Source organism: Microbacterium sp. NPDC076895, assembly GCF_040687115.1.
Lineage (GTDB): Bacteria > Actinomycetota > Actinomycetes > Actinomycetales > Microbacteriaceae > Microbacterium.
Genome location: NZ_JBFBMQ010000003.1, coordinates 1 through 115,343 on the forward strand (window position 1 = coordinate 1; position 115,343 = coordinate 115,343).

General features: G+C 67.8%; 99 protein-coding genes, 1 tRNA gene and 3 pseudogenes (1 of these 103 running past the window's edge). 61 read left to right on the forward strand and 42 right to left on the reverse strand.

What is annotated here, in order from left to right:
- The first annotated feature begins 104 nt into the window (after positions 1–104).
- The 4 genes from AB0O89_RS03295 (at position 105) to AB0O89_RS03310 (ending at position 3,466) form a co-directional block, all read left to right on the forward strand.
- Positions 105–314, forward strand: coding sequence for a hypothetical protein (locus AB0O89_RS03295; protein WP_363494151.1), 210 nt, complete (start codon positions 105–107; stop codon positions 312–314).
- A 71-nt stretch (positions 315–385) separates the two neighbouring features.
- On the forward strand, positions 386–1,264 hold the full coding sequence (locus AB0O89_RS03300; RefSeq protein ID WP_363494153.1) for a glycosyltransferase: 879 nt from the start codon (positions 386–388) through the stop codon (positions 1,262–1,264).
- A 204-nt stretch (positions 1,265–1,468) separates the two neighbouring features.
- A complete protein-coding gene (locus tag AB0O89_RS03305) occupies positions 1,469–2,398 on the forward strand; it encodes a WecB/TagA/CpsF family glycosyltransferase (protein ID WP_363494155.1) in 930 nt (309 codons plus the stop codon).
- 258 nt (positions 2,399–2,656) lie between these two features.
- On the forward strand, positions 2,657–3,466 hold the full coding sequence (locus AB0O89_RS03310) for a WecB/TagA/CpsF family glycosyltransferase (RefSeq protein WP_363494157.1): 810 nt from the start codon (positions 2,657–2,659) through the stop codon (positions 3,464–3,466).
- Positions 3,467–3,616: 150 nt separating this feature from the next.
- On the opposite strand, the gene AB0O89_RS03315 is transcribed toward AB0O89_RS03310, so the two are convergent.
- The 4 genes and pseudogenes from AB0O89_RS03315 to AB0O89_RS03330 form a co-directional block, all read right to left on the reverse strand.
- Entirely contained in the window at positions 3,617–5,041 is a 1,425-nt protein-coding gene (locus AB0O89_RS03315) for a DUF222 domain-containing protein (protein ID WP_363494160.1), read from the reverse strand.
- A 186-nt stretch (positions 5,042–5,227) separates the two neighbouring features.
- Entirely contained in the window at positions 5,228–6,289 is a 1,062-nt protein-coding gene (locus AB0O89_RS03320) for a hypothetical protein (protein ID WP_363494162.1), read from the reverse strand.
- Between the two features lie 130 nt (positions 6,290–6,419).
- Positions 6,420–7,730, reverse strand: coding sequence for a UDP-glucose/GDP-mannose dehydrogenase family protein (locus tag AB0O89_RS03325; protein ID WP_363494164.1), 1,311 nt, complete (start codon positions 7,728–7,730; stop codon positions 6,420–6,422).
- Between the two features lie 99 nt (positions 7,731–7,829).
- A pseudogene (locus tag AB0O89_RS03330) lies at positions 7,830–8,015 on the reverse strand (sugar transferase); the annotation flags it as partial.
- A gap of 36 nt (positions 8,016–8,051) precedes the next feature.
- On the opposite strand from AB0O89_RS03330, the gene AB0O89_RS03335 reads away from it, so the two are divergent.
- The 5 genes from AB0O89_RS03335 to AB0O89_RS03355 are packed head-to-tail and all read left to right on the forward strand — an operon-like array spanning position 8,052 to position 11,531.
- Complete coding sequence (locus AB0O89_RS03335) at positions 8,052–8,327, forward strand: amidohydrolase family protein (RefSeq protein ID WP_363494166.1); 276 nt, start codon at positions 8,052–8,054, stop codon at positions 8,325–8,327.
- Positions 8,324–8,686, forward strand: a complete 363-nt coding sequence (locus AB0O89_RS03340; RefSeq protein WP_363494168.1) for a TIGR04076 family protein — start codon at positions 8,324–8,326, stop codon at positions 8,684–8,686. Before AB0O89_RS03335 ends, AB0O89_RS03340 begins: the two co-directional genes overlap by 4 nt.
- The gene (locus AB0O89_RS03345) at positions 8,683–9,693 is read left to right on the forward strand and encodes an LLM class flavin-dependent oxidoreductase (RefSeq protein ID WP_363494170.1); all 1,011 of its coding nucleotides are present in this window, start codon (positions 8,683–8,685) and stop codon (positions 9,691–9,693) included. Before AB0O89_RS03340 ends, AB0O89_RS03345 begins: the two co-directional genes overlap by 4 nt.
- A gap of 29 nt (positions 9,694–9,722) precedes the next feature.
- Complete coding sequence (locus AB0O89_RS03350; RefSeq protein ID WP_363494172.1) at positions 9,723–10,886, forward strand: M24 family metallopeptidase; 1,164 nt, start codon at positions 9,723–9,725, stop codon at positions 10,884–10,886.
- 45 nt (positions 10,887–10,931) lie between these two features.
- Positions 10,932–11,531, forward strand: coding sequence for an Lrp/AsnC family transcriptional regulator (locus tag AB0O89_RS03355; protein WP_363494174.1), 600 nt, complete (start codon positions 10,932–10,934; stop codon positions 11,529–11,531).
- 18 nt (positions 11,532–11,549) lie between these two features.
- Here AB0O89_RS03355 and AB0O89_RS03360 read toward each other — a convergent pair whose 3' ends face one another.
- Complete coding sequence (locus AB0O89_RS03360; protein WP_363494176.1) at positions 11,550–12,284, reverse strand: aldolase/citrate lyase family protein; 735 nt, start codon at positions 12,282–12,284, stop codon at positions 11,550–11,552.
- Between the two features lie 152 nt (positions 12,285–12,436).
- Between AB0O89_RS03360 and AB0O89_RS03365 the strand changes: the two genes are divergently transcribed.
- Genes AB0O89_RS03365 through AB0O89_RS03380 form a run of 4 tightly spaced genes read left to right on the forward strand, consistent with a single transcriptional unit; the run spans position 12,437 to position 17,412 of the window.
- Positions 12,437–13,612, forward strand: coding sequence for an aminotransferase class I/II-fold pyridoxal phosphate-dependent enzyme (locus AB0O89_RS03365; RefSeq protein ID WP_363494179.1), 1,176 nt, complete (start codon positions 12,437–12,439; stop codon positions 13,610–13,612).
- A 5-nt stretch (positions 13,613–13,617) separates the two neighbouring features.
- The gene (locus AB0O89_RS03370) at positions 13,618–14,706 is read left to right on the forward strand and encodes an LLM class flavin-dependent oxidoreductase (RefSeq protein ID WP_363494181.1); all 1,089 of its coding nucleotides are present in this window, start codon (positions 13,618–13,620) and stop codon (positions 14,704–14,706) included.
- 4 nt (positions 14,707–14,710) lie between these two features.
- Entirely contained in the window at positions 14,711–15,769 is a 1,059-nt protein-coding gene (locus AB0O89_RS03375; protein WP_363494183.1) for an LLM class flavin-dependent oxidoreductase, read from the forward strand.
- Positions 15,766–17,412, forward strand: a complete 1,647-nt coding sequence (locus tag AB0O89_RS03380; RefSeq protein WP_363494185.1) for a DUF885 family protein — start codon at positions 15,766–15,768, stop codon at positions 17,410–17,412. Before AB0O89_RS03375 ends, AB0O89_RS03380 begins: the two co-directional genes overlap by 4 nt.
- A gap of 93 nt (positions 17,413–17,505) precedes the next feature.
- On the opposite strand, the gene AB0O89_RS03385 is transcribed toward AB0O89_RS03380, so the two are convergent.
- The 3 genes from AB0O89_RS03385 to AB0O89_RS03395 form a co-directional block, all read right to left on the reverse strand.
- On the reverse strand, positions 17,506–18,144 hold the full coding sequence (locus tag AB0O89_RS03385; RefSeq protein ID WP_363494187.1) for a low molecular weight phosphatase family protein: 639 nt from the start codon (positions 18,142–18,144) through the stop codon (positions 17,506–17,508).
- A gap of 322 nt (positions 18,145–18,466) precedes the next feature.
- Positions 18,467–20,446, reverse strand: coding sequence for a peptidoglycan DD-metalloendopeptidase family protein (locus AB0O89_RS03390; protein ID WP_363494189.1), 1,980 nt, complete (start codon positions 20,444–20,446; stop codon positions 18,467–18,469).
- A gap of 412 nt (positions 20,447–20,858) precedes the next feature.
- Complete coding sequence (locus AB0O89_RS03395; RefSeq protein WP_363494191.1) at positions 20,859–21,734, reverse strand: hypothetical protein; 876 nt, start codon at positions 21,732–21,734, stop codon at positions 20,859–20,861.
- Positions 21,735–22,125: 391 nt separating this feature from the next.
- On the opposite strand from AB0O89_RS03395, the gene AB0O89_RS03400 reads away from it, so the two are divergent.
- The 3 genes from AB0O89_RS03400 (at position 22,126) to AB0O89_RS03410 (ending at position 23,498) form a co-directional block, all read left to right on the forward strand.
- Positions 22,126–22,770 carry a CPBP family glutamic-type intramembrane protease gene (locus AB0O89_RS03400; RefSeq protein WP_363494193.1) on the forward strand — a complete coding sequence of 215 codons (645 nt, stop codon included), beginning with the start codon at positions 22,126–22,128 and terminating at the stop codon, positions 22,768–22,770.
- A 93-nt stretch (positions 22,771–22,863) separates the two neighbouring features.
- Entirely contained in the window at positions 22,864–23,115 is a 252-nt protein-coding gene (locus tag AB0O89_RS03405; RefSeq protein ID WP_363494195.1) for a type II toxin-antitoxin system prevent-host-death family antitoxin, read from the forward strand.
- On the forward strand, positions 23,112–23,498 hold the full coding sequence (locus AB0O89_RS03410) for a type II toxin-antitoxin system VapC family toxin (protein WP_363494197.1): 387 nt from the start codon (positions 23,112–23,114) through the stop codon (positions 23,496–23,498). Before AB0O89_RS03405 ends, AB0O89_RS03410 begins: the two co-directional genes overlap by 4 nt.
- 18 nt (positions 23,499–23,516) lie before the next feature.
- Here the strand turns inward: AB0O89_RS03410 and AB0O89_RS03415 are convergent, their stop codons facing one another.
- The 3 genes from AB0O89_RS03415 to AB0O89_RS03425 all read right to left on the reverse strand — a co-directional run bounded on the left by AB0O89_RS03415 (position 23,517) and on the right by AB0O89_RS03425 (position 36,724).
- Positions 23,517–25,091, reverse strand: coding sequence for a LuxR C-terminal-related transcriptional regulator (locus AB0O89_RS03415; RefSeq protein WP_363494199.1), 1,575 nt, complete (start codon positions 25,089–25,091; stop codon positions 23,517–23,519).
- A 172-nt stretch (positions 25,092–25,263) separates the two neighbouring features.
- On the reverse strand, positions 25,264–27,303 hold the full coding sequence (locus AB0O89_RS03420) for a sigma-70 family RNA polymerase sigma factor (RefSeq protein WP_363494201.1): 2,040 nt from the start codon (positions 27,301–27,303) through the stop codon (positions 25,264–25,266).
- A gap of 562 nt (positions 27,304–27,865) precedes the next feature.
- A complete protein-coding gene (locus AB0O89_RS03425; protein ID WP_363494203.1) occupies positions 27,866–36,724 on the reverse strand; it encodes a hypothetical protein in 8,859 nt (2,952 codons plus the stop codon).
- Positions 36,725–38,029: 1,305 nt separating this feature from the next.
- Between AB0O89_RS03425 and AB0O89_RS03430 the strand changes: the two genes are divergently transcribed.
- Positions 38,030–40,033: a LuxR C-terminal-related transcriptional regulator gene (locus tag AB0O89_RS03430; protein WP_363494205.1), complete on the forward strand. Its 2,004-nt coding sequence runs from the start codon at positions 38,030–38,032 to the stop codon at positions 40,031–40,033.
- On the opposite strand, the gene AB0O89_RS03435 is transcribed toward AB0O89_RS03430, so the two are convergent.
- Positions 39,944–41,233: an MFS transporter gene (locus tag AB0O89_RS03435; protein ID WP_363494207.1), complete on the reverse strand. Its 1,290-nt coding sequence runs from the start codon at positions 41,231–41,233 to the stop codon at positions 39,944–39,946. The genes AB0O89_RS03430 and AB0O89_RS03435 overlap by 90 nt on opposite strands.
- A gap of 188 nt (positions 41,234–41,421) precedes the next feature.
- Between AB0O89_RS03435 and rplM the strand changes: the two genes are divergently transcribed.
- From rplM to AB0O89_RS03455, 4 genes are all read left to right on the forward strand, one after another.
- The gene (rplM, locus tag AB0O89_RS03440; RefSeq protein WP_363494209.1) at positions 41,422–41,868 is read left to right on the forward strand and encodes a 50S ribosomal protein L13; all 447 of its coding nucleotides are present in this window, start codon (positions 41,422–41,424) and stop codon (positions 41,866–41,868) included.
- Positions 41,869–41,896: 28 nt separating this feature from the next.
- Complete coding sequence (gene rpsI / locus AB0O89_RS03445; RefSeq protein ID WP_292729292.1) at positions 41,897–42,379, forward strand: 30S ribosomal protein S9; 483 nt, start codon at positions 41,897–41,899, stop codon at positions 42,377–42,379.
- A 21-nt stretch (positions 42,380–42,400) separates the two neighbouring features.
- Positions 42,401–43,765 (forward strand): phosphoglucosamine mutase, encoded by a 1,365-nt coding sequence (gene glmM / locus AB0O89_RS03450; RefSeq protein WP_363494211.1) that lies wholly within the window; start codon positions 42,401–42,403, stop codon positions 43,763–43,765.
- Positions 43,766–43,859: 94 nt separating this feature from the next.
- A complete protein-coding gene (locus AB0O89_RS03455) occupies positions 43,860–44,825 on the forward strand; it encodes an intradiol ring-cleavage dioxygenase (RefSeq protein WP_363494213.1) in 966 nt (321 codons plus the stop codon).
- A 121-nt stretch (positions 44,826–44,946) separates the two neighbouring features.
- Here the strand turns inward: AB0O89_RS03455 and AB0O89_RS03460 are convergent, their stop codons facing one another.
- Positions 44,947–45,879 (reverse strand): Ppx/GppA phosphatase family protein, encoded by a 933-nt coding sequence (locus AB0O89_RS03460; protein WP_363494215.1) that lies wholly within the window; start codon positions 45,877–45,879, stop codon positions 44,947–44,949.
- A 140-nt stretch (positions 45,880–46,019) separates the two neighbouring features.
- Positions 46,020–46,670: a YdcF family protein gene (locus AB0O89_RS03465; protein WP_363494217.1), complete on the reverse strand. Its 651-nt coding sequence runs from the start codon at positions 46,668–46,670 to the stop codon at positions 46,020–46,022.
- Between the two features lie 52 nt (positions 46,671–46,722).
- On the opposite strand from AB0O89_RS03465, the gene coaA reads away from it, so the two are divergent.
- From coaA to AB0O89_RS03515, 10 genes are all read left to right on the forward strand, one after another.
- Positions 46,723–47,685, forward strand: coding sequence for a type I pantothenate kinase (gene coaA, locus AB0O89_RS03470; RefSeq protein ID WP_363494219.1), 963 nt, complete (start codon positions 46,723–46,725; stop codon positions 47,683–47,685).
- 156 nt (positions 47,686–47,841) lie between these two features.
- Positions 47,842–49,164 (forward strand): hypothetical protein, encoded by a 1,323-nt coding sequence (locus tag AB0O89_RS03475; protein ID WP_363494221.1) that lies wholly within the window; start codon positions 47,842–47,844, stop codon positions 49,162–49,164.
- A gap of 132 nt (positions 49,165–49,296) precedes the next feature.
- Positions 49,297–51,150, forward strand: a complete 1,854-nt coding sequence (glmS, locus tag AB0O89_RS03480; protein ID WP_363494223.1) for a glutamine--fructose-6-phosphate transaminase (isomerizing) — start codon at positions 49,297–49,299, stop codon at positions 51,148–51,150.
- Between the two features lie 169 nt (positions 51,151–51,319).
- The gene (locus AB0O89_RS03485) at positions 51,320–51,706 is read left to right on the forward strand and encodes a holo-ACP synthase (RefSeq protein ID WP_363494225.1); all 387 of its coding nucleotides are present in this window, start codon (positions 51,320–51,322) and stop codon (positions 51,704–51,706) included.
- Positions 51,703–52,842, forward strand: coding sequence for an alanine racemase (alr, locus tag AB0O89_RS03490; RefSeq protein ID WP_363494227.1), 1,140 nt, complete (start codon positions 51,703–51,705; stop codon positions 52,840–52,842). The genes AB0O89_RS03485 and alr overlap by 4 nt, the downstream gene beginning before the upstream one ends.
- Positions 52,839–53,345, forward strand: a complete 507-nt coding sequence (tsaE, locus tag AB0O89_RS03495; RefSeq protein ID WP_363494229.1) for a tRNA (adenosine(37)-N6)-threonylcarbamoyltransferase complex ATPase subunit type 1 TsaE — start codon at positions 52,839–52,841, stop codon at positions 53,343–53,345. The genes alr and tsaE overlap by 4 nt, the downstream gene beginning before the upstream one ends.
- Positions 53,346–53,643: 298 nt before the next feature.
- The gene (gene tsaB / locus AB0O89_RS03500; RefSeq protein WP_363494231.1) at positions 53,644–54,333 is read left to right on the forward strand and encodes a tRNA (adenosine(37)-N6)-threonylcarbamoyltransferase complex dimerization subunit type 1 TsaB; all 690 of its coding nucleotides are present in this window, start codon (positions 53,644–53,646) and stop codon (positions 54,331–54,333) included.
- A complete protein-coding gene (gene rimI / locus AB0O89_RS03505; RefSeq protein WP_228177204.1) occupies positions 54,330–54,848 on the forward strand; it encodes a ribosomal protein S18-alanine N-acetyltransferase in 519 nt (172 codons plus the stop codon). The genes tsaB and rimI overlap by 4 nt, the downstream gene beginning before the upstream one ends.
- Positions 54,845–55,945 (forward strand): tRNA (adenosine(37)-N6)-threonylcarbamoyltransferase complex transferase subunit TsaD, encoded by a 1,101-nt coding sequence (gene tsaD, locus AB0O89_RS03510; protein WP_363494234.1) that lies wholly within the window; start codon positions 54,845–54,847, stop codon positions 55,943–55,945. The genes rimI and tsaD overlap by 4 nt, the downstream gene beginning before the upstream one ends.
- The gene (locus AB0O89_RS03515) at positions 55,942–56,310 is read left to right on the forward strand and encodes a DUF4190 domain-containing protein (protein WP_363494236.1); all 369 of its coding nucleotides are present in this window, start codon (positions 55,942–55,944) and stop codon (positions 56,308–56,310) included. Before tsaD ends, AB0O89_RS03515 begins: the two co-directional genes overlap by 4 nt.
- A 115-nt stretch (positions 56,311–56,425) precedes the next feature.
- Here AB0O89_RS03515 and AB0O89_RS03520 read toward each other — a convergent pair whose 3' ends face one another.
- A complete protein-coding gene (locus tag AB0O89_RS03520; protein WP_363494238.1) occupies positions 56,426–57,619 on the reverse strand; it encodes a class I SAM-dependent methyltransferase in 1,194 nt (397 codons plus the stop codon).
- Positions 57,620–57,659: 40 nt separating this feature from the next.
- Complete coding sequence (locus tag AB0O89_RS03525; RefSeq protein ID WP_363494240.1) at positions 57,660–59,003, reverse strand: PHB depolymerase family esterase; 1,344 nt, start codon at positions 59,001–59,003, stop codon at positions 57,660–57,662.
- 351 nt (positions 59,004–59,354) lie between these two features.
- On the opposite strand from AB0O89_RS03525, the gene groES reads away from it, so the two are divergent.
- Together groES and rarD are read left to right on the forward strand one after the other, a co-directional pair.
- A complete protein-coding gene (groES, locus tag AB0O89_RS03530) occupies positions 59,355–59,651 on the forward strand; it encodes a co-chaperone GroES (protein WP_228177199.1) in 297 nt (98 codons plus the stop codon).
- Between the two features lie 381 nt (positions 59,652–60,032).
- Positions 60,033–60,974, forward strand: coding sequence for an EamA family transporter RarD (gene rarD, locus AB0O89_RS03535; protein WP_292728501.1), 942 nt, complete (start codon positions 60,033–60,035; stop codon positions 60,972–60,974).
- Positions 60,975–60,977: 3 nt separating this feature from the next.
- Here rarD and AB0O89_RS03540 read toward each other — a convergent pair.
- The 3 genes and pseudogenes from AB0O89_RS03540 to AB0O89_RS03550 all read right to left on the reverse strand — a co-directional run.
- Positions 60,978–61,169, reverse strand: a pseudogene (locus AB0O89_RS03540) (metal-sensitive transcriptional regulator); the annotation flags it as partial.
- A complete protein-coding gene (locus AB0O89_RS03545) occupies positions 61,166–63,472 on the reverse strand; it encodes a heavy metal translocating P-type ATPase (protein WP_363494242.1) in 2,307 nt (768 codons plus the stop codon). The pseudogene AB0O89_RS03540 and the gene AB0O89_RS03545, both read right to left, overlap by 4 nt.
- Positions 63,472–63,678: a heavy metal-associated domain-containing protein gene (locus AB0O89_RS03550; protein WP_363494244.1), complete on the reverse strand. Its 207-nt coding sequence runs from the start codon at positions 63,676–63,678 to the stop codon at positions 63,472–63,474. Before AB0O89_RS03550 ends, AB0O89_RS03545 begins: the two co-directional genes overlap by 1 nt.
- Positions 63,679–63,922: 244 nt before the next feature.
- Here AB0O89_RS03550 and AB0O89_RS03555 point away from each other — a divergent pair, with 244 nt between their 5' ends.
- The gene (locus AB0O89_RS03555; protein WP_363494246.1) at positions 63,923–65,191 is read left to right on the forward strand and encodes an ABC transporter substrate-binding protein; all 1,269 of its coding nucleotides are present in this window, start codon (positions 63,923–63,925) and stop codon (positions 65,189–65,191) included.
- 374 nt (positions 65,192–65,565) lie between these two features.
- Here AB0O89_RS03555 and AB0O89_RS03560 read toward each other — a convergent pair whose 3' ends face one another.
- From AB0O89_RS03560 to AB0O89_RS03575, 4 genes are read right to left on the reverse strand one after another with little or no spacing between them, the layout of a single operon-like run.
- A complete protein-coding gene (locus tag AB0O89_RS03560; RefSeq protein ID WP_363494248.1) occupies positions 65,566–66,330 on the reverse strand; it encodes an ABC transporter ATP-binding protein in 765 nt (254 codons plus the stop codon).
- On the reverse strand, positions 66,327–67,352 hold the full coding sequence (locus AB0O89_RS03565; protein WP_363494250.1) for an ABC transporter ATP-binding protein: 1,026 nt from the start codon (positions 67,350–67,352) through the stop codon (positions 66,327–66,329). The genes AB0O89_RS03560 and AB0O89_RS03565 overlap by 4 nt, the downstream gene beginning before the upstream one ends.
- Complete coding sequence (locus AB0O89_RS03570; RefSeq protein ID WP_363494252.1) at positions 67,342–68,322, reverse strand: branched-chain amino acid ABC transporter permease; 981 nt, start codon at positions 68,320–68,322, stop codon at positions 67,342–67,344. Before AB0O89_RS03570 ends, AB0O89_RS03565 begins: the two co-directional genes overlap by 11 nt.
- Before the next feature lie 13 nt (positions 68,323–68,335).
- Complete coding sequence (locus AB0O89_RS03575) at positions 68,336–69,580, reverse strand: branched-chain amino acid ABC transporter permease (RefSeq protein ID WP_363494552.1); 1,245 nt, start codon at positions 69,578–69,580, stop codon at positions 68,336–68,338.
- Positions 69,581–69,863: 283 nt separating this feature from the next.
- Between AB0O89_RS03575 and guaB the strand changes: the two genes are divergently transcribed.
- From guaB to AB0O89_RS03615, 8 genes are all read left to right on the forward strand, one after another.
- Positions 69,864–71,366, forward strand: coding sequence for an IMP dehydrogenase (gene guaB, locus AB0O89_RS03580; protein ID WP_363494254.1), 1,503 nt, complete (start codon positions 69,864–69,866; stop codon positions 71,364–71,366).
- 210 nt (positions 71,367–71,576) lie between these two features.
- A complete protein-coding gene (locus AB0O89_RS03585; protein WP_363494256.1) occupies positions 71,577–72,428 on the forward strand; it encodes a DUF559 domain-containing protein in 852 nt (283 codons plus the stop codon).
- A 175-nt stretch (positions 72,429–72,603) separates the two neighbouring features.
- Entirely contained in the window at positions 72,604–72,882 is a 279-nt protein-coding gene (locus AB0O89_RS03590) for a DUF2277 domain-containing protein (RefSeq protein ID WP_363494258.1), read from the forward strand.
- 168 nt (positions 72,883–73,050) lie between these two features.
- A complete protein-coding gene (locus tag AB0O89_RS03595) occupies positions 73,051–73,845 on the forward strand; it encodes a ThiF family adenylyltransferase (RefSeq protein WP_363494260.1) in 795 nt (264 codons plus the stop codon).
- A complete protein-coding gene (glp, locus tag AB0O89_RS03600; RefSeq protein ID WP_363494262.1) occupies positions 73,842–75,062 on the forward strand; it encodes a gephyrin-like molybdotransferase Glp in 1,221 nt (406 codons plus the stop codon). Before AB0O89_RS03595 ends, glp begins: the two co-directional genes overlap by 4 nt.
- Positions 75,059–75,529, forward strand: coding sequence for a cyclic pyranopterin monophosphate synthase MoaC (gene moaC, locus AB0O89_RS03605; RefSeq protein WP_363494264.1), 471 nt, complete (start codon positions 75,059–75,061; stop codon positions 75,527–75,529). Before glp ends, moaC begins: the two co-directional genes overlap by 4 nt.
- The gene (locus AB0O89_RS03610; protein ID WP_363494266.1) at positions 75,526–76,548 is read left to right on the forward strand and encodes an NTP transferase domain-containing protein; all 1,023 of its coding nucleotides are present in this window, start codon (positions 75,526–75,528) and stop codon (positions 76,546–76,548) included. The genes moaC and AB0O89_RS03610 overlap by 4 nt, the downstream gene beginning before the upstream one ends.
- On the forward strand, positions 76,548–76,781 hold the full coding sequence (locus AB0O89_RS03615) for a MoaD/ThiS family protein (RefSeq protein WP_292709882.1): 234 nt from the start codon (positions 76,548–76,550) through the stop codon (positions 76,779–76,781). Before AB0O89_RS03610 ends, AB0O89_RS03615 begins: the two co-directional genes overlap by 1 nt.
- 152 nt (positions 76,782–76,933) lie before the next feature.
- On the opposite strand, the gene moaA is transcribed toward AB0O89_RS03615, so the two are convergent.
- From moaA to AB0O89_RS03635, 4 genes are read right to left on the reverse strand one after another with little or no spacing between them, the layout of a single operon-like run.
- Positions 76,934–78,034, reverse strand: a complete 1,101-nt coding sequence (moaA, locus tag AB0O89_RS03620; RefSeq protein ID WP_363494268.1) for a GTP 3',8-cyclase MoaA — start codon at positions 78,032–78,034, stop codon at positions 76,934–76,936.
- Positions 78,031–78,468: a molybdenum cofactor biosynthesis protein MoaE gene (locus AB0O89_RS03625; RefSeq protein WP_228179470.1), complete on the reverse strand. Its 438-nt coding sequence runs from the start codon at positions 78,466–78,468 to the stop codon at positions 78,031–78,033. Before AB0O89_RS03625 ends, moaA begins: the two co-directional genes overlap by 4 nt.
- Positions 78,468–78,995, reverse strand: coding sequence for a MogA/MoaB family molybdenum cofactor biosynthesis protein (locus AB0O89_RS03630; RefSeq protein ID WP_292799857.1), 528 nt, complete (start codon positions 78,993–78,995; stop codon positions 78,468–78,470). Before AB0O89_RS03630 ends, AB0O89_RS03625 begins: the two co-directional genes overlap by 1 nt.
- Positions 78,992–81,331 (reverse strand): FdhF/YdeP family oxidoreductase, encoded by a 2,340-nt coding sequence (locus AB0O89_RS03635; protein WP_363494271.1) that lies wholly within the window; start codon positions 81,329–81,331, stop codon positions 78,992–78,994. Before AB0O89_RS03635 ends, AB0O89_RS03630 begins: the two co-directional genes overlap by 4 nt.
- A gap of 157 nt (positions 81,332–81,488) precedes the next feature.
- Between AB0O89_RS03635 and fdhD the strand changes: the two genes are divergently transcribed.
- A complete protein-coding gene (fdhD, locus tag AB0O89_RS03640) occupies positions 81,489–82,367 on the forward strand; it encodes a formate dehydrogenase accessory sulfurtransferase FdhD (protein WP_363494273.1) in 879 nt (292 codons plus the stop codon).
- Here fdhD and AB0O89_RS03645 read toward each other — a convergent pair.
- A complete protein-coding gene (locus tag AB0O89_RS03645) occupies positions 82,310–83,797 on the reverse strand; it encodes a DHA2 family efflux MFS transporter permease subunit (RefSeq protein ID WP_363494275.1) in 1,488 nt (495 codons plus the stop codon). The genes fdhD and AB0O89_RS03645 overlap by 58 nt on opposite strands.
- A gap of 67 nt (positions 83,798–83,864) precedes the next feature.
- Between AB0O89_RS03645 and AB0O89_RS03650 the strand changes: the two genes are divergently transcribed.
- The 6 genes from AB0O89_RS03650 to AB0O89_RS03675 all read left to right on the forward strand — a co-directional run bounded on the left by AB0O89_RS03650 (position 83,865) and on the right by AB0O89_RS03675 (position 90,066).
- A complete protein-coding gene (locus AB0O89_RS03650) occupies positions 83,865–84,473 on the forward strand; it encodes a TetR/AcrR family transcriptional regulator (protein ID WP_363494277.1) in 609 nt (202 codons plus the stop codon).
- A gap of 65 nt (positions 84,474–84,538) precedes the next feature.
- On the forward strand, positions 84,539–85,657 hold the full coding sequence (locus AB0O89_RS03655; RefSeq protein WP_363494554.1) for a GuaB3 family IMP dehydrogenase-related protein: 1,119 nt from the start codon (positions 84,539–84,541) through the stop codon (positions 85,655–85,657).
- Positions 85,654–86,496: an SURF1 family cytochrome oxidase biogenesis protein gene (locus tag AB0O89_RS03660; RefSeq protein ID WP_363494279.1), complete on the forward strand. Its 843-nt coding sequence runs from the start codon at positions 85,654–85,656 to the stop codon at positions 86,494–86,496. Before AB0O89_RS03655 ends, AB0O89_RS03660 begins: the two co-directional genes overlap by 4 nt.
- 9 nt (positions 86,497–86,505) lie before the next feature.
- A complete protein-coding gene (locus AB0O89_RS03665; protein WP_363494281.1) occupies positions 86,506–87,042 on the forward strand; it encodes a DUF3817 domain-containing protein in 537 nt (178 codons plus the stop codon).
- Between the two features lie 43 nt (positions 87,043–87,085).
- Complete coding sequence (guaA, locus tag AB0O89_RS03670; RefSeq protein ID WP_363494283.1) at positions 87,086–88,669, forward strand: glutamine-hydrolyzing GMP synthase; 1,584 nt, start codon at positions 87,086–87,088, stop codon at positions 88,667–88,669.
- Positions 88,670–88,677: 8 nt separating this feature from the next.
- A complete protein-coding gene (locus tag AB0O89_RS03675; protein WP_363494285.1) occupies positions 88,678–90,066 on the forward strand; it encodes a glycosyltransferase family 4 protein in 1,389 nt (462 codons plus the stop codon).
- A gap of 228 nt (positions 90,067–90,294) precedes the next feature.
- On the opposite strand, the gene AB0O89_RS03680 is transcribed toward AB0O89_RS03675, so the two are convergent.
- Positions 90,295–91,212: a Bax inhibitor-1/YccA family protein gene (locus AB0O89_RS03680; RefSeq protein ID WP_363494287.1), complete on the reverse strand. Its 918-nt coding sequence runs from the start codon at positions 91,210–91,212 to the stop codon at positions 90,295–90,297.
- A gap of 120 nt (positions 91,213–91,332) precedes the next feature.
- Between AB0O89_RS03680 and AB0O89_RS03685 the strand changes: the two genes are divergently transcribed.
- The 3 genes from AB0O89_RS03685 to AB0O89_RS03695 all read left to right on the forward strand — a co-directional run bounded on the left by AB0O89_RS03685 (position 91,333) and on the right by AB0O89_RS03695 (position 94,016).
- On the forward strand, positions 91,333–92,331 hold the full coding sequence (locus AB0O89_RS03685; RefSeq protein ID WP_363494289.1) for a glycerophosphodiester phosphodiesterase family protein: 999 nt from the start codon (positions 91,333–91,335) through the stop codon (positions 92,329–92,331).
- Between the two features lie 81 nt (positions 92,332–92,412).
- On the forward strand, positions 92,413–93,609 hold the full coding sequence (locus tag AB0O89_RS03690; protein WP_363494291.1) for a histidine kinase dimerization/phospho-acceptor domain-containing protein: 1,197 nt from the start codon (positions 92,413–92,415) through the stop codon (positions 93,607–93,609).
- Positions 93,606–94,016, forward strand: coding sequence for an ATP-binding protein (locus AB0O89_RS03695; RefSeq protein ID WP_363494293.1), 411 nt, complete (start codon positions 93,606–93,608; stop codon positions 94,014–94,016). Before AB0O89_RS03690 ends, AB0O89_RS03695 begins: the two co-directional genes overlap by 4 nt.
- 9 nt (positions 94,017–94,025) lie before the next feature.
- Here AB0O89_RS03695 and AB0O89_RS03700 read toward each other — a convergent pair whose 3' ends face one another.
- From AB0O89_RS03700 to AB0O89_RS03710, 3 genes are all read right to left on the reverse strand, one after another.
- The gene (locus AB0O89_RS03700) at positions 94,026–94,322 is read right to left on the reverse strand and encodes a hypothetical protein (protein WP_363494295.1); all 297 of its coding nucleotides are present in this window, start codon (positions 94,320–94,322) and stop codon (positions 94,026–94,028) included.
- A 120-nt stretch (positions 94,323–94,442) separates the two neighbouring features.
- A complete protein-coding gene (locus AB0O89_RS03705; RefSeq protein ID WP_363494297.1) occupies positions 94,443–94,724 on the reverse strand; it encodes a helix-turn-helix transcriptional regulator in 282 nt (93 codons plus the stop codon).
- A gap of 82 nt (positions 94,725–94,806) precedes the next feature.
- Positions 94,807–94,998, reverse strand: a complete 192-nt coding sequence (locus tag AB0O89_RS03710) for a hypothetical protein (protein ID WP_363494299.1) — start codon at positions 94,996–94,998, stop codon at positions 94,807–94,809.
- Between the two features lie 84 nt (positions 94,999–95,082).
- On the opposite strand from AB0O89_RS03710, the gene AB0O89_RS03715 reads away from it, so the two are divergent.
- Genes AB0O89_RS03715 through AB0O89_RS03725 form a run of 3 tightly spaced genes read left to right on the forward strand, consistent with a single transcriptional unit; the run spans position 95,083 to position 100,119 of the window.
- Positions 95,083–96,039 carry an ABC transporter ATP-binding protein gene (locus AB0O89_RS03715; protein WP_363494301.1) on the forward strand — a complete coding sequence of 319 codons (957 nt, stop codon included), beginning with the start codon at positions 95,083–95,085 and terminating at the stop codon, positions 96,037–96,039.
- A complete protein-coding gene (locus AB0O89_RS03720) occupies positions 96,036–97,094 on the forward strand; it encodes an ABC transporter permease (RefSeq protein ID WP_363494303.1) in 1,059 nt (352 codons plus the stop codon). The genes AB0O89_RS03715 and AB0O89_RS03720 overlap by 4 nt, the downstream gene beginning before the upstream one ends.
- A gap of 25 nt (positions 97,095–97,119) precedes the next feature.
- Positions 97,120–100,119: a hypothetical protein gene (locus AB0O89_RS03725; RefSeq protein ID WP_363494305.1), complete on the forward strand. Its 3,000-nt coding sequence runs from the start codon at positions 97,120–97,122 to the stop codon at positions 100,117–100,119.
- Between the two features lie 24 nt (positions 100,120–100,143).
- On the opposite strand, the gene AB0O89_RS03730 is transcribed toward AB0O89_RS03725, so the two are convergent.
- A complete protein-coding gene (locus tag AB0O89_RS03730; RefSeq protein WP_363494307.1) occupies positions 100,144–101,850 on the reverse strand; it encodes an HNH endonuclease in 1,707 nt (568 codons plus the stop codon).
- Between the two features lie 235 nt (positions 101,851–102,085).
- On the opposite strand from AB0O89_RS03730, the gene AB0O89_RS03735 reads away from it, so the two are divergent.
- Positions 102,086–102,841, forward strand: coding sequence for a hypothetical protein (locus AB0O89_RS03735; RefSeq protein ID WP_363494309.1), 756 nt, complete (start codon positions 102,086–102,088; stop codon positions 102,839–102,841).
- Between the two features lie 21 nt (positions 102,842–102,862).
- Here the strand turns inward: AB0O89_RS03735 and AB0O89_RS03740 are convergent, their stop codons facing one another.
- The 5 genes from AB0O89_RS03740 to AB0O89_RS03760 all read right to left on the reverse strand — a co-directional run bounded on the left by AB0O89_RS03740 (position 102,863) and on the right by AB0O89_RS03760 (position 105,844).
- Complete coding sequence (locus AB0O89_RS03740; protein WP_363494311.1) at positions 102,863–103,642, reverse strand: hypothetical protein; 780 nt, start codon at positions 103,640–103,642, stop codon at positions 102,863–102,865.
- On the reverse strand, positions 103,635–104,195 hold the full coding sequence (locus AB0O89_RS03745; RefSeq protein WP_363494313.1) for an RNA polymerase sigma factor: 561 nt from the start codon (positions 104,193–104,195) through the stop codon (positions 103,635–103,637). The genes AB0O89_RS03740 and AB0O89_RS03745 overlap by 8 nt, the downstream gene beginning before the upstream one ends.
- A gap of 84 nt (positions 104,196–104,279) precedes the next feature.
- The gene (locus AB0O89_RS03750) at positions 104,280–105,065 is read right to left on the reverse strand and encodes a nucleotidyltransferase domain-containing protein (protein WP_363494315.1); all 786 of its coding nucleotides are present in this window, start codon (positions 105,063–105,065) and stop codon (positions 104,280–104,282) included.
- A 33-nt stretch (positions 105,066–105,098) separates the two neighbouring features.
- Positions 105,099–105,171, reverse strand: a tRNA-Met gene (locus AB0O89_RS03755).
- 61 nt (positions 105,172–105,232) lie between these two features.
- Complete coding sequence (locus AB0O89_RS03760; protein WP_363494317.1) at positions 105,233–105,844, reverse strand: MerR family transcriptional regulator; 612 nt, start codon at positions 105,842–105,844, stop codon at positions 105,233–105,235.
- A 94-nt stretch (positions 105,845–105,938) separates the two neighbouring features.
- Between AB0O89_RS03760 and AB0O89_RS03765 the strand changes: the two genes are divergently transcribed.
- On the forward strand, positions 105,939–106,355 hold the full coding sequence (locus tag AB0O89_RS03765) for a hypothetical protein (protein WP_363494319.1): 417 nt from the start codon (positions 105,939–105,941) through the stop codon (positions 106,353–106,355).
- 8 nt (positions 106,356–106,363) lie between these two features.
- Here AB0O89_RS03765 and AB0O89_RS03770 read toward each other — a convergent pair whose 3' ends face one another.
- Genes AB0O89_RS03770 through AB0O89_RS03780 form a run of 3 tightly spaced genes read right to left on the reverse strand, consistent with a single transcriptional unit; the run spans position 106,364 to position 108,888 of the window.
- A complete protein-coding gene (locus tag AB0O89_RS03770; RefSeq protein WP_363494321.1) occupies positions 106,364–106,780 on the reverse strand; it encodes a YccF domain-containing protein in 417 nt (138 codons plus the stop codon).
- A 50-nt stretch (positions 106,781–106,830) separates the two neighbouring features.
- Complete coding sequence (locus tag AB0O89_RS03775) at positions 106,831–107,319, reverse strand: hypothetical protein (RefSeq protein ID WP_363494323.1); 489 nt, start codon at positions 107,317–107,319, stop codon at positions 106,831–106,833.
- Positions 107,320–107,352: 33 nt separating this feature from the next.
- A complete protein-coding gene (locus tag AB0O89_RS03780; RefSeq protein WP_363494325.1) occupies positions 107,353–108,888 on the reverse strand; it encodes a PspC domain-containing protein in 1,536 nt (511 codons plus the stop codon).
- Positions 108,889–109,002: 114 nt separating this feature from the next.
- Between AB0O89_RS03780 and AB0O89_RS03785 the strand changes: the two genes are divergently transcribed.
- Positions 109,003–110,181 (forward strand): PspC domain-containing protein, encoded by a 1,179-nt coding sequence (locus tag AB0O89_RS03785; protein WP_363494327.1) that lies wholly within the window; start codon positions 109,003–109,005, stop codon positions 110,179–110,181.
- Complete coding sequence (locus tag AB0O89_RS03790; RefSeq protein WP_363494329.1) at positions 110,178–110,843, forward strand: response regulator transcription factor; 666 nt, start codon at positions 110,178–110,180, stop codon at positions 110,841–110,843. Before AB0O89_RS03785 ends, AB0O89_RS03790 begins: the two co-directional genes overlap by 4 nt.
- A 102-nt stretch (positions 110,844–110,945) precedes the next feature.
- On the opposite strand, the gene AB0O89_RS03795 is transcribed toward AB0O89_RS03790, so the two are convergent.
- Complete coding sequence (locus tag AB0O89_RS03795; RefSeq protein ID WP_363494331.1) at positions 110,946–111,653, reverse strand: DUF1684 domain-containing protein; 708 nt, start codon at positions 111,651–111,653, stop codon at positions 110,946–110,948.
- A 110-nt stretch (positions 111,654–111,763) separates the two neighbouring features.
- Between AB0O89_RS03795 and AB0O89_RS03800 the strand changes: the two genes are divergently transcribed.
- Both AB0O89_RS03800 and AB0O89_RS03805 read left to right on the forward strand, forming a co-directional pair.
- Positions 111,764–114,433, forward strand: coding sequence for an ABC transporter substrate-binding protein (locus tag AB0O89_RS03800; RefSeq protein ID WP_363494333.1), 2,670 nt, complete (start codon positions 111,764–111,766; stop codon positions 114,431–114,433).
- A 100-nt stretch (positions 114,434–114,533) separates the two neighbouring features.
- Positions 114,534–115,343 (forward strand): annotated as a pseudogene (locus AB0O89_RS03805) (ABC transporter permease) (its annotated part continues 24 nt past the right edge of the window); the annotation flags it as partial.

A 115,343-nucleotide genomic window follows, 5' to 3' on the forward strand; every position in this document is an offset into this window, starting at 1 on the left:
GCCTGTCGGATAGGCCAGCCCCCACAGGCTGGCAACCCACGCTTACGCGAATCGAGGCCCCAGCCTCAAGAGGACCGAAGGCTCATATCGTCTAGTGCCCTCCGGTGGGCAGCTTCGTCATCCGGTGTTGTCCAGGGATCTCGCGGAACGAGGAGGTGAAGGGGAAACCTGAGGACTTTGCTGATGAGCTCGACCTCGTTGGCTGTTTCGACGCGACCGCCACGGTTCTTGGGATGCAGGAACTCGTCGGCGAGGAAAAGGATTCGGGGAGCCGACACGCGGGCCCTTCGGAGTCTTCGGCGCTCGCGCGCTGATCGGATCGGTGAGGCTGGGTCCGATCATATCGGGGGCTGACGAAGGCCTGCAGGTCGCTACGCTGATCCGGATGAGACCTCTGGCAAGCGTGGTGATTCCCGCCCACAACGAGGCATCCGTGATTGAACGATGCCTCACCACGATGCTGGCGGATGCTCTGCCTGGAGAGTTCGCCGTCATCGTCGTGGTCAACGGGTCGACGGATGCGACGGCCGACGTTGGGCGGCGTGCGGCGCCCGACGCGATCGTCGAGGAGATCTCGACGGCTTCGAAGATCGCTGCCCTGCGCCACGGCGACGAGATCGCGGAGACTTTTCCGCGGGTGTATCTGGACGCTGACGTCGACATAGACACGGCGGGTCTGCGGGCGCTCGTGGCGGCGTTGGATGTGCAGGGTGCACGGGCGGCGTCGGCGCGGATGATCGTGGACACATCGGCTTCGAATGGGTGGGTGCGCGCTTACTTTCGGGTCTGGGAGATGACGGACTATCGGCGTAACGCGATGATCGGCTCAGGCGTCTACGCGGTCAATCGCGAGGGGCACCGTCGGATCGCTGACTGGCCGATGTTGATCGCGGATGATCTGTTCGTGCAAGAGAGCTTCGCTCGCACTGAGCGGACGGTCGTGGGCGCCGACTTTTCGGTGCGGGCCCCCCGGACGCTGCGCGACCAGGTGCGCCGGATGACACGGTGGCGGCGGGGGAACACGGAGTTCGGTGCGTTTCGCGCGGCGAACCCCGGGCGGTTCCCCGAGACTGCTGAAGCTTCCGGTTCATCTGTACGAGGTCTCATCGGACGGGTGGCTCGCACGCCTGCGCGGTGGGCAGACTTCACGGTCTATGTCGGGGTTTATGTGGCGGCGGGAATCGCTGCGCGCATGGACGCGCGGAAAGGTCGTGATACCTGGCGACGGGATGAGTCGACCCGTGATCGGTCACAGGAAAGATAGTTCACCCCGTATCTCACCCGCTGCCTCACCCGCGCAACCGGGGAATGCGCAAGATTTCCGCAAGATTTGCTGAGTTCGCTGCGTCCGAGTCGGTTCCGGAGACGAGCGGATGCCGCTGACGACTATCTTTTGGCTCAGGAGCTTTCGCCGATGGTGCCCGAGGCGCCCGAACTCTGATGTCTTTTTCCGCTGGGGGCTGTGGTGATGAGCATGCGACGGCGCGCCTTGCTGCGCCCCGCGAAGCGCGGGTTGCCGCGCCCCATTGTCACGACCACCGTGGCGTTTCGCATTGACGCGCACACCGAGTTGGACATCATTGAGCTTCTTCTGACCCGGGGAGCACCGCTTGCAGCGGGAGCACCGAAGCTCATTGTGACGCCCAACATGAATCACCTCGCGATCTTGCAGAGATCCGAGGAGCTGGGTGAAGCGTATCGCCGCGCAGACCTACACCTGCCTGATGGCTGGCCGGTTGTTCGGCTGGCGCAGCTGCTTGGCGTCGAGATCATCGCACGGACGACCGGGAGCGGCATCGTTGAGCGGCTCGCGAAATCGCCGGGCGAGGGACGGCGGATTCTTGTGATCGGGGGGTCGACCCTCGCCTCCAGCGAGCGCGCCGCGGCGCGGTTGGCAGAGGCGGGCTGGTCAGTGCGTTCGCATGAGGCGAGCGCCGAGTGGCTCGCCCGCGAGGGGAGCATCGCTGAACTGGCCACCCTGGCGGACGAGTTTCAGCCCGACATCGTGCTGGTTGGGCTGGGGGCGATCAAACAAGAAGTCCTTGCGCTCGCACTCATGCGAGAAAGCACAGCTCCCGCGGTATATCTCGGGGTCGGTGCGGCTATCGACTTCCTTGCCGGCGAGGTCGCTCGCGCACCGGTGTGGTTGCAGCGGTTGCATCTCGAGTTCTTCCATCGCATTCTCGTTCGTCCTGGTCCGATGATCCGCCGCTACGTCGGCGATGTCGTCCCGTACTTCGCTGTCGTGCGGCAGTCACTCCGTGCGGCGCGCGCGGGGGATGCAGGTGAGCGGGTGGGCCGTTCGGGCGGTGGTGGGTCGCTACGCGAGGACGCGGAGCATGAGGTTGCCGCGCCGTCGCCTGGTGGCGCTGGTGATGGGGTTGGGGCGGTCGTCTGAGCGACGCCACGCGCTTGCTGATCAATCCTCAAGAACACCTCAAGGCGGTGGCCGAATCTTGGGGAATCTCTGGGTCAACACTGCCCGCTTTTCCGCCGGTGAAGTGGCTACTTTTGGTGCTGCGACACACCTGGCTCTTCTTGCTGGTGTGCATGACTTTCGGAGACGTCCATGACAATCATCCAATCGCGGCCCGCTCAGACCGGCGATAGCGCTCGTGGCATTTCGCGGCGGGATTCTCAGGATGCTCGACCGATCGTGACCGCTACCGCGAGCTTCACGATCGATGAGCTCTCTGAAGCCGAGGTGGTGGAGATGATCCTCTCTCGTCGTGGCCCCCTCTCTGCGGGCACGGCACGGCTCGTGGTCACTCCGAATATGAACCACCTGGCGATGCTCCAACGTTCCGAGATGCTTGGTACGGCCTATCGCCGGGCTGACCTTCACCTCGCCGATGGTTGGCCCGTTGTGCGGCTGGCGCGATCGCTCGGCTCAGGGGTCGTTGACCGGACCACCGGCAGTGGGATTCTCGAGCGGCTCGCGGAGGTGGATGCTGCAGGCCGTCGACTGTTTTTGATCGGTGGGTCATCGAGTGAGGCGTCGCGCCGCGCGTCGGCCCGGCTGGCCTCGGCAGGATGGAACGTTCGCAGCAACGAGGCGTCGGAGGAGTTCCTGGCTTCTCCCGAGGCTCCGGCGGTGCTCGCCCGCGAGATCAGAGAGCATCAGGCAGATCTCGTCTTGATCGGAGTCGGCGCTGTGAAGCAGGAGGCTCTTGCGCTGCAGCTCATGGCTGCTGCTGGTGTGCCCGCCGTATATCTCGGCGTCGGCGCCGGTATCGACTTTCTTGCCGGTGAGGTTGCGCGAGCTCCTCGGTGGATGCAGGCGGCGAACCTCGAGTTCCTTCACCGCATGATGACCGAACCCGGGCGCCTCGTGAAGCGTTACGTCGGTGACCTGCCCGGGTTCGCTGGCGTCGTGCGCCGTTCCCGGCGTGCAGCGAAAAACCTGACGCTCGCGAAGGACGCGACGCCTCTCGGCGGTCGCGGTGGCGGGGTCATTGTCGACTGAAGGTTCCGCACGGGGGGCCGCGCGCTAGCGGGTACGCGCTAACGGCCGCGCACGAACGGCTGCGCGCGAAGCGGTCGCCGCCGACGGCCACGGGTAAGCCACGCGCCTGAGGCCCGCGGCCGTGAGATCGACGGATGGTGCTGGGTAGCGTCAGAATGGCGCATCGGAAGCGTCGGCGGGTGCGGTATCCGGGGGCGGGGGCGCGCTCAGGTCGTAGGGATCGGGCGCGAAGTGGACGCCTGGTGTGGGTGGATAGTCGGTGTAGGTGGTTCCGACCGGTGAGGTCCATTCGAGGATGCCGCCCTCGAGCTGTCTGACTTTCCAGCCTGCAAACTGTTTCATCGAGTGATGTCGTTGACAGAGGTGGGCGAGGTTGCATACATCCGTTTTGCCGCCGAGGGCATGGTCGATCGTGTGGTCGACCTCGCAGCGGATGGCGGGGAGGCGGCATCCGGGGAATCGGCAGTGCCGGTCGCGTGCTCGCAGATGTCGGTCGATGGCAGAGGTGCGCTGGTAGCCGTTCGTGTGGAGGACGACGCCGGTGACGGGGTGGGTGACGAGGCGTTCCCACCAGGTATCGCAGGCTTCGGCGATGGCGCGGGCGGTTTCGGCGTCGATGGGGGAGTAGCCGACGAGGTCGGCGGGTTCTGCGTGGCGGTTCTCGTCGCCTTCGGGCTTGAGGAGGCTGAGGGCTGGAACGACGACCTGGATCTTCGCGCGAATCGCGCCGAGCGTGCCGGGTCCGTCGCCGGTGATGGTGGGGTCGGCGAAGGGGGATCCGGTGAGGAGGATGTCGGCCGCGATATCGGCGCGGATCTGAGCGCGGGTGCGAGTATCGGTGGCGAGGATGTCGGCCGGGATTCTGGCGCCGTCTTCTCCTGGAGCGCCAGCTGGAGCGCCGGCTGCCGCTTTGGCCGCGTTGCGTACGTCGATGATGACGGTGGCCATCTGGTGCAGGCGGTCGTCGATGCCCGCGATGACCGGGGTGGGCGCGACCAGGTACAGCGACGACATCCCGTCGGGCAGGGGGCTGACTGTGATGCGGCGGTCTTCGCGCGCGGAGGCGTGCCGTTCGGCGAAGCTGCGGGGATGCATCCGCTGTGCAAGGATCTCGAGCTCGGCCTTGACGCGACCGACGGTGTCGCGCCGGCATCGCTCGAGTGCTTCGGCTTCGAAGGCGGGGATGGCTTCGTCGGGCAGGTCGGCGGCGGCATCCTGAATCGCATAGACGTGCTGGCGGGTGATTTCGCCCAGGCTGCGGGCTTCGAGGGTACCGGGGTAGCGTTCGGCGAGCCGCGTCGCTTCGCCGATCTGGCGTTGCATCGACCGGTCGGACACGCGCGACGGAACCCCGATCGTGGCGGCGATGCTGCGCAGGGCCATGTCGTGCTCGCGCACCCGGGACGGCTTGCCCGCCGACACCTCGCGAGCCAACTCGCCCGCGCGAGCGAGAGCGCGGACGCGGGCCGCTTCGGCGGCGGCAAGCGCGGCATCCGCCTGCTGAACGGCAGCGAGGATCGAGGTCAGCTCGGCGGTCTGCGCCTCGCTGAACTCGATAACCCAGTTCGAATGCATGTACTAATCATGACACCGGCCTCCGACATTGGTTCGGGGTTAAGCGGCGCCATATTAGTACGTATGTATGAATTTTCCCGTACTGTGATCTGTTCATGAGTCAGGATGCCGCGCCAATGAGCACAAGCACGCACCGACAGTCGAGTGCTGGGAGGGTCACGCTCGGCACTCGGCCTGCGAGATCCTCTAGCTGCAATAGTCCCAGGGGAGCTCGTTGCTGCCTACGCTCAGTCGGTGGACCTTTCCGCTGAGCGCTTCCGCCATGAAAGGGGTGCCGTTCTCGGTCCACGAGTACCAATGCAGATCGTCATTGCGTATGAGCTTGTAGCCGCGGGACTTGAGAGTCGACTCGGGGGTGCCGAGAGTAATTCCTGCGTCGGTCTTCGGGGAATCCTTTCCGGGGGGGCCGACGAGGTCGATCGATGTTACTTTGCCGGTTCGTAGATCCGTCCATGCCACCACGGCCCAGTCGTTCCAGCTATTGCATAGTTCAATAACGCTGTGACCAGTTCCAGCGAGGGCCTTCTCGGCATCTGCTGCACTGGACCCAAGCGCCACTGGGCCGATGCCCTTCGACGTCACTTTCCACACTGAGTTCGCGATGAGCTTCTTGCTGCTAGTCTCGCTGGTGGTCTTGTAGCCGACCTTCGTGCCTGTGACGGTAACGGTGATGGGTTTGCCGGCGTCTGCCGCGGTGAGCTTGTATGACGGTTTGGTCGCGCCGGAGATGGGCTTGCCGTCGCGTTTCCACTGGTAGGTCAGCGTCGCGGATGGTTTCCACGTTCCCGGTTTCGCGGTAAGTGTGGAGCCGACTTTCGTCGTTCCCGAGATCGTTGGTGTTGGCGCGGCGGAGAACGACAGCTGCGGAGGCGTCTTCTTGCTGCTGGTCTTGCTGGTGGTTTTGTAACCGCTCTTTCTCCCTGTGACGGTCACAGTGATCGGTTTGCCGGCGTCGGTGAGGGGGATTTTGTAGGTCTTGGAAGTCGCGCCAGCGATGGGCTTGCCGTCGCGTTTCCACTGATAGGAGAGGGCCGCGGATGGTTTCCAGGTGCCCGGGTTCGCGGTCAGCGTGGACCCAACCGTCACCGTCCCGCTAATGGTTGGGATCGGCGCGGACGAGAACGAGTTGACTCCAGCGTCCGCGTGGTCGCTGGACGCGACGGGTAGCAAGACTCCGAGAACGAGTCCCATAACGAGGACCCAAATCGGCAGCCGGCTAGTCCAGTTCGAAACACCGTGATGTGTCACGTCGACCCCTTCCCCCAGCGATAACACGCGAACATTACTGGATGGTTGTGTTCATTGCGTTTCGGAGATCGGGTCTCAATCGCGAGCGCGGGGAGGAGGGGCCATCGCGGCGCGAGGGCCCGGGGCTAACCTACGGGCGCCCCATACCGTAGTAGGTCCAGCCGGCGGCGCGCCAGGCGTCGGCATCCAGGCAGTTGCGTCCGTCGACGATCACGCGCCCCTCCGTGAGTGTCGAGACATGCTCGGGCGGCATCTGCCGACGGTATTCGTCCCACTCGGTGACCACGACCACTGCGTCAGACGACCGCAGGGCCTCGTCGCGGTCGGCGACGTAGTTCAGCTGTGGATGCTTAGCCTGAGCATTCGCGATCGCTTCGGGGTCGGTGACGGTGACCCAGGCGCCGAGCCCGTGCAGGCGCACGGCGACGTCCAACGCCGGGGAGTCGCGGATGTCATCGCTGTGTGGCTTGAAGGCGGCGCCGAGCACGGTGACGTTCTTCTTGAACACGGATCCGCCGAGCCCGTCGACCACGAGCTGCACAGCCCGGTCGCGGCGGCGCATGTTGATCTCATCGATCTGGCGCAGGAACGCGACTGATTCGCCGCGGCCGAGTTCTTCGGCGCGGGCCGAGAAGGCACGGATGTCTTTGGGGAGGCATCCGCCACCGAAACCGATTCCGGCGCCGAGGAACTTGCGCCCAATGCGCGCGTCGTGGCCGATCGCGTCGGCGAGCTGGGTGACGTCTGCGCCGACGACCTCGGCGATCTCGGCCATCGCGTTGATGAACGAGATCTTGGTCGCGAGGAACGCATTGGCCGACACCTTAACGAGCTCGGCGGTGGCCAGGTCGGTGACGATGAACGGCGTGCCCTTCGCGACCGGCGGCGCGTACACCTCTTTCAGGATGTCGACAGCTGCGGCGCCCGCATCAGTCGACGGGACGCCCACGACGAGCCGGTCGGGGTCGATCGTGTCTTGCACGGCCCAGCCTTCGCGCAGGAACTCGGGGTTCCACACCAGTGTCGCCCCGGCGGCTTCGACGCGGGGGGTGAGTTCGGCAGCCGTGCCGACGGGAACCGTCGATTTGCCCGCGACGATGTCGCCCGGAGAGAGGAAGGGGAGGAGGCCGTCGACAGCGGCGTTCACGTAGGTGAGGTCGGCACCGTACCCGTCTTTCTGCTGCGGCGTACCGACGCCGACGAAGTGCACTTTCGCGCCGCGCGCTTCGCTCAGGTCGGTCGTGAACCGGAGGCGACCGGATGCCACACCCTCGGCAAGGATCTCGGGAAGTCCAGGTTCGAAGAACGGAGCCTCACCCTTCGAGAGCGCGTCGATCTTGCGCTGGTCGACGTCGATGCCGACGACGTCGTGCCCGATGGATGCCATCGCTGCCGCGTGCACGGCTCCGAGGTATCCACATCCGATGACTGACAGGCGCATTGATCCTCCGGGTCGTGCGGTGTGTGGCTCCTGACCCCCGATCAGGGGTGCCCGTTCGTTCCTACCACGCTCGTGTGTCGCGCAAGAAAACGCCCGCGCTCAGTGGGCGCTCTCGCCCGGGACGACGGCCGCTTTGGCGGTCTTGAGCAGGATGGCCAGGTCACCTGCGAGGTTCCAGTTCTCGACGTAATAGAGGTCGATGCGAACGCTTTCTTCCCACGTGAGTGTCGATCGTCCGCTCACTTGCCACAGGCCGGTGATTCCCGGCTTCATGAGGAAGCGGCGGTCGACGCCGGGGTCGACATCCTGCTCGGCAGCGACATGCCGCCGTTCTGGCCGTTCGAGGGCACGACAGCGGTCGTGCGCGAGCTCGAGCACATGCACGACGCCGGCCTGGATGCTTGGCAGACCCTGCACGCCGCGACCGGCGCGCCCGCCGCGTGGCTGGGCATCGGCGACCGGGTCGGGCACCTCGCCCCCGGGTTCGACGCCGACCTCGTCATCACCCCCGACGACCCGACGGCACACCCCAGCGCCCTGCGCTCGCTGCACACTGTCGTTCGCCGCGGGGTCATCGTCCGCGAGGACGCGTCGTGAGCATCGAAGACCTGGGCGGTACGGATGCCGCGACCGGCGAACCGGCGACCGACATGACCCTCTGGGACGTGCGGCTGACCGTCGACCGCATCGAGGGGCGCTCGGTGTGCGGCATGCGCCCCGGCGACTGGTGCGAGGTGACCGACAGCAGCAAGCTGCGTCTGCCCGACGGTGGCCACTTCTGCATTTACGCCCTGCAGGCAGCGCTTCCTCTGATCCCGGCCAAACAGCGTGACCTGCCCGCGGGGGACTGGCTTGAACGAGACAGCGAAATCGCGTGCCCCGACCCCGAGGAACGCCTCATCATGCGGCTCGAGCGCACGCGTCGTGTCGAACTGCGCTCCGACGACCTGACATGAGCGTGCAGATCAGCCTCGGGCTGCAGACCGACAAAGCCCCCGGGCGCTACGCCGAGATCGCCCGCGCCGCCGAAGCTCACGGCTTCGACGGGGTGAGCGTGTTCTCCGACCTCTGGTACCAGCCCGCGATTGTGGCCCTGCTCGAAATGGCGGAGGCAACCGAACGCATCCGGCTCGGCTGCGCGTGCTGGAACCCGTTCCTCATCCACCCCGTCGAGCTCGTTGGCATGCAAGCAGCCCTGCACGAACGTAGTGGGGGGCGCGCCTACCTCGGCATCGCCCGCGGTTCGTGGCTCGACGATCTCGGCATCCGGCCCGAGCGCCCCCTGGGCGCCCTTGGTGAGGCGATCGCCGTCATCCGCGCGCTCTGGGAAGGTGACACCCGGGGCGTTCCCGGACGCACGTTCTCGTTGGCGCCGGGCGCCGGCCTGCGCTCGCTGCCCTCGAGTCCGCTGCAGATCCTGGTTGGCAGTTGGGGGGAGAAGGGGGCCGCGCTGGCGGGTGCCACCGCAGACGAGATCAAGATCGGCGGCAGCGCCAATCCCGACATGGTCGGCCTGACTCGCGCTCGGCTCGCCCCCGGCATCGAGCGGGCCGGACGTTCGCCGGGCGATGTCTCGGTCGTGCTCGGCGCGGTGACCGTCGTCGACCGGGATGCCGAACTCGCTCGCCGCCACGCCCGCGCCCAGGTTGCGATGTACCTCGATGTCATCGCCGCGTACGATCCCACCGTTCAGCTCCCCGAGGGGATGCTCGATCGCATCCGCACCCACCTGGCCGACGGCGACCACGACGGCGCGGGCGCCTGGATTCCGCGGGACGTGCTCGACCGGTTCGCCTTCGCCGGATCTCCCGACGACATCGCCGAGCACGCCGTCGCCCTCATCGAGGCGGGTGTCGACCGCATCGAGTTCGGCACCCCGCACGGCATCGACGAGCAGAACGGCATCGACCTGCTCGGCCGCTACGTGCTGCCCGCCCTCGCGCCCTGGCGCGAGCTGCCCTGACCCCGTTCGCCCCCTCAGGAAGCCCCGCCATGGATGTCGACACCGCACTGACCCGCCCCTTCGACCACGTCGCTCGTCGTGCGCGTCTGTACGAGCGCTTGGATGCCGAGGGCATCGAGGTGTTGTTCCTTCCCGCCGATCAGGCCGACTTCGAGTACTACCTCGGCATCCCCCGCCGAGCCCCGAGTTTCGGGGCGATCGCCTATACCAACCACTGGATCTCCGGCGCCTTCCTCGCGCCGGGACGCGAACCGTTGCTGGTGCTCACCCGCCACTTCCAGGAGTTCGACCTGCCGGACGGGGTCGAGGGTGACCTCGTCACCGCCACCGAGACCGACGACGGCCGCGCGGTGTTCACCGCCGCGTTCGACAGGTTCCCCGGCACGCGCGTGGGCGTCACCTCGCGCACCTGGGCCGAGGTCGGTGTCGAGCTTGCCCGGCACCGCCCCGGGATCGACCTCATCATCGCCGACCCGGTGCTGGCGGGCATCCGGGCGATCAAAGACGATCACGAGATCGCCCTCATGCGTCGGGCGGCGCACATCGCCGACGAGGTGCTCCGCGAGGTGACCCCGCTCGTGGTGCCGGGGATGACCGAGATCGAACTGGCGAGCGAGGTCGAGCTGCGGATGCGCCGACACGGCTCGACGGGACCGTCGTTCGACACCGGCGTGTGGGGGATGGGTCCTCATCTCGGGCGCGATGCATCGGTGCGGGTCTCCACCGACGCGCTCACGGCGGGTACGGGAGTGAGCTTCGACTACGGCGCGATCGTGCGCGGGTACTGCAGCGACTTCGGTCGCACCGTGCACATCGGCGAGCCCTCTGCCGAATACGAGCGCGTGCACGCCATCGTCATGGCAGCCCAGGAAGCGGCGCGCGTCGCGGCAGTCCCCGGAGCCACCGGCGGTCAGGCGCACAAGGCGGCCCGCGCAGTCATCGACGACGCCGGCTACGGCGAGGGCTTCCGCCACCGCGTCGGTCATTGCATCGGGCTGGACGTGCACGAGCATCCGTTCCTCTCGGCCGAAGACAACACACCGCTGCGCCCCGGGATGCTGTTCACGCTCGAACCCAGCATCTTCTTGCCGGGCCGGGTGGGGGTGCGCGTCGAAGACGTCTTCCTGCTCACCGAGACCGGTGCCGAGTCGATCAACACCCACCCGCACGACCTCCTCGCTACCGGGCGCTGACCTACCCCTATGCTCAAGAAAACGTCTCGCGAGAGGATGCCGCGCATGTCGAACTCCGAGCCCGATGCGACCCAGCGACCCGGTTCGTCTCCCAGGCCCTCGCCGATGGCGTCGATGACCTTCGAAGTGCTTCCGACCGTTGACGTCGTGGGTTTCGATGACGTCGACCGTCAGCTGTTGCGGCTGCTGGTCGCCGACCCCCGCGTGTCGCAGCGGCAGCTTGCCCGGGAGGTCGGCATGTCACCGCCTGCTGTCGGCGAGCGCATTGCCCGCCTCGAACGACAGGGCCTCATCACCGGATACACGACCGTCGTCGATTGGGCGGCGCTGGGTTATCCCGGCATCGTCTACATCCCGATGACCCTCGCTACCGACGCCGACGTGCAAGGCATTGTCTCTGCGCTGCGCGATCTGCCGGAGCTGAGCGATCTGACCGTTGTCACAGGAAGCTACGACCTCATGGCACGCTTTCGCATCCGTGATCACGCACACTTGCAGCGCTTGTTGCTCGATCGCATTTGGCCCATCCGAGGCCTCCAGCGCATCGAGACCTTCCTGGGGATCGGTGAGATCGTGCGGACGCGGACACCAGCCACCCTGCTCGGTGGCGCAGAACCCGAACTCCCGGCGCTGCCCGAGGACTGAACGCGCCGGTCCGGACGTTCACGACCCGGCGCGTGCGGCAGTGAGCGAGGCGGTGGCAGCCTCGGACAGCACAGCGCTGTCGACGGCAACCGAGACCGTGTCGAAGCCGCGAGCGATGAGGAGACGAGCGCGCTCGGGTGAACCCGCGAACGCGCCGGCCGAGATCCCGTGACGGCGGCAGGCTGCGACGATTCTGTCCAGAGGGTTGCCGTCTCGCTCATCGAAGAGCAGATCGTTGACGTCCACTCCAAGTGAGAGAGCGAGATCGAACGGTCCGACGAAGACCATGTCGATCCCTGGCGTCGCAGCGATCTCTTCGACATGTCCGATCGCGGTTGCCGTCTCGACCATGACGGCGCACTGTACGGTGTCGTTGACCTGCGCCGCGGGAACCGCGACGCGTCCCGTCGTTCCCGCCAGTTGGCCCCACGACCTCGCCCCGAGCGGCGGATAGCGGCAGGCGCGCGCAGCAGCGGCTGCCGCGTCGGCGTCCTGGACCATCGGAACGATGACGCCGTCGGCACCTGCATCCAGAGCCCGCCCGATCAGCCATGCCGCCCCGTCCGCGACCCGCACGAACGTCTGCGGGCGCGAAGGCAGGTCTGCCACCACCGCGAGGGTGTCGCAGACGGCACGGTCATCGAATCGACCGTGCTGGGCATCCACCACGAGCCAGTCCGGGCCGGTCGCGGCCAGCACTGCCGCAGCTGCGGGCGATCCGAGCAGCGCCCACGCGCCGATACGAGCTATCACAGTGCTCCCTCAGTCATATGCGGCTGGAAAATACCTTGCGAAAGCAAAGTTGAACGCCACATTTAGTTTACATTCGGGCGGTAGTCTTGCGAGGGCAACATACAATCGATTCGTACTCCCGCGGGTGCGGGCCACCTGAGCGAAGGGACGCCATGCCGAGACCGAGGCCCGCTCTGGGCGAGCTGCCGCACTCGGGGATCCGCGAGATCGTCGACCTGGCGCTCGCATCCGCAGTCCCCCTCGTGCGGCTCGAAATCGGTGAACCCGACTTCGCCACTCCCGCGCACATCGTGGACGCAGCAGCGGACGCCGCGCGCCGGGGGAGTTCCTACGTGCAGGCCGCCGGTATGCCGACCGTGCGCGATGCCGCGGCAGCGTCTGTGCGACGCCGCTACGACCTCGACATTTCCGCAGACCGCGTCCTGGTCAGCCACGGCGCGGTGCACGCGATCGATTCCGTCATCCGTGCCCTGATCACGCCCGGCGACGGGGTGCTCATCCCCGACCCCGCGTGGCCCAATTACGAAATGCAGGCGCTGCTCGCGGGCGGCCGCGTGCAGCGCTACCCGGTGCGTGCTGAACGCGGGTACGTTCCCGACCCCGATGACATCCGTCGGGCGCTCACCGCCGACACGCGGATCATCGTCATCAATTCCCCGTCCAATCCGACCGGAGCCGTCGCGCCGCGAGAGGTGATCGAACAGATCATCGCGATCGCCATCGAGCGCGACATCCTGGTGCTCAGCGACGAGGTGTACGACGAGATCATCTTCGACGGCGCCCCGACCTGCGCTGCAGCTCTCGCGCCCGATCATGCCGTGTCGGTCTACAGCACCTCCAAGACCTACGCCATGACCGGGTGGCGAGTCGGCTATGCACTTGTGCCGACCTGGCTGACTGATCCGCTCACGCGCGTGCTGGAGGCATCCATCTCGTGCCTATCGAGTGTCACCCAGGCGGCAGCCCTCGCTGCGCTCACCGGTGACCAGACCCCGGTGGCCGCGATGCGCGATGCCTACCGTGCGCGGCGCGATCTTGCCGTTGGACTCCTCGAAGACGCCGGCATTCCCACACGCACCCCCGGCGGCGCGTTCTACCTCATGATGCAGCTGGCGCCCGGGGTCGACGCTCGGCTCACCGCCCTCGACCTGGTCGAGCGCGGAGTTGCCACGGCACCCGGCACCGCATTCGGAACCGAGGCGAGCGGGAGCCTGCGACTCTCGCTGGCGACCTCCGAGAACGCGCTCCGCACCGGTATCGGCATCCTCTCCGATTGGTACAGCGCAACCGGCGGTGGACTCGAGACACGCGCCGCTGTGCGGGTCTGACCGCCATGGCCATCGAACTCGGCCTCGGTGTGTTCACGGGAGAGTGGCATCCCGAACTCGGCCTGACACACGGCCAGACACTGCGTACCGACATCTCGCAGGTCCAGGCTGCTGAAGCCGCGGGACTCGACAGTGTCTGGGTGAGCGAACACCACTTCCACGATTCGCATTTCGTCGGCTCGCTTGCCGCCAGCTGTGCAGCGATGCTGCAGGCAACCGAACGCATCACGGTCGGGTATGGGCTGGCTCTGGCCCCCCTGCACGATCCGATTCGCATGGCCGAGGATGCCGCCTTCTTGGACGTCCTCTCGGATGGCCGTTTCACCCTTGGACTCGGGATGGGCTACCGCGACATCGAGTACGACGGTTTCGCGACGGTACGACGCCACCGCGTCGGACGCACCGAAGAACTCATTGAGATCTGTCGACAGGCCTGGGCGGGGGCCGAGGTCGACCACACCGGACGTCATTACACGCGCCGCGGCATCCGTGTCAGCCCCGTCCCTGCGCGCCCCGGTGGCCCGCCGATCATGCTCGGCGGGCACGCCCCGGCCGCCATCGACCGCGCTGCACGCCTGGCCGATCGCTTCTGCATGGATGCCGGCACCGACGCCGACGCGTACGAGTCCGGCGAGGGTGCCAACCGAGGAATCGTCGAGCGCGTACGACTCGTGCTCGCCCAGTATCGGGAAGCCCTCGCCCGCCACGGGAAAGATACTGTCGCGCCACCGCTATCTCTCAACGTCGGCGGGTTCCTGCATCCTGATGGTGCCGACGCCGCGTGGCAGATTGTCGAGGAGTCGTACCTGCTCACCCGGCGTGTCTACGGCGATTGGTATGGTCTCGACCCCGCCGAGGTGGACCGGTGGCGGCCGGGGCTACTGAGCCCTCAGGAGGTTGCCCGCAGACGCGGCGAGCTGCTGCTCGGTAGCGTCGATGACGTGCTCCCCGTGCTGCAGGAGGTTGCCGATCTCGTGGGGGAGAACCTGCACGTCATGTTCCGCAGCAAGTACCCGCTCGTCAGCGACGAGCACACCCGACTTTCGATCCAGCAACTCGGGATCCTGCGCCGCAGGCTCCGCGGGGAGGAGTGAGACCGTGGCACTCACCGTCAGCCTGCGCGTGAACAACGACCTCACCGCCACCGAGGCCATAGACCTCGCCCTCGCCGCAGAGGCAGCCGGCATCGACCAGCTCTGGATCTCCAACGACCTGATGCTGCGCTCGGCGCCCGTGCTGCTGGGCGCGATCAGCCAGCGCACAACCCGCCTGCGCATCGGCACCGGGATCATGAACCCCTACACGGTCCACCCGGCCGAGCTGGCCATGGCAGCCGCCACGCTGCAGGAGATCACGCAGGGCCGGTTCCTGCTCGGGCTCGGCGCCGGGTCTGCCGAGTTTCTCGACTGGGTCGGGATCGCCCAGCCGACACCCCTCACGGCGACCCGGCAGGCCCTGCGCGGGATCCGGGAATTGCTGCGCTCGGGCCGACCGAGCCAGATCGAGGGGGCGGGCCCGGGCTGGACCGACGACGCCCGACTGCGCTTCACCCCGCCCGCCGAGCCCGTGCCCATCTATATCGGCGCCATGAGTCCCCGGATGCTCGCCTTCGCCGGTGAGGAAGCCGACGGCGTGCTCGCCCTCCACCTTCCCCCCGAGCACCTCATCACCGCACGCGAGCACGTCAGCGCCGGCATCCGTGCCGCGGGTCGCGACGAATCAGACATCGACCTGCCGGCTTGCGTCTGGCTGTCGATGGACACCGATCCGGATGCCGCCGCCCGGGCGCTCGCGCTCAAACTCGCCTACTACGGACCGGCCTTCTCCCCCTTCCTGCTCGGGCGGGCCGGGCTCACGCCCGAGGACTTCGTCGGCGCAGAGCGTCACCTCGCCCGCGGAGACACCGACGCTGCGGCATCCGCGATCACCGAGCAGATGCTTCGCTTGGGCATCTGCGGCGGGCCCGACGATGTGATCGCGCGCTGCCGGGGCCTGCTTGAGCTCGGAGTCACGCACCTGAGCTTCGGCCCGCCGCTCGGGCCCGACCCGGCAACGACCATCGCGCTGCTCGGCGATGTCGTGGTGCCAGCCCTGCGCGACGCCCAAGCCGCTCTCGCGGATGCCTCGTCCTCAGCCTCGAAGGAGACGCCAGCATGACCCTGGACGACACGATCGCTTCCCTCGTCACCGACATCCTCGACACCACAGCCGCCGATGCCTTCCACACCGGCGATGACATCCCCCGGATCCCCCACGCGCCTGGCTGGATGCCCGACATCCGACCCGCGGCGCTCGCCGCCCGGCGCGAGCGGATCGCGGCCCTGCGCGCCCGCTGGGCAGCCGTACCGGTCGGGCAAGCCAGCCCTGAGCAGCAGGTGCGCCACCGGCTCGCCGGCGCGATCATGCACCGTGCCCACTGGGACCTCACCGTCACCCGCAACATCGAGCGCAACGCCCTCGCCCTCTATGGGCAGATCCTCGGCCCGTTCTACGACCTGCTGCTGCCCCTGCCGCCCTTCGACGAGGCGCGTCAGGACGCGCTCGTTCGCGTGCTCGCTGCAGTACCCGGCCAGGTCGCGATCGCCCGCGAACACCTCGCTGTGTCGGGCCTGCGCGACCTCGCGCTCGCTGCTGTCGCCGACCTCGACGGCATTGGTGAGCGTCTCACGACGGCCGCCACCGCGCTCCTTCCCTTCCTCGAAGTCTCGCGCCGCGACGCCTTCACCGCAGCGGCGGCCGCGGCGGCTGAGGCGTTGGAGGGGTGGCGAGACTGGCTGACGGATGCCGCGCCGGGCCTAGCCGCCGGGGAGCCCGTAGGGCGAGAGAAGTTCGCGTGGTTCCTGCGCGCTGTCGCCCTCGTGCCCGACGAACCGGAAGACCTCGTCCGAGTAGCGCGCGCCGATCTCAACCGCGCCGTCGTGTGGGAGCTTCTCAGCCGGAACAGGCACCGTGAGGTTCCGCCCGCCGCCCTCTTCGATTCGATCGGCGACCAGGTGGCCCGCGAAGCCGCCCAGGAATCGCAGGTTCGCGAGTTCTACCAAAGCGAGGGGCTGCTCAGCCAGCCCGAGAGCTTACGCCGGTACCTCGTCGCCGAGATGCCCCCGTGGATCGAGGCGTTGCGCTCCCTCGGGGTTCCCGACGACCTCACCGACGAGAATCGCCTCGATCGGGACGGGGTGTCATACATGCCCCGCCCGCGGGCGGGACTTCCGTACTTCTACGCCGCCAACGCTCAGGATCCGCGACTGGGCATCATCCACGAGGGCGCCCACTATCAGCAGCTCGCGCTGAGCTGGGCATCCACCGACCCGTTGCGCCGGCGCTACATCGACTCCAGCGCGAACGAAGGCGTCGCGCATTACAACGAAGAGATGATGCTCATGGCAGGTCTGTTCGAGGATGCTCCGCACTCGCAGACTGTCGTGCACAACTTCACGCGGCTGCGCGCCCTGCGGGTCATCGCCGACGTCAACCTCGCCACCGGCGCCTTCAGTCTTGACGACGCCGTCGCACACTTCGTCGAGCATGTGCCGATGGATGCCGGAACCGCCCGTGAGGAGTCGGCGATGTATCTGGCAACGCCAGGACTTGCCATGTCGTACAACGTCGGCAAACAGCAGATGCTCGCTCTCGTAGCAGATGCCGCACGCGTGTGGGGTGACGAGTTCTCGCTTCGTCGCATCCACGATGCGGTCTGGACTCGCGGCAACACCCCGTTCTCAGTGCTGCGGTGGGAACTGCTCGGCGACCGCTCTGCGATCGACGCGATCGACGCCGACCTCGCACGACTGGACGTCTGAAACGGGGGTCGGCGCCTGCGGGGTCATCAGGGGATAGGCTCGCGGTTGTTTCGTCTCGCTTCGCTCATACAGCGACCGGGAGGCGCGGCTCGCTCAACGAACGAGGGAGGCCTCGCGAACGCGGGTGGCGTATGCCACTGCCATATCCAGGGCGGGGATCATCTCCGACACCATGCGGGCATAGTGCGAGCGGCGCCGCGACAGCTCGGGGTCGAACACGTCATCCACCGTCGGGTCTCCAGGCGGATCCGTCGTGCCGCGAACCTCACGCACCAGGTCGGTTGCGGCGCGGACCCGCGCATTCGGGTCGTCGCCCGCACGATCCACTGCCCGTTGGAGGGCCTCGTCATCAACCTGGGCCGAAAGCCTGGCGAACTCGCGGATCGTGAACGCGCGCCCCAGGGCGCTGAGATCCATCCGCACGCACGCGCTGCGGTGGATGCGGGACGCTCCGAGGATGATGTCGGCCTGCTCGACCATCTCGCGCGTCAGCAGCTGCGGGCGGTGAGCCTCGGCATCCGTCATCGACAAACCCAGCGCCTTCGCGGCATCGCGAGCGCGCCGTGTCATCCCGTCGTCGGGCGCCGGGTGCGTTCCCGCGCTGCGGACCGTGATCGGACGATCCGCGAACTTCTCGCGCAGGTACAGCTCGGCAAGCGGCGAACGAATCATGTTCGCCGTGCACACGACAAGGACCTCGACCATTGATCCCCAGATCTCTGTGGCCACCACTTCGGGTGTCGATGCCCCGTCCCCATGTGCACCGACAGATGCATCCTAGGGGTGAAATGTGAACAGGTCGTTTCCGGGTCGCGCGGGGGCGCTTCGTCTCGCTTCGTCTCGGGCTGCGACAGGGCGCTCGATGACCGACGATGGGAGCAGAGCAATATCCGTGCCCCGCGCCCCCGTCGGTCACGAGTAACCGACGGTTATGCAGTGGCGCGCAGATCCGGCGGATCGCAGAGATGCGAGAGGGTCAGGCGAATGCGCAACGTAGTTGGAGTTGCGCGAGATGCGAAGACAAGACACGCGCTCCTCCACGCGATCACCGCACTCAGTAGCTCCAGCCGAAGATATCGTGTGGGTACATCACGTTGGCTTTTCCATCGACCTTGATGTCGACATGAAGGTGTGGCCCCGTAACGCACCCGTTCTGGCCCGAGTATCCCAGTAATTGGCCAGCTGTGACGGTTGAGCCGTTCGCAACGGAGAATTGGGAGAGATGAGCGTAGTCGATGGCGTAGTTATGTCCATCGCGTGACGATGTCACGATCAGGTCGGTCTGAGTGCGTCCGATGGCCGCGTCCACCGGACACCAGGATCTCGAAACAGGATACGAAGTGATCTTCACAGAGCCGCCTGCCATCGCGTACACGGGAGTTCCAGTGGCAACGGGAAAGTCGTCACCGTTGTGGCCACCGTATGTAGTTAGTTTGCTGTGAGGCTGGATGGGGTACACCCAGCCGTTAACGCCTGGGCTACCACCGCCCCCCGATCCAGACGCTGTGTTGGAAGCCCAGATGGCGGTGCCGTCTGTCGCGTACAGCACAAGGTTCCCGTCATCCTGCATCACCAATCCCCGAATTGACTTTCCGGCTGTATTGGAAGCCCAGACGGCTCGGCCGTCAGTTCGATAAAGAACAATGTTGCCATCCCCCTGGACGGCGAACTCGCGAGGCGCCTGCCCGTTGGTCCTGCTTGACCAGAGGGCGCTCGATCCCTTGTACACAACGAGATTGCCGTCGCCCTGCACAACGAAGGTGTATGCGCCGTTGCCTGACTTCAGTAGTGATCCCGGTGGCATTGAGTTTCCCGGGCCAACTGTTGACCCCACTTCCGCAGACACCGTCAGGGTCGCCGATGTCTGCGCAACGGCCGAGTATCCCTGTCGCGAACCCGTGACCTTTACAGAGACGGACTTCGTTGCGGCCCACACCGGAACGGTCCACGTTGAGCCGGTAGCGCCGCTCACGGGGGTGCCGTGGACGTACCACTGATACGAAAGCGAGATCGGGGAGGGACTCCACATGCCCGGATTCGCGGTCAGCGTCGACCCGGGTTTCGCAGAGCCAGAGATCGTCGGAACGGCGCCGGTTATCCTCGTGCCGATGGGGGTAACTGCGGTGCTGGATTTCGTCACCGACGCATACCCAGATTTGGTCCCGGTGACTTTGACCGTGATTGAAGTGCCTACATCAGCTGACGTGAGCACGTACGTCTTCGAGGTAGCTTTCGGTATCGCGGCTCCCGCGCGGTACCACTGGTACGCAAGAGTGACCGGTGCAGGCTTCCACGCTCCCGCTTCAGCGGTGAGCTGTTGACCTTCCTTGGCGGTTCCTTGGATTATCGGTGCGGGAGTCGCCGTGAGCGCATCTCGGATGATGATGGCGTCACTTGCGCGCGTCACCGAGGTATAGCCGGACTTTTTGCCTGTAACGCTGACAGAGATCTTCTTGCCGCGATCCGCCGATACAACCTTGTACGTCGGCGCGGTGGCCCCGCTGATCATGGTGGTTCCGCGGTACCACTGGAATGTCTGCGAGACGGGTGAAGGTGACCAGCTCCCGGGTTGCGCTGTCAGCGTCTGGCCGACACCGGGGGTTCCGGAGATCGTTGGCTTCGGGGCACTGAGCGTTCCCGCGGCAACCGTCACCGCGGCCGAAGTTTTCTTGGTTGCTACGTAACCAGTTCGCGAACCCGTGACCGAGAGCGATACCGACTTTCCGACGGCAGCCGCGGACGCGACCCATGTCGATGAGGTTGATACTGTCTTGCCGTCGAGCCTCCACTCGAACGAGAGGGTGGCCGCGGGCGACCACGTACCCACCGATGCACTCAGCGTCGATCCGACTTCAGCTGTCCCCGCAATTTTCGGGGACGGGCTCGCAGAGAAAGCAATCGGACATGCCGGCGCCACGGGCTCGTTTGAACCTGTGTTGGTGTCGACATCAGCAATGAAGTATCCGTCATCCACCAAATACCACAGGTCGTCCCAGCCGCCATTGGGAAGCCATGGACTGTAATAGCCCTTCACGGACTGACCCCGCTGGTGACATATCAAGGTGACCCTTGCCCCAGTCTCGTACCACCCGTTCTGACTCGTCTCGAGGGATGGGCCCGACATTCGCTGAGTGCGTGCCATGACTGTTGCGGTTGCAGCGGCCGCGGCGCTCGTCGGATGGGTCAGCACGATGGTTGCGGAACAGAGCAGGACTACGGCAGCAGCCGCAATCGTCGACCTCACGCTTCGCCCGCTGACTGACCACCCTGCCGCGTTGACCCGACGCCGACCGTCCATCGTTCCCCAAACCTTGCGCCGCCCACTGGAGCAGAACTTAGCAGAGACCGTCGTCGCTCTGTTAGCTCGGGGAGAGCCGCCGCTCCGTCACACCTGACGACGCACTCCGAGCCCGTTGGCGCGCGGCTCGAGGCGACCGCGGCGGTGGTCAGCGGGTGGCGACGAACATGTCGCCCGCCCAGACCCACGGCACGCCATCGGCATCCAGGGTGACGGCAACCGCGGCATCCGTCGGAACGCTCGGGATGCAGGTCGCAGCGCCCGGCTCCGCCACGAGCATCCCGTTGCACGCGGCGGCATCCGCCCGCGCCGTCGTGATCTGACCGTCACCGGCCACAGCCAGTGCCAGCACTCCGGCCTGATCGAGGGGTGACCAGGTGGCGGCATCCGCCGACTCGGAGGCATCCGACCCGCAGATCACAGCCGTCGTCCCGCCATTTGCGCGGAGGCCCGTCGGCGTCGCGCAGGGGGCGTCCAGCGTGCCTGCGGGGGTCACAACGGCTACCGGATTCGCGGGATCGACGTAGGTCGACGAGGCGAGGATGTCGCCGTTGGGCTCCCAGAATTGCCCGTACGTGAACGTTCGCAGGCCCTGCAGTTCGCAGCTATCGCCCATCAGCGCGACGATCATCGCCTGATCCGCCGCGTACGGCTCCAGGGCGAGGATCTGCTGGATGCCGCGATAGCGCGGCGTCACGTCGCTCCACGTCGCGCCCCCATCGGTCGAGCGCTCAAGCAGCGGCTCTACCGAACCGCATGCGCCCGCGGTCGCCCGCCACATGTCGCCAGAGTTGACCATGAGGAACCGTTCGGCGGCACCCGTCGCGGCCTGGGCGGTCGAGGTGGGCGTCGGCGTCGGAGTCGGAGTGGGGGTCGCGCTCGGGGTCTCAACACCCATCGTCGGGGTGACCCGCGGCGACTCGGTCGGGGGAGGGGTGCGCACGCGCGAGAGCGCAAGCCAGCTCAAACCCCCGACAGCGAGGATCAACACCGCGACGATCACGATCGACACCCACGCGGGCACGGAGCCCCGGGAGCGGCGTCTTGACGTGCTCGAGCGGTAGGCCACGGCGGTCCTCGCGTGTCGGCTGGTGTACGGCGGGCGGAAGAGTATCCGCTCGCGCGAGCGATGCGGATAGAAGCGTGTGGTTCCGGCGCCGAACCGGCGAAGTTTTGCCCCGACAGGTACCCTGGCGCCTATGACGGAGTCTAGCGCGGCGACAGTACGTCCACGGGAACGACGGTCGTCGAAGCGCGCGGACTCGACCGCGCAACCGGGATCTTCGCTGCGATCCGCCTCGTCTCGGGAGTCGGATTCGGGGCGAGGGTCGAGGCGGAGCGAGCGCGCCGCCCACTCGTGGCGATCGGGCGGGTCATCCGTCGCTCGCTGGGACTGGGAACTCGTCGGATGGGCAGTGCTCTTGCTCGGCGCCGGCATCCTGCTCGCCACACTCGCCGAACGGCTCGTGGGCGGCACCCTCGGTTCCGCGCTCTCGCTCGCCGCGCTCTGGGGCGGGATGCTCGCCGCTATCATCCTCGCGTTCGTGCGGTCCCGGCCCCGAATGCTGCTGCGCTTGCACCCGTTCGACCTGCTCTACGGCATCGTGCTCGGGGTGCTGCTGCGCTTCACGCAGGGGTGGCTCGAAATCGCCGGCACCGGCACCGCCGCGTGGCCCACGGCAGGCACTCTCGACGGGTCGCTTCCGGCATCCTTCTGGTTCGACGGGGTGCTCGCGCCCGTTGTGATCGCGCCCTTGCTCGAGGAGTTCTTCTTCCGCGCCGTGCTGCTGGTTGCGATCTTCACGGCCATCAGACGGATGACGGATTCCCGCTCGTGGGCCGGCTTCACAGCCATCGTCGTCACAGCGCTGCTCTTTGTCGGCCTGCACCTCGTCTTCGACACCTACACCTGGTGGTCGGTGGTCGCCGTCGGCCTCGTCGGACTCGTCTGCGCGAGCCTTGTCGTCGCGACATCCCGCATCTGGGGCGCCGTGATCACCCACATCGTCTTTAACGGCATCCTCGTCGGGATGCTCGTCGTCGGCACCGTCGGAATTTAGGGCGATTCCTCCCCGGCGCTCGGTGCGACGCATCCGTCCACTGTCCACTTACGCCACCTGTGCTACGCGTGCTACGGCTGATAGATTCAGGGCATGCAGACGATCAGCCACCGTGAAATGCGCAACAACAGCGCGAGCGTGCTGCGTGGCGTGCAAGAGGGCGAGACCTACGTCGTCACCAATGATGGGGTCCCTGTCGCCGCGATCGTGCCGAGCGGAGAGCAGGCGGTCGAGCTTCCTCTCGTCCGCCGCGCGACAGCCTCCCGTGGGGTGGGAGCGCTCGTGCGCCACACCATCCGTGGCAGCGTTGGCGAGACCCTCGATGAGCTGAGATCTGAGCGGTGACGCGCGCGTACCTCGACACCTCTGCCGCCGCGAAGCTCGTGATCGACGAGTCCGAGTCAGTAGCGCTCGCCGCGTGGGTCGATGAGGGCTCGGTTGAGCTCGTTGCAGGGATGCTGCTCGAAACCGAGTTGCGACGCGTCGCGATGCGCCACGAGATACCGCAGACTGACATCTCCACGCTGCTCGATCACATCAGCCTGTACGCCCTCACACCCGGCATCTACCGGGAAGCTGGTGTGCTGCCCGGAGCGGGGTTGCGCACGCTCGACGCTCTCCATGTCGCTTGCGCCATCCGTCTCGGCGTCGACACCGTTGTCACGTACGACGACCGGTTCGCGGATGCCGCCGCACGTGTCGGCATCCCCGTCACTGCTCCGGCCTAGAGAACACCGCGCCCGACGTCATCCGGGGTGCCGCGACTCGCTCGGCCGCAGGGATACGAGGCCCAGGCGCGTCGCCTCGGCAACAGCCTCGTGACGTGACGAGACCCCCATGCGCCGGTAGAGCGAGCGCACCTGCGACTTGATCGTGTTGACCGACACGTGCAGCCGAGCCGCGATCTGCGCGAGCGAGTCCGGGCTTGCCAGCGCCGCCAACACCTCGCGCTCGCGCGGGGTGAGGATGACGGCCGGTGGCGGGGCGACGACAACCACATACCTCACGTGGGCCGGCGGCGAGACGGGCAGTTCATCGCGCACGGATGCCGGCACCACCGCCAATGGCCGCCATAGCCCCTCCTCACGCGCCACCGTGGCAGCTGCCGAACTGATGCGCTCGTCGGCGGGAAGCCCCGCCCGCTGCAGCGCCAGGGCGGTAAGAAGCAGCGCCTCCAGGCGCACTGACGGGCCGACACCGCGGCGATAGGCCAGTGACCGGGCCGCGTGCACGGCCACCAGGGGATCGGCCCGCACGATCATGGCGCGCACGGCACCAAGCGCACACAGGGCGGGCAGCGACTCCGGGTCGCGAACAGGCGCGGCCGGCGGCATCCCGAGCATCTCGGCAGCCATTTCTCGCAGGAACGTCGCGACGCACAAGCCCAGCGACCCGGCAGGCAAGGGCCGATGCTCGGTTGCCGAATCGACGAGGTCGAGCGCGCCCGCCGGATTTCCCGTCGCCAGGCGCCACCGCCCCTCGGCGAGCAGCACGAGCGGCCAGTACTCGAACAGGAGATCGTGATCTAGGCTGGAAAGCAGCTCCGGCGCTGACTCATCCATCCGCTCGACAGCGATCAGTGCCCGGGCGAGCCGAGTGCGCGCCCGGATGCGATCGGCGTACGCGTTGTTCGGTTGCCGCTCGGTCTCGGCTCGCACGAGCACGTGCTCGGCATCCCGCAGCTTCCCCTCCATCGCGAGCGCGCACGCCTGCTTGATCAGCGCGTCACGACGGATGCCGAGCTCGGTGTCGCCCTCGGTCGCCGCGAGTGCCGCCCGAAAGTCGGCGAGCGCCGCAGCGGTGTCGCCGGCGAGCAACTCCGTCGTCCCGAGCTGTGAGTAGGCGGCGGCGAGGAACTGGGGGAGTTGTGCCGGCTCGTGTGTGGACTCGGTCTCGATGTGCTGTCTCAGACGCTGGGCGACGTCTCGTGACTCGTCGAACTCGCCGCGCAGGCGGTGCGCGATCATGCGCTGCGCGATGCGCCATCCCTGGTCGGTCGGGGTATCCAGGGCTTGACCGGGCGTTGCATCCAGCGGACGGGTCGCAAGCAGCCGGATGCGCTCAGGGGTATCAAGCACGGGAAGCGCGAACCGCTTGGCCAGCAGCAGTGCCGGGGGCGCGGCATCCTCGGGTACCGGCACAAGCAGGCGTCGCAGCTCGGCTGGCCGGTCGAGGAACAGCGGCCAGAGGCCGGCATTCAGCAGACGGATCGCGGTGGCTGCGTCGTCGCGCTGCCACGCGGCATCCACCTGCTCGATGAGATCTACCAGCACCTCGGCTGAGGTTGATGGCGTGGACTGCGGTGGCTGTGGCGTCGGCATGAACATGCGCTTCCTTCCCGTCACCACCACAGATGGCGGGCGGAAGGTTTCGTGACGCGAATCCACGAAAGTCGTTGCAGCAGAGGCTGGGCGGAATGGTTCGGTCGCGCCGTGGTGCGGGTGTGAGGTTGCGGATGTCGCAGATCGGCGCGACTGAAACGAGGGGTAGGCGCTACCCGGCGGCGAAGGTGACGAACGACGCGACACCGTGACGACCGGTGACCGGATCGACGTAACGGATACCGATCGTCACGGTCGTGTCCGATTCGGGCAGGGTGAACTCCTGCGCATAAGAGCCAGACGCATCTAGCACCATTGGTGTGGGGCGACACGGCGACGGGTCGGGAAGTTTGATCCGCTGTACGGATGCCGATGGTTCGCCGGTGATCGACAGGATGAACCCGGAGCGGGAGACGACCTCACCGTCGCTTGGCGCGGTGAACATGGGTGGTTCAGCGACAGAGACTGCCACACCGGTCGACAGCGCCGAGGTGCGCCCGTCGACCGTCTGACGTGCGGTGAGCGTGTGATCGCCCGCGGGAAGGTAAGCAGAAGCATCGGTCGCGCACGTGCCGCCCGATAGGTCAGTCACGGCCCACATGCCGGCATCGTCGGCGACGGTGGTGGCTCGAACCGCGTCGGTTTCATCAAGGATCTCGACGGTAGCGCCGGGTTCGGCATCCGTTCCCGACAGCTCGGGGTAGACCTGTGTGCCTGCGCTCGCATCAACGGTGACGGTTGGAGCGGCGAGCGGCGGCACCGTTGGGGTTGGGGTTGGGGTTGGGGTTGGGGTTGGGGTTGGCGTCGGGGTCGGCGTCGGCGTCGGGGTCGGCGTCGGCGTCGGGGTAGGGCTGGGCGTCGGGGTAGGGCTGGGCGTCGGGGTAGGGGTCGGGGTCGGGGTTGGGCTGGACGTGGGGGTCGGGATTGGGGTTGGCGTTGGCGTTGGGCTGGACGTTGGGGTTGGCGTTGGGCTGGACGTGGCGGTTGGCGTTGGGCTGGACGTGGCGGTTGGCGTTGGCGCTGGGCGCGAGGGCGTGGGCATGGGTGTGCCGTCAGAGGGCGTCGGCGAGGGGTGCGAGTCCGAGCTTGGCGGCGGAAGGATCGTCGGATCGCGGTCGGGTCGAGCCGGCCGCACCGGCCCGTCATCGTCGGTATCGGGCGTCGAGGTTGCAGTAACCGGCGGGTCCGGATCGAGCGCCTCGAGCGGTGCAGACTCGACCGGCGGGACTTGCGCCGCAGGGGGAGGCGTGCGCTCCGAGGCGTCGCGAACCGTCCCGACCGCCGCCCACACGCCCGCCCCGAGGGCGACAGCGGCGACGACTCCGGCAGCGACGACACCGATCTGCGCCGATCGAGACATCCGCGAACTGCGCGCTCGCACCGGGGATGCGGCGGCACCGGCTGCGACCGTCGCGGCACCCGCAGCGCCGGTGGACTGCAGCCAGGCGGCATAGGACGCCGCGGCTGGAACGCCGACCACAACCGGCAGCAGGGCGAGCGCGAGCCGGCTCGACACTTGCTGCGCCTCTTCCCAGGCCAGCGAGCACTTCGCGCACGTAGCGAGGTGCGCCTCGGCAGTCCGGGAGTCCCGGGCGCTCAGCGCACCACGCGTGTGCGCACCAAGCATCGAGAGCACGCTGCGGCACTCGTCGGTCTCGGCAGCACGAAGCTGCCCGCTCACCCATGCGTCGCGAAATCCGCGCCGCGCGCGCACGACGAGAGCCGACGCGGCGTTGGCGGCAAGGCCCAACAGCGGCGCGAACTGGCGAGGCTTCAACCCTTCCACGTCGCTGTACCAGAGCGCCTCCTGCCAGCGGGTCGGCAGCGAGCGGAACGCCGACACCGTGACTCCCGCCTCCAGTGACGCCTCGACGGACCGAGCTGTGTCCACGCTCGCGGGCAGATCTGCGACATCCGTGCTCGAGGTGTCAACCGACCGCGAGCCCCATTCCCGCGCGACGTTTTTGACAGCGGTCAACAGGTAGGCGCGAAATCCCATCGTTGGGCCGCCGCCGTCTTTGATGCGCGCAAAGACCCGCGTGAACGCCTCGGAGACGACATCGTCGGCATCCAGCGTCGTGAACGCGTGCGCGACAGCGAGAGCCGCGGCGCTGTGACGCAACCATAGTTCTGCGTATGCCGCGGAGGTGTTGCGACGCGAAAGCACGACGAGGTCGTCGTCGCTGAGCATCGCCAGATCAGCGCGGGACACGGTCAGCTCACCTTTCGAGGGGACACCGAAGAGAGCCGTTCCCAGATACGGCTACCGTCAAGATTGGGCTGCATAGCCCCCTCGCGCAACACTGAACTTTCTGTGAACAGGCGCACGTGACGGCTGAGCTCGGCAAACTCCGATGCAGGCAGCCCCGCACAGTCGAAGACGATGACCGGGGTCAGTGCGGCATCCGGTGCCCCGACGGAAGACTCCGCGCCTGTGGAAGCACCGGGGGAGACGAGGAGCATTCGGACGGGAAGCCCTCTGGCCCACGCCGCCCGACGCGGGGAGGCGCAGGTCACGTCGGCGCCACCGCGCTCCCAGCGCCACGCGCGCGAGCCATCCGCGAGTTCGAGCCACCGGCCCCACAGGCGCGCCTCCGAGAGCCGCGCAATTCCGGCGCGTCGCCGGGTGAGAAGTAGCCGCCACCGGCGCGCCCGAAACTGGAACGGCCACGGCCCTTCCGACGTTGCGGAGTCGGAAGGGCCGTGACTGCTAACAGCTCGGGACGTGCTCACACCCCTAGAGATGCCGTGTGCGGCGTTTCATGACGCGATTCTCACGCATCCGTTCGACGACGTGACGCGGCCAAGAACCCACCACCGGCGATGAGCAGGAGCACTGTCGCGATGATCAGCCACCAGGACGGCGTTCCGCCCGTGCCCGCCAGCGGATCAGCGGCAACTGGGTTGGTGGTCGACGCGGTGAGGCTCGACCCGGGCAGCTGCTCGGTCGGGGTCGTGACAGTGACGGTGTTCGTGACCTCGGGGTAGGCGCCGTTTGCCACGGTCACCACGAGGGTCATCGATACCGTCTGACCAACGCCGAGCGGCTTGTCGAGCGTGCAGGTTACCGTCTGGCCGGACGCATCACACGTCGCGCCGGTCCCGGATGCTGACACGTAGGTCAATCCGCGCGGCAGCACGTCGGTCACCACGATCGGGCCTGGGTCCTCCGTGGGGCCCTCGTTTGTCACCGCGATCACGTACGTGCCCTTCGAACCGACCTGCAGCCCGCCCAGAGCCGTCTTGGTGACCACCAGCGTCGACTGCGGGGGCACCGTGACGGTGTCATCGCTGGTGTTGTCGGACGGGTCCGTCTCGGGCTGGTCACCCGTGACGACACCGACGTTGACGACTTCGTCGTAGGCGGCCGCGGTAACGGTCACCGTGAGCGAGAGGCTCGGGGCGTCGCTCCCCGGCGCCAGCTCACCCGACAGTGTTGCAGTCACCGTCGTCGTCCCATCGGGCGCCACGGGGTCTGCCACCACGGTCCACGAGGGGTCGGTTCCCGCGGCACCCACGTACTCGAGCCCGGCAGGGATCACGTCGACAACTGTCACCCCTGTCGCCGTCGAGGGGCCATCATTGCGCACCGCCAGATCGAAGGGCAGGTCGTCGCCGATCCGTACGTCGCCGGCGTCGTGGGTCTTCACGATCGACAGGTTCACTGCCTGGGTGACGTCCAGGTCCGCGGTGTCGGTGTTGTTACCCGGCGTCGGATCCACCGTCCCGGAGCTGACGCTCGCGGTGTTGGTCAGCACCGTTTCACCGGACAGCGGGTCAACCGCGATCGACGGGTCCAGTGCCACCACGAGCGTCACATCCGGAGCATCCGCCCCGGCTGCCAGCCCCGCACTTGCGGGATTGCGGGTGAGGGTCACGGTCTGCGTGTTCGTCGCCGGGTCGACCGGGGCGGCCACGGCCGTCCAATCCGTTCCAGCCTCGAGCGAAACGAACGTGATCCCCGCCGGCAGGGTGTCGACGATCGTGATCGGCGCCACGGCATCGGACGGCCCGAGATTCGAGACCTCGAGGAGGTACCGAGCCTGTTCGCCTGCGACCGCTGTGGTGACCGGGACGCCGGACTCATCGACGGCCGTCTTCACGAGAGCCATGTCGGCGAGTGAGGTGACGGAGATCTGCGCGGTCGACTCATTATCGGATGTCGAGGTCTCAGGCGTCGAGGTCGCAATCACCGCTTCGTTGTCGAGTGTGGTCGCATCCGGCACCGACGCCCCGATCAGAGCGGTCACGGTGATCGTGACGGGTCCTCCCACCGGCAGGGTCCCCCGTTCGCACCTCGCCGGAGTAGCCGTCACATCACACGTCCAGTCGGTTCCCGACATCGCGGTGACCGTCATCCCCGCATCCGGGGTGTCGGTGACCGTGACGTTCCGAGCGATCGACGGGCCGTCATTCACGATCGTGAGCGTGTATTCCACGGTTTGACCGGCGACATAGGGGCCCGCGGTAGTCGTGTCCTTCACGATCGACAGGTTCGTGAGGGTCGTGACGTCTGTCGGGTCCTCGGTTCGGTCGTTCACGGGATTGTGATCGTCGGGCCCGTCGACGACGGCGACGTTCACGTACGTGTCGGCGGTCAGATCGTCAGCGAGCACCGTGCCGAAAACGAGCTCGATCGTCCCATCCTTCGCGAGCGACAGACTGCTGTCACCGATCGTCCAGGTCAGTTTCTGTCCCACGACCACGGGTTCGATCGAGGCTGGAGCTCCGCCCGCGACCGTGACAACCGCCGTGCCCGACTCGTAGGAGAATCCGTCGGGGAGCGTGTCGGTGATCTCGACAGCACCCACCGAGGGCGACGGGCCAAGGTTCGTCACCAGCAGCGTGTAGTCCAGGCTTGATCCCGCGATCGCAGCATCCGTGTGGGACTTTTCGATCATCAGGTCGGCGGAGCGCTCCGAATCGTCGGTGGAATCGGTGTCGGTCGGCTGATTGGTCGAGTTGTCGGCATCCGCTTCCACGGTGTTCTCGACGGTCGCACCGTTGGGAAGTGCAGGATCGAGGAGCATCGTGACGCGCAGGCTCGCGGTCTCACCCGGAAGCAGGCGCGGGGCCAGGGCAAACGTCTGGTCCTCGCCGGCACCGCTATTGCCGCCGGTGTGTGACCAGTCGGTTCCGGTCGGCGTCACCGAGACGAACGAGTCGTAGGTGAAGTAGCTCTCGACCTCATCGAGCACCGTGACATTCCGGGCATCCGCGGTGCCGGTGTTGGTCACCTCGACGAGGTAGGTCACCGTGTCGCCGGGAACCACCGGCGGGACGGGGCTCAGCCCGGCCGCGGGGACCCAATCCGTGCCATCGAAGACCACGCGGGTCTTGTTGATTCCGAGCGTCGTGTCGATGCCGGGCGTGACGGTTGCGTCATCCTCGTTGTTCGAGGTGTTGGGGTCGGTTGTCGCGCCCGCCGTCACCACCGCCGTGTTGTCGATCGGGTCTCCGGTGTTCCACGCGGGGTCGACCGTTCCCGAGAGGGTGAACTCCACAGCCGGCGCCGCCGGGGCGATCGATCCCGTCGCATCCATCGTGAAGGTGATCGTCTGGCCTGGCTGGAACACGTCAGTCGGTGCCGGTCCCGACCAGCCGGCCGGGATCGTCGGAACCGAGACATCGATCATCCCGTCAGGCACCTCGTCGGTCACCGTGATGAGTGCACCAGGCGCGCTCACGGAATCGGAGGGCCCCGCGTTCGTGACGGACAGCGTCCACGTCAGCGATCCACCCGCATTGGCGGAGGAGGGTCCGGACTTGTCCATCACGAGGTCAGCCAGAGGGGTGAGCGGCTGGGTGACGTCGTCGGAGTTGTCCTTAGCGATGTCGTCCGGAGTCTCATAGGTCTCACCGACTACGGATGCGTCGTTGGTGGCATCTCCGGTCGCCGAGGCGGCGATTGTCACGTCGGCCAGCAGCACGATCCGGTCAGTACCGTCGGCCTTCAGGCTCGTCGACCCATCACCCACCAGGAAGGGGTCGGCGACGGTGCCCGTGCCCGAGAGGGTCAGCGCCGTGCCGGTCGTGTCCGATCCGTCCGCGTAGTAGCGCGCGGTGAACGAACCGGTCGTCACTCCTGCGGGAAGGGTCGTGGTGTCGACGACCGAGAAGGGGCCGACCGAGTCATCCGGTCCCTGGTTGGTGACGGTGATTTGCCACTGCGGCTGTGCGTAGGCCGCACCTACGCTCGCGCCCGGAATCCAGTCGCCGGTGGTCGTGTCGCCCCCGATCGCCTCCTTCAGGAGGTGCAGATCGGCGCGGTGGATCACAGCAGCTGCCGTCTTGTCAGGCCCGGTGTACGAGGGGACATCGGCGTTTCTGGTCGCGCCCGAGGTGTCGGTCGTCACCGCGCTGACGGTGTTGGTGTGTTCGGGGCGATCGGAGTCGCTCACAGTGGCACCCGGGTCGGTCACTGCGCCCTCCTGAGGAGTGGCGGTGAACACGATAACGATCTGCTTGCCCGGTGCGAGCGCCGCGGTGCCCGGGGCGGGGGACCCGAAGTTCCAGGTGAGCACTTCGGGGTCACCCGGGGCGCCGGTGCCTGTCACCGCCGGGGTCAGGGTGCCGGGCCACGCGGCACCATCGATCGTGATGCTCGTCACGTCGGTGTACTTCCAGTTGACGGGGAGCGTGTCGGTGACCTCGACGGTCTGTGCCGGACCGACGGGATTGGTGGGGTCGTCGTTCGTCGCGGTAATCGTCCAGCTGAACGGCACGCCCTCGTACGCGAGGGTTCCTGCAGTGACGGTCTTGGCCAGTTCCACGTTCGGGAACAGTGGGTTCACCGTCGCGGTCGACGGTGTCTCCGGGCCGTACTCGCGCCCACCCGACGGGAACGACTCGTAGCCGGTCACGGTCGCGATGTTGTCGTAGTCCTGATCACTGATCAGCTCGGAGGCTGCGAGAGTCGCCGAGTACGTCAACTGCAGCGTGTTCCCGGGCGCCGTGCTGCTCAGCGGGCCGGAAAGATCCCACCCGATCGTGCCGCCGGCACCGGTGCCGACCCCAGCATCAATGCTCGCCGGTACCGGTGAGATCGACGTGGTGTCAACGACGATGCCTGCTGGGACCTTATCTGTCACGACCATTTTGTAGGCAGGGGTGTTGCCGCTGTTGGTCACGTCGAGGGTGTAATCGAACTCCTCGCCCGGGTTGGGTGCGTCGTTGGAGACGGTCTTGTCGATCGCGAGCTCGGGATTGAGGACATCGACGGTCGCGTCGTCATCGATCGAGGTGCGGGTCGACGGGTCGTCGTTGGTCGTGTTCCACGCGAACACGGCGGTGTTGGGGAGGTCTCCGATGTTCGCGGCGACGGCATTGCCGTCGAGCAGCACCTTGTAGGTGAGGGTCAGCACGCGGTCGACGGGCTCCGACAGAATGTCGTTGCCGGCGCCGTCGTGGTAGGTCCAGGTGGCCGTGTTGGTCCCGGCATTCAGCGTGTAGTCCCAGGTGCCGGTGACACCGGTTGACGGGCTTGCGGTCGGGCCGCTGATCGTTGCATCCTGGAGCACGACACCGGCGGGAAGATCGTCGGAGATCACCGGGTCGTAGTAGTTGATGTTGGCCTTCAGCGTCACCTCGACCTGGTACTCGACTGTTTCGCCGAGCGGCTCGGACACGCTCGTGGTGAAGGCATCAGAGGTGCCTGCAGTGCGGACCCCCTTGGCGATTTCGGCAGTGACGGCGGTCACTGTTGCGTCGTCGTTCGAGGTGCGCGTGCCGCGACGGCTCGTGACGTCGCCGCCGAGGCTCGAGGGGAGGGTGTAGCCGGTCTCCGTCGCGGTGTTCGTGTAGCTCTCGCCACCACCCGTGGACGGATCGATGCTCGCCTCGTAGGTGATCGAGGCCGTCGGCGGGATCTCGGCGACGTTCCACGTGATGGTGCCGCCCGCGCCGGTTTCCACGCCCGAATCGAACGCGACGGGTGCGACCGACGCCGAGCCGATGTCGACGATGAGGCCCGCCGGCACTGTGTCGACGATCACGTTGTCGTAGGAGATCGGACGGTTCGAGGTGTTTGCGACGGTGAGCGTGTAGGTGATCGTGTCGCTGGTCGTGAGATCGGATGCCGGAGACGCGCTCTTGGTGATCTGCGGGTTCGGCTCGATGTAGATGACCGAGTCGTCGTGCTGCCCATTCCAGGTGTCGCTGGTGAACAGGGCGCGGTTGGTGAGGGTCGAGTTCGTGTTCCCTGCGTCGCCGACGTACAGGGTCAGCGTCACCGTGAAGACCTGCGCCTCGTCCGAGGTGTTCGCGTACGACGCGGGGAAGGTCAGCTCTCCGGCGCCTGAGAGGGAGAAGTCACCCGCGGTCGCGCCGGTCAGGGCCGAGGCTGTCCAGGTCGGCGTTCCGTGAACGGTGTACGGAACCGTGGTGGCACCGCGCAGCAGCGTGCCGCGATCGCGCAGGACGGCGTTTGTCACCGTCGTGTGTGCGGGGACGGAAACCGAGTACTCGAAGGTGATGAGCTCGCCCTGCACCGCCTGGTTTGAGCCGTTGTTCGGGTCGAGGTTCTGTTCGCCGATACCGGTGTTCGGGCCGATCTCGGTCGACACCAGTTCCTTGTCGACTGTCGGGTCGGGGGTGAACACCGAGGAGTCGTCGCGCGTGTTCGCGCCGGGCACCGTTTCGTCGGCCGGCCGCGTCGTGTCATCGAGGGAGTCGGTGGGGTAGAGGGTCTGCGTTTCGCCGGTGTTGAGGTCGACGTCGTACTGCGTGATCGAGGCCGTGTTGTCGTAGTCGACGTTCACGCGTGCGTCCGTAGGAATCGTGACGTCGTAGGTGAGAGTTGCCGTGCCTGGCGCCGCAGCAACGGCAATGCCGGTCCACGCGATGACCGAGCGGCCGCTGTAAGAAGAGTCGAGGTCGGTGGGATAGCCCGGGTCGCCGGGATCGAGCGCGACACCGCCATTGCTGATCGCCGAGACGTCGCCCTTGTCGATCCCGCTGGGGAGGGCATCCCAGACGGTCAGATCGGCGTCGAAGTCGCCGCCGGAGAGGTCGACGCGGTAGGTGACGACATCGCCCGCGGCCACCTGGATGCCGTCGCGGTTCGAATCGAACACGGTGCCATCCGCGTTGTTCTGGCTCTGCGCCGGGAGGGTCGCATCGCCGTCCACGTCACGGACGCCCTTGAGGAGAGTCGGGCCCTGCCCGAGCTGGATCTCCGACGCGTCACGCAGGAAGAACAGGTCGCCCAGCACGTTCTCCTGCTGGTACTTCATGAGGTTCTGCGGCTTATCGAGCGTCGAGCTGTCCGACGGCGTGTTCGAGGTCACCAGCCCCAGTACGTGCAGCACGAGCGTGGAGTTCAGGGGCACGTAACGGTCGCCTCCGGCACCCACCGTGCCGACCTGCCAGTCCAGTCGCTGACCGCTCTGCGAGAAGCTGTCGATCGTGACACCGGCGGTCGTGCCGCCGGCTCCGCTGTAGATTGCCGAATCCAGGTAGGAGACGCCCACGGGAAGGAAGTCCGTGACCAGCGGGTTTCGAACGTCGATCTCGTTCGCGAAGTCGACCGTCAACTCGTAGCAGACGACATCTCCGGCGTGGAAGGCGGGGTCTGCGGCATCCGTCTGGTTCTGCGCCCACGGGGCGCCCGGGGCCACGTCGCACGAGGTTGCGGCGGTCGGGGCCACCCCCGGCGTCGGCACCACCGCGTCGCGGGGGAGTACCTGCTTCGAGATGGCCGAGAAGGCTGAGTCCAGCGTCGCTTCGGAATCGTCCCACACATCCTCTGTGCCATCGGCGGGGACGCCGCTGCCGTTGGTCACGCCGGTGAGAGCGGGGATCGCGTCAGTCCAGCCCGTGATCGTCACGGTGTTGCCGAGGCTGTCACCCGAGGTCGTGGGACCGACCCACGGGTCGTCGGTGTCGTAGGTGCTGCGCATGAGAGTCGTGTAGCTGACCACGTGCTCGTCGTTCGCGGTGAGGGCTGCCGGGTCGATCAGGTAGGTCACCGCGAACGTGCCGGTTGCCGAGTCATAGTCGATAGCCGTCGCCGTGGCGCCGATGAGCGTCGCGCCGGCATCCGACGACGGATAGAGGCAGTCGGCGGGAAGCGGGTCACCCGTAATGCTGGCCGTTGCGGGACCGGGGAGCGCAGGGCACAGTCCGTTGGCGAACGTGTCCACGAGCTCGATTGGGTCGGGATCGCTCGGGTCGCCGGAGCTCGTGTACTCGCTCGTCGCAATGTTCAGCGTGTAGGTCGCCAAGCCCCCCGTGATGAACTCACTGCCGGCACCGGTTGTAACGCTCTTGAGTACCCGCAGGTCCATCGCCTGGATCTGCTCGCTGTCGGTGTCGCTCGCTGACGCGGAAGCGGAGGGGGCGAGCGGTCCGGCGTACGTCCCGGCAACGGTCGCGAGATTGTCGTACAGGATGCCGTCACCGAAGCCTGCGCCCTGTCCCTGCCGGGTCGAGGCGCCGTTGTTGTTGTTCAGGTTGGATGCCTGCTGGAGCCCGGCGGGATCAGGAGTGCCGCTCCCGGCCGTCGTGACGAAGTCCATCGTGTTCTCGAACAGTGGGACCGCGGCAACGTAGCGGATGACGTACGTGCCGGCTACTCCCGGGGCACTGAGATCGGTGGCCTGCGCCGTGCCTCCGGTGAGGTTGGGGAGGTTCCAGGTCACCTTCGTGTAGACGCCCGGGTCGAGGCCGGCGGGGATGCCGGTGTTCACCGTCTCGACGCTTGCCGGCGTCAGGCAGTCCGCGGGTGAGGCGCCCGTGATCGGGCCGGTGGTCGGGTACTCGAGGGAACCGCCGAGGCTTCCGCCGCCGTCGTAGAGCAGCGGCGAGTCGGCCGTGTTGTCAACGCTTGCGCATGCCAGGAACTCGAGGCCTGCGGGGAGGAAGTCGACGAGGGTGACGCCGTTCGTGTCGCCCTGCGGCGAGTTCTCGACGGTCAGTGTGTAGACGGTCTGGTGGTTTTCATGCACACCGCGCAGCAGTTCGATCTCGGGGCTCGGTTCGTGCTTGGTCAACCGCAGCGCGTGAACCGGCATGTCGGTCGAGCTGGCACCGCCCGAGGTCTCGGCAGCGCCCGCGGTACCGCCGACGCCGGTTGACCCGTCGAAGACGGGGATGAGGGCGGGGTCGGCGGAGATGTAGCCCGTGAGGGTGATGTCGGGGTCGGCGCCGACCGGGAAGAGGTCAGCGTCGGGTCGGACGGTCAGTGACGAGGGATACGTCGCGGTGCCCGGCAGGTCGGCGACATCCTGGAAGACCCACAGTTGCATGCCCGTGGGAACTGTCGCCAACGGGTCGCCAGTCTGCGTCTTCGCGCTATTGGGAAGCTGAGCGCCGCTCGGATAGATGACGGGCGAGCCCATCCCGCCAGACGAGACGAAATCGATCCCGCTCGGCAGCAAGACGGTGAGAGACGCGTTGAATCCACCTGTCGTCGAGGTGTTCGTGATCGACACATCGAAGGTGGCATCCTCGCCGGCGAGGATGAACGGCTTGGTGTCGGCATCCCCGTACGCGCCACCGGTCTGTACCAGCCCGATCGAGGTCGATGGATCGGGGAGGGCCGCGGCGGATGCCGCGGTCGTCGCACCCCAGACACCCAGGCCGACGGTGCTCACGATCACCGCCGGAGCCAGCGCGAGCGAGACTCGTCGCATCCACCCCCGCCGCCTGCGCTCTCGAGACGCGCGGCGGGTCGCGGGAGCAGCGGATGCGGAGGGCGCAGGGGGCGTTCATCGAATGACCGTCTTCTGTCAGGTCGCTCCGTGCGGGAGCGAGGGAGGGCAGTGCATTTGTGCTCGCGCACGCGCAAGCACAGGGATCTCCAGACGCGCTCGGGCCTGCGAGTTGGCGAATCCTCCGCCGAGTATTCGGACTCAGGCCCTCGCGAACGGTTCGTCCTGCTCGAATTCACCCGCCGCTTCACCCCTCGTCTCCGGGACGTGGCTGCGTGAGTGGGCGGGTGAGTGGGCGGGTGAAATGCGCGGTGCTGGCGCCGCGAACGGCGTCACGGGTGCTTACGCTCGCCGCGGGGTTCCCAGACCCCTCCTGCGGCGGGTCGTTTGTTCTCCCCGAGAGGCGGCCCGCCGTTTGGACCCGTGCATCGCTTACGTGCGCTCGAAAGGTACGACCCACATGACGAACCTGCGCCTGGCCCTCGCGTTCGCCATCCTCTTCCTCGTGGGTACGCTCCTCCTGCTCCTGGGAGCGATGGTTCGAAGCAACGTCGAGGGAGCTCTCCCCCTGTTCTGACGCGCCGTATTCTGGGGGAGCGACACCGCGCCCTCCCTCCCACCGCGGCGTCGTCGGGGTCGGTTCCATGGGTCTTGCCGGAGTTCCGCGTCTGCCGGGCGCGCTTCTCGATCGTGCGCGCCTGGAATCGGTTCTCGAGGAGGACCGACCGCTCGCGGTGCTGTGCGCCCCCGCGGGCATGGGAAAGACCGTGGCGATGGCCCAGTGGGCTGCCCGAACGCCGCGCCGTGGCCTCTGGCTCCGTGTCGCAGATGGCGGCGGCTCGCCGACCGTCTTCGCCGGCCAGGTAGCCCTCGCGCTGCACGACTACGGCCTCCTTGAGCCCGGAAACCCCCTCTCGGCGGGGCCCGCCGCGTTCCAGTTCGTCACCGAACCCTGGGACACTCTGCGCCGCGGCCTTGCCCGGCTCGGGGAGATCACACTCGCGATCGATGAGAGTGAGTACCTCGACCCTGAGACGATCACGGGCATCATCCAGCTGCTCAGCGACACGTCATCCCTCTCGGTGCGCACGACGACCCGTGTCGCAAACGGCTTCGTCGAGCCTGCGCTCACGATGGCGCTTGATGTGATCGTGCTGCGTGATGATGCGCTCGCCCTGACCCGGGCTGAGGCGGCGAATCTCCTGCACACCGGCGAGGACACACCGGTCGTGCGGGACGTGCTCGACCACGGAGGTGCGCCGGGGCTTGCTCGTCTGCTCACCTTCGATGAGAACGCGGCGGGGGGAGGTGGCGGCGACCGAACCCTGCGGGAGATCGACTCGTCTCGCGTCTCCGAGATCGTCGACTCCGTTTCTGCGCATCCGCCGATCGTCATGGGATACGCAGTTCACTGCCTTCCTCGAAGCGATCTGCCTCGCGGATGCCGTCGACGTCGAGCTCGCCGCCCGGCTCACCGAAGAAACGGATGCCGCAGGGCTTCTCGACCGTGCCGAGCGGGAAGGGCTCGGTCAGTGGCGCGGCCTCGGCAGCCACGGCCTTCGGCGGGAGGCGGCTGCCGTCTTCGAACCGTCGCCGTTCGCGCAGCGGGCACTCTCGGCATCCGCCCGCCGCAACCTGCCGCCACGGCGGCTTCGGGAGCTGAACATCCTGATCGCGTGGTGGGAGCTCGATAACGGACAGCCCTTCGCGGCGCTGCGCCGCGCGGTCGAGTATCGTGACTGGGCTCTCGCGACAGATACGGTGCGCCGATTCTGGAACGAGCTGCTGCCATACGGCTTGCAGGTCACGGAGCTGTTTCGGGGGGTTCCCCTCACGGTGCTCGGCAGGCTCCCGCTCGTGACGACGTTGCTGGCGATCATCGCCAACGCCCGGCCCGATCACCGGCTCCGCGCAACCGAGTTCTTCCTCTTGGCCGCATATGGCTCTCGCCAACGCTCGGCCACCCGCGATCCCGCAGATCGCGTCCTGCTACGAGCTATCGAGTCTGCTGCCCAGCGGGTCTCGGGAAGAGACGGAACCAAGGCTGCCCGTGAGGCCTTCGACACCCTCGGCGAGATGAGTCCGGGGGACCGATCACGACTCGGACGCAACGAGCCCAGTATCTGGAACCAGATCGGAACGAGCCTGCTCTATGGAGGCGACGTGCCCCGGGCGATCGAATGCTTCCGCCAGTCGGTAGCCGTCAGCGACGCCGGCGGGTATCGCGCGGGGCTTCAGGGACTCGCCTTGCTCGCGGGAACGTACGCGCTCGACGGCGACATCGTGCAGGCGCGCGCCGTCGCCGGCCGCGCTGAGGAACGGGAGTGGCCGGAGCGGTGGAAGACGGGCTACCCGGGCAGCTATCTGCAGTTGGCCCATGCTCTGATCGCGCTCGAGGACGGAGACCTGGAGGCCGCGGAGGCGCACCTGCACGCCCTCGACGAGCACCGCGAGACGATCGAGCACTGGGCGCCGCTGCTGCACGTCGACGTCCTCATCCAGCTGCGTCGCCACCGACCCGACATCGCGCGGGAGCGGATCCGGAGCGTCGTCAGCGCCCAACGAGCCAGGCGTGCCGTCTCGCCCTTCACCAGTGCCCGGTTGCGACACACCAGCGCCCTGGCAGCACTGGCAGCCGGAGATCTCGCTGCAGCCGAACGTGTTCTCGGCCGCAGCGAGGATGCGCGCACCGCCGTCAGTCGTGCCCGCATCGCCCTCGCCGCAGGTGACGCCGAACGTGCGTTGCGACTGCTCAACGGCGCGGCAGCCGGGCAGGCATCCGCTCGCGCGCGCGCCGAGCACCTCGCGCTGACCGCAGCATCCGTCGCCGTTCTCGGCCACGATGACGCCCACACGCGAACGGCGATCGAACGTGCGGATGCTGCGCTCGCCGAGAGCGAGCAGATGCTTGCACTCGCGCTGGTGCCGGATGCTGCGCTCGCGGTTCTCGCTGCGAGCATCGACCGGGCGAGCCATCCCGATTTCGCCGAGCGCGTCGAGCGGGCGCGCCAGTGGGCGATGATCGCAGCACCCGGTGCTGCGCCTCGGCTCACCGCCCGCGAACACGCGGTAGCGCTGGAGCTCGGCCGCCACGACGGCGTGGCCCAGATCGCCGCCGCGCTGAGCGTGTCGCCGAACACCGTCAAGTCACAGCTGCGTGCCCTGTACCGCAAACTCGGTGTGAGCAGTCGCGCCGACGCGTTACGCGCGCTCGCCGCGTGGGGTCTCATCCGGCCCGGCGTTGGCACCGGCCCCGACGACCTCGGCGCGAGCGGGTCGCAGGAAAGGTAGGACTGCCAGTCCCGCGAGACTCACCACGGCTGCGCCCACGCACAGGGACGTGAAGTTGTCGGCGGCACCCGAGATCGGATCCGGTCCGCCGAGGGTGAGCAGCCACGCTGCGACGCTCGGGACCACGATCTGGGGAAGGGTGTCGGCGATGTTCAACGCTCCCAGATATCGGCCGCCGGCGCCGACGGGGATGCGACGAAGCGCCGCCGTAAGATTCACCGCGAGGAACAACCCCATGGAGATCCCACCCAGAACCGCACTCAGCACCAGCGTCGGCGCGCTCGCGGCACCCGCCCGAAGCAGTGCCGCGCAGGCAAGGAGGAGTGCGGAGCCTGCGAGCAGGATGCGTGGGTCGATCCGGTCGGCTACCCAGCCAACGGTGAGCGCCGCGCCGACGATCGCCGCGCCACCCGCGAGCGTCGAGAGGGACGTGAGCGCCGTGGCGGCACCTGCCGTTCCCGTGATGCGGTCTGCCACCAGGTAGAGCATGAACGAGGTCACCAGCCCGAACGCCACCGACTGGATGAATCGGCTGGCCCACACGGGTGCGAAGCGGCGGACCGAGCCGATGCCGCCAGGTTCGGCATCCTGGGCCTGCGTCGCCTGTACCGCGCGGGCGGGCAGCGCAGCCGCTGCCCCGACGGCGACCGCGACGGCGAGAAGTGACATCGCCAACGTCACCGTTCCGACGTGATCTGGAAGAAGGCTCGACAGAAGCAGGGGAGGGACGGTGCCGAGGAATGCCGCAGCTGAGAAAGCTCCCGAGGCTCGCCCCCGCTCGGCATCCGGAACGGCGTCGGCGAGAAGACCCGCCGCCCCTGCCAGGAGCGCGTTGTAGGACACCTGCACCAGCACCCATGCTGTGAGCAGGATCCCGATCGACGGCGCGACCAGCAGGAGGCCCATCGAGGCGAGCCCGAAGACGGAACCGCCGATGATCCACGGATGCCGCGCGCCGAGCCGCGAGCGCGTGCGGTCAGAGAGCGCCCCGAAGAGAGGGTTGGTCACCGTCGCCGCTACCGCGCCGAGGGTCACAGCCAGCGCGAGGATGCCGGTTCGCTCTGTCGCCGGAGCGAGCAGATCGACAGCCAGCGGTAGGCCGGTGATAGCGGGCGCCGTCATCGCCCCGATCCCGACAAGGTTCAGGGCCGCCGGCACTAGCGCGCCGCGACCGAGTCGAGCACGGACGCGGGTGGGCATGAGAATCAGGCTATTCGTTCGCGCGCAGCATCCAGATGCCGTAAGCTAGATCTTTGGTGCCTGCCTCACTGCGGCAGATCACCGCGAACGTGAGCCCTCCACTGGCGTGTTCGGCGGCCTTCGGCCTCGGAACCACCCCGGAGCGGGATTCACGAACCACTCCGTTCGAATCAGAAAGCAGCACTATCGTGACGCGCACATTCACCCCCAAGGCTGGCGAAATCCAGCGCGAATGGCTCGTGATCGACGCCACCGACGTCGTTCTCGGCCGCCTCGCCTCCCACGCCGCAGCGCTCCTGCGCGGCAAGCACAAGGCGACCTTCGCACCGCACGTTGACAGTGGCGACCACGTCATCATCATCAACGCCGACAAGGTCGCCCTCACCGGCCAGAAGCTCGAGAAGAAGATGGCCTACCGCCACTCCGGTTACCCGGGCGGCCTCAAGTCCGTCTCCTACAGCGAGCTGCTCGAGAAGAACCCCGTCCGCGCCGTCGAGAAGGCCATCCGCGGCATGCTCCCCAAGAACAGCCTGGGTCGCCAGCAGCTGTCCAAGCTGAAGGTGTATGTCGGTGCCGAGCACCCGCATGCCGCTCAGCAGCCCAAGACATACACGCTCGACCAGGTCGCCCAGTAAGCGCCGGACAGACCAGAAGGACATACTCGTGGCGAACGACACCACCGCAACCGAGCCCACCAGCTACACCACCGAATCCGCCGTCGACGTCGAGGCTGTCGAGGCTGCGCGCCCCGTGCTCAACGTTCCCGGCGCAGCAGTGGGCCGCCGCAAGGAAGCCATCGCGCGCGTGCGCCTGGTTCCCGGTACCGGCACCATCACCGTCAACGGCCGCACGTTCGAGAACTACTTCCCGAACAAGCTGCACCAGCAGCTCGTGACCGACCCCTTCACGCTGCTGAACCTCACCGGCGCCTACGACGTCATCGCCCGCATTCAGGGTGGCGGCCCCTCGGGTCAGGCCGGCGCGCTGCGCCTGGGCATCGCCCGTGCGCTCAACGAGATCGACGCCGAGAACAACCGCCCGGCCCTCAAGAAGGCCGGTTTCCTCTCGCGCGACGCCCGCGTGAAGGAGCGCAAGAAGGCCGGTCTCAAGAAGGCCCGTAAGGCTCCGCAGTACTCGAAGCGTTAATCGCTTCGCGCACGGCGCACTATGCCGCTTTTCGGCACGGACGGCGTACGAGGACTTGCCAACGGCATCCTCACCGCCGATCTGGCTCTGTCCCTGGCCCAGGCGACTGCTGTCGTCCTGGGCCAGGGCCGTACCGCTGACGCACGCCGCGCGGCGGGCAAGCGTCTCACCGCGGTCGTTGCCCGCGACCCGCGCGTGTCGGGGGAGTTTCTCGTCGCCGCCGTGTCGGCGGGACTCGCCTCGTCGGGCGTTGACGTCCTTGACGCGGGTGTTCTTCCGACGCCTGCCCTGGCCTACCTCGTCGGGGACCACGACGCCGACTTCGGGGTCATGGTCTCGGCATCCCACAACCCGGCGCCCGACAACGGGATCAAGATCTTCGCCCGCGGCGGCGTGAAGCTGCCCGACGTCGTCGAAGCGCGCATCGAAGCCGCCATGAGCGGTGATAAGCTGCAGCCGACCGGTGCCGGAGTCGGCCGGATCACTCGCTTCTCGGATGCCGAGGACCGCTACGTCCTGCACCTGCTCCAGTCGCTGCCGCATCGGCTCGAGGGCCTTCACGTCGTGCTCGACTGTGCACACGGTGCGGCGGCGGGCGTCTCGCCGCAGACGTTTGCGGATGCCGGGGCTCGAGTCACCGTCATTGGCGCTGATCCCGACGGCCTCAACATCAACGACGGTGTCGGTTCGACGCACCTCGACCAGCTTGCGGCGGCTGTCGTCGCGCACGGCGCAGACCTCGGCATCGCGCATGACGGCGACGCCGATCGGTGCCTCGCCGTTGACGCTGCCGGCACCGTGATCGACGGTGACCAGATCATGGCGATCCTCGCCGTGGCATTGAAGGAGCGCGGCGAGCTCACCGACGACACACTCGTCGCCACCGTCATGAGCAACCTCGGCCTGCATCGCGCGATGGCCGATCACGGCATCCGGGTCGAACAGACAGCTGTGGGTGACCGGTACGTGCTCGAGCGCATGACCGAGGGCGGCTTCGCCCTGGGCGGCGAGCAGTCGGGTCACGTCATCATGTCTCGGTTCGCCACCACCGGCGACGGCCTGCTGACGGGGCTGCACCTCATGTCGCAGATGGCCCGGACCGGGCGGACACTCGCCGACCTCGCCTCGATCATGACCGTCTACCCGCAGGTGCTTGTGAACGTGACGGGCGTCGACCGATCGCTGGTTGCCACCGACGACGTCGTGCAGGATGCCGTCGCCGCGGCATCCGCAGCCCTCGGTCAGTCGGGCCGCGTTCTGCTGCGCCCCTCGGGTACGGAGCCCCTTGTGCGCGTCATGGTCGAGGCCGCCGACGCCGAAACCGCGCACGCTCAGGCCGAGGCCCTCGCCGAGGTCGTGCGCGAACGCCTCAGTCTTCCCGCTTGAGGCACGCCATAGCAGGCGCATAGGCTTCGCCTTCAGGCACCATAGCTCGACCCGTCACTCTCGATCCATCGATCCGCACGGACAGGAGAGACGGATGCCCGAGTTTCCCGAACCCCAGACCACCCCCGACGGACCCGCCTACGAGGGTCGGCTGCTGGAACGGCCCGACGAGGAGGTCGTCGATCAGGGCATCCGCTTCGACCTCGGCACCCTCGTCTCGCGCCGGGGAGTGTTGAGCCTGGTCGGACTTGGAGCCGGGGCTGCCGTACTCGCCGCGTGTGCGCCGGCGGTCTCTGCATCCAGCGCGGTGACCCCCACCGCGACGCCGGCGGCGACGCCCTCGTCGTCCGCGCCGACGAGTGTTGCGGAGGGGCTCCCGGCCGGAGAGATCCCGGATGAGACCGCAGGACCCTACCCCGGCGACGGGTCGAACGGTCCCGACATCCTCGAGCAATCCGGCATCGTTCGCAGCGACATCCGCACGAACCTCGGCGAGACGGCGGCGGTCGCTGGCGTGCCGCTGACCTTCACGCTGCGGATCACCGACATGGCACACGGCGACGCGCCGTTTGCGGGCGTGGCGGTCTACGCCTGGCACTGCGACGCACTCGGTCAGTACTCGATGTACTCCGACGGTGTGACGAACGACACGTTTCTGCGCGGTGTGCAGGTTGCCGACGCGAACGGGCAGGTCACCTTCACCTCGATCGTCCCCGGTTGCTATTCGGGACGGTGGCCGCACATCCACTTCGAGGTCTACCCGAGCCTCGATGCGATCACCGATTCGACGAACGCGATCTCGACGTCACAGCTGGCCATTCCGGAGTCTGTCGCGACTGCCGTCTATGCCTCGTCCGACTACACCGGCTCCTCCCGCAACCTCGCGCAGGTGAGCTTGGCAAGCGACAACGTCTTCGGTGAAGACGGCGGGGCGCTCCAGATCCCGACGGTCACAGGCTCGGTGGATGACGGGTATGCGGCATCCCTCGTGGTGCGAGTGGACACCACGACGGCCCCGACGAGCGGCAGCGCCCCCTCGGGCGGATCGGGCCGCCCCTGAGGTCGTAACGGCGCAGAGTCTCGGCGACACGCCGCGGCCCGCGGCCCGAGGCCGGGGTGTCGCGCACGATCTGCGCCGTTGTGCGCCGGAAACGGTGCCGCCGCCGTAGCTCGGCGCCGGGTCAGCCCCAGGCCATCGACTCGATGTAGCGCAGCAGCACGCCCTCGCGCAGGGCCCACGGGCTCACCTCGAGCTCCTCGACATCCATCGCCTTCATCGCCTCGTGCAGCACGACGGCTCCCGCGACGATCTGGAAGGTGCGGTCGGCGGTGATGCCGGGAAGTTCCTGGCGAGCGGATGCCGGGATGCGCGCCAGTCGTGGAATCCACGACCCGAGGGCAGCCCGAGGGAGCATCATCCGTTCACTTCCCGACCAGCCGGGAAGCGGGTAGCCGACGAGTTTGGCAAGCGACCGGATCGCCTTGGAGGAGCCGACGGTGTGATCAGGCCGGGGGAGGGCGGCGAACGTCTTGGTCAGTGGCTTGAGCGTCTGGCGGGCGTGCGCGCGAAGACGATCCACGGCCTCCTCGCCGGGCGGATCGTCCGGCAGGTAGGCGATCGTCATGCGGCCGGCGCCGAGGGGGACGGATGCCGCTTCATCCGGTAGTTCGTCGCTGCCCGCCGCGATCTCCAGCGACCCGCCGCCGATGTCGAAAAGCAGGATCTGACCGGCTGACCAGCCGAACCACCGCCGCACCGCGAGAAAGGTGAACCGGGCCTCGGACACCCCGCCCAGCACCTGCAGCTGCTGTCCGAGCGCGGCCTCGATCCGCGAGATGACGTCGACGCCATTGGTCGCTTCGCGCACCGCGGATGTCGCGGTAGCGAGGAACTCGTCGACGTTCTCGCGTTCAGCAACGGCGCGGGCCTGCGTGACGGCATCCACCAGCGCGGCGATCCCCTCGTCGCTGATCGCACCGTCGGGCGTGACGTACCTCATGAGGCGCAGCACTGAGCGGTGGCTCGTGGAGGCGAGGGGCCGGCCGCCGGGGTGAGCGTCGGCGACGAGGAGATGGACGGTGTTGGAGCCGATGTCGAGGACGCCCAGACGCACGAGGGTCAGCCTATCGGTGGCTCGGGGTGGGCATCCGTGACGGGCTTTGTCGTGCCGATCGCAGGATGAACGCGCGGTTGGTCGCCACGCACGCCCGCGAGTGTGGATTGCGCCTGCGTTCGGTCCGCAGCAGAGCGGCGTCAGGGGAGGGCGTCAGCGGGGGGATCCGCGCAGCCGAGGATCCACGCCTTCGCGAACGCGGCGCTCTGGTAGGCGTAGTTGTAGATCCAGCGCGAGAGGTTCAGGCGCTCGTCGACGGGGATCACTGTCACATCGGCGCCCGCGCACGTGTCGAAGATGTAGCGCGTGCGCAGGACGTGCGGTGTGTAGGTCAGGACGATGACGGCGTCGCCGTCGGTCGCGTAGGCGTGCAGCATGGCGGCTTCCCCTCTCGTCGTGAAGGGGTTGGGAGTGCGGCAGGTCACGTAGGCGCGCCAGCAGTAGGGGAGCTCGTCAGCCGAGTCCGGCCCCGACGGTGGTACCGACACGAGGACCTGATCAGCGATCCCCTGGTCGCGAAGGCTCTCGGCGTCAGCGATGCGGGTGGCAGTCGGCGGGCCGATCACGTAGATGAGGTCGGCTTTCGGCGCCGGGGGATCGGCGGGAAAGACATACAGGGGGAGCCCGATCACGGCGACGAGGGTGATGATCGCCAGGATGCCGAGAGCAGCGCGCCGCGCCCACCGGGCTCGAGTGATGATCGACTCGTCGTCCACGCGTGCATCCTCCGTCTCGTCGTGCGGCGACCACGGCGTCGACGTGCTCTGACGAGCGACAGTGTAGTGAGCCATCGATGACAACTCTGCGTCAGGGCGGAGGACTCGCGGGGGCTACGATGGCCCCGTGCCCAGCGATGCCGCAGCCCTCGATGCCCGCGAGCAACTGAACCCGCAGCTCTACCGTGAGATTTTGCGCCCTGACTGGGCGAGACTCGCCGCCGACATGCGTCAGCCGCTCACCGAGACAGAGATCGTGTCGCTTCGCGGCCTCGGCGATCGCCTGGACATCGACGAGGTGCGCGAGGTGTATCTCCCGCTCAGTCGCCTCCTGAGCCTGTACGCCGGCGCGACCCGGCGAATCGGAGCCGATACCAGTGCGTTCCTCCACGAGACCGACTCGACCACCCCGTTCGTGGTCGGCGTCGCCGGTTCGGTAGCCGTCGGCAAGTCCACCATCGCGCGCCTGCTGCGGGAGCTCATGAGCCGCTGGCCCGACACCCCGCGCGTCGAGCTCGTGACCACCGACGGTTTCCTCTACCCGAATGCCGAACTCGAGCGCCGCGGCATCATGCACCGCAAGGGCTTCCCCGAGTCCTACGACCGTCGCGCGCTCGTGCAATTCCTCACAGACGTCAAGAGCGGGGCACCCGAGGTTCGCGCTCCCTTCTACTCCCACATGAAGTACGACATCGTCCCGGATGCCGTCATCACCGTTCGTCGCCCGGATGTCGTCATCGTCGAGGGACTGAACGTCCTACAACCGCCGCCGTCACCCAACGAGGTCGCAGTCAGCGACCTGTTCGACTTCTCCATCTACGTGGATGCCGACCCCGACCACATCACGCGGTGGTTCGTCGACCGCTTCCTCGCCCTCAAACACGGCGCCTTCGCCGACCCCGGGTCGTTCTTCAACGTCTTCTCGGATCTGACGGATGAGACCGCGGTCGAGACCGCCCTCGGGTTCTGGAACGAGATCAACCTGCCGAACCTCATCGAGAACGTCCTTCCCACCAAGCACCGGGCGACCCTCGTGCTGCAGAAGGCTGCCAACCACGCGGTCGACCGTGTGCTGTTGCGCAAGGTCTAGAAGCGCGATCAGCGCCCGCCGTCGGCCCTGATCGGCGGCATTCTCCAATCGCCGAGGCGTGGGAGCGATCCCAACGTGCGCGTGGCATCACCGATATCGCGACACGCCGATGGTCATGGTAGAGATATTTCATGCGGGGTGGTCATCGGGGGCCGTATGAAAGCTCTGCTCCCTAACCGGCGTGGGCGCTTCTTCGGCGTGACGTTCCTGTCAGCGATTGCGGCAGGGGCGATGATCGGCGTGCCTTCCATCGCCTGGGCCGCGCCGGCCGACCTGGCTGGTTCCGCGGCATCCGTTTCGCCCGCCACGACTGCTCAATCGGGCTCATCGAGTGTCGATGGCGTGGATGCGGCGTCTTGCCTCGCGGAGGTGTCACCCCACCTCGTGCGGCTCACCGGCACCGATGAGGACCCCGTGCGAAACCCCGTCCTGCTCGTGCACGGGTGGCTCAGTACCGCGATGCCCGAGGCGGAGGTGGGGCCCCGACCGGTCACGACGAGCACGGGTATCGCGAATTCTCCCTTCTCCAGGCCCGTCGAGTGGTCGTCGGGCGGTGACCCCGCGGTGGATTTGCGCTCGCTGCAGGAGCGACTATCCGAGTTGCCCGACACCTCTGTCTTCGCCTTCGACTATTCCTCCATGGCTGCACTGTGGGTGGGGCACACCGCGACCGCTCCCGCCCTTGCAGGAGCTATCGACTGTCTCGCGGCGGTGTCAGGCGACACCGTCGACATCGTCGCGCACTCGATGGGTGGACTGGCTCTTCGCTACGCCCTCGGGGGATCGAACGAGGGGGTGACGGCGCACGTCGGCCAGGTCATCACCGTGGCGACCCCCAACGAGGGCTCGCAGGTCGCATCGGCGGTGTCGATCCTCGGGGATGCGACAGAGTCGCTGTTCTCGTCTGCGTCGGTCCTCGCACAGATCGCTTTGCCCGCAATCGTCGGGATCTGCAATCGCGAGATGGAGTCGGATGCTCGGGTCGGGTGCGACATCCCACCGAGCGCCCGAACCGTCTTCGCTGTCGCGGGTGACGGCGGCCAGGCGCTGCGGGCGGGCTCCGCGGAGCTGTCAAGCGTGCCGGAGTGGCCGAGCAGCCTGAAGGTTCACGCGATTGCCGGCGATTACCGCATTCACCTGACGGCGGGGCTCGTGCCTCCCGAGATCCTCACGGCTCTGCGCGACGCAGCGGGGGTCTTCGGGTTGGATGTGAGGCCCATTGTCGACGAGGAGATCGAGGCGGGAGATGGCATCGTCGAGGTGAGTTCGGCGACAGCGGATGCCGACTCAAGCTTCATCGCGCGCTGCGACGTGACTGTCGATCTCACCACCACGGGAGGGTCGGCGACGTTCGGCGATCTCACCGATCGGTTTGGGGGAATCCCGCCGCTGGCCGGCCCGTGTGCGCACGATCGCCTGTTCGAGAATGACGACGTCGCGCGGGATATCGTCGCGACGCTCGGGGCGTCCCGCGGGTAGCGCTGTCGCGACGCTCGGGGTGTCCCGCGTCGGGTGCTGTCGCGACGCTGGGGGCGTCCCGCGTTGGGTGCTGTCGCGTATTCCCGGCGGCGGCGCAGGATGGGGGCGTTCGCGCCCCGTAGCATGTGTGGAATGTGTGGAATCGTCGGCTACGTCGGGCCCCGTGAGAGCCAGCCCATCCTCATCGCCGGGCTGTCACGGCTGGAGTACCGCGGCTACGACTCGGCCGGTATCGCCGTCATCGACGGTGACGGGAACCTCGGGATGCGCAAGCATGCCGGCAAGCTCAGTGTGCTGCGTGAAGATCTCGCCGAGCACCCGCTCCCCGCGGGGACGACGGGGATCGGCCACACGCGCTGGGCGACCCACGGTGGCCCCACGGATGCCAACGCTCACCCGCATCTCGCCGATGATGACAAGCTCGCGCTGATCCACAACGGCATCATCGAGAACTTCGCCGCGATCAAGAACGAGTTGCGCGAAGAGGGCTTCGAGTTCCGCAGCGAGACCGACACCGAGGTCGCGGCGGTGCTGCTCGGACGCGAGTATCGGGCGCACGGTGGCGACCTGGTCGCCGCGTTCCGTTCGGTCGTGCGCCGCCTCGACGGCGCCTTCACTCTTCTTGCGATGCACCGCGACAACCCGGGCCTCGTGGTCGGTGCCCGGCGCAACTCGCCCCTGGTGATCGGACTTGGCGAGGGCGAGAACTTCCTCGCATCCGACGTCGCCGCCTTCGTCGAGCACACGCGTCAGGCTCTCGCGATCGGTCAGGACGAGATCGTCGCCATCACCCCCGACGGCGTCGAGGTGACGGACTTCGACGGCAACCCCGTCGGCGTCGAGCCGTTCGAGGTGCTGTGGGATGCGGCAGCCGCCGACAAGGGCGGATGGTCATCGTTCATGGCGAAGGAAGTGTCGGAGGAGCCCGAGGCCGTCGCGAACACGGTGCGGGGCCGCATCCGTGACGGGGTCGTGTCGATCCCCGAACTCGATGGCCTGGACGAGCTGTTCGCCGGTATTACCCGCGTCATCGTGGTGGCCTGTGGCACGGCAGCCTATGCCGGGATGGTCGGCAAGTACGCGATCGAACAGTGGGCGCGGGTGCCTGCGGATGTCGAGCTGGCCCACGAGTTCCGCTACCGCGACCCGGTCATCGGATCGGACACTCTCGTCGTCTCGATCAGCCAGTCCGGTGAGACGATGGACACGCTCATGGCGGTCAAGTACGCGCGCGAGCGCGGCGCCAAGACCCTGTCGATCTGCAACACGCAGGGGGCGACGATCCCGCGCGAGTCTGACGCGATCGTCTACACGCACGCGGGCCCCGAGGTTGCGGTCGCCTCGACCAAGGCGTTCGTCGCGCAGATCACGGCGCTCTACCTCCTCGCCCTGCACATTTCGCACGTGCGCGGGACGCTCAGCGACACCGAGATTCGCCAGCAGGTTCTCGAGCTCGAAGCGGTTCCCGACAAAATCACGCGAGTGCTCGAGAGTGAGCAGGAGCACATCGAGCAGTTCGCGCGCTGGATGGGTGACACCCAGTCCGTGTTGTTCCTCGGTCGTCACGTCGGCTATCCGATCGCGCTCGAGGGGGCTCTCAAGCTCAAGGAGATCTCCTACATCCACGCGGAGGGGTTTGCAGCGGGCGAGCTCAAGCACGGTCCCATCGCCCTCATCGAGCCCGGTCAGCCGGTCTTCGTGATCGTGCCCTCGCCGCGTCACTCACCGCTGCTGCACTCGAAGGTTGTCTCGAACATCCAGGAGATCCGCGCTCGCGGCGCCCGCATCATCGCCGTGGCCGAAGAGGGGGATGCCGCCGTGCTTCCCTACGCCGACGAGGTGCTGCGCATCCCGCTGGCAGACCCGCTGTTCGAGCCGCTGCTCGCCGTCGTGCCGCTGCACATCTTCGCCATGGGCCTGGCCACAGCCAAGGGTCTGGACGTCGACCAGCCCCGCAACCTCGCGAAGTCCGTCACGGTCGAGTAGCTCCGGGAGCGCTGTTTCGGTCGGACGAGGCAGCCTTGGTCGGATGCTGTGCGCTGAGGCATCCGACCAACGTCGATTGATCCGACGGATGCACGCCGCGCCGATATCGGCCAGCGGTAGGGTGGCGGATGCTGCGGCATCCGTCACCGCCGCCGGCTGAGGAGAGTCCATGATCGTCGGGATCGGCGTCGACCTTGTCGACATCGAACGCTTCGAACGGACGATAGCGCGCACCCCGAAGCTGCTGGTGCGGCTATTTTCGCCCGCCGAACGGATGCTGAAACCGCGGTCGCTGGCGGCCAGGTACGCCGCGAAGGAAGCGCTCATCAAGGCGCTCGGCGGGTCGGACGGGGTGCACTGGACCGAGATCGAAGTCACTCCCGAGCCATCCGGTCGGCCGTGGTTCACACTCACGGGCTCGACGGCCGAGGTCGTCGCCGCCCGATCGATCACGACCCTGCACCTGTCGATGTCGCACGACGCACACCTGGCCACCGCCTATGTGATTGCAGAATCAGCCCAGGAACGCCGCATCGCTGAGGAGGGAGTGGCATGAGCGTCATGCCGGGGTCGAGATTGCCCGAGGGGATGCTGCGCGAGGCATCCGTCGACGTCGCCGCGATCGCGGCGAATGTGCAGCACCTGCGACGGATGACGAACTCCGAGGTCATCGCGGTCGTGAAGGCCGATGGGTATGGCCATGGGGCGACGAGGTCGGCTGTCGCGGCGCTCGCGGGCGGTGCAACCCGGATCGGCGTCTCGGACATCACCGAGGCGCTCGCCCTGCGCCGTGCGGGCATCACAGCCCCAATCCTCGCCTGGCTGCACGCGCCCGGCACCTCCTTCCGCGAAGCCGCCGCAGCTGGCATCGAGCTCGGCATCTCGAGCTTCGACCAGTTGCAGCGGGCCTCTGCCGCGGCATCTGTCGACCGGCCCGTCGGGGTTCACCTCAAGCTCGAGACCGGACTCGGTCGCAACGGCGTCGCGCCGGCGGACTACGGCGTCGTCTTCGCCGAAGCCGCGCGGCTCGAACGCATCGGCAAGCTGCGGGTGATCGGCCTGTTCAGCCACCTCTCGAACACGAGCGACGACGACGACCGGGCGGCGCTACGGGTGTTCCTGGATGCCGCGGGCTCGGCTGCCGCGCTCGGTCTGGCGCCTCCGCTTCGCCACCTCGCCGCCACCCACGCCGCGATCGCCCTTCCCGAGACACGGCTCGGATGCGTGCGGCTGGGCATCGGGATCTACGGCCTGTCGCCTTTCGCCGACCGCACCTCGGCGGACCTGGGCCTGCGACCCGCCATGACGCTGCGGGCAGCGGTTGCCGCGGTGCGCCGCGTGGATGCCGGACACGGCGTCTCGTACGGGTATCAGCACCGCACCGAGCGCGAGAGCACCCTTGCGCTCATCCCGATCGGGTACGCCGACGGGGTGCCGCGAAACGCCTCCGGACGGGGACCGGTCTGGATCGGCGGCAAGCCGTTCGCGGTAGCCGGACGCGTCGCCATGGATCAGTTTGTCGTGGATGTCGGTGACCACCCGGTGGCGGTGGGCGACGAGGCTGTGCTGTTCGGCGACCCGACGCTCGGCGTCCCGTCCGCCGACGACTGGGCGCGCGCCGCCGACACGATCAACTATGAGATCGTGACCCGGATCGGTCCGCGCGTGCCGCGGCGGCAGGTGTCGTCGTGAGCGGCTTGGATGCCCTGATCGGCGACCGGGAGATCACGAGCCCCGCCGACATGCACGCCCTCGGGGTGCAGATGGGACGGATGCTGCGTCCGGGCGACCTCGTCGTGCTCACCGGGGTCCTCGGCGCCGGCAAGACGACCCTCACCCGCGGGATCGGCGAGGGGCTCGGCGTGCGCGGCCCCATCCAGAGTCCGACCTTCGTGCTTGCGCGGACCCACCCGTCGCTCGTCGGCGGGGCGCCGCTGGTGCACGTTGACGCCTACCGCCTGGGATCTGCGGCAGAGCTCGATGACCTCGACATCGACTACGACGGCTCGGTCGTCGTGGTCGAGTGGGGGCGCGGGATGGTGTCGGGCCTGCGCGATCACTGGTGGGATGTCGAGCTGCAGCGCGAATGGCATGGTACGGGCGTCGACACCGCCTGCGGCACGTACTCGCGGGCCACAGAAGACCTCGCCGCCGACGCGCCGCGCCTGGTCAGCATCCGTCGCGAGCCCTCCTGATCGGCGGGGCTCGGCGCTGGTTCGCGCGCTGATCCCACGTGTGCGGCACTTCTGTGCATGCGCGGCGCATTGATGTGCAGCTCATGCATCGTTCAGCCGCACACGTGGGGCAGAGACGGCGGGGCCCGCGGGCTCGTCGGGCCGCGGGCAATGCGCCCCCGCCACCGCGCGGGCGGGCACGTCCGCGCCGAACGCAGGATGAATCAGGTGCCACGCGCTCAAAACACGCCCGCGGCGGCAAGTGAGCCTGCAAACGGCACGCAGCTGCCGGGCGCCCGGGCGCGGATACCCTGGAGAGGTGATTCTCGGCATCGATACCTCGGTCGGCACCGCGGTCGCGGTCGTCGAGGCCGACGGTGTGGTGCTTGCCGAGGCCTCGAGCGCGAACCCGCTCGGGCACGCCGAAGTCATCGGCGATCTGCTCCATACCGTGCTCGGCACGGCGCGCGCCGACGCACCCCTCGGGCACGCCGGTGCCGGCACACCCGGTGAGCGTCTAGAGATCACGGCGGTAGCGGCGGGTATGGGCCCCGGCCCGTTCACCGGCCTGCGCGTCGGCATCGCAGCAGCCCGCACTTTTGCGCTCGGGCGCGGCGTCCCCGTGGTTCCGGTGGTCAGCCACGACGCCGCAGCCCTCGGCATCCTGCTCGATCAGGCCCTCACCGGCGAGGCGGATGGCGAGCGTTTCGCGATCGTCACCGACGCCCGCCGCCGAGAGTTGGCCTACACGGTCTACGAGGGCATGGATGACGACGGGTTGCCGGTCCGGGTTACCGAACCCGCGCTCACCCCGCGCGACGAGATCGAGGCCGTGCTCGCCGGGCTTGGTGCGGAGCGCCGCGACACGACGGCGGTTTCGGCGGCCATGGTCGCGCTGGTGGCCGCGCGCTCGCTGGCGGCAGGACGCGAGGTCGGGCCCCGTGACGCGCTCTATCTGCGCTCGCCCGACGTGACGATATCCGCCGGGCCGAAGAAGGTGGGCGTATGAGCATCCGCCCCGCAACCGCCGACGACCTCGCCGCGATCATGGCAATCGAGCGGGCCTCGTTTCCCTCCGACGCGTGGTCAGAGGCGATGATGGCCGGCGAACTCGCGTCGCCGCATGGCTCATACCTGGTGGTCGAAGAGGCGGGGCGGGTCATCGGCTACGGCGGGGTGCGCGCAGTGCGAGGGGCAGCTGATGCCGACATTCAGACCATCGCGCTCGATGCCGCCGAGCGAGGCACAGGCCGCGGACGGATGCTGCTCGCCGCGCTTCTCGAGTGCGCCCGCAACGCGGGCGCACGGACCGTCTTCCTCGAAGTGCGCGACGACAACCCGGTAGCCCAGGGCCTGTATCGCCGCGAGGGCTTCATCGAGACCGGGCGTCGCCCGCGCTATTACCAGCCCGACGATGTGGACGCGATCATCATGCAGCTCGACCTCGTGGGGTGGGATGCGGCGCGTCGCGAGGCCGCCGGAAATGAACCCACCGCCGTCGCATCCGGGGGAGTGTGCACGTGAGCGCCGCCGAACCGCTCGTCCTCGGGATCGAGACCAGCTGCGACGAGACCGGCATCGGGATCGTGCGAGGACGCACGCTGCTCTCGAACACGATCGCCTCGAGCATGGACGAACACGCCCGCTATGGCGGAGTAGTCCCCGAGGTCGCCGCGCGCGCACACCTCGAGGCGCTGCAACCGACGATCGAAGCGGCGCTCGCCGAGGCGCAGGTCCAGCTCGGCGACATCGATGCCGTCGCCGTCACCTCGGGACCGGGGCTCGCGGGGGCGCTCATGGTCGGCGTGGGCGCCGCGAAGGCGCTCGCCGTTGCGCTCGACAAGCCGCTCTATGCCGTCAACCACCTCGTGGGCCACATCGCGGCAGACCTCCTCGACGTTGACGCGGAGCCGCTGGAGTACCCGACGATCGCGCTGCTGGTCTCGGGCGGGCACACGTCGCTCCTGCTCGTCCGCGATCTCACGAGCGACGTCGAGTTGCTCGGCGAGACCGTGGATGACGCCGCCGGCGAGGCCTTCGACAAGATCGCCCGCATCCTTGGCCTGCCCTATCCGGGAGGACCCGAGATCGATCGTGCCGCGGCATCCGGATCTGACGGGAACGGCGGCACGCGGGCCGGCGACCCGAACGCGATCCGTTTCCCCCGGGGGCTCTCGCGCGCGAGCGACCTGGCCGAGCACCGCTATGACTTCTCGTTCTCGGGGCTGAAGACAGCCGTCGCGCGCTGGATCGAACAGCAGGATGCCGCAGGCCAGCCCGTCTCGACAGCGGATGTCGCCGCATCCTTCCGAGAGGCCGTCGTCGATGTGCTCGTCACCAAAGCGCTGGCCGCGTGCGCTGACTATGGCGTGCCGCGGTTGCTGCTGGGCGGCGGAGTCATCGCGAACCGGCGGTTGCGCGAGGTTGCGCTGGAGCGCGCCGCTGCGGCTGGTGTGACGGTGCGGATTCCGCCGTTGTCGCTGTGCACCGATAATGGGGCAATGATCGCGGCGCTCGCCTCGGAACTGATCATGGCCGGGCGTGCCCCGTCGACGATGGCTTTCGGGGCCGACTCGACCCTGCCGATCACCGACATCCAGGTCGCGGGGGAGGCAGGATGACTGATCGTTCTCGGGGGTTCTCGCGGTTTCCGACGGCCCCGGTCGATGTGCCGACCACCCTCAGCGGCCCCGACCCGTCGCCGGACCACCCGGGGTGGGAACCGGATGCCGGACCCGTCGAGCCCGCGAGCTTCGACCGGGGGTTCGCGGGGTGGGCCCTGGGGTTCGCGATCGTGGGCCTTGCTGTCTCGCTGTTCGTCGGGTGGGGCTTTGTCATCGGGATCGTCGCGATCGTCGCGGGCATCATGGCGCTGCGGCATCCGCAGGACAGCAGGCGCGTCGCCGTGTGGGCTATCGTGCTCGGCGGTGTGTCGATCCTCTACAGCGCCGGCTGGCTTCTCTACGCCTGGGCCGTGCTGACCTGACTCCGGCCAGGGCCCGGGCCCGGTGGATTCGGTCGCGCCGTGTTGTGGGTCGGGTGGGCTGGATGTCGCAGGACGGCGCGACCGAACGGGAGGGGTCGCCCGCCGAGAGGTCAGGTCAGGGGGCGGGCGGAACGCGGTCGGCAAGGACCGCGACGCGGGAGCCCCCGACACGGGTCATGATGAGGGTCGCGGATTCCTCACCCTTCAGCTTGAGGCTCTGACGGAGGGCGGCGGGGTCGACATCCACTCCCCGTTTCTTGATCTCGAGGATGCCGATTCCGCGCTCCTTCAGCGCCCTCGCGAGCTTCTTCGTGTCGGCCGGGAGCACCTCGCGAACCCGGAAGCTCTGCACGAAGGGGCTCGTGACCGCGTCATCCCCGGTGAGGTACGCGATCTTCTCCGCCAGCATCCCCGCCCGAAGTGACCTCGCAACCTGTCCGATCAGCCGGGCACGGATGACTGCCCCGTCGGGTTCGTGGATGAACTGTCCGAGCGTGCGCACCGGCTCGTCCTCGCTGTCGGCGGGCGCCGTGAGCTCGGCGGCGTGCTGCCCGCGCAGGATCAGCGCCGACCGCGTCACGCCCTCGCGCGCGAGCGCGCCCGACCACAGCACGAGCTCGATCGTCGAGCCGTCGGCACTGACCCACTGCGCCTCGTACCCGTCGGGGATGCGATCACGATCGAGTCCCGGCCCGAGCTTTATACCGGCCGGCATCCGGCTGGTGAGTTCGAAGACCCACTCCAGCGGCGGCGACCAGTCGTCAGCGCGCGTGCGTCCCGTCTCGCCCGCCTCGCGCCGGGCGGGGTCAAGCCAGACAGCCTCGACCCCGCTGAGATCCTGCTCCTGAGCGAGCCCGTGGCGCACGGTGACCGCGGCCCCGAACGGTGCGAGATTGACGGTCGCGAGGGCCGCGGTCACCTCGTCGGCGTCGATGGCGCCGACACGGATGCCGAGACTTGCCAGAGCCAGCGCATCACCGCCGATCCCGCAGCCGAGGTCTGCGACGTGCTCGATTCCCGCGCGACGGAACCGCCCGGCGTGATGGGCTGCCACCGACAGGCGTGTCGCCTGCTCGAGACCGGCGCGGGTGAACAGCATCCGTCCCGCGAAGTCGCCGAACTTCGACCGCGCGCGCTCCCGAAGCCGCGCCTGGGTGACCACTGCCGACACCAGATCGGGGGAGTGGCCGGCGCTACGCAGCCGTGAGACGATGCGCGCCACCTCGTCGCTGGAGGAGACCGGGCCGAGGCTGTTCAGCAGGTCGAGCCCCGCCGGCGTCAGCAGCGCCCGCACCTCGGCGATGTCCATCCATCCACCCTAGGTGCGGGCGCTGCACGCGGCATCCGTGTCAGCTGCAGCTGCTTACGAGATCCCAGGAGGATGCCGAGATGCGCTGCAGACTCGTCACGGTGGCATCGCCGAGACCGAGGTAGTCCTGGGTTCCGATCGCGTAATACGGGTTGTAGGGGTTCACCCCGTAGGAGGTGGCCCGCCCCGCAGCCTTGTGGGCGGCGTTCGTTGCGGTGACGCAGTCGCTCGGCGGGACCGTCGGCGTCGGCGTCGGCGAAGGAGTGACCGTCGGTGTCGGTGTCGGCGTTCCGGTTGGTGTCGGTGTGGGTGTCGGCTCGCCTGACCGGTCGACGCGGCGGTTGTTGTCGAAGAAGAACTCCGTCACGTAAGCCGGGTAGTCGATGCTGTTCGCGCTGATGTACGAGCCGCCCGATCCCGCACCGGCTGGCCAGTTGTGGCCGAGCCCGGTGTTCTGGATGACGGAGACCCGAGGCCCTTCGGCATCCGAGTACAGCGTCCCCGAACCCGACGTGTTGGTGCCGGCAAGGCCCGACAGGCCGAAGCTCGAGGTCTGATCGGCGTCGTAGATGTCAGCCATGATCTGACCGTTCAGCGTGTTGTACCCGGGCGCGACGGTCGAGTCATTGCTGCCGTAGACGACCGAGGTCAGCTGCGTGTCGAAGGCGCCGGATGCCGAGCTGGCGAAGCCCGTGCACGTCGATACTCCTTGGTTCTTCGAGACCGCCACCGACGAGATCTGACCGGAGGTGGTGCCCACCGTCGGTCCGGCGTTGATGCCCATGCCGGCGAACACGTCAGGCGCGAGGCATCCCATGACCATCGTCTGCCCGCCCCCGGACGAAAGCCCCGAGACGTACACCTGGTCGGCGTCGATATCGAGGCTCGTGCGGGCGGTGAGTGTCGAGGCCAGCGAAAGCAGGTTGTCGTCGTGGCGCGATGGCGCGCTGCGCGAGTGATTCGCGTCGTAGTAGTCCCAGCAGCCGAGGATGACTCCGCCGTTCGGGGCATCCGGCAGCGCGACGATCATGCCGTACTCGTCAGCAGTCTGTGCCCAGTTGCCCGCGGACTGCAGATCGGATGCCTTCTGCACGCATCCGTGGAGCGAGATCATCAGCGCGCGACCGGAAGGCAGGGCGGCAGCCGTCGTCGGGGTGTACAGGCGCACCGACATCCCGGCGATCGTCTCGGTCGTCCACGTGCCGGTGCCGCCGGTCGAGCCGCCACCCGATCCACCGCCGCCGTTCGTGCAGCCGGGCAGGGTCTCGAATCCCGGGGGACAGGTGATCGCCTGAGCGGCGGGAGCTGCGACGGCCAGGCCCGCCACCGCCAAGCCGGCCGCCAGGAGCGCGCCGATTGCGCGCTTTCGGACACGAGAGAACATGCGTCATCCCTTCGTCGGCGCCCCGGCCATCGCCCCGGGCGCCATCGCACGGTCGTCCCGGTCGGAGCACGGGCATCCCTCTCCAGCGAGCGGATGCCGAGGTGCGTCATCGCACGGCACTCACGGTAACTGAAAGATGATTCATATACCAGGTTAAGTTCGCGTGCATGACAGGACTCTCATCGCCGGTGGATCGGGCGTCGCCGGTCGGGCGCGGGGGCGCTGAAGTCACGGCATCAGGATTGGCACTCGCGTTGCGTGAGTGCCAGAGCTTCAATACACTTGCGTTAGCACTCTCGGTGTGAGGTTGCTAACGAGTCTTGGTATCTCAAGGAAAGCAGAGGTAGACCCGTGTCGGTTTCCATCAAGCCGCTCGAGGACCGCATCGTCATCAAGCAGGTCGAGGCCGAGCAGACCACCTCGAGTGGTCTGGTCATTCCCGACACCGCGAAGGAGAAGCCCCAGGAGGGCGAGGTCGTCGCAGTCGGACCCGGTCGTATCGATGACAACGGCAACCGCGTTCCGCTCGACGTCGCCGTCGGTGACCGCGTCATCTACAGCAAGTACGGCGGGACCGAAGTGAAGTTCGGCGCCGACGAGTACCTGGTGCTCTCGGCTCGCGACGTGCTGGCGGTCGTCGTCCGCTGAGTCGACAACTCTTCGACGGGGCTCGGATGCTGCGGCATCCGGGCCCCGTCTGTTTTGCCCCGCCCATCCCCGCGAGCCCACAGCACCGCGGCCGAGCCCACGCGATTCGCGCGCGGAAACCTGTGGGCTCGGCGACGGAGGTGTGGGTTCAGCAAGCTGGGCAGGGCGCAGCACGCGCAGCGGGGCGTGGCAGGAATCTGCCGAGACTCGGCCGGAGGACACTGCGGCTGGGCGACAGACGCGCGTCGCAGGGTCGCCGGCGCGCCCTAGGCTGAGTGAGTGACGCGCGAATCTGTTCCGGGAGACAGGAGTTCCGTGCCCGCGACCGGTGACATTCCGGCATCTGGGGCGGCAGAGATCGCCGGATCGGATGCCGCGCACCTGGCCCGGGAAGCGCCGGCAGAGGCTGCACGCGAGCGGCTCGTCGGCGGCATCTTCGCGTTCTCGGCGTACTTCCTCTGGGGATTCCTGCCGCTCTACTTCATCCTGCTGGCGCCGATCACCGGCTGGGAGCTGGTCGGCTGGCGCATCCTGCTCTCCCTCGTCTTCTGCATCTTCCTGCTCACCGTCATGCGCGCCTGGCGGCCGTTTCTCGCGATCGTGCGTCAGCCACGGCTGCTCGGCTGGACGGCGCTGGCCGGAGCTGTCATCTACGTCAACTGGCAGGTGTTCATCCTCGCGACCCTGTCGGGTCACGTCATCGAGACGAGCCTCGGCTACTTCATCAACCCGATCGCCACGGTGCTGCTGGGCGTACTCGTGCTGCGCGAGCGGCTGCGCTTGACGCAGTGGATCGCGATCGCGATCGCGGGCATCGCTGTCATCGTCACGATCGTTGGCTACGGCACGGTCCCGTGGGTGGCGCTGACGCTCGCGGCATCCTTCAGCATCTACGGACTGATCAAGAAGCGGATCGGGCCCTCGGTGGATGCCGTCAGCGGCCTCACCCTCGAGTCGGCGTGGCTCACACCGCTCGCGATCGTGCTGCTGGTGGTCACGTCACTGACGACTGGTCTCTCCGTCGGAGCATACGGTTTCTGGCATGTTGTGCTGGTGAGTCTCGCGGGCGCCGCGACAGCCGTGCCGTTGCTGCTGTTCGCCGCCGGGGCGCGGCGTGTGCCGCTCACCGTCGTTGGGCTGCTGCAGTTCATCGCGCCGATCATGCAGTTCATCACGGGGGCCTGGATCCTCGGCGAGCCGATGCCGCCCGAGCGTTGGGTCGGCTTCGCGCTCGTGTGGGTGGCGCTCGCGGTGCTGACCGTCGACTCGGTCGTGTTCGCGCGACGCGCCCGCGGGGTCAGCGACGTCGCCGAATACAGCTGATCCGGTGAGGATGTCGATGCAGTACTTCTCGTCTTCCACCATCGAACGGATGCCGCGAGCCTGCCCCTCGATGCGCTTCAGCCGGTTCAGGTAGCGCTGTTTGTCGCCGATATACCCGTGATGGCCCGCCGGCCCGTGGGCATCATGCTCGGCATCCGTCGCCCCGTGCGGGGTCGTCTCCAGGGTGTCGCTCATCGCGGGCTCCGTTCGTTGGGTGTGGTGCGGGATCCGACAGCCGGGTCAATGCTCTGGAAGCGGCGGAGCCGCAGGCTGTTGCCGACGACGAAGACGCTGGATGCCGCCATCGCCGCACCGGCGATCATGGGGTTCAGGAGCCCGAGGGCAGCCAGCGGAATCGCCGCCACGTTGTAGGCGAACGCCCAGAAGAGGTTCCCACGGATCGTGCGCAGCGTCGCCCGCGACAGCCGGATGGCGTCGACCGCGCCCAGGAGGTCTCCGCGCACAAGCGTCAGGTCGGAGGCCTCGATGGCGGCGTCAGTTCCCGTGCCCATCGCGATACCGAGGTCGGCCTGCGCGAGCGCCGCCGCGTCGTTGACGCCGTCGCCCACCATTGCCACGACTCGGCTGCGCGCCTGAAGCGCCTCGATCTGCGCGGCCTTCTCGGCGGGCAGCACCCCGGCGATGACCTCGCGGATGCCGACCTCATCTGCCACGCGACGCGCCACGGCGTCGTGGTCACCGGTGAGCAGGATCGGCTCCAGCCCGAGCTCGCGCAGCCGGGCGACGGCGGCAGTGCTCGAGGGCTTCACCGAGTCCGCGACGGTGAGGATGCCGCGAGCCTTCCCATCCCATGCGACGACAACGGCGGTCGTCCCGTTCGCGCCGGCGCGCTCGATGGATGCCGTGATCTCGGCATCCGGGTGCACCGACCACTCGGCGAGCAAGCCCAGCGATCCGACCGCGACGGCGTGGCCTTCGACGACCCCCGTCGCACCCCGCCCCGCTACGGACGAGAACGACTCCACCTCGGGAAGCGGGCCCCCGGCCGCCGCGGAACCCGCGATCGCCCGGGCGATCGGGTGCTCGGATGCAGACTCCACCGCACCGGCCAGACGCAGCACCTCGGCGGCATCCTCGCCCGGCACGGGCAGCACGTCCACGAGCGTCATCCGGCCCTCGGTCACGGTTCCGGTCTTGTCGAGCACGACAGTGTCGACGCGCCGGGTCGACTCCAGCATCTGCGGCCCCTTGATCAGGATGCCGAGCTGCGCGCCGCGGCCGCTGCCGACCAGGAGGGCTGTCGGTGTCGCCAGTCCCAGTGCGCACGGGCAGGCGATGATCAGCACGGCGATCGCCGCCGTCAGCGCCAACGCCGTGCCTCCGCCGAGCAGCAGCCAGGTCACGAGAGTCCCGACGGCGATCACGATGACGATCGGCACGAACACCCCCGCGACGCGGTCGGCCAGTCGCTGTACCTCGGCCTTGCCAGCCTGAGCCTGTTCCACCAGGCGCGCCATTTGCGCCAGCTGCGTCTGCTCGCCCACGCGCGTGGCGCGCACCACGAGACGGCCCCCGACGTTGACCGTCGCGCCCACGACCGCGTCACCCTCGCTGACCTCGACGGGAACCGACTCTCCCGTGATCGTCGAGGTGTCCACGGCCGAGGTCCCCGACACGACAACCCCGTCGGTCGCGATGCGCTCGCCGGGGCGCACGACGAATTCGTCGCCGACGCGAAGCTGAGCGACAGGGACCCGCACCTCCGCGCCACCGCGAAGCAGCGCGGCATCCTTCGCGCCGACCTCAAGGAGGGCGCGAACTGCCTGGCTTGCGCGCCGCTTCGCGCGCACCTCGAGGTAGCGGCCCAGCAGCAGGAATGTCGTGACCCCGGCGGCGACCTCGAGGTAGATCGTGTTTCCGGCTTCGCCGGGCTGTGCGATCCATGTGAAGCCGTGCGTCATGCCCGGCATCCCGGCCCCGCCGAAGAACAGGGCGTACAGCGACCACACGTAGGCGGCCGAGACTCCCATCGACACGAGGGTGTCCATCGTGACAGCGCCGTGGCGCAGGTTGATCGCCGTCGCCCGGTGGAACGGCCACGCCGCCCACACGACGACAGGTGAGGCAAGCGCGAGCGATGCCCACTGCCAGTACGTGAACTGCAGCGCGGGGATCATCGCGAGCAGGACCACCGGCACCGACAGCGCCGCCGCACCGATCAGACGCTGACGCAGCGAGGCGAGCTCGGGATCGGCCGCAGTGTGATCCCTCTCGGGGTTCGGTGGTGCGGGCAGGGTCGCCGTGTATCCGGTGCGTTCGATCTCGGCGATGAGGGCTGCGGCATCGGCGCTCGCCTCGCCGCCGTCGGCCGGGACGTCGTCGACGTGGACGACAGCCTTCTCGGTGGCGTAGTTGACGGATGCCGACACCCCGGGCATCCGGTTGAGCCGCTTCTCGATGCGCGCGGCGCACGAAGCGCATGTCATTCCACCGATCTGAAGCTCGATCGGTGCCGAGCCGCCCCCGCCGAGGGGCATCACAGTCGCGCGGCCTGGTACCCGGCCGCGTCGACCGCGCTCAGCACTGCACTGTCGTCGAGGGTGTCGGCGGTCACTGTCAGGAGTCCCGTCGCGGCGCTGACCTCAATAGCCGTGACTCCCGGGATCTGCGACACTTCGTCGCGCACGGCGTGCTCGCAGTGGCCGCAGGTCATTCCGGTGACGAGGTATTCGTGGTTTGTCATGGCGGGTTCCTCCCGTGCGCGTTCCGTGTTGAGGTATATACCCCCATGGGGTATATACCTCAACGATACGCCTATCCGTGCCCTTCCCGCTCCGCAGATCACGACGGATACCTGCGCCAGGTAACGATCTGATGGCGTTACACATCGTTAACGCACCGCAACACACGCGAGACCAGTCCGCGGATAGGTTATTGGCACTGTGCGGGCGCTTGACGGCCCGCATCCATTCACAGCAAGGAGCATCATGGGCGTCTTCACACGATCCCGCGCCGGCTCGATCCTCGGCGGTATCGCCGTGGTCGGTGTCAGCGCGGTCTTCCTGGCGGGTTGCGCCGGCGACTCCGGTGGCGGGAGCGGTACCACCGAGCCGAGCGAATCCCTCGACCTCAAGATCGGCACGGCGCTGCCTGTCACCGGTAACCTCGCCTTCCTCGGCCCGCCGGAGATCGCGGGTACCGAATACGCCGCATCCGAGGTCAATGCCGCGAACGCGGGCGTGACCATCGAGATGATCCAGGGCGACTCGGGTGACACCGACAACAAGGCCTACGAGACCGAGATCCCGCGTCTGCTCGGCGAGGGCGTCTCCGCCATCATCGGTGCAGCCTCGTCGGGCACGTCGCTGCAGTTCATCGACCAGGTCGTCGGCGCCGGTGTCATCCAGTTCTCGCCCGCCAACACGTCGGCGGCGTTCACGACCTACGACGACAACGGCCTCTACTTCCGCACGGCACCGTCTGACACCCTGCAGGGTGAGGTGCTCGGAAACCTGATCGCCGAGTCGGGCGCGCAGACCCTGGGCATGATCGTCCTCAACGACTCGTACGGCACCGGTCTTGCGAGCTTCGTCAAGGACGCGTTCGAGGCAGCCGGCGGCACCGTCGTTGCCGAGCCCACGTACAACACGGGTGACACGAACTTCTCGGCTCAGGTCTCGGAGGTCGTCGCGGCCAACCCCGACGCGATCGCTCTGATCACGTTCGAAGAGGTCAAGACGATCCTGCCCGAGCTGTTCGCCGCAGGCGTGCCCGCCGACAAGCTCTACTTCGTCGACGGCAACCTGTCGCAGTTCGGCAGCAACGGCATCGACGTGGGTGGTTCGCTCGAAGGAGCCAAGGGAACGCTTCCCGGCCTTTCGATCGACACGATCACCGACTTCACCGACTCGCTCAACACCTTTTGGGTCGACGAGGGCAACGAGGAGCTGACCGAGTTCAGCTACGCTGCCGAGTCGTACGACGCCGTCATCCTGCTCGCGCTGGCGTCGCTTGCCGCCGGCTCCACGGATGGCGCGGCGATCGCCGACAAGCTGGTGGAAGTCTCGGGTGGATCCGGTGACGGTGAGAAGTGCACCACGTTCGCCGCGTGCGCCGAGATCATCAACGGCGGCGGAGTTGCTGACTACGACGGTATCTCCGGTCCGATCACGTTCGACGACGTGGGCGACCCGACCGAGGCGTCGATCGGCATCTACCAGTACACCGCCGACAACGACTACGTCGCATACCAGTAAGCCTCACGGCTAGCGAGCGGGGCTCCGACCTTCGGGTCGGGGCCCCGCTTCCGTTGTGTGCGGCATCCGTGCGACCGGCCGAGCTGCGCGCCGAACCCACAGCATCCGTGCTGACCCCACACGATTCCTGCGTCGGAAGGTGTGGGCTCGCGCACGAAGGTGTGGGTTCGCGAGTGGGTGGGGAGGTGGATGCCTCGAGGCATGGTGCGGGCATCGTGCGGGGGTGACGGGCCGGTGTGAGGTGCCGAACCCACAGCATCCGTGCTGAGCCCACAGGTTTCGGGGGTGAAGAGGTGTGGGTTCGCGCGCGACGGTGTGGGTTCGCGCCTCTAGGCGGGGGGTCCCGCGGGAGCGAGGGATGCCGCGGCGCGGGGCTAGGCGCCGAGGGTGCCGAGGTAGAGGCCGATGACCTTCGGGTCGTTGAGCAGCTCACGGCCGGTGCCGGTGTAGGCATCCTTGCCCTGATCGAGCACATAGCCGCGGTCGCAGATCTGCAGGCACCGGCGAGCGTTCTGCTCGACCATGATCGTCGTCACCCCGGCCTTGTTGATCTCCGAGACCCGCAGGAACGCGTCATCCTGCCGGGCGGGGGACAGGCCCGCCGAGGGCTCGTCGAGCAGGATGACGGCAGGATCCATCATGAGAGCACGACTCATCGCCACCATCTGGCGCTCACCGCCCGACAGCGACCCGGCGCGCTGGTTCAGCCGCTTGCCGAGCTCCGCGAAGATGCCGGTGACGAACTCCAGGCGTTCGGTGTAGAGCTTGGGGCGCTGGAACAGACCCATCTGCAGGTTCTCGGCGATCGTGAGGCTCTGGAAGACGTTGTTGGTCTGCGGGACGAACCCGACGCCCTTGGCGACGAGCTTGTTCGCCTTGAGGCCCGTGATCTTCTCGCCGTTGAGCGAAATGTCGCCCTGGCGTACCTTCACCTGGCCGAAGATCGCCTTCAGCAGCGTGGACTTGCCGGCGCCGTTCGGGCCGATGATGCCGATGAGCTCGCCGTCCCAGGCGGTCAGGGTCGCGCCGTTGAGGATGTTCACCCCGGGCAGATATCCGGCGTGAACCTCGTCGACCAGGACGACCGGCGTGCCCTCACGGACGGGGGGACGCTCGTCGGTGGCGGCTGCATCGGTCATGACTTCTCCGTCCCGGTGCCCTCGCCCGGCTCTCGCGATGTGCCGGGGGCGGCATCCGACTGGTGGTGATGCGACTTTTCGATGGCCTCGTCGAACTCCTGAACCTCCTGCTGCAACTCGATGGCGGCGGTGTTGAGTTCGCCGGGCACGCGCCCGGTGACAACGCCGAGGTCGACATCCTGATGCGAGCCGAGGTAGGCATCGATCACCGCGGGGTTCTGCATGACCGTGTCGGGCGGACCCTCGGCGACGATCTTGCCCTCGGCCATCACGACGACCCAGTCGGCGATGTGGCGCACCATGTGCATGTCGTGCTCGACGAACAGCACCGTCATGCCCTCATCCTTCAGATCGAGGATGTGGTCAAGCAGCGACTGCGTGAGGGCCGGGTTGACCCCCGCCATCGGCTCATCGAGCATGACGAACTGCGGCGAGCTCATGAGGGCACGAGCCATCTCGAGGAGCTTCCGCTGACCACCCGACAGGCTCGCCGCGAAATCGGACTCTTTCGCGTCGAGCTTGAATTTCTTCAGCAGTACGCGGGCGCGCTCTTCGATCTCGGCATCCTGCTTTCGCCACAGGAACGGGAACAGCGACGCAAAGAAGCTCTCGCCCCGCTGCCCCGTCGCACCGAGCTTCATGTTCTCGAGCACGGTCAGAAGGCCCAGCGCCTTGGTCAGCTGGAACGTGCGCACCGCGCCCATCCGCGACACCTTGAACGCGGGCACTCCCGCGAGCGCCGTGCCGTCGAAGGTCCACGATCCTTCGTCGGGCTTGTCGAAGCCGGTGAGCAGGTTGAAGAGTGTCGTCTTCCCGGCACCGTTCGGACCGATGAGGGCCGTGATCGCGTTCCGCGGGATCTCGAGGTGCTCGACATCTACGGCGGTCAGGCCACCGAACGTGCGCTTGACGCCGTCGGCGATGATGATCGGGTCGACCTTGGCGACACCCGGGCGGATCTCGCCCTCATGCAGGCCTGTCGTCTTGGGACGCGCTACCGGCGCGAGCGGCTCATCGGACAAAGCTCAACTCCTTCTTGTTCCCGAGGATCCCCTGCGGGCGGAAGATGATCAGCAGCATGAGCGCGACCCCGATCAGGACGAAGACCGACTGCTGTGCCTGCTCGCGCGAGAGGAAGGGCAAGAGCCCGGCATCCACCAGCGCGGGAAGGAGATTGGACAGGAACGCTCGCACCACCCAGAACAGCACAGCACCGAGCACGGGGCCGAAGATCGTCGCGGCCCCACCCAGCAGCAGCGCCGTCCAGATGAAGAAGGTCTGCGAGGTCACGTAGACGTTGGGGTTGACGTTCGTTCCCATCGCGGTGACGATGCCGCCGGCCGCGATGATGACGCCGCCGATGACGAGTGCCTGCATCTTGAATGAGAACACGTTCTTGCCGAGGGACCGCACGGCATCCTCGTCTTCACGGATGCCCTTGATGACGCGTCCCCAGGGGCTGCGCATCAGCGACCAGGTGAACAGCACCGCGATCGCCGTCAGCACGACGCCGATGATGATGACCCACCACTGATCGCTCGTGTAGGTCCACGGGCCGAAGCCGTAGGTGCCCTGCGGCAGGGGGTTTGCCGCACGGAACTCGGCCTGGAAGCCGAACAGGCCGTCGGCGGAACCGGTGACGTCCTTGTAGGCGGTCGAAAGGAACAGCAGTCGCACGACCTCGGCTGCGGCGATCGTCACGATCGCGAGGTAGTCGCCGCGAAGCCGCAGCGTCGGGATGCCGAGAATGAGCGCGAACACGGCGGCGAGCACGAAGCCGACGAGCGCTGCCGCCCACCAGGGCAGCCCGAACGTCAGGATCGAGATCGCGAAGCCGTAGGCACCGACTGCCATGAAGCCGGCGACGCCCATGTTCAGCAGGCCTGCGAAGCCGAAGTGGATCGACAGGCCGATAGCCGCCAGCGCGAAGCCGAGGGTCGTGGGGCTGAGGATCTGGCTCAGCGTGTTGCTCAGAATCTGACCGAAGTCCATCGTCGTACCCCCTTCAGCCCACTCGCTCTTTTCGACCCAGGATGCCCTGTGGTCGGAAGAGGAGGATCAGAATCAGGACGACCAGCGCGCCCACGTACTTGAGATCGTCGGGGACCCCGAACAGGCTCGTCGTCTCGACGAGGATGCCGACGATGAGGGATCCGACCAGGGCGCCGAGTGCGGTGCCGAGGCCGCCGAGGACCACCGCCGCGAACAGCAGCAGCAGGATGCTCGAGCCCATGTCCCATTTGATGCCCGGGCGGAAGTAGGCCCAGAGGACGCCGGAGAGTCCGGCGAGAGAGGTCGCCAGGATCCAGACGATCCGCACGATCGCGTCCACGTCGATTCCGGATGCCGCCGCGAGCGACGGGTTGTCGGACACTGCCCGCGTCGCGCGCCCGATCCGGCTGCGCGTGAGCCACAGGGCGAAGAGGATGATCACGACGACTGAGATGACCATGCTGAGCAGATCCATCCAGGTCAGCACGATCGACCCCGGCAGCGGGATGACGCCGGATAGCGGATTGGGGAGCTGCAGGGTGCCGCCTCCGATGAACATCTGGAAGATGTAGCGCAGGGCCAGCGAGAGCCCGATTGACACGATCATGAGCTGCACGACGCCCAGACCCTTTCGGCGCAGGGGGCGCCAGAGCCCGGCATCCATCGCGTATCCGAATGCTCCTGACACGATCACCGCCAGCGGGACGGCGACCAGTAGCGGCAGGCTCAAGCCTGTGGCGAAGAGCAACGCCATGAGTGCGCCGAAGGTGACCATCTCGCCGTGAGCGAAGTTCGAGATCCCCGTCGTGCCGTAGACGAGCGACAGGCCGATGGCCGCCAGCGCGAGCATCAAACCGAAGTTCACGCCGTTGACCAGGCGCTCCACCAACTGGTCGATGAAGCTCGTCGTATTGCGTTCGCCTTCGCCGATGAAGAAGTTCGTGGTGACGCGGCCACCCGGTCCGACCGTGACCTCGCGGACATTGGGTGAGGTGTCTTCGCCGGTCTCGTCGATAACGGCGATGCCCTCGGGGAGGGTCTCCTCGTTGAGTGTGACGGTGTAATCGGCGTTGCGTTCGGGTACCCCGACCGACCACTGCCCGCTGGCGTCAGTCTCGACGGTCTGCTCGCCGCCGGGACCGTCCACCGTGAGCTCGACGCCCTCGAGCGGCTCACCCTCAAGCTGCACGTTGCCGCTGATGCGGTAGGGATCGTCCTCGGCCGCATGCGCTGCGGTCGGCAGGGCGAAAAGGCCCATGAGGGTCAGTGCCAACGCCAGAAACGCACCCACGCGATTGCGCGTCGTCCTGGCTCGGGCATTCGGATGTGTCACTCAGACCTCCCGGACGGCAACGGCCGAGGAAGTCGCTTCGACCGTGATAGACGACCGTACGAGCGTAATGTGTCGGCGGTGTTTCCGGGGCATATTCGGGTGAGAACGATCCCAATCCGTTGCGGGGATGGTTGCGAGAGCAACGCGGGAATGCCGGCGGGCCCGCGAACGTAGAATTCTCTATAAGGCTCGCGACCGCAGGAGAAGCATGGACACTCACGACCCGTTCGGATTCGTCGGACTCACCTATGACGACGTGCTTCTGCTGCCGGGTCATACTGACGTCATCCCGAGCGAGGCCGATACGTCGTCCCGGGTAACGCGACGTATCACTGTCGCAATCCCGCTCATTTCCAGCGCAATGGACACCGTCACCGAGGCGCGGATGGCGATCGCCGTCGCCCGTGAGGGGGGACTCGGCATCCTGCACCGAAACCTCTCGATCGAGGAGCAGGCGGCTCAGGTCGACCGGGTCAAGCGCAGCGAGTCGGGCATGATCTCTGACCCTGTGACCACGACTCCCGACGCCACGATCGAAGAGGTCGACGCCATGTGCGCGACCTACCGCATCTCGGGCCTTCCGGTCATCGACGAAGAGGGAACGCTCGTCGGCATCGTCACCAACCGCGACATGCGCTTCGTATCGGGCTTCGAGCGCAAGACCACCCTCGTCAAAGACGTCATGACCAGCGAAGGTCTCATCACCGCTCCGGTCGGGATCGGCGCGAACGAGGTCATCGCGACCTTCGCCAAGCACCGCGTCGAGAAGCTTCCGCTGATCGACGACAACGGCAAGCTCGCGGGCCTCATCACCATCAAAGACTTCGACAAGAGCGAGAAGTACCCGCTTGCCACCAAGGATGAGCACGGGCGACTGCGTGTCGGCGCTGCTATCGGATTCTTCGGCGACGCGTGGGAGCGTGCCGAGGCGCTGCGGGATGCCGGGGTCGACGTGCTCGTCGTCGACACCGCCAACGGGCAGTCGGCGGGAGTCATCGACATCGTGCGCAGGCTGAAGGCCGACCCGTCGTTCGCGAACATCGACATCATCGGCGGAAACGTCGCGACCCGCGAGGGCGCGCAGGCACTCATCGACGCCGGGGTGGATGCCGTGAAGGTCGGCGTCGGCCCGGGCTCCATCTGCACGACGCGCATCGTCGCCGGCGTCGGTGTGCCGCAGGTGACCGCGATCTACGAGGCGTTCCAGGCTGCGCGCGAGGCCGGTGTCCCGGTGATTGCCGACGGGGGCCTGCAGTACTCGGGTGACATCGCGAAGGCGCTTGTCGCTGGCGCGGACTCGGTCATGATCGGGTCGCTGTTCGCGGGCACCGACGAGGCTCCGGGTGAGATCGTCTTCCAGGGCGGCAAACAGTTCAAGCAGTACCGGGGCATGGGGTCGCTCGGTGCACTACAGACGCGCGGCAAGAAGACCTCGTACTCGAAGGACCGCTACTTCCAGGCCGACGTCCCCACCGACGACAAGCTCATCCCCGAGGGGATCGAGGGGCAGGTCGCTTACCGCGGTCCGCTCGCGGCAGTCGCTTATCAGCTGGTCGGGGGCCTCCGGCAGTCCATGTTCTACGTGGGTGCGCGCACTGTCGAGGAGCTCAAGGCCAAGGGCAAGTTCGTGCGCATCACCTCTGCCGGCCTCAAGGAGTCCCACCCGCACGACGTGCAGATCGTGGTCGAGGCGCCGAACTACAAGCGCTGACCCGCGGCATCCGTCTGGCTCGCGGCATCCGTCTCGGGCCCGCGAAGTTCGCAGATCCGCACCAACCTCGCACTTTCTGGCCTGAACTCTGTGGAGTTGGGGCGATTCTGCGGAGTTGGCGGCTCCTCCCCAGCGCCACCGGGGCGTGAAGAGTGTGCAGAAGGATGCCGTTTACGGTCGTTGCGCTCGCTGACGGCACAGACTCGCGGTGTGAAGCCAGCGCTCGAAGAGTGGTTGGGACGGCAGGGTGGAGTCGCGCACCGGAGCGACATCCTGCGTGCCGGATACAGGGTCGCGGCCGTGCGGGGGTTCGTGCGGGACGGGAAGGCGCGCGTCATCCGTCGCGCCTGGGTGGCCCTTCCGGATGCCGCGCCCGATCTCGTCACCGCGGCCACCGCGGGCGGGCGGATCTCATGCCTGTCCCTTGCACGCAGGAGAGGGTGGTGGATGCCGCCAGACCTGGATCCGCATCCCCATCTGCATATGGTTCCCGGCTCCGGTTCCGCGCGCCTGCCTGACGGATGGCCAGGACGGCTCCACTGGACGATCCCTCTCTCGCCGCCCAGCCGTGACCTCACGGCGACGGTCGAGGATGCGCTTGCTCACGTCGCCGGATGCGTCCCCCACGACGCTGCGCTCGCCGTGTGGGAGTCCGCGGTTCGTCTGGAGGGTCTTGCGCCCGAGGCGCTCAGGCGCATCCCGTGGACCTCGCGGGCCGCGCGAGAGCTGGCTGGGGAGGTTACTGGGCTCTCCGACACGGGGCTGGAGACCCTCGTCGTCCTGCCGCTGCGCCGCTGGGGCGTTCCGGTGGTGCAACAGGCGAGGATCGCCGGACGGTTCGTCGACCTCCTGGTCGGCGAGCGGCTGGTGCTGCAGATCGACGGGTTCGCGCACCATTCCTCAAGCGCCCAGCGCACGAAGGACATCGCGCACGACACCGAGCTCGCGCTTCGCGGATACACCGTCATGCGCCTGAGCTACGCGCAGATCGTTCACGACTGGCCGGCAGTCGAGCGCAGCATCCGTCGCGCCCTCGCGGCAGGTCTCCACCTGGCATCCTGAGCCCGCCTGCTGACCTCCTCGGTGTCCCGCATCATCCAGGCCCACAGAATCGCGCCAAGCCCGCAGGATGCTGCGGCAATCGTGCGAACTTCGTGTGATTCTGCGAACTTCGTGGTGCCAAGCTTGACCCGAGAGCGGGGTGGTCCGGCCGCGGGGCCGGGCGTATGGTCGGGGCATGTGCCGGAACATCCACACACTTCATAACTTCGAGCCCGCGGCGACCTCGGACGAGGTTCACGCCGCAGCGCTGCAGTACGTGCGCAAGATCGCCGGGACGACCAAGCCGTCCAAGGCGAACCAGGATGCCTTCGACCGCGCCGTCCATGAGATCGCCCACGCGACCCAGCACCTGCTCGACGACCTCCTCGCGGTAACCCCGCCGAAGAACCGCGAAGAAGAGGCCGCCAAGGCTCGTGCTCGCGCCGTCGCGTCGGGGCGCTACTCGGTCGCGTAGGTCAGCTCGCGGCATCCGTTCGCCGACTGACCCGCTCGCTGGCGACCCCGAACTTCGCAGAACCACGCGAAGTTCGCAGGATTCTGCCCCGCAGGTGCGGAGTTGGTGCGATCCCGCGGAGTTGAGCGACGCCGGTCCGCACGCCGCAGCGCGGGCTAGCGTAGGGGCATGTCACTTCCTCCTCTCGTCGAGCCCATCGATGCGCTGACGGATGCCGAACGCGACCGCACCGCGCGTCACCGGAAGCTCTTCGCCATCGGCGACGTGGGTCAGCGCCGCCTCGCTGCAGCTCGCGTTGCGGTCGTGGGAGCCGGCGGGCTCGGGTCATCCGTCATCCTGGCGCTTGCCGCCGCCGGTGTCGGAACGATCGGCATCATCGACGACGACGTCGTGGACCTGACCAATCTGCACCGGCAGATCATCCACTCCGTCGAGACCGTCGGCGATCCGAAGACCGAGAGCGCTGCAGCTCGTGCGCGCGGCCTCGCCCCCGGCGTGCGGGTGATCGAGCATCCGGTGCGCCTGACCGCCGCGAACGCGCGCGAGATCCTGTCTGACTACGACCTCGTGCTCGACGGGTCCGACACCTTCGAGACCCGCGACGTCGTGGATGCCGCGGCCGCCGAGCTCGGATCGCCGGTCGTGTGGGGGAGTGTGCTGGAGTTCTGGTCGCAGGTGACGGTGTTCTGGTCGGCGCCACCGGCCGGGGTTGATCCGGTGCGCCTGAGCGACCTGTTCCCCGCCGGCTCCACCGGCCAGGTCGTCACGTGCGAGCAGGTCGGTGTGCTCGCCTCTGTCTGCATGCAGACCGGTTCGCTCATGGCATCCGAGGCGATCAAGCTCATCGTCGGTGAAGGGCGCCCCCTTCTGGGGCGGATCGCCGTCATCGACGCCCTTGCCGGAACGATGCGAGAACTCCCGGTCCGGTCGGCATCCGCGGTTCCCGCACCCTCGCACGCATGAGTTTCACGCGTACTGTCGCCGAGCACCGCGATGCGATCCTCGCGGCCACGGCCACTCTGACACCGGTTCGGGTCTTGATCACGGATGCCTGGGGTCGCACGACCGCGGAACCTGTCGTTGCGACCCTCGAGATCCCCGCCTTCGACAATTCCGCGATGGATGGCTACGCCGTGCGGGCGGGTGACGGAGCCGTGCCGCGCACGGTCATCGCCGACATCCCGGCAGGGGTCGCTCCCGGAGCCCGCATCGGGCTTGGGGAAGCGGCCCGGATCATGACGGGAGCGCCGCTTCCGTCCGGAGCCGACGCCATCGTGCCGCACGAACAGACCGCCGAGCCGTTCCGTGACGTCGCGCCGGGATCCGTCATTCACCTCAACGCGGAGCCGACGCCCGGCGCGCACATCCGCGGCCGGGGAGATGACGTAGCGGTCGGGGATGTCGTCGTCGCTGTGGGCGAGCGACTGGGCGCGCTGCAGCGATCAGCCGCGGCGGCGGCCGGTGCGGCATCCGTTCTGGTTCGCCCGGCCCCGCGCGTTGTCGTGATCGCCAGCGGCGACGAGCTGGTTGCGCCGGGCGCCCCCGTCGGGCCGGGACAGATTCCCGAGTCGAACGGTCTGCTGCTCGACGGCCTCGTGCGGGGCGCCGACGCCGTCGTCAGCGAGCTCATCCGCGTCGGCGATGACCCCGCGGTGTTGCGGCGGGTCCTCGCCCGCGTCGAGGCCTACGCCCCGGACGCGATTGTGCTGACCGGCGGGGCAAGCGTCGGCGCCTACGAAGTGGTGCGGGAGGTACTCGAACCGACAGGTGTGCAGTTCCTCACCGTCGCGATGCAGCCCGGCAAGCCGCAGGGGCACGGCGCTATCGGCGGCATCCCGGTGTTCTGCCTGCCCGGGAACCCCGTGAGCGTCGCCGTGTCGTTCGAGGCATTCGTGCGCCCGGCGCTGCTGCAGATGCAGGGAAGACGCGACGTGCTGCGCCCGGTCGTGCGCCTGCGGGTCTCGAATGGATGGCGCACCCCGCCCGCCCGCGAGCAGTTCATGCCCGTTGCGATCGATCGGTCGGACCCTGCGGCATGGACCGTGCGCCCAGCGACAGCGGGCGGATCCGGTTCTCACCGCGCTGGCGCGCTCGCGCTCGCCGAGGCGTGGGCGGTGGTCCCGGCATCCGTCGACGAGGTAGCCGCGGGCGACGCCGTCGATGTCATGCTGGTGACATGAGTTTCACGCACCTCGACGAGTCCGGTCACGCCCGCATGGTGGATGTGACCGGCAAGCAGCCGACGGTGCGTGCGGCATCCGCGCGGGCCTTCGTGACCATGGCGCCTGACACCGTCGCGGCGCTGCGGGACGGCGCCGTTCCCAAGGGCGACGTGCTCGCCGTCGCTCGGATCGCCGGCATCCAAGCCGCCAAGCGCACCCCCGAGCTGCTGCCGCTGGCGCACGTCATCGGTGTGCACGGCGTCGTCGTGGACCTGCAGGTGGAGGACGCCGGGGTGAGCATCACCGCGACCGTGCGTACTGCCGACCGGACCGGGGTCGAGATGGAAGCGCTCACCGCCGTGGCGGTCGCTGCCCTCTCGGTGGTCGACATGGTCAAGGGCATCGACCGCACCGTCACGATCGTGGACGCCTGCATCACCGCCAAGGAGGGCGGTCGCTCGGGGTCGTGGACGCGCGAGGAGTGACGCCCGGAAGCGGCCCGGCTTCAGACTCGGGTGTCTCCGCCCCCGGCTCGCGAGCCCGAGTCGGTGCGATCATCCTGTCGGGAGGCCGGGCATCGCGGATGGGCGGGATCGACAAGACCGCCCTCGAGGTCGCGGGTCAGTCGATGCTGCAGCGTACTACGGATGCTGCGCTCGACGCCTGTGACGGCACAGTCATCGTCGTCGGCACGCCGCCCGCCGAAGCGGGGCCGAATGCAGGATCACCGCCGTTCGGAGCAGCGCCGACGGGTGCGGATGCTCCATCCAGCCTGCGTTCGGGACGATCGGCTGAGTCGCGCGTCGTTGTGATGCGCGAGGAGCCGGCGGGAGGAGGGCCGGTCGCCGCGATCACCGCCGCGCTCGGCCGCGTGGATGCCGACGAGGTGCTGCTGTTGGCAGGCGACCTCGCCGCGGGTGATCGCGCCGTCGCGGCCCTCGTCGCGGCGGGTCCCGAGGACTCCGTGGGCGCGGACGCGGTCGTGCTCGTGGATGCCGCCGGTCGCCGCCAGTGGCTCTGTGCCCGGATCCGGACGAGGGTGCTCGTCGAGGCCGCCGCGAGACTGACCGACCCGGTGGGTGCCCGGATGAGTGATCTGTTCGCCGCCCTGCACTACCGAGATCTGCCGGATGCCACCGGGGTGACGACCGATGTCGACACGTGGCAGGATCTGTCCCGTGCCCGGTCTCGAGAGTCAGGAGCCCGCATGAACGACCGCACCCTTCCGCCCGAGGCGCTCGATGAGTGGTCCTCGATCCTGCGCGACCGCTTCGGTCTGGATGCCGAGCAGGTTCCGATCGCGCTCGTTCTCGACCTCGCGCGCGATGTCGCGCATGACGTCGCGCGCCCCGCTGCGCCGTTAAGCGCTTTCGTCGCAGGGCTCGTTGCCGGCCGTGCGGGCGGCAGTCCCGACGACACGGCGGCTGCCCTCGCCGAAGTCGTTGCGCTCGCCGGCGCGTGGGCCGAGGGTCGTGCTCCTCGCAGCGACGGGAGCGGAGTCTGATGGCGACGGTTCGCTACTTCGCCGGCGCAGCTGACGCGGCCGGTGCCGAGGAAGAGATCCGCGGCGAGGTGACGCTCGACGCCCTGCGCGCTGCGATCGTGCGTGACCACGAACGCCTCGGATTCGTGCTGCCGCGGTGCGCGGTGCTCGTCAACGGAGAGCGCACGGATGCCGATATGCCGCTGTCGGCATCCGATGTCGTCGACATCTTGCCGCCCTTCGCCGGCGGCTGAGCGCGCCCGAACTTCGCCGGATCTTGGCCGCTGAACCCACAGGTCTCGCGCCGACCCCACACGTTCTTGGGTGCGGAAGGCGTGGGTTCGGCGCGGAGGTTGTGGGTTCGCGGAAGGTGCAGGCCCGCAGCGGACTGGTGCGGATGCCGGGGTCAGCCGCCGATCGCGCTCATGGGGCGCTGGGGCTGCAGGAATCCGGGGTCGTCGATGCCGTGGCCTGCGCGCTTGCCCGCGATCGACCGGCGTAGCAGGTCGGCTATGGCGTCGTCATCCGCGGGCGAGCTGCCCTCCGCGCCGCGCAGGAGCGGCAGCAGATCGGACTCCTCGCGGGCGAACAGGCAGTTGCGGATCTGCCCGTCGGCAGTCAACCGCACCCTGTCGCACGCACCGCAGAACGGTGCTGACACCGACGCGATGAGCCCGACCGTGGTCGGTCCGCCATCAACGAGGTAGTCCTGCGACGGCGACGAACCGCGCTCGCCGATCGGCGTGAGCGTGAAGCGCTGCGTGAGCTTGTCGAGGATCTCACCCGCATCGACCATCTCGGAGCGAGACCACGTGTGGCCGGCATCCAGCGGCATCTGCTCGATGAACCGCATTTGAGCCCCGTTGTCGACCGCGAACTGCACCAGGTCGACGATCTCGTCGTCGTTGACGCCGCGCATCGGCACCGCGTTGAGCTTGAGGGGTGCGAAGCCGGCACGGCGGGCGGCACGGATGCCGGACAAGACGTCATCCAGACGGTCGCGGCGCGTCAGCTCAGCGAAGCGGTCGCGGCGCAGCGTGTCGATCGACACGTTCACCCGCGCAAGACCGGCCTCGCGTAGCGGCTCGGCAAGCTCGGGGAGCTTCAGTCCGTTGGTGGTCATCGACACCTCGAGCGGACCCGCGACGCCCTCGATCGCGGCGACACGCCGAACGACGTCCACGATGTCGCGACGCAGCAGCGGCTCACCGCCGGTCAGTCGAACCTCGACGATCCCGAGGCTTGCGAGCACTCCCGCGACCCGCACGATCTCGTCTGTCGTCAGGATGCTGCTCTTCGCGAGCCACTCGACGCCCTGCTCCGGCATGCAGTAGGTGCAGCGGAGCGAACACCGGTCAGTCAGCGAGATGCGCAGGTCCCGGTGCACCCGGCCGAACCTGTCGACCAACTGCCCGCGCGAGCCGGGCGCCGCCCGCTCGGCGTGCGTCGCATCAACGCCGCCGGGGCGAGCGAGCGTCGTCGGCAGGGGCAGGGGAACGGCACTCATGCGTCGAGTCCCACCCAGCTCGCGGTGCCGTCGTGCTCGTGCTGGCGCTTCCAGATCGGTAGGTCGGTCTTGATGCGCTCGATCAGTGCCCGGCACACCTCGAATGCGGGAGCGCGGTGGGCGCTCGAGACCGCGACGACGACGGCGAGATCGCCGACACCGAGCTTTCCGATGCGGTGCGTGACGGCGATGGCGCACTCGGCCTCAGTCTCCGCGAGACATGACGCCGCGATACCGCCCAGGATCCGCTCGGCGTCCGGATGTGACGAGTACTCGAGCAGCGTCACCTCACCGCGTGCGCCCGGATCGTGGTCGCGGACCGTGCCGACGAAGGTCGCAATCCCGCCGGCGGTCGGACCCGACACCGCCGCGATGTGCGCAGCGAGGTCGAGGGGCTCATCGCTGATCCGCGCGATCCGTATGGCGTCTGCCATCAGTGATCCCCGCCCGTGAGCTGGTCCAGAACGTGCGGCAGCAGCGGGAGCAGCGTCTCGAGGCCCTCGGCGGCGCCGCGCGTCGACCCGGGCAGATTCGCGATCACGGCGCCTGGCCCGTCGACGACACCGACGATCCCGCGCGAGAGCGCCGCCATCGGCGTGGATGCCGCGCCCTCGCGCCGCAACACCTCGGCAAGGCCCGGAACCTCCCGGTCGATCACGGTCCGGGTCGCTTCGGGGGTGCGATCGCGGGGGCCCACTCCGGTGCCGCCGGTCGTGATGATCACCCGGGCACCGGCATCCAGCCCGCGACGGATGCCGCCGGCAACCGAGTCCTGCCCGTCGGCCACGACGATCGCCGCGTCGCACACGTACCCAGCCTCGCCGAGTCGTCGAACAAGAGCCGGTCCTGTCGCATCCGGACGCTCCCCGGATGCCGCGCGGTCAGATGCCGTCACGACGGCAGCGCGGACCACTGCCCCGCCCGGGGGCGCAGCAGTGGCGGCATCCGGGGCGGCTGTCACGAGCTCGGCTGTTCCGAACCCCGGCGCTCGAGCCGGATGATGACGGACTTCGAGGTCGGCGTGCCCGATCCGTCGGCAGTCGAGTCCAGCGGAACGAGCACGTTCGTCTCGGGGTAGTAGGCGGCGGCGTTTCCGACGGGGGTGTCGTAGTGCACCACCCGGAAGTCCTCTGCACGCCGCTCGGTTCCGTCGGTCCACACCGATACGAGGTCGACGATCTCGCCGTCGGCGACGCCCGCGGCTTCGGCATCCGTGCTGTTCACGAGTACGACGCGACGCCCGTCACGGATGCCGCGGTACCGGTCATCCTTGCCGTAGATCGTGGTGTTGTACTGGTCGTGGCTGCGCAGGGTCTGCAGCAGCAGGTGGCCCTCGGGGATCTTCGGATACTCGAGTTCGTTGGCCGTGAAGATCGCCTTACCCGTCACCGTGGTGAAGCGGCGCTCGTCGCGGGGGCCATTCGGGAGGAAGAAGGTGCGGCCCTTTGCGATGCGCGCCTCGTAATCGTCGAACCCGGGAACGACTGCCTCGATGTGCGCGCGCACTGTTGCGTAGTCGGCTTCGATGGCCTTCCAATCGGCCTGCGGAGCGTTGGGCAGGGCGTTGGGCCCGGTGAACAGGCGCTCGGCGATCCGCGCGACGATCGCCACTTCCGACAGCATGTCGTCGGCGGGGGGCTTCAGGCGCCCCCGCGAGGCGTGGACGGCGCCCATCGAGTCCTCGACCGTCACGCGCTGGTCGATTCCGCCGCGATGGTCGCGATCGGTGCGGCCGAGGGTCGGCAGGATGACGGCGCGTGTGCCGGTCACGAGGTGCGAGCGGTTGAGTTTGGTCGAGACCTCGACCGTCAAGCGCAGGTTTCGCATGGCGGCTTCGGTCACGGTGGTGTCGGGGGTGGCGGAGACGAAGTTCCCGCCCATCCCCATGAAGAAGCGTGCCTTCCCGTCCCGCATCGCCCGGATCGCTTCGACGGTGTCGTAGCCGTGCTTGCGCGGAGCGGCGAACGAGAACTCCGCGTCGAGGGCCTCGAGGAACGGCTCCGGCATCTTCTCGTAGATCCCCATGGTGCGATCGCCCTGCACGTTGGAGTGCCCGCGCACCGGGCACACCCCAGCGCCCGGGCGCCCGACGTTCCCCTGCAGGAGGAGCAGGTTGACCACATCGCGCAGCGTCGCGACCGAATGCTTGTGCTGGGTCAGGCCCATCGCCCAGCACACGATCGTCGCGGGGGACGCGATCACAAGACCGCCGATCTCCCGCATCCGTGCTTCGCTGAGGCCCGTCGCCGTTTCGAACTCGCTCCAGGATGCCGCCTGAATGAGGTCCGCGTAGGCGGCGAAGTCGCTCGTGTGCTGCGTCAAGAAGTCGGCATCCAGGATGCCGGGCTCTCCCGCGTCGACGCGACGCTCGTGCTGCTCGAGCAGGTGCTTGGCCAGCGCCTGGAACAGGGCCTGGTCGCCGCCCATCCGGATCTGTACGAACTCATCGGCGATCGGGGTGCCGTCACCGATCACACCACGCGGGATCTGCGGGTTCTTGAACCGCATGAGGCCGGCCTCGGGAAGAGGGTTCACGGCGACGATCGTCGCGCCCTTCATCTTCGCCTTCTCGAGGGCGCTCAGCATGCGCGGGTGGTTGGTGCCGGGGTTCTGCCCCGCGACGATGATGAGGCTGGCGTTGTGGATGTCTTCGATCGACACCGTGCCCTTGCCGATGCCGAGCGTCTGCGACAGCGCGACGCCGCTTGACTCGTGGCACATGTTCGAGCAGTCGGGGAGGTTGTTGGTGCCCAGGCCCCGCACCAGCAGTTGGTAGAGGAAGGCGGCCTCGTTCGAGGTTCGGCCGGAGGTGTAGAAGATCGCCTCATCGGGGCTGTCGAGCCCGCGCAATTCGTCGGCGATCAGGTCGAGCGCTTCATCCCAGCTGGCAGGACGGTAGTGCGTCGCACCTTCGTCGAGGATCATCGGCTCGACCAGGCGCCCCTGCTGGCCCAGCCAGTAGTCGTCATGGGTCAGCAGCTCGGCGACCGAGTGCTGCGCAAAGAAGTCGGCGGTGACGCGGCGCACCGTCGCTTCTTCGGCGACGGCCTTCGCGCCGTTCTCGCAGAACTCGGCGATGTGACGCTTGTCTTCCTCGGGCCACGCGCAGCCGGGGCAGTCGAACCCGTCCTTCTGGTTCACCCGCAGCAGCGTCCGGGCGCTGCGCACGAGGCCCATCTGCTCGATCGACATCTCGAGGGCGTGCATCACGGCGGGAACGCCGACGGCTTCGGTCGCAGGCGCCGAGACACGGAGCTTCGACTCGTCGATATCTGCGGTGGGGGCGGACTTTGCCATGGTGGATTCTCCGGGTGGACTCTCCGGCGGGAGCGGCTCATCCTCTCCACGCCGCCGGTCGACGTCGACCTGTTCTCCCGAGACTAACGCCGATCCTCGGCATCCGGCCCCGTCGCGCAGGTGCGGGGCACAATGGGAGCTGAACGAAGGGGTCCGGATGGCAACAGGGATGACGCGGCACCGCGTGACCCGCGTGCGGTGGAATGACGGCGCGGATGCCGCAACCACATCGACGCGGGAGGATGTCGTGGCCCGCGAAGAGCCGCTCGAGATCCGGATCGACGGCACGTCGTGGTCGGTGACGATGCGCACTCCCGGCGACGATTTCGACCTCGTGGCCGGCTTCCTGGTTTCGGAGGGTGTCATCGCCGCGCGCGATGAACTCGCCTCGCTGCGCTACTGTGCCGGATTCGATGAGTTCGGTCGCCGGGAAGAGAACACCTACAACGTCATCGACGCCGTCCTCGGCCGGGGCGCCATTCCCCCGAGGGATGCCCATGCTCGCCATTCCACGACGACCTCAGCCTGCGGTATCTGCGGCACCACCTCGATTGAGGCTGTCAGCAAGCAATCGCGTTTCGACGTCGCCGGCGACGGCATCCGGGTCGATGCCGGCATCCTGGCGCGTCTGCCCGAGGTGCTGCGGCAGAGCCAGGCCCTGTTCGATCGGACCGGCGGCGTCCACGCGGCGGGCCTCTTCACCGCTGAGGGGGAGTTGTTGTGCCTGCGTGAGGACGTCGGGCGCCACAATGCCGTCGACAAGATCGTCGGGTGGGCGGTGCGCGAAGACCGACTGCCGCTCTCGGGAACGGTGCTGCAGGTCTCGGGGCGCGGCTCGTTCGAGCTCGTCCAGAAGGCACGGCTGGCAGGCATCCCGCTCCTCGCCGCAGTGAGCGCACCCTCGTCTCTCGCGGTGGAACTTGCCGCGGCATCCGGGATGACCCTCGTCGGCTTCAGTCGCGGTTCAAGCCTCGCGATCTACACCTGCCCCGAGCGCGTGCTCGTGCCGGCGACGGCCGAGGTCGCGACGGGCTGAGCCGGCGACTCCGACGCGGAACGTCCCGCAGGCAGCCAGAGGGCAGCGACCGCGCTGATCACCAGCACAATGCCTCCCACGAACACCGCGGGCCGCGCCGCCTCGACGTAGAGGTCGGGAACCAGCTCCCCGCCGGCGCCGAGGAAGATCGCCGTGAGCACCGCGGTACCGAGGGCGAGTCCGATTTCGCGCACCGTCGAGTTGACACCTGATGCCTTCGCGTGATCGACGATGCCGAGGGTAGCCAGAAGCGCCGTCGCCGAGGGTGCGAACACGAGGCCCATCCCGACGCCGGCGATCACGAAGGGGGCGATCATCGCGACGTAGGGGGTGTCGAGATCCAGGATGGCGGCGATCCAGAGCAGCGCTGTCGCCTGCAGCACGAGCCCCACGACCATCAGGATGCGGGTGCCGATACGCGGTGCGAGAAGACCCGCGAGCGGTGCGATCGCCATCGGCGCCAGCGTCCACGGCGTCGTACGCACCGCCGCCTCCCAGGGCGAGGCGCCCTGCACAACCTGCATGTACTGGATGAGCAGGAAGATCGCGCCGAACGTGCCGAAGCTGAAGCCGAAGCCCGCGATATTGGTCACGGTGAAGCTTCGGTCGCGGAACAGGCGCAGAGGAACGAGGGGAGCCGATGCTCGCGCCTGCCAGGCGACGAATCCCGCCAGGAGCGTGATGCCGGCGACAAGCTCCGCGATGACCCCGAATGATCCCCAGCCGTCGTCGTTGCCGCGAACGATCGCGTGGACCAGCAGGACGACGCTCGGGGCGATCATGACGGCGCCGATCAGGTCGAGGCGCACGCGTGCTCCGCGGTCGTTGCGCAGAGCCCACAGGGCGAAGGGGATCGCGACTATCGCGATCGGAACGTTCAGCCAGAAGATCGCCTGCCAGTTCCACCCCTCCATGATCGCGCCGCCCACGAGCGGACCGACGGCGACCCCGAGACCCGAGACGCCACCCCAGATCCCGATGGCGAGCGGGCGACGTTCGGGGGAGACGCCACCTGAGAGCAGAGCGAGCGACAGAGGGAAGATGCCGGCCCCGCCGAGTCCTTGAACGGCGCGAGCGACGATCAGCTGCGACGGATCGGTGCTGAGAGTTGCGAGCACCGATCCGATCCCGAAGACGGCGATTCCGATCGCGAAGACCGTCCGGCGCCCGAACCGGTCGCCCAGGGCGGATGCCAGCAGGATCGCGCCGGCGAAGGCGAGCGTGTAGGCGTTGACGAACCACTGCAGTTCCTCGACGCTCGCGCCGAGGTCGCGGTGCAGAACCGGAAGCGCGTTGGTCATCACGAGGTTGTCGAGAGTCGCCATGAACATCGGAACCGATGCGGCGGCGACCACCAGGCCGAACGCACGCGGCCGCGGCGCGGCGTGCTCAGAGGGCTGCGCGGGAGCCGGATCGAGCGTGGCGGTCACGGGTACCTCCGTTGATGTAATCGAATGATTACTTGGACTGTAGTAATCGACTGATAACATGTCAAGCATGGCTCAGAACGGCACGCAACGGCGCATGAGCTCCGACGAGCGCCGCGCCGAGATCCTGCTGGCAGCTCACGCGGTCTTCGGCGCTCGCGGATACGAGGGGGCCACGACGGACGAGGTGGCGCGCGCTGCCGGAGTCAGTCAGCCCTATGTCGTGAGGCTCTTCGGGACCAAGGAGTCCCTGTTCCTGGCTGTGTTGCACGACGCCCTCGATCAACTGCTCGACGGATTCCGCGCCGAACTCGACGCCCCCGCCGACGCTCCGGCGCAGGAGCGTATGGGGGCTGTCTATCTTCGGCTTCTCCAGGTACGGGGACTCCACCAGACCCTCTCGCACGCGTTCCTTCTCGGCGGTCATCCGGTGATCGGACCCGCCGCCCGCCAGGGCTTCGTGAAGGTCTGGCGCTTCCTCCGCGACGAGGCCGGATTCGATGCCGACACCGCCCAATCTTTCCTTGCGGAGGGGATGCTGATCAATACCATGATCGGGCTGCGCCTCATCGACGAAGTGGACGCCGATGACGGCATCCATGAGCTGTTCGAGACGTGCTTCCCGACCACGATGCGCGCCGTCCGAGATGTCGCGCCGCGTGGCGACGAGCCCTGGTGAGCTCGCGTGAGGCACGGGTCCCGGATGCATGAGTCCGTGCCACCGGTAGGCTGGGGCGCGTGACCATGGAGATCGAGATCGGCCGCGCCAAGCGGGCTCGCCGCGCGTACTCGTTCGACGACATCGCCGTCGTACCCTCGCGCCGCACCCGCAACCCCGAGGATGTCTCGACTGCCTGGTCGATCGACGCGTTCCAGTTCGACATCCCCGTGCTCGGCGCGCCGATGGACTCGGTTGTGAGCCCCCAGACGGCGATCATGCTCGGTCAGCTCGGTGGGCTCGGCGTGCTCGACCTCGAGGGATTGTGGACCCGGTACGACGACCCCGAGCCGCTGCTGGCCGAGATCGCCTCCCTGGATGAGGCGACGGCGACGTGCCGGATGCAGGAGCTGTACTCCGAGCCGATTAAACCCGAACTCATCCGGGAGCGCCTCCAACAGATCCGGGACGCCGGCGTCACGGTGGCAGGAGCCCTGACCCCGCAGCGCACGCAGCAGCTATACGAAACCGTTGTCGCCGCCGGCGTTGACCTGTTCGTCATCCGTGGCACAACGGTCTCGGCCGAGCACGTCTCGAGCGTCGACGAGCCCCTCAACCTCAAGAAGTTCATCTACGACCTCGACGTCCCCGTCATCGTCGGTGGCGCCGCGACCTACACTGCAGCCCTGCACCTCATGCGTACGGGCGCGGCAGGTGTGCTCGTCGGCTTCGGCGGCGGTGCGGCCTCGACGACGCGCGGCGTGCTCGGCATCCATGCACCCATGGCCACGGCAGTCGCCGACGTCGCCGGCGCGCGCCGCGACTACCTCGACGAGTCGGGCGGGCGCTACGTCCACGTCATCGCCGACGGCGGTGTGGGCACCTCCGGTGACATCGTCAAGGCGCTCGCCATGGGCGCGGATGCCGTCATGCTCGGCGTTGCGCTCTCGCGGGCGACCGACGCGCCGGGCCGCGGATACCACTGGGGCCCGGAGGCTCATCACTCCAAGCTTCCGCGCGGACGTCGGGTGAAGGTCGACCAGGTGACGAACCTCGAGTCCGTGCTCTACGGGCCGGCTCCGGTGGCTGACGGAACCGCGAACCTCATCGGGGCGCTGAAGAAGTCGATGGCAACGACCGGCTACTCCGACCTCAAGGAGTTCCAGCGCGTCGACGTGGTCGTCGCGCCGTATACGGGCGGATGACAGACCAGACAGTCTTTCCCCCGACCCTGCGGGAGGTCATGCTCCGACCCCGCTGGATCGGCGTCCTGCTGCTCGCGCTCGTCGTAGCGGGGGTGTTCGCGTGGCTCGGGCAGTGGCAGCTCTCGCGCGCTATCGACACCGACCCACTCCCGCCCGGGACCACCGAAGAGGTCAGGCCGCTCGCCGAGATCGCCGGGCCCGGCGAGTACCTTCCCGAGCCGCTCGTGGGCCAGCGCGTCGAGGTGACGGGCACGTGGGTTCCCGAGGATTTCCTTGTCGTTTCGTCGCGCTTCAACGACGGCGTCGAAGGCTTCTGGGTCACCGGTCAGCTGCGTATCGCCGACACCGCGACGCCGACATCCGTGGCCGTCGCCGTCGGCTGGGCGCCGACGCTCACCGTCGCCGAATCCGCCGCCGAGGCGCTCGAGCAGACTGCGGTCGCGGGGGAGTCCGTGACGGTCGTCGGTCGGTTGATCTCGGACGAGGGTCCGGTGCCGCCGCCGCGGGGGGAGCTTCCCTTCACGATGACCCGGATGTCGCCCGCGGCCCTGCTCGCTCAGTGGCATGACACCGTGGGCCTTGACGTCTATCGCAGTTACATCGCCTCGCAGTCTGCGCCGGCGGGACTCGTGGACATCGCCTCGCCCGCTCCGGATGCAGGCTCCACGGTGAACTGGCTGAACATCTTCTACGCCGCCGAGTGGGTGGTCTTCGCGGGCTTCGCCTTCTACTTCTGGTACCGCCTCGCCAAGGACGCGTGGGAGAAGGAAGTCGAAGAGTTCGAGGATGCCGCCGCTGCGGCATCCGGCTCGGGAAGCGCCGGCGCGACCGGCGGCTAGAATGGGCCCATGCCCCGCGAGCCGAAACCGTCGTCTTTCCCGGCTATTCGCGGAGCCCTGACCTTCTACCAGGTCGCTTCGATCATCACCGGTGTCATGCTGCTTCTGCTGCTGGCCGAGATGATCCTCAAGTACTCGCCGCTGCACGTCGAGCTGTTCGCCGGCGGCTCCGGAGGCTTCCTCTGGTTTGCGCCGGTGCTGGTCGGCCCCGGATGCGAGTGGTATTCGCTCTTCGTTCCGGGCGGGCTCGGCTGCGATCTCGAGTCGGCGGGCGATGGTGTCAACGTGTCGCTGTCGATCCTCGTCGGCCACGGCTGGTTCTACGTCGTGTATCTCTTCGCCTGCTTCCGCATCTGGAGCCTCATGCGGTGGCGGTTCGGTCGCTTCATCGCGCTTGCGCTCGGCGGGATCGTCCCCTTCCTCTCCTTCTTCATGGAGGCTCGCGTCGCCCGTGAGGTCAAGGCCTACCTCGCTGCGCGCGAGTCCGAGAGTCACGATCTCGCTGAGCAATCCAGCCTGACCCGCCAGAACCCCACAGTCTCCTGACCCAACGCTCCTGGGTTCCAGGGGCGCCGACCGAAAGCATCCGGTGACAGAACAGACCGAGACCTCGCAGCGACCCGTCCTCGTCGTCGACTTCGGCGCGCAGTACGCCCAGCTCATTGCCCGTCGCGTGCGAGAGGCGGGCGTCTACAGCGAGCTCGTGCCGCACACCGCGACGGCCGCCGAGATCGCCGCGAAGAACCCGATCGGCATCATCCTGTCGGGCGGGCCCTCGTCCGTGTACGAACCCGGCGCGCCGACGCTTGACCCGGGCGTGTTCGATCTGGGCGTGCCGACCCTGGGCATCTGCTACGGATTCCAGGTAATGGCTCAGGCTCTCGGCGGCGTCGTGGCCAACACGGGCCTGCGCGAGTACGGCGCGACGGATGCCAGCATCATCCGCGACGAGAGCGTGCTGTTCGACGGTCAGCCCGCCGACCAGAACGTGTGGATGAGTCACGGCGATCAGGTCTCGGAGCCTCCCGCGGGGTTCGAGGTGCTCGCTCGCACCGGAGCCACCCCGGTCGCCGCGTTCGGAAACGACGCGCGTCGCATGTACGGCGTGCAGTGGCATCCCGAGGTCAAGCACTCCGATCACGGCCAGCGGATCATCGAGAACTTCCTGCACAAGGCCGCGGGTCTTCCCGCCGACTGGAACAGCGGCAACGTCATCGCTGAGCAGGTCGATCGGATCCGCGCGCAGGTCGGCTCGGGACGCGTGCTTTCGGCACTGTCGGGCGGTGTGGACTCTGCCGTGTCGACAGCCCTCGTGCACAAGGCCGTCGGCGACCAGCTCGTCGCGGTCTTCGTCGACCACGGGCTGCTGCGCAAGGGCGAGCGTGAACAGGTCGAGCAGGACTACGTCGCCTCGACCGGCGTGCGACTGGTGACCGTCGACGCCCGGGAGACGTTCCTCGAGGCCCTCGCCGGGGTCAGCGATCCCGAGCAGAAGCGCAAGATCATCGGACGCGAGTTCATCCGCGCCTTCGAGCGGGTCCAGCGCGAACTCGTCGACGAGGCCAAGGCCGACGGCGAACCCATCCGCTTCCTCGTGCAGGGGACCCTGTACCCCGATGTCGTCGAATCCGGCGGCGGCGCGGGAACCGCGAACATCAAGAGCCACCACAATGTCGGCGGGCTTCCCGACGACCTGCAGTTCGAGCTGGTCGAGCCGCTTCGCACCCTCTTCAAGGATGAGGTGCGCGCGATCGGGCGCGAGCTGGGGCTCCCCGAGGTCATCGTGGGTCGCCAGCCCTTTCCGGGGCCCGGTCTTGGCATCCGCATCGTGGGTGAGGTCACCGCTGACCGTCTCGAGATCCTGCGTGATGCCGACGCCATCGCCCGCGAAGAGTTGACCAAGGCGGGACTGGACGGAGAGATCTGGCAGTGCCCCGTCGTGCTCCTGGCCGACGTGCGGTCGGTGGGTGTTCAGGGTGACGGGCGCACCTACGGGCATCCGATCGTGCTGCGCCCCGTCTCGAGTGAAGACGCCATGACCGCCGACTGGACGCGACTGCCGTACGACGTGCTCTCGCGCATCTCGAACCGCATCACGAACGAGGTGCGTGAGGTCAATCGCGTCGTGCTGGATGTCACCTCCAAGCCCCCGGGGACTATCGAGTGGGAGTAGCTCCCTCGGTGCGCGATGAACTGCCGGCGGCGCGCTATCTCGTGCTTGCTTCGCGGCTGATCCCGGACCTCGACGGCGGCTTCACGATCTCGGTGCTTCGACGAGCTGCCGACATGGCAGCCGCCGGTGCTTACGTCACGCTCCTGACCGTCGATCCGGGGGAGACCGCCGATCACGATGCCCACCGAGCCGAGTGGGTGCGCCGAGGGCTCCTTGGCAGCGGGGAGAGCCTTCGGAATCTGTTCGATGACGCACGCTCGGATCCATCCTGGCTGCGGCGCGCGGCGATTCCGGGGCCGGTGCCGTCATCCCCGTGGCCGACACGAGCCATTACTGACGCCGACGGTGAGACTGTGCTCGAGCTCCCGATCGTCAGCGGTGATGCCGCGTGGCACCTGACTGACGCTCCGGTTCGTGTCCACGACGGCGGCGCCGTGATCGGGTGGCTTCCGGGGTTCGGTGGTCTCTACCGCGCCTGGCTGAACGCTGTCGCAGCCGAACGAACGGACGGTGGTGCCGAGGTCGCACGCACGCCGGTCGTGGTGCTGTGCGAGGCGCGGCAGATCGGCGAGACGCTGGTGGCCGCAGGGGAGCCGGCGCTGGATGCCGGCATCCGTGTTCTGCATACGACGCACGCCTGCCATGTCCTTTCGCCGTTCCGGTGGGACTCGCCGATGGATGCCGCGTGGCAGCGGTGGTTCGAGATCGCCGACCGGTTCGACGGGGTGCTGTGGCTCACGCCCTCGCAGCGCGACGACGTCGAGCGTCGGTTCGGTGCGCAGCGGCTGCGATCGTTCGTCGTTCCGCATCCTGCGCCGGTCGTATCCGCGCCGAGCGATCCCGTTGCCGGCCGCATCGTCATCCTGAACTCGCTCATTCCTCGCAAGCGCGTCGATCATGTGCTGCGCGCGCTTCCCGCGGTGCGTGCCGCGGTGCCCGCCGCTCACGTGTGCGTCTACGGCGACGGCGCGTCGGGCGCGGAGCTACGAGCTCTGGCGGCAGAGCTGGGTATCGCGGATGCTGTCGAGTGGATCGGTCACGTCGCCGATCCAGCGACGCAGGCCTGGGCATCCGCCGACGTCCTCGTGCTCGCCAGCACGAACGAGGGGCAGCCTCTCGTCATCCTCGAGGCGCTGGCGGCCGGCGTTCCCGTCGTCGCATACGACATGCCCTATGGGCCCCGCGACACGCTCGCGCACGGGGGCGGGGTGCTCGTCGCCGATGGCGACATCGACGCCCTCGGCGCGGCGCTCATCGACGTCCTCTCGGATCGGAATCGTCGCGCAGAGCTTTCGGCCTCGGGACGAGCCGCGGCGGCGGCGATGGATGCTGCGGCATCCATGCGCGCCCTCGGCACCGCGGTTCGCGCAGTCCTGGCCGACCCCGTCAGCCGCTGACCCTCTCTCGCGCGTCGCCGGATCCTCCAGTTCTGCGTCGCAACGGCGCATGGGATGACCGACGCGCCGGGCGTCTGGTGTGTGTGCACGGCGTGTCGGGGAAAGTATGCGCCGTTGCGACATGGGTGGGGGCGAGGGGTGCTACGGATCCCGGGCGCGGGCCGTGCGACGGATGCAGAAGGGCCGCCCGACTCCGAGGAGTGGGCGGCCCTTCCCTAGATCAGAGCGTCAGTTGCTGCCGCGCAAGATCGCGAGGATGCGCAGGATTTCGACGTACAGCCACACGACCGTGACCATGATGCCGAAGGCGCCGAGCCAGGCGTATTGGCGCGGGGCGCCGTTGCGCACACCCTGCTGGATCGAGTCGAAGTCGAGCACCAGCGAGTAAGCGGCCATGATGACAACGAACAGGCCGATGATGACACCCAGCGGGATGCCGAAGATCTCGATCGTGCTCGACATGCCGAAGGCACCGCCAGCGATGGGGGCGTTGAAGATCATCAGCAGCACGTTGACCAACGAATAGACGAGGTAGCCGATCATCGCGACCATGAAGATCTTGGTCGCCCGCTTCGAGGCGCGGATCTTGCCGCTCGCGAACAGCGCGAGCGTCACGCCGACAACCGCGAGCGTTCCGATCGTTGCCTGGATGACGATGCCGGGCCAGATGAACTCGAAGAATGCCGAAATGGCACCGATGAACAGACCCTCGAAAGCCGCGTAGCCCCAGATGAGAGCGGGGCGGATCTTCTTGCGCGACGTGAAGATCACGACCATCGCGAGTACGAACCCGCCGAGAGCGCCGATGATCCACGGCGCCATCGTCGGGTTCGGATTGGTCGCGGTGACCGGTGCCATCGTCCAGATCCACCCGGCAACCGCGGTCACCAGCAGGATCGCGAACAGGCCGATCGTCTTGATGACGGTGTCTTCGACAGTCATCCGTCCGGTCTCGATTGCGCCAGCCGACGGTGCTGCGTAAGCACCCTCCAGCTGCGCGTTGACCGCAGCGTCCGTTGCTGCAGCCGGGGGCGCGTACTTCGTCTGCGCCCCGGACCCGGTCTGGCCGCTCGTCGGGAAAGCGCGGCCTGCGCCCTGCTCCTGGAACGCGGGGTTGTTGAATGCGGGGTTGTTTCCAGCCGCCACGAGTTCACACTCCAAAGTTCGTGAAAAACAGCCGTCTGCTGTTGATCAAGGCTATCGGACGGGTGCACGTGAATGACGGGTGGCCGCTGTGAAGCCGCTATGAACGACTAGCCTGAGCGCGTGAGCAGGCCCCTCATCATCGGTCACCGTGGTGCGCCCGGCTACCGCCCCGAACACACGCGCAGCTCCTATGAGTTGGCGATCCAGATGGGGGTGGATGCCGTCGAGCCCGACATCGTCGTCTCCCGGGACGGGGTTCTCGTCATCCGTCACGAGAACGAGCTGTCGACGACGACGGATGTCGCCGACCGTCCCGAGTTCGCGGACCGCCGAACGATCAAACGGATCGACGGGCTCGACCACTCTGGGTGGTTTGCCGAGGACTTCACCTGGGAGGAGCTCGCAACCCTGCGATGTCGGGAGCGGATTCCCGGCATCCGTCCGGGAAGCGCGGCCTTCGACGACCAGGAACCGCCGCTGCGACTCCGAGACCTGCTCGCGTTGCTCGATGACCATCGCGCGGGTGGTCGCGAGGTACTCCCCGTTATTGAGATCAAACACGCCGCATACTTCGCATCCCTCGGCTGGGACATGGCGGCGCTGCTGGATGCCGAACTCGTGGCATCCGGGTGGGGCGAGCGTCGCGTCGTGATCGAGTCGTTCGAACTGACAGTGCTGCGACAGATGCGGGCCCGGGGCACGAGCGCTGAGCTGGTGTTCTTGATCGAAGCTGCCGGGACCCCCGCCGATCAGTTCGACGACCCGGCTGCGCGAAGCTACGCCGACTGGATGACGCCCGACGGGCTGGACGTCCTCGCCGCCGAGGTCGACGGCATCAGTCCCGACAAGACGATCATCCTCGCCCCGGATGCCGAAGGTCGCGCGACCGGTCCGGTACCGCTGGTCGCCCGGGCGCAGGAACGGGGCCTCGCCGTCTTCACGTGGACATGTCGGCCCGAGAACGCGTTTCTTCTTCCCGAGTTTCAGGCGGGCACCATCGCGGAGTACGGCGATTGGCGAAGCGAGTGGGCGGTGCTGCAGCGGGCCGGTCTCGACGGAGTGTTCGTCGATCACGCCGATCTCGGGGTCGAGGTGTTCGGCGCCGAAACTCTCAGCTAGGGGTTGACACTCCGAGCACCGCGCGGGAGCCTAGGCCCACGGTAGTGGTGGCATGGTGGCGTGCCACAGGGGGTGATGTCCTTGGCCAGTACCCAGGCGGACACGCTGCGGGTGCAGCCGTGGGCGCAGCTCGCCATCCTCCTGATCTCGGCGGTAACCCTCATCGGGGGAATCGTCGTTGACGGGTTCCCGCTGCTGGCCCCCGTGTCGATCTCTTTCACCGTCCTGATCGCCGGAACGATCGCTGTCTTCTGGGTCGATCGCCGCGGTACCGTCATCGGGACACGCTGGCTCGCGGTTATTCCCCTGCTCGATATCGTCGCCACGGCCGTCATCGCGGCCCCGCTCTCGCACGACCTGCAGCTGGCCAGCGCGCTCGTCATCCTCCCCTTGAGCTGGCTGGCCCTCGCCTTTGACCCGATCTCGATCGTGATCGGTGTGATTCTGTCGGCATCCGTCCCCGCGTCCCACGCGGTGGTGACGGATGACTGGCCGCAAGCGCCGGTGGACTGGGTGCCGTTCGTGTTGGCCCCCGTCATGATGTCGGTGTTCGCGGCGTCGGCTCACATCGTCGGGCGGACTCTGCGCGAGAACCAGCGAGCGACAGACCTGACGATGGCGCGACTCGAAGAGGAATCCCGGGCGCGAGCGGCGGATGTTGCCACGATGACCGCGATCGAGAAGGGCACGGAAGACGCCGTCGTGGTCTTCGACCGTGCGGGGGAACTCCTTCGCATCAACGCGAAGGCGAAGCGTCTGGCCCGGCACGCGAAGATCGACTTCCGGCTCCCGGGTCTCGGTGATCACCGCGTGTTCGCTGCCGATCACCTCAGTCCCGTCACCTTCCCCGACAGGGCAGTGCCGACGCTCATTGAGCAGATGCTGACAATCGAGCATGTCGCTTGGCTCGGAACCCCCGGTAATCAGGTAGCTGTGCATTACCGAATGTTCCCGATCTCCACCGATGGCGAGGTCGTCGGCGCCGCCATCATCGCCCACGACGTGACCGAGCTCGTGGAGGCCATCGAGGTGCGTGATCGCTTTCTCGACTCCGTCGGGCATGAGCTGCGTACGCCACTCACCGTCCTGCTCGGGGAGACTGACCTCGCCCTGATGAGTGATGTGCCGGAGTCGGTTGCCCAGCGACTCACAGCGATAGACGAGGCCGCGAGTCGATCGCGATGTTGCGGGATGCCGCCGATGTCGCGATCATCGCGGGAGCTACTGTCGCCAACCACCGTGCCCTTGCCGACGAGTGCGGTGTCGCGTTGCGGGTGAGTGACCGAGCAGTCGGATACTCCAACGTGGACACGCGCGCTCTTCGCGCCATCCTGACGGAGGTCCTCGTCAATGCGATCCGGTTCACACCGGCCGGCGGCGAGGTCGTCGTCAGTACCGATGTTCTCGACGGTCGTGGTCCCATCGTCGAGATCCGTGACACCGGTGTCGGCATGACCGAGACTGAGCGGCGTCGCGCTTTTGAACGGTTCTACCGCTCCGACTATGCGCGCGACAACGCGATACCCGGAGCCGGGGTAGGTCTGTCGATAGCGAAGAAACTCGCCGACCAGGCCGGCATCGGTATCGAGCTGCTTCCCTCCGTCGGCGGCGGGACCCTTGCGCGTCTCGTGCTGCCGCGCGCAGCGCCGGATATCGTCGCCGTTGTGGCCTCCGAGCCAGGATGACGCGGTGGGTCACAGATCGAGGGCGCTCTTGAGCGCTTCCTCGCGCAGGAGGGCCCGGAACACTCGCCGCGCCCCGTCGAGCGCGAGTTCAATGCCGATTCCGTTCCCCGCATCAAGCACGAGCCAGGTCTGTCCGTCGGTGCGTCGTCGGATGAGACCGACCTCCAGATCGACATCCGTTCCATCACCGGTCTCGTCGACACGGCGGACCGGAGTCGGCGTCGCCACCCCGGAACTGCGGTGATCGTCGTCACTCGGGTGGATGCCGGCAGGATGCTGGGTCGTGCACCAGTCGTAGTCGCACATCAGGCCGCTCCTTGTTGCGTCGATCTCCGCGTGGTGTCGCCTGAGATCGGGGGAGTGGGCACTGTCTGTCCAGTACACCGGGCACCTCTGACATCGGCAACGCCAAGGCTGGGAGCGGGTTCAGCGCCCCGGCGCGACGCCTCGGGTATCGGGCGGCAGAAGCGTGGCGAGTGGGACCTCGAGTACTTCGGCCAGTGACACCAGGGTGCGAAGCCGCGGGTTCGCGGGTGTCCCGGGGTTGGATTCGCCCTTCTCGAGCTTGCGATACGTGAAGGTTGACAGCCCTGCGGCATGTGCGACGCGCTCTTGTGACAACCCTCGGGCAGCTCGCGCACGTGCGAGTGCGACTCCCAGTTCGCTGACGTACGCCGTCCAGACATCCGGGGACTCACGTGGCGCCATGACACCAGCGTGGCCGTTTCCTGGCGTACACATGCACATGTATACCTGCTCAATCGACGCCCCCGACCGATCGACGTGCGCATCAGGGTGTTTCGATGACACTGACTCGCGGATCGGCGCCGCGATCGGGTGGTTGTGTGCGCACCGTGTTCGCAGCGGCCAGGGATGCTCCCACTGCGAGCGCCACGCCACACACGAGCGCGATCAGTCCCCAGTCTCGTCGCGTCCCGTCTCGCCCCCGCGGTGACCACGACCCTGGCTCATCGAAGAGCATGTATACATGCTACACAACGTTGGGTGGCGTGAGATGCGGAACCCTTCCGCGGGACTGATCACTCGCCTCGCGTAGGGTGGGCACATGGATGCCGCCATCGACCCAGCCGGTGCCGCCGCAACGGGCATTGTCGCGACCGGTCTGCGTCGCTCGTTCGGCAAGGTCGAGGCAGTTCGCGACGTTTCCCTGCACGCCCGGGCTGGTGCGGTGACGGGGCTTGTCGGTCCCAACGGATCGGGCAAGACGACGCTTTTCCTCATGCTCGCGTCGCTCCTGACCCCGGATGCCGGAACGATTCGCATCGGCGACGTCGACCCGATCGAGCAGCCGCACGCGGCCCGTGCACTGCTCGGCTGGATGCCGGACGCGCTCGGTACCTGGGGGGCCCTCTCCGCTCGAGAGACGCTCATCGTCACCGGTCGACTGCACGATCTTCCGAAGGATGCCGCGCAGGCGCGCGCCGACGAGTTGCTTGAGCTCGTCGACCTGACTGCGCTGGCCAAAGCGCCTGCCCGCGTGCTCTCGCGTGGGCAGAAGCAGCGTCTGGGTCTTGCACGCGCGCTGGTGCACGACCCGCGTGTGCTCCTGCTCGACGAACCCGCGTCAGGGCTTGACCCTGCCGCCCGCGTCGAGCTTCGACACCTGCTGCGTCGATTCGCGGCCGAGGGTCGCACCGTGCTCGTGTCAAGCCACGTGCTCGCTGAACTCGAGGAGGTCATCGACGATGCGGTGTTCCTTCTGGAGGGGAGTTCGGTCGACTCGGGCGCTGCGATCGCGGCGCGGCGCACGCGCGACTGGCGCATCCGTCTACTCGGGCAGCCAGCGGATGCTGCGGCATCCGTCGCAGCGGCGCTCGAGTGGCCCGCCGACGCCGTCCGTGTCGACCGCTCCGATGTGCTGATCCCGCTCGCGACCGACGAGGATGCCGCGGGGGCGCTGCGCCGACTCGTGGAGCGCGGCATCCCGGTGACGGAGTTCGCTCCCGCCGTCGGAGACCTCGAACAGACGTTCCTCGACCTGCGCGGAGGTGAGAGCGCATGAGCGGTTCGCGCCTGTGGACGCTCGTTCGTCTCGATCTGACCCAGCGGGTGCGCAGCGTCGCCTGGTATGTGATGCTCGGCGTGTTCGCCGCGATCCTCGTCGTGGTGACGGCCCTGTCGCTGCTCTCGTTCTCGTACGCGGGAGGCGCTGGCGCCGGTGCCGGGGTCTACTCCGTGGTCGTCTTCGTGGTGCTGCTGCTGGCAGTGCTGGTCTCGCCGACCCTGTCGGGTAACGCGATCAACGGTGACCGGGATGCCGCAAACCTCGCGCCCGTGCAGGTGACGCTTGCAACCACGGCCGAGATCGTGTTCGCGAAGTTCCTGGCCGCGTGGCTTACGGGACTCTCGTTCGCCGTGATCGCCGTGCCGTTCATGCTCGTCGCCGCCGTGAGCGGCGGAGTCGACCCGCTCGTCGTGCTGGTCTCTCTCGTGGTGCTGATCGTGGAAATCGCGATCATTGCGGCGATCGGTGTGGGTCTCAGCGGCATCGTTGCTCGTCCGCTGTTCTCCGTCGCCGTCACCTACCTGGTGGTGGCGGCTCTCGTCATCGGTACCCCGATAGCGTTCACGCTCGGTGGCGCGGCGATCCGCACCGAGGTCACGCAGTCGTACCGCGCCTACATTTACGACGACGAGACAGGCATGACCTCCAACCCGCCCGAGTGCGGCCCCTGGGAGACCACGACATACGAGGTGCCGAGGTTCGACACGGTCTGGTGGATTCTGTCGGCGAACCCGTTCGTCATCCTCGCTGACGCGACACCGGCGCGCTTCGACTCGAGCGGGTACCCGGAAGACCTGTTCGGGAACTTTTCGTACCTCGTGCGCAGCGCCCAGATCCCGCCGGAGTCAGAGAGCGTTTCGTGGGACGACTGCGCCCGGATGCCTCAGCCTCAGCAGCAGCTCACGCCCGAGGATATCTACAACCAGACGACGCCGAGCTGGTTCGTGGGGCTCGCCGTGCAGGTCGTGCTGGCAGGGGCGCTGCTGTGGTGGGGCGGGTCGCGCACCAGGACGCCCTCGCGCACGCTGCCGCCCGGCACGCGCATCGCCTGACCCGAAATCCCAGTAGCGTGAGGGAATGAGTTCGGCGGTGCGGCGCAGCATCCTCGCTGGTGTCACGATCGTCGTTCTGCTTGCCCTCGGCGCGGGCGTTGCCGTGGTCGTGACCGACGCTCTCGGCATCCGTACCGAACCCGCTGCCCAGATGCAGCCGCAGCCGCCGGCCGTTGCCCCCGAGGTGGAGGTTGCCGCGCCGCCGCAGTTCACGAGCGTCGACGCGCCCAGCGGGCCCCGCTACGAGGCTGCGCTCGACGAGCTGATGGATGCCGTGACCGACGCGCCGCGCCAGGGGGCCGACGCGACGCTAGCCGTGATCGCAGGCGATGACCCGGATGACGAGTCCTATCGCCTCGAGGGTGACGCGGCAGCGCTCACGATCGTGGCAGCGGGGGAGGCGGGCGCCGTTCGAGGCATCTATGACATCGCGGCCCGCATCCGTGCCGGAGAGCCGGCAGCCGCGAACCTGGGAGTGGAGGTGAGCTCCCGTCTGCCGTTCCGGATGGTCGACCTCGGCGCGGTCGGTGTCGTTCCGGATGCCGACGCCTGGGCCGACGGGACCGACTATTCCCACGCATCCCGAGCCTTCGAAGACGTGATTCTGCCCGAGGCTCCCTACATCGACGAGGACGCGCTCGCCGAGGCGTATGACGAGTTCGATGCGTTCCTGCGTCACGTGCTGGCCGAGGGCTATACCGCGGTGGCATTCCCGGGATTCGTCGAATACGTAACCTTCGACGGCGTCGACGGTGTCTACGAGGGAGGCGACGATCACACTGCGCGGGCGCTTGCCCTGCGAGAGGCGTTCATGCCCTTCTGGGATCGGGCCGACGAACTGGGCATGGACGTGTTCCTGCGCACCGACATGCTTGCGCTGACGACTCCGCTCGAGCAGTACCTCGTGGGACGGTTCGGGTCGCTCGACACTGCCAACCCGGAACTCTGGGACGTCTACACGACGGGACTCGAAGAGCTCTACGCCGCGGCTCCGGCGTTGGACGGCATCCTGATCCGCATCGGCGAAGCCGGCGAGGTTTACGACGTCGACGGCTGGGACGTGTCTTCGAAGCTGGCCGTGACCGAGGCGCCCCAGGTGCGGGCGATGCTCTCGGCGTTCACGGAGCAGGCCGAGGCATCCGATCGTGAGGTGATCTTCCGGTCGTGGAGCGTCGGGGTCGGCGCCGTCGGAGACATGCACACGAACGTGGAGTCATACGACGAGGTGCTGGCCGGGATCGACTCGCCGGCGCTCATCGTGTCGACGAAGTACACGCTCGGCGACTTCTACAGCTGGCTGCCCCTCAACGACACCCTCGCGCATGGCGATCAACGCCGGATCATCGAGTTCCAGAGCAGGCGCGAGTTTGAGAACTTCGGGGCGTTCCCGAACGACCTCGGTCCGGAGTACCAGTACGCGCTGCAGACCCTGCTCGCCGAGAACCCGCACATCGAGGGCGTCTGGGTCTGGACGCAGGATGGCGGACCGTGGCGGGCCGGCCCGATGACCCTGTACCTGAAGACCGGCTTCTGGCAGCTGTATGAGCTGAATACGCAGCTCGCGGGGGTGTTGGCGCGGGATCCGGATGCCGACGTCGCCGCTATCACCGCCGGATGGGCGCGCGAGTGGTTCAGCGACGACCCCGCTACCGTGTCGGCGATCACCGAAGCGACGGCGCTCTCTCGTGAGGCGATCACCCAGGGCCTGTATATCGAGCCCTTTGCCGAGCAGCGAGTCTTCGCGATCGGGCTCGAACCGCCGCCGATGATGTGGATCTTCGAGTGGGACATCCTCACCGGCGACTCTGCTGTTCTCGATGTCATTTACGAGGTCTCGCGAGATCAGATCGACGAGGCGATCGCGGGTGGTGAGCGGGCGGCCGCCGCGGTCGATGAGATGCAGGCGCTGGTTTCGGGGACGGATGCCGCCACCTGGCGCGACCCCGCGATGCGGGATGCGTTTGTCGGCACCCTCTCGTACGAGGCCGACGTGCTGCATCTTCTCTCGTCGTACCGGGCGATGATCCTGCATCAGGCGCAGTGGCACGACACCCTCTCAGCGGAGGCTTACGCAGCCTGGCAGAGTGACCGCGATGCGTTCGTTGCGCTCGCCGCCGACCACACCGCGACCTATGCCGGCGACGTCGACTACCCGGCGTACAACCTCACCGCCGCGCAGCTGGGCGTCGAGCGCGCGGACCGTGACCTTGTGATGGCGTGGTTTGCCCGCATCCTGCTTGTGCTCGCCGTGGCGTGGGTCGTCATCGGGATGCTGGCAGCGCGGACGCGACTTGTGGGTAGGCCCGGCGCAGCGGCGGCGCGGGCTGCGTGGCTTGCGGCGACAAGGCCGTGGCGGGCGCGAGAATCAACGCTCGGGATGCTGCCTCTCGATCGCTGGTTGCTGATCATCGTGCCGGGCGGTCTGCTCGTGGCGACTCGTGCTGTGCAGACCTCGTTCCTGTCGTGGACGCATCTGGCTGTCGTGCTCGGAGCGTGGCTGGTATTCCTGGTCGTCGTGCGGCTGTTCGTGCGGGAGCGCTCGCCGTGGCCGGTCATCGCCGCGGTCGGTGGCGTGCTGGTATTGCGCAGCATCCTCACTCTCTTTGCGCTCTCGTTCACGGGGCCGGGTGGGTACTGGTTCGCCTTCTGGACTGATCCGCTTCGCCGTTCGATCTACATCACCATCGCGTTCGCGCTGTTCGTGTGGTTGTTCGTCGCGGCGGGGTGGGCGCTGTCGAGCCAGTTCGGTGCACGTCGGGCTACCGGAATGGTGCTCGCCGGTGTCGGGGCCGGACTGGCTATCCCCGCAGCGGTGATCGGGTTCGTCGGTCTCGAGTCGGCGCTGACGCTGTGGAACGACGAGATGGGGCTTTTGCCGTGGGGTCTCGCGCGGATCCTCGGCATCACGACCTATCTCGACATTCCGCCCGATACGCCCTGGTTCGCGGCTGGCTTCGGTGCTGTGGTCGCGCTGATCGGTGTGTTCCTGGCACTGACTTGGCGGCGCGACGACGTCACACGCTGACGGCCGGCGTCCGGTCAGATTTGCTCACGGAACAGCGCTGTAGCGCGACTCCGGCGGTGTAGGCATCTTCAATCTTGACTGCGACGGTTTAGTCGACGTGGCAAGCGTGGGCGATGCGCTGCCAGTCTGCTCGGGCGGCGCTGACCTGGCCGGCGGTGCGCCAGGTGACGAAGGCGGAGTTCGCCAGGGCGGTCGCTGAGGCGGCGGGGGCGGATCCCACGCCCAGGCCCACGGCGCTTTCGTTCGGAGCTGCCGAGGTGGTGTCTCGGCTCCGTCCGGCGATCGGTGGCCGGGCGGTGGGATGAGGATGAACGGGCCGAGTCCGTCGCGAACGATGCGCCATCCGTTGTTGTGAAGCTGCATGTGGTGGAACCGACACAGCAGGATGCCGCGGTCGATGTCGGTCCTGCCGCCGTCTGCAACGTGATCGATGTGGTGCGATTCGCAGTATGCGGCGGGCACCGGGCATCCGATTCCGGCACAGCCGCCGTCGCGGATCGCGAGCGCCAGCTTCTGCTTCGCACTGAAGAGGCGTTGCTCGCGTCCGAGGTCGAGCGGGTTGCCCCGGTTGTCGACGGTGACGTCGATCGAGCCGTGCTGGCACAGGGTGCGGTCGATGATGGGTCCGGGGAGCGCATCTCCGCCGTCTTCAGCATGACCTGTCGCGATCATGCGGCCGAGCGGGTCGCGCGGGCCGGACTGATCTTTGACGATGACCATGCGGACGCCGGGCTGACGGGCGCCGAAAACGTCGGCGGCCTCGGCTACCGCACCGGCGCGCAGGACGTCGACGAGAAGGTCGTACTCGAGCTGTTCGTTGGTGCGCGGGTCGGCGACGAGGTCTGCGGCGGCGGCGCGCTCGGCATCCGTGACGAAGCGGGGTCCGCCGCGCCGGGGTCGAAGTGCTGCCGCGAACATCGACCGCACGAACAGCGCCATCTCGTCGTCGAACGCGATGTGGCCATGGTGCTGGCCGTGCTGGTCGATCCACATCCGAATGGAGCGCTTCTCGTACCGGTTCTGGAACCGGCATGCCGCTCCTGTCGGGTCAAGGATGTCTCGCACCTGCCGTGCTCGGCTTCTCAACTCCTCGACAGATGCGCCGTCGTCTGCCTCGTCGATGAGTGTTTCCGCCGCAACTGCCCAGGCGAGTGCGGCCGACGTCGGATCGACGCCTTCGGCTTCGGGCTCCCCCAGTCCGCCCCGGATCGCATCGTGCTGGGACGGCGTCAGGCGGCCGTTGAGGAGAGCCGCCCGGAGAGGCGCGTGCCACGGCTCCCGGGCGGACGGAACAGCCCTTAAGGGATCCACGTCGGGCGATGGTGCGTCGTCGCCGTCACCAACGGGGTCGGTGTTCTCTGCATCCGTGCCCGCGCCTGCGGCCTCGCCCTCGTCGAGCAGCGCAGCCCCGACGCGGAGTTGGCGCAGGGCGTCAGCGCGGCTCCCGCCCGTGATCGACTGGATCAGCGCAGCTGGTGATGCGTGGCCCTGGCCCGCTGCCAGACCCGAGTGCCCCTGGTCGCGCCGGGACCTGGTGGCGGCGACGCCGGCGATCACCGACTGCAGGCGCTCGGCATCATTGGCGATCGCCGTGACGTGACGGAGCACCTCCAGCACTGACGCGTCGGACAGCGCCGCTGCGCCAGCAGGCAGACCCGTGGGCTCGACATCCAGCTCGGCGAACACAGCGAGCTGATCGAGCCGCTCGCGCATTGCCGTGAGGATGTTCATGTCTTCACTACATCACCAACCTCCGACATTGGCGGGCCCGCCTCGCTCGCGCGAAAAGTGCCTGTGGACAGGTCTTTGTTTCGGCATCCTGGGGAGGAAGAGACGGCCGCATCGGGTGCCGCGCGAGAGGCTCCCGGCCGGCATCCGTCGGTCCGCGCATCCTGAATGACAGGGCCGAAACAGGTCTTCATCGTGCGACGATGGGCATACTGACGTTCGATCGAAGCGGGGGCTCATGAACGACGGACGACTGACGCGTTGTGGGATGCTGATCGGCGCGCTCGCCGCGGCATCCATCGTGCTCACCGGATGCGCGGGCAACGCCTTGAGTGCACCCACTCCGACCGCTTCGCCATCGCCATCACCGGCCGGAGTGTCCGGCACCGGCCCGACGGGCTTCCCTGGGGTCGACTTCCCGCTCGAGGTCGGCGCTCGCTCGGTGTCGGTCGAGTTCGCCTGCGGCAGCGGCCTCTACACCGTAGAGCTCTCGGATTCGATGATGCTCGGGCAAGCGCCACTCTCGGGGGAGTGCGCAGCAAGCCCCGTGACGCTGACCTGGCCGATCACCGAGCGAACCACCGAGACGCTGAGTGTCACCGTCGCCGAGGGCGTCGACTGGACCGCCATTCCCACCTTCTCCGACGAAGACTTCGAGACGGATGCCGCCCTCGCAGCGGACTGCGAGCGATTCGGAGTGATCTATAGCGCGTTCATGAACGCAGACCAGGGGTACACGTTCTACGGTGAGCTGGATGCCGGCCAGTGGGCCGCGCGCGTCGATCAGGCGTCGATCGAACTCGGAGCCCTCGCGGGATCGGCTCAGTCGGAGCTTCGCGAGAGCTTCGAACAGCTCGTACCGCTCGTGTCCGCCCGCGCCGATCAGGTCGGGGAGATCCTCAGCCCCGACATGCAGGCACCCATTTCGGCTATCACCGGTGCCTGCGCCGCGAACCAGACGCCGCTCATCCTGCAGGGCGAGTTCGGCGGCTAGAGCGGGAGGTCGAGCGGCCGCCTACTCGTGTGAGATCTGCCACTCGATATCCAGTCCGACAAACTCCGATGAGTAGCAGCGTTCGTCGTCACCCGACCACACCGCCTCACCGGGCACCGAGTAATCGATGATCGGCGCCGTGTCATCTACCGCGTAGAGTGCGAACCCGGCTTCAGCGAGACATGCTTCGAACCTCGCGAATCCTTCTCGGTACTCATCTTCGGTCACGACACCGTCGGCAAGTGCTTGGCTCTGTTCTGTCGATACCGGCGAGACCGTCGGGGTGAACCAGGCGGAGAACAGCGTGTAGGGGTTCGAGTTGCTTGTCTCGATCGTCACGGTGTGTGAACCCGCGCCGACTGTCGGGTACGTCGAGCCCCCGGTGCCACTCACGCAGTCGTAGAAGCCTTGGCTGACGCCGTCGACGCGGATGTCGAACCGCACGGGGTTCTCGCACTGCAGGGCGAGGGCGAGCTGTGTCGCCCCTTCCGGCCTTTCGCCGAGTTCGATCCGGGTGGTGCCTGCAGCATTGATCAAGATCGGGCTTCCGAACACGGTGGCGTCGTCGTGCACGATGTCCCGGAAGGCGTCAGCGTCAGGCACGGTGCGTACCGATTGCGACGAGGTAGCGGCAATCGCTGCGACGGATGCCCCGCCGCCGATCACGGCACCCAACAGAGCGGACACGACAGCGGCGACCACGATGCTGCGCCTCGGAGAGAGTCGGGGTGCAGCATGGTCGGCGGTCGACACGAGAAGTTCGCGCAGGGCTGCGTCGCGAGGGCCGAGAGGTTCAGACATGGTCTTCTCCGAATCGAGTGCTTTCGAGATAGATGCTGGGAAGTGCCTCCCGGAGTTGTGCCTTGGCGCGGGAGAGACGTGAGCGGACGGTGCCGTCAGCAACGCCGAGGACGTGGGCCGCCTCGGCTGGGCTGAGACCCTCGATCACGCACAAGACGATCACTTCCTGGTGCGGCAGCGGCAGTGACCTCGTGGCGGCGATCGCTGCGCCATCGTCGACGGAGTCAGCGTGGTCGGGAGCGTGCTCCTCGACAGGCAGTCGGGCAAGCGCGCGGGCGTAGCGCCGAGCCGAACGCCTGTCGTTGTGCGCGATGTTCGTTGCCGTCCTCAGCAACCAGGGCAGCATGGAGCCGTCGACAAAACGCACGTGCGAGCGCCGTCGCCACGCCTCGAGAAAGACGATGGCAACAACATCCTCGGCATCCTCAGGACTGGAAACGAGCCCGTGGGTGTGGCGACGAACGCGAGATCGATGCCGATCGAAGATCGCGCCGAATGACTCGCCGTCACCCGCGACCACCCGCCTCCACAGCGTCTGGTCGTTCGGCTCCACAGTCACATCATGGAATGTCCGCAGGCCCGCCCATCGTTGCATCCGGCGTCCTACCCGTTTCGGGTCTACGACGGATGCCGCGACTCAGCCGACTTCTGCCAGGAAGAATTCGTCGGCGAGAGCCCGTGAGTGTGCAACGTCGCGGGTCGGTGTCATCGTCTCGAACTGCTCAGCTTCATCGAGCTGCTCCGCGACGAACCGCTGCAGGATCTGCGGTGGCTCGCCCGAGCCCAGCTCTCGCGTCTGCGCCTTCAGTGCGATGAGATCTCTCGCCGCATCCCGGATGCCGGCACTGACGTCGCCCTCAACAAGCAGCGTGGGCAGATCCATCGGCGGCACCGCCTCGCCGGGGTGAACGGCGAGCCAACGCAGCGCCGCTGCGGGGCGAAGGACATAGAAGAAGCGCTTCAGCGATGGCGTGCCAGAGCGCTGCTGAAGCGCGACGTGGCGATAGTGGCGTCCGATGCTGGAGCGCTCGGCGGTAGCCAGAGCCAGCGCCAGCAGCCGATCGCGGAAGTCGGGCTCGCCGGAGTAGATGATCGGGGACCGCAGCCATTCGATGGCGGTGGCATTTCCCTTCGTGATCAGCCGCACGGTCTTCGCCAGATCCCAGCCGTTCACGTCGAAGACCGCGTCCAGAGGCGTCTCGATGACATCCCGCTCGGGCCACAGCGAGAGGTAGCGGTCCCGCGATCGCACGAAAATGAAGCGACAGTCGTAGTCGCTATCGGGCGACGGGAAGCCCCACGCGCGGCTGCCGCTCTCGATCGCCCACGGGATGCGCACACCGTGATCGGACGCGACAGCTGCCAGGCGATCGTCGACCTCGGAGACGACGGTCGGATCGAGGCTCGGCGGGATTGCGCGCACGGCTCGACGATACGCGTCGGTGAGCCTGCCTTGACGCGACGGCGGGAGTCGAACCCGCTGCGCGACCGGGTATGAGCCGGTGCCCGGAACCATCCGGTCCGCCGCGATGTGGCCTCCACGCTAGCCGCGCCGCCTGACGCTCGGCTGCCGTGTTTCTGACCGTGACGTCACATGTCGTCATCCGTCTCGCGGGTGGCGAGCAGATGCTGGTGGGCGAGCCGCCGCAGCGCGAGGATGGCGGGTTCGTACATTGCCGTACCGAGGACGGCGTACGAGACTTGCTCGCTCTCGCTGAGCTCTGCCAGCGGGATCAGTTCGGCCGCCGCGATCTGCAGGATCGGTCCGGCGTAGCGGGCGGCGGTTTCAGCATCCCATGCGAGACCCGCGGCTTCGATGCCGCGGATCGCCGCCTCGAGCTGCTCGATCGCGGCGAACGGCTCGTCGTAGGTGAGCCCGAGCTGCTCGATCGTCGCTCGCGCGCGGTCAGTGCTCGTCTCCTCGGCGTAGGGCGGAAGAGCGCTGACGGCTCTTCCCAGCGTCTCGTACGGTGTCTCGTCGGGCTCGTCGATCAGAGACAGAATCTCCTTCACCCGGGCAAGGGGAAGCGCCCGCACGTCGCTGAGGGCCTGGATGACGCGCAGGCGGGCGAGGTGTTCGTCGCCGTACTCGGCGCGGGTCGCCGACGTCGTAGCGCCGCGCGGCAGCATCCCCTCGCGGATGTAGAACTTGATCGAGGCGACGGGGATGCCGCTTCGCTCGGACAGTTCAGAGATGCGCACGGTGCTCCTTGCTTAGATAGTGACACTATCTTATATTGGGTAGCGGCACTATCCAATACGCGCCGGCGGCGCGGAGAGTCGAAGCGGAGCATCCATGTCCCCGATCCTGTCGATCGTCGTCGGCGCCACCCTGCTGACGGTCATCACCATCGCCTACGGCGGCACCTTCGTGCTGCGCGCCACGACCGGCGGCTACCCCTTCAACGGGCTACAGAAGACGTTCTTTCGAGCAGGTCACGCGCACGCCGGCGTGCTCGTCATCCTGGGGATCGTGTGCGCCCTCGCACAGGCATCTGCCGGAGTGACGGGAGGCTGGGAATGGGCAGCGGTCGGCGTGCTCGCCTCGGCGATCCTGGTTCCAGCCGGCTTCTTCCTGTCGGTGATGGGTCGCGATCCGCAGAAGCCCGGCAAGGCGATGGCGCTGCTGTGGGCCGGGGTCGTGGTGCTCGCGCTCTCGCTCGCCGTGGTCGGGGCATCCGTGATCGTCGCCGGGGTCGCAGCGCTCGGCTGACCCGGTCGTCAGCGCGAGAAGGAACCGGCGGCCCGGTCGAACTGACCGCCGCGGCGCTTCTCGACGATCTCTTTGCCCAGCGGCATGAGCGAGACCGGGACGAGTTTGAAGTTCGCGATCCCGAGCGGGATGCCGATGATCGTGAGGCACAGGGCGAGACCCGAGACGATGTGGCCGATCGCGAGCCACCAACCGGCGAGGATGACCCACACGACGTTCCCGAGGAACGAGAAGACGCCCGACCGCGGGTGATCGACGACTTCGCGCCCGAACGGCCAGAGCGTGTAGACCCCGATGCGGAACGAGGCGATGCCCCACGGGATCGTCACGATCAGGACGCACAGGATGACTCCCGCCACCATGTAGCCGAGGAACAGCCAGAACCCCGACAAGACGAGCCAGATGATGTTCAGGACGGTTCTCATGAGGTCCATTCTGGGCGTCGCTCCTGTGCGCGAGGTGGGATTCGGTCGGATCAGTCGGCGGTGCGGCGGCGCTGGGTGCGACGCAGAAGGCCGGCTGCTCCCGCGACGAGCAGGATCACGCCGAGTCCCAGGATCAGAATGGCCACTCCGGTCGCCGCATCCAGCGTGACAGCCCACTCGACAGCATCGCTAGGGCGCGACGGCTCGGACAGGAGCCAGAGCCCACCGATGGCGACGGCGGCGAAGAACAGCCCCCAGACGACGGCTGCCCACCGCGTGCGCGGAGCTTCGACGCCAGTCTCTGCCGGGGTCAGCTCGGCAACGCGCACCGGCATTGGAGGTTCCTCGGCCGCCGGGGGCGTGAGGGGGACTGATGCGTCGTCCGAGGCCGACGCGGATGCTCCGGGCTTCTCCGGGGCGGGCGGCCGGAACAGCGACGGCTTCTCGGAGGCGACGACCTCGAGAACCATCGTGTTGTCGCGGTCTTCGGTCTCGACGTTCTCGTTGGGGGGTGCGGGAGTGGAGTCGTTCGTGGACATCGTATTCACCTCGGAGTGGGTCGGGGTCGCGCCCTATGGGGCAGGAAGCGGAGAGACGGTAGGAAGTGGCTCGGGAGATGACTCGCCGAGCGGATTGCGACTATCGAGATCCGTGAAGGAGAGATAGACCTGGCCGGCGTCTTGGTCAAGGACGACGCGCTGTGTGGTCTGTACCGGGGTCTGAGGGTAGGCGAGAACCATCTGCAGTCTGCCGCTATCGTCGGTGGGCACTCGTTGGGGGCCCACGTGCTCCTGGTTCGCCTCATCCCAGCGGTCGTACCAGACTTCAGTGGTCCCCAGGATGGCGTTGAGATCCAGTGCGACACCGGGGACCACCGTGATGGTCGTGTAGCCGTCGCCCTTGTGGATAAGCAGCGGCGGCGGTTGCTCCGTGGGGAGCGGCTGAATGGTGACGTACAGCTCGCCGTCCTCCTGCGAAATGACTCCCTGGGGCTCCGTCGAGTTCTCGATAGTGATGTGAAAGCGTGCCTGGTACTCGGAGGCATAGGTCACGATGGGTGGAACCACGGCCGCAGCCGTCCCGCCCAAGAGTGCGATCACTGTCGCGAACGCCAGGAAACCGCTGCGCCGACGCATGAGCCCGGCGACGATCATCGACACCGCGAGCACGAGGGTCGCGGTGAACAATCCATATGCCCCGGCGGTGCTCGCGCTGGCCGGATCGACCGCCGTATGCCAGATCGCGGCTCCCGCACCGGCGACCAGAGCGATCCCGATCACCGACACGATGAACGCGCCGCTTGCACGCGGACGGGACAGGCGACGGATGCGGCGCTTCTCGTTCGCGGCGGTTGCGAATGCTGCGGCCTGCGCCTCGCGCTCGCGCCGGGCCTGGTCGCGGGCGAGGCGGTCGGCATCCTTCTGTGAGCGCCGCCACGCGTCGTTCTCGGCGCGCCAGGCGTCGTGGCGGGCGCGCCACTCGGCGATCTCGGCGTTGCCTGCGCCCCGCTCGGGAGGCAGTGGCTCGGCCGGTGGCGGGGTCGGCGCTGCATCCGGTGCGGTCTTCTCGCTGGCTGGCTCGGATACCGAGGTCGAGGGCGCGCCAGCGTCGCTCGCCGGGCGAGCGCTCGCACGAGCGAGCAGGATCACGAGCCCCACCACGAGCGCGAGTCCGACGATCCAACCGATGATCCCGATCGGGCCGGTGTTCCACCCGGGCATCATCCAGCCGAACCACGGCACGACCGGAACGAAGCCGACCACGAGCAGGATGATGATCGCGACCATGGCCGGATCGAAGCGTCCTCGCGTCGCCTCCCGCAGGTGTATGCGGCCGCCGACATCGGGCAGCAGCGCCCACGCGACCGCGTAGAGCAGCAGCATCGGGAACCCGAGCACTGCCGCCACGACCACGATGCCGCGCACGATCGCTGCGTCGACACGGATGCGGGCGGCGATCCCGGCGCAGACACCGCCGAGCCAGCCGTCGGCGCGGACGACACCGAGTCCCCGGACCCAGGCGAAGAACCGGTCCGAACCGGTCGGCGCTGCCGGCCGCGGGGGAGGCGGACCCGGATCGGTCGCGGGAGGTTCCGTCGAAGTGTTCATGTTTCGATCGTGGTGGACGGGGATGTCTCGGGGCGATGGGGTGATCCCCTGAGCACACCCTGATTCCGGCATCCGTGGCTCCCGATCTCGGCATCCGGGTGATTGGATGGCGACATGTCGTCGGCCACCGCCCTGCCCGCGCGCCCGCTCCTGCAACGGCCGCGCGCGTGCCTCGTGTCGGGCACCTCGGAGGGTCTGGCCGCACACCTCGGGTGGAGCATTCTCGCGGTACGGATGCTGTTCATCGCGCTCTGCCTCCTGTGGGGGGCAGGCATCTTGCTCTACCTGTGGATCTGGGCCTTCACCCCCTGGCAGGACGGCGATGACGCGCCCTCGCGGCGGGCGCCTGTGGCGTGGATCCTGGCCAGCTTGTCGGTCGGCGCGGTAGTTGTTGCGTGCGGTGTCGCGGGAACCCTTTCCAGTCGCGGTGTGACCTACGCGACTCATCCGGCATGGTGGGCGGCGATGTTCGCGACGATTCTGCTCGCCGGGGCCGCGGGCCTGTGGGCAACGCTGATCGACGGGCCCGACCCCGCGCGCGGGCCACGACACGCGCTCTCGGTGCGGATCGCTGCATCCGCTGCACTGGGCACACTCCTGATCGTTCAGCTCACGACCTTGCAGCAGGGAGGTGTCGTCTCGTTCCTCGGGGCGCTCGCTCTCATCGCCGGCATCGTTCTCGTTTACTCCTCGACGTTCGTCGAGAAGTGGCGGGAGCTGTCGGGGGAGCGGGTGCGACGCATCCGCGAGGAGCAGCGCAGCGAAATGGCGGCGCACCTGCATGATTCGGTGCTGCAGACCCTCGCCCTCATCCAGAATCGTGCGGGCGCGTCAAGCGAAGTCGCGCGTATCGCGCGCGCCCAGGAGCGTGAGCTGCGCGGCTGGCTCTACGACGGCGACGAGCCCGCCGACAGCGATCTTCCCACCGACCTGCGCGACTATGCGGCGGCCCTCGAGATCGACTACCCGGTACGCATCGACGTCGTCGTCGCGGGAACGTCGGCGGAGCGCGCCAGCGGCGAGATGGCGGCTGCGGCGCGCGAGGCGATCCTCAACGCGGCACGCCACGCCGGCGGCGAGGTCTCGGTCTACATCGAGGGGAGCGCGGCATCCGTCGACGTGTTCGTCCGCGACCGCGGACCAGGATTCGACCCGGATGCCGTCCCCGCAGACCGGCTCGGGGTGCGCGAGTCGATCATCGGACGGATGCGGCGTGCGGGCGGCACCGCGACGCTGCGGCGCGGTGCGGGCGGCGGCACGGAAGTTCACCTGCGGCTGGGAGGGGTGGCATGAGCGGCATCCGTGTCGTGATCGTCGACGATCATTCGATCTTCCGGTCGGGGCTCCGCTCCACGCTCGAGGGGATCGAGGTCGTCGGGGAGGCCTCGGACGTCGAGTCGGCTGTCACGGAGATCATCGCAAAGCAGCCCGAGGTCGTGCTGCTCGACGTGCACCTTCCGGGCGAGACGGGTGAGGTTGCTGCCGCGACGGGCGGCGAGGCCGTCATTCGCCGGGCGGCTCCGGCCGCGCCTTCGACCCGGTTCCTCGCGCTGAGCGTCTCGGATGCCGCCGAAGACGTCGTGCGCGTCATCCGTGCCGGGGCCCGCGGCTACATCACGAAGGGGTCATCGATCGCCGAGGTCAGCTCCGCGGTTCGCGCTGTCGCCGACGGGGATGCCGTGTTCTCGCCGCGCCTGGCGGGCTTCGTGCTCGACGCGTTCGGGGCTGTCGCCGGTGAGACCGCGGCTGCTAGCGACGAACTCGACCGGCTCTCGGCCCGTGAACAGGAGGTCATGCGGCTGATCGCCCGCGGCTACGCCTATAAAGAGGTCGCGGCGGAGCTGTTCATCTCGATGAAGACCGTCGAGACCCACGTGTCTGCCGTGCTGCGAAAGCTGCAGCTATCGTCCCGGTACGAGCTGACGGCCTGGGCCTCGGCCCGCCGCCTGCTCTGACTCCGCAACTGTTCCTCGAGAATCCGATCGGGCGCCGATTCTCGCGGTTCCCGTTCGGATTCTCGGCGCCGGATCGGATTATCGATTGATGACGCCGCCGGGTCAGCTCACCGCCCGCTCGCCCGCGCGAACCGGGACGGTCCAGCGGTTCGTGGGCGGCGGGAAGACGCACACGTAGCCGTCTGAGAACGCACACGGCGGCAGGTAGGCGCGGTTCAGGTCAACGGTGACCGATCCGTCCGGCTCCGGTGCCGGCATCCGGAGGAACCGGAATCGGTAGCTTTCGTTTCCGCTCGTGGCGTCGGAGAACGCAGCGAACAGGGAGCCGTCATCGAGCAGCTGCACGCACAGCGTGACGTCTCCGTCTGGCAGCGTGAGGTGCAGGTCTCCCTCGAAATCATCGGTACTTCGATATCCGTCGACGGCCTCGGTGGGCACGTCGCGGTGAGGTGTGGGCTCCAGTCGTGCGACGACTCGCATCCGGTCATCGACGGGCCAACGTTCGATTCGTGAGATCCCTCGTGTCGCGGGTGCAGCCGGGTCGTACACGCGCACGGCAACCGCGCCATCACGTTCGAAGCCGCGAAGCTCGAGGCCTCCGGATTCCCAGCGCTCGCCGGGTGCGAGGCTGACCAGTCCGGACGGGAGTGAGCCGATGGCCCGTCCGTCCGCTGCGTGCCACGTGCCGGGAACGCCGTCGAAGGAGCGAGGCGTCGGATCCAGCCAGTGCGTCGCCGCGAGCGTTGCGATTCCGCCGGGCGACCAGACCGCGGCGTCGCGGCGCGCACGCCATTGCTCGGTTGTTGTCATGGTCTGCCTTCCGTCTCGGGGGAGTTCACCACAGCACCATCGTGGCGGGCATAAGCCGTAAGAAACATATTGTTACACCATCGAAACGTAGTGATAGATAGCATCTCGCTATGGATCAACGAGGTGACATCGACATCGACGCGCTCACCCGTGCGCTCGATGTCCACTCCCTGCGCATCCTCGTCGCGATCGATCAGACGGGGTCGATCAGTGCAGCGGCACGATCCCTCGGCTATTCGCAGCCGACGATCACGCAGCACGTGCAGCGGCTCGAGGCTCGTCTCGGGGTCGCACTCGTCGTCCGCACCGCGCGGGCCGCCCGCCTGACCCCGACCGGTGCGCTGCTCGCTCAGCACGCGCCCCGGATCGATGCCAGCCTGACGGCCGCGGCTACCGAGCTGGCACGGATGCTGGGCCGCCGAGCCGACCTCGTCCGGATCGCAGCCTCCGCCGACGCCGTGGGCACGGTCGTCGCCCCGGCGCTGGGGCGCCTCGCCGCGCAGCAGCCCGACATCGACGCCTCATTCGTGGAGGCATCCGACAACGCTGCAGCCCTCGCACTTGTGCAGGACGGCCGCGCCGACATCGCGGTGACCCTCACTCTTGCCGTCAGCGGCGAGCGCCACGCGATCACCAGGCGCAGCGGGATGCGCTCGACGTTCCTGTTCGCCGAAGAGATCGTCGCGGTGAGCACCGCGAACCTGGCTCCAGTCGGTGGGCGCATCGATCCCGCGCTGCTGGCCGACGAGATGTGGATACGCGGCGACGGATCACCGGGTGACCTGCTCGCCGAGCGACTCGAGCGTCCGCGGGCCGGAGACGACATGCAGGTCTCGAATGCCGCGGCAGCTGTAGCTCTCGCCCGCCACCGCGTCGGCACGACCTTCGTTGCCGAAAGTGCGCTGGCGGGCATCGATCTTCCCGATGGCGTGCGGGTGTGGGGACTGACTCCGGCAGTCACCCGCCGCGCAGCCGCGACGGTCCTCGTCGAGGCTGCGACGATCCCCGCCGTCGAGGCCGCGCTTCGTGTGCTCGCCTCGCTTCGCCCGTCGCCCGTCGATGTCGAGGTCATTCTCGATGCGAGGCGCCGCAGCGCAAGCCATCGTGCCCGATTCAGTTCGTCACGCACGACCTACCCCGCCCGAACCGCACCCACAGAGGAGAGTCCCATGCCCTTCCCGTCCACCGCCCGCCTCGCCCAAGCGGGCGCCGTCGTCGCTGCGGGAGCACTTCTGCTCACCGCGTGCAGCGCCGACCCGGCGCCGTCGGCGAGCACCGCCCTGGCCGACAGTGGCGAGCAGATCGACAGCATCACTGTCGCGCTGCCTGGCTCACTCTCCAACCTGTACGTCGGGCAGGAGTCCGGCATCCTGAACTACTACATCGCCTCGATCGCGCAGGAAGGTCTCGTCGCGATCGACGCTGACGGTGCCATCCAGCCGGCCCTCGCCGAATCGTGGTCGCAGCCGGATGACGTCACCTACGTCTACGAGCTTCGCGATGACGCGATGTTCCAAGACGGCACCCCGGTCACCGCCGACGACGTCGTCTTCAGCCTCAACGAGGCCCGCGACGAGACCACCTCGCCCGGCCTCGCGTATTACATGACCAACGTCGAGTCGGTCGAGAAGACCGGTGACAGTGAGGTGACGGTCACCCTCACCGAGCCGGATGCCGCGTTCGCCAAGAACATGAGCACCGGTGGCGCTGCTTTCATCACGTCGAAGGCGTTCTGGGAGGCCAACGACGGAAACGTCGGGACGGCATCCTCGCTGCTGATGGGAACCGGCCCGTACAAGGTCACCGAGTTCGCACCCGACTCTCACGTCACCTTCGAGCGCACCGACACGTGGTGGGGCGAAGAGCCCAAGGTCAAGAGCATCACGGTCAACTTCATTCCTGATGAGTCGACAAGGCTCCTCGCGGCGCAGTCCGGTGACATCGACGTGGCGTTCAACGTGCCGCTGGCCCAGTCCACGCAGTGGGAGAACCTCGACACGATGCGGGTCGACTACATCAATGACCTGTCGTACGTGGGGCTCTACTTCAACACGTCGGTCGCCCCGTTCGATGACCCCAAGGTGCGCGAGGCGATCGCACACGCCGTCGACCGCGACGCCTACGTCGACAAGCTGCTGCGCGGTCACGGCGAAGCTGCTACCGCGATCATGACGCCCGAGTCGCTCGCAGCCGTCTACTCTCCGGATGTCGCCCGCGAGAAGCTCGCCGAGATCCCGCAGTGGGATTACGACCTGGATGCCGCCAAGGCAGCCCTCGCAGAATCCGGCTACCCCGACGGGTTCGAGACCGAGATCCTCACCCCCAACACCGGCCCGCAACTCGGCACGGCAGCCCAGGCGCTGTCGCAGAACCTCGCCGAGATCGGCATTACGCTCAACGTCCGCGAGGTGCCGATCGAGGAGTGGCTCGCGAGCCTGGATGCCTCCAGCGACTACGGGCTGAACATGATGTGGTACTTCTCGACGCTCGGCGACCCCGCCGAGATCCCGAGCTACCTGCTGGGTGTCGGCAACCCCGCCGCGTACGACAACCCCGAGATCATGTCGCTCCTGTCGGAGGTGGGCGCAGAGTCCAACCCGAGTGATCGCATCGACCTGCTCATCGAGGCCGAGACGCTGCAGGCCGAGGATGCCGTCAACATTCCGCTCTGGTGGGGCCAGTCGGCCACCGCGTTTGCCAACAACCTCGGAATGAACGACTACAGCCCGTTCGCGTTCATCTCGTCGTGGCCGACGCAGCTCTACCGCGCAGCGCAGTAACACCGACGGAACCACCACTGTGACAACAGGTTCACCCCTCCGGGCACGCGCACCGCGATCACGGCCGCTTGGCCGCATGCTCGCGGTGCGCGTGCTCGGCATGCTCGGCGTGCTGCTGGTTCTCTCCTTCATCGTCTTCTCGCTCATGTACCTCGCGCCGGGCGACATCGTGAAGAACCTGCTCGGCAATCGGCCGTCCTCACCGGATGCGGTGGCAGCCATCCGCGCCCAGTACCACCTCGATGACCCGTTCCTCGTGCAGTACGTGCGCTGGCTCGGCGGTTTCGTCACCGGGGACCTCGGCGAGTCGATCCGGTTGCAGACGTCCGTTGCCGACGCGATCTCCTCCCGCGTCGGGCTCACCGCGGCACTCTGCGGGATCGCGTTCGTCATCGCCCTCGTGGTGGCCATCCCGCTCGGGGTGCGCAGCGCCGTGCGGGCAGGCGGGGCATCCGACCGCACGGCCAGCGCGCTCGCGGTCGTCGGGCTCAGCGCGCCGACGTTCGCCGTCGGCCTGCTGCTCCTCTACGTCTTCGCGTACTACCTTCCGGTCTTCCCGGTGTACGGGGCAGGGTCGGGCGGACTCGACACGCTCTGGCACCTCGTGCTCCCGGCGATCACCCTCGCCCTGGGCCTCGGGGCCATCATCCTGAAACTGACGCGCACCGCGATGCTGCGCGAACTCGAGGCCGACTATGTCACCTCGGCGCGCGCTCGCGGCCTGTCAGAGCGCAGTGTCCAGCGCATCGCGCTGCGCAACGCCGCCATCCCGATCGTGACCGGCGCGAGCCTCGTGCTGACCTTCCTGGTCGGCGGAACGGTGCTGGCCGAAACGACCTTCGCGCTGCCGGGCCTGGGCACCCTGCTGCAGGACTCCGTGCTGTTCAAGGACATCGCCGTCGTACAGTCG

Coding starts and splice junctions, on each gene's coding strand:
- AB0O89_RS03300 (WP_363494153.1), top strand. CDS start 386: ATGAGACCTCTGGCAAGCGTGGTGATTCCCGCCCACAACGAGGCATCC.
- AB0O89_RS03305 (WP_363494155.1), top strand. CDS start 1,469: ATGAGCATGCGACGGCGCGCCTTGCTGCGCCCCGCGAAGCGCGGGTTG.
- AB0O89_RS03315 (WP_363494160.1), bottom strand. CDS start 5,041: ATGCATTCGAACTGGGTTATCGAGTTCAGCGAGGCGCAGACCGCCGAG.
- AB0O89_RS03325 (WP_363494164.1), bottom strand. CDS start 7,730: ATGCGCCTGTCAGTCATCGGATGTGGATACCTCGGAGCCGTGCACGCG.
- AB0O89_RS03335 (WP_363494166.1), top strand. CDS start 8,052: ATGCCGCCGTTCTGGCCGTTCGAGGGCACGACAGCGGTCGTGCGCGAG.
- AB0O89_RS03345 (WP_363494170.1), top strand. CDS start 8,683: ATGAGCGTGCAGATCAGCCTCGGGCTGCAGACCGACAAAGCCCCCGGG.
- AB0O89_RS03350 (WP_363494172.1), top strand. CDS start 9,723: ATGGATGTCGACACCGCACTGACCCGCCCCTTCGACCACGTCGCTCGT.
- AB0O89_RS03355 (WP_363494174.1), top strand. CDS start 10,932: ATGTCGAACTCCGAGCCCGATGCGACCCAGCGACCCGGTTCGTCTCCC.
- AB0O89_RS03365 (WP_363494179.1), top strand. CDS start 12,437: ATGCCGAGACCGAGGCCCGCTCTGGGCGAGCTGCCGCACTCGGGGATC.
- AB0O89_RS03370 (WP_363494181.1), top strand. CDS start 13,618: ATGGCCATCGAACTCGGCCTCGGTGTGTTCACGGGAGAGTGGCATCCC.
- AB0O89_RS03380 (WP_363494185.1), top strand. CDS start 15,766: ATGACCCTGGACGACACGATCGCTTCCCTCGTCACCGACATCCTCGAC.
- AB0O89_RS03405 (WP_363494195.1), top strand. CDS start 22,864: ATGCAGACGATCAGCCACCGTGAAATGCGCAACAACAGCGCGAGCGTG.
- AB0O89_RS03415 (WP_363494199.1), bottom strand. CDS start 25,091: ATGCCGACGCCACAGCCACCGCAGTCCACGCCATCAACCTCAGCCGAG.
- AB0O89_RS03425 (WP_363494203.1), bottom strand. CDS start 36,724: ATGCGACGAGTCTCGCTCGCGCTGGCTCCGGCGGTGATCGTGAGCACC.
- AB0O89_RS03430 (WP_363494205.1), top strand. CDS start 38,030: ATGAGAACGCGGCGGGGGGAGGTGGCGGCGACCGAACCCTGCGGGAGA.
- AB0O89_RS03435 (WP_363494207.1), bottom strand. CDS start 41,233: ATGCCCACCCGCGTCCGTGCTCGACTCGGTCGCGGCGCGCTAGTGCCG.
- glmM (WP_363494211.1), top strand. CDS start 42,401: ATGCCGCTTTTCGGCACGGACGGCGTACGAGGACTTGCCAACGGCATC.
- AB0O89_RS03455 (WP_363494213.1), top strand. CDS start 43,860: ATGCCCGAGTTTCCCGAACCCCAGACCACCCCCGACGGACCCGCCTAC.
- AB0O89_RS03465 (WP_363494217.1), bottom strand. CDS start 46,670: ATGGCTCACTACACTGTCGCTCGTCAGAGCACGTCGACGCCGTGGTCG.
- AB0O89_RS03475 (WP_363494221.1), top strand. CDS start 47,842: ATGAAAGCTCTGCTCCCTAACCGGCGTGGGCGCTTCTTCGGCGTGACG.
- glmS (WP_363494223.1), top strand. CDS start 49,297: ATGTGTGGAATCGTCGGCTACGTCGGGCCCCGTGAGAGCCAGCCCATC.
- AB0O89_RS03485 (WP_363494225.1), top strand. CDS start 51,320: ATGATCGTCGGGATCGGCGTCGACCTTGTCGACATCGAACGCTTCGAA.
- alr (WP_363494227.1), top strand. CDS start 51,703: ATGAGCGTCATGCCGGGGTCGAGATTGCCCGAGGGGATGCTGCGCGAG.
- rimI (WP_228177204.1), top strand. CDS start 54,330: ATGAGCATCCGCCCCGCAACCGCCGACGACCTCGCCGCGATCATGGCA.
- AB0O89_RS03515 (WP_363494236.1), top strand. CDS start 55,942: ATGACTGATCGTTCTCGGGGGTTCTCGCGGTTTCCGACGGCCCCGGTC.
- AB0O89_RS03520 (WP_363494238.1), bottom strand. CDS start 57,619: ATGGACATCGCCGAGGTGCGGGCGCTGCTGACGCCGGCGGGGCTCGAC.
- AB0O89_RS03525 (WP_363494240.1), bottom strand. CDS start 59,003: ATGTTCTCTCGTGTCCGAAAGCGCGCAATCGGCGCGCTCCTGGCGGCC.
- AB0O89_RS03545 (WP_363494242.1), bottom strand. CDS start 63,472: ATGCCCCTCGGCGGGGGCGGCTCGGCACCGATCGAGCTTCAGATCGGT.
- AB0O89_RS03550 (WP_363494244.1), bottom strand. CDS start 63,678: ATGACAAACCACGAATACCTCGTCACCGGAATGACCTGCGGCCACTGC.
- AB0O89_RS03555 (WP_363494246.1), top strand. CDS start 63,923: ATGGGCGTCTTCACACGATCCCGCGCCGGCTCGATCCTCGGCGGTATC.
- AB0O89_RS03560 (WP_363494248.1), bottom strand. CDS start 66,330: ATGACCGATGCAGCCGCCACCGACGAGCGTCCCCCCGTCCGTGAGGGC.
- AB0O89_RS03570 (WP_363494252.1), bottom strand. CDS start 68,322: ATGGACTTCGGTCAGATTCTGAGCAACACGCTGAGCCAGATCCTCAGC.
- AB0O89_RS03575 (WP_363494552.1), bottom strand. CDS start 69,580: ATGGGCCTTTTCGCCCTGCCGACCGCAGCGCATGCGGCCGAGGACGAT.
- guaB (WP_363494254.1), top strand. CDS start 69,864: ATGGACACTCACGACCCGTTCGGATTCGTCGGACTCACCTATGACGAC.
- AB0O89_RS03590 (WP_363494258.1), top strand. CDS start 72,604: ATGTGCCGGAACATCCACACACTTCATAACTTCGAGCCCGCGGCGACC.
- AB0O89_RS03595 (WP_363494260.1), top strand. CDS start 73,051: ATGTCACTTCCTCCTCTCGTCGAGCCCATCGATGCGCTGACGGATGCC.
- glp (WP_363494262.1), top strand. CDS start 73,842: ATGAGTTTCACGCGTACTGTCGCCGAGCACCGCGATGCGATCCTCGCG.
- moaC (WP_363494264.1), top strand. CDS start 75,059: ATGAGTTTCACGCACCTCGACGAGTCCGGTCACGCCCGCATGGTGGAT.
- AB0O89_RS03615 (WP_292709882.1), top strand. CDS start 76,548: ATGGCGACGGTTCGCTACTTCGCCGGCGCAGCTGACGCGGCCGGTGCC.
- moaA (WP_363494268.1), bottom strand. CDS start 78,034: ATGAGTGCCGTTCCCCTGCCCCTGCCGACGACGCTCGCTCGCCCCGGC.
- AB0O89_RS03625 (WP_228179470.1), bottom strand. CDS start 78,468: ATGGCAGACGCCATACGGATCGCGCGGATCAGCGATGAGCCCCTCGAC.
- AB0O89_RS03635 (WP_363494271.1), bottom strand. CDS start 81,331: ATGGCAAAGTCCGCCCCCACCGCAGATATCGACGAGTCGAAGCTCCGT.
- fdhD (WP_363494273.1), top strand. CDS start 81,489: ATGGCAACAGGGATGACGCGGCACCGCGTGACCCGCGTGCGGTGGAAT.
- AB0O89_RS03650 (WP_363494277.1), top strand. CDS start 83,865: ATGGCTCAGAACGGCACGCAACGGCGCATGAGCTCCGACGAGCGCCGC.
- AB0O89_RS03655 (WP_363494554.1), top strand. CDS start 84,539: ATGGAGATCGAGATCGGCCGCGCCAAGCGGGCTCGCCGCGCGTACTCG.
- AB0O89_RS03660 (WP_363494279.1), top strand. CDS start 85,654: ATGACAGACCAGACAGTCTTTCCCCCGACCCTGCGGGAGGTCATGCTC.
- AB0O89_RS03665 (WP_363494281.1), top strand. CDS start 86,506: ATGCCCCGCGAGCCGAAACCGTCGTCTTTCCCGGCTATTCGCGGAGCC.
- AB0O89_RS03700 (WP_363494295.1), bottom strand. CDS start 94,322: ATGTGCGACTACGACTGGTGCACGACCCAGCATCCTGCCGGCATCCAC.
- AB0O89_RS03705 (WP_363494297.1), bottom strand. CDS start 94,724: ATGGCGCCACGTGAGTCCCCGGATGTCTGGACGGCGTACGTCAGCGAA.
- AB0O89_RS03710 (WP_363494299.1), bottom strand. CDS start 94,998: ATGCTCTTCGATGAGCCAGGGTCGTGGTCACCGCGGGGGCGAGACGGG.
- AB0O89_RS03715 (WP_363494301.1), top strand. CDS start 95,083: ATGGATGCCGCCATCGACCCAGCCGGTGCCGCCGCAACGGGCATTGTC.
- AB0O89_RS03720 (WP_363494303.1), top strand. CDS start 96,036: ATGAGCGGTTCGCGCCTGTGGACGCTCGTTCGTCTCGATCTGACCCAG.
- AB0O89_RS03725 (WP_363494305.1), top strand. CDS start 97,120: ATGAGTTCGGCGGTGCGGCGCAGCATCCTCGCTGGTGTCACGATCGTC.
- AB0O89_RS03730 (WP_363494307.1), bottom strand. CDS start 101,850: ATGAACATCCTCACGGCAATGCGCGAGCGGCTCGATCAGCTCGCTGTG.
- AB0O89_RS03735 (WP_363494309.1), top strand. CDS start 102,086: ATGAACGACGGACGACTGACGCGTTGTGGGATGCTGATCGGCGCGCTC.
- AB0O89_RS03740 (WP_363494311.1), bottom strand. CDS start 103,642: ATGTCTGAACCTCTCGGCCCTCGCGACGCAGCCCTGCGCGAACTTCTC.
- AB0O89_RS03765 (WP_363494319.1), top strand. CDS start 105,939: ATGTCCCCGATCCTGTCGATCGTCGTCGGCGCCACCCTGCTGACGGTC.
- AB0O89_RS03770 (WP_363494321.1), bottom strand. CDS start 106,780: ATGAGAACCGTCCTGAACATCATCTGGCTCGTCTTGTCGGGGTTCTGG.
- AB0O89_RS03775 (WP_363494323.1), bottom strand. CDS start 107,319: ATGTCCACGAACGACTCCACTCCCGCACCCCCCAACGAGAACGTCGAG.
- AB0O89_RS03780 (WP_363494325.1), bottom strand. CDS start 108,888: ATGAACACTTCGACGGAACCTCCCGCGACCGATCCGGGTCCGCCTCCC.
- AB0O89_RS03785 (WP_363494327.1), top strand. CDS start 109,003: ATGTCGTCGGCCACCGCCCTGCCCGCGCGCCCGCTCCTGCAACGGCCG.
- AB0O89_RS03790 (WP_363494329.1), top strand. CDS start 110,178: ATGAGCGGCATCCGTGTCGTGATCGTCGACGATCATTCGATCTTCCGG.
- AB0O89_RS03795 (WP_363494331.1), bottom strand. CDS start 111,653: ATGACAACAACCGAGCAATGGCGTGCGCGCCGCGACGCCGCGGTCTGG.
- AB0O89_RS03800 (WP_363494333.1), top strand. CDS start 111,764: ATGGATCAACGAGGTGACATCGACATCGACGCGCTCACCCGTGCGCTC.